The following is a 115,343-nucleotide window of genomic DNA, read 5'->3' as shown; positions in this document are numbered from 1 at the left end:
GAATGGCAGTAACCTTTAAATCTAGATCATTTATTTCCTGTTTCCCCCCAGGAAAAGCCATTTGTCCCGAATGAGCACCTTCATATTCGTTTCTTTTAATTAATAAAATGGTGTCTTGTAGCTCATTTTTTTGAATAATAGCCACCACGGCAGCATGTCGAGCATTAGCCTTTACCGTTTCCATTTTCATGAAATTTTGATGCAAGTCAAAAATAGGCTCAAACATTTCTTTCATGGCCACCTTATTTAGCAATAGCTTCTGCACATCGAATGCCATCCAATGCCGCCGACATAATTCCTCCAGCATAACCGGCACCCTCACCGCAAGGGTATAAACCTTTGATTTGGGGATGCTCTAAACTTTCTTGATCTCTAGGAATTTTAACGGGTGATGATGTCCTACTTTCCAAACCGATGATTTGTCCAATATTAGTCGAAAAATTAGGAATCTTTTTGTTAAAATCACTCAAACCTAATGCCAAAGGCTCAGCAATAAAATCTGGTAAAAAATCACGCATTTCTCCTGGGATTAATCCCGGGACATAGGAGGTATCATGACTGGATTTACTCGTTTTCTTTTGAATGAAATCTTGGGTCAATTGTGAAATAGCCTTTTGAGTAGCGCCTGATAATTTATGTGCTTTTTGTTCTAATGACTCTTGCAAAAACATGCCCGCTAAAGGTCCTTCAGATTTAAATGCTGCTAAATCATGTTCAAGTAAACTAACAACAATCCCAGAATTGGCATAGTGTGAGTCGCGTCTGGAGGGCGACATACCATTGACTACTACTTGATTCTGGCTGGTGGCTGATGGTACAATAAAACCACCTGGGCACATACAAAATGAAAATACCCCTCTTTGTAATCCCTTATACTTGGTTTGACTAACCAAACTAAAACTTGCCGGAGGTAAATATATGGGCCTTTCTTTAGTTTTATATTGGCAGCTATCAATCAGTGATTGACGATGTTCTATTCTAACTCCTATGGCAAATCCTTTCGACTCAATCAGTACGTTTTTATTTCTTAATAACTCAAATATGTCACGCGCGGAATGCCCTGTAGCTAATAAGAGTTTATCGGCTTGAAATTCTTGATTATGAGCCGTGACAACTCCCTTTATTTGCTTATTTTGGATGATAAAATCGACTACTTTTTGGTGAAAATGCACTTCCCCACCAGCTTCAATAATAGCTTGCCGCATGGAAGCAATGATGGCGGGTAATTTATTGGTTCCAATATGAGGATGGGCCTCAAATAAAATATTTTGATCTGCACCATGTGCTACAAAAGTTTCAAGGACCGATTTAATATCGCCTCTTTTCGTACTTCTGGTATACAGTTTTCCATCGGAGTAAGTCCCCGCTCCTCCTTCACCAAAACAGTAATTACTATCGGAATCAACGATATTAAAACGATTGATGGCAGCTAAATCACGTCGCCTTTCACGTACATCTTTTCCTCTTTCCAAGACGATGGGTTTGAGGCCTAATTGAATAAGTCGAATCGCAGCAAATAAACCTGCTGGGCCACTTCCAACGATGATAACGCGCTTAGCTTCTGTGGATAGCGGGGGTAAATGAGCTAGATGTTCTAAGGAAAAATCATGCTCTTTTTCATAAAATCCAATGCGTAAATTGACTTTAATTTGTCTACTTCTCGCATCGATGGATTTCTTTTCAATTCGATATTGGCAGCTATTTAATAGATTTGTACCTAATTCAGAAATAAGAAAGGCTCGTAGCAATTCAGGAGAATGAGCAATTTCTGGACCGACTACAAAATCTTTTAGTTCTAACATTGCGTAAATTTGTACGAATTTACAAAAATCCTCTCTTTTAATGAATAAGCTGAAGCATCAAGTTAGTCCCTATTTATTACAACATCAACATAATCCTGTTCATTGGCAACCATGGGGACCGGATGCATTAAAACAAGCTAAGGAGGAGGATAAGCTTATCTTAGTTAGTATTGGATATGCCGCTTGCCATTGGTGCCATGTCATGGAAAAAGAATGTTTTGAAAATCAGGAAGTAGCTGATTTAATGAATAAATATTTTATCAACATCAAAGTTGATCGTGAGGAAAGACCTGATGTGGATATGATTTATATGGATGCCATTCAGCAAATGGGATTATCAGGTGGATGGCCATTGAATGTATTTTTGATGCCGTCTCAGAAACCATTTTATGGTGGCACCTATTTTCCAAAGGCTAAATGGATGAATATTTTATCATCTGTACAAAATGCCTTTGTGGAACATCGGGCAGAGTTGGAGGAATCTGCAGAAGGATTTGCTAAGGCAATTTCTGATCATGCTGATCTATTTCAAATGACTGATTTAGAATTAAGTCCAAGCTTCATACCTCAATGTCTAAAAATCACCGTTGGTAATATGGATCCCGTATTTGGTGGTATGAATAAGGCACCTAAATTTCCATTGCCTTCTCTCTTACGATTTTTAGAGTCTGTTACTCCCCTTTTAGCTCAGCAAACCAATGCCTATAAAGCTTCTGAAATTCAATTGAATAGAATGGCTCAAGGGGGTATTTTTGATCAAATAGCGGGTGGGTTTTCAAGGTATTCAGTTGATTCAGAATGGTTTGCTCCACATTTTGAAAAAATGTTGTACGATAATGGTCAATTATTGGAAGCTTATGCAGCGGCTTACCGTCGTACTAAAAACCCTCTCTACGCTGAAGTATTAACACAAACGATTCAGTTTTTAACATCAGAGCTATTAGCAGAAAATGGCTTGTATTATGCATCTTTAGATGCTGATAGTGAGGGTGTTGAAGGTTTATTTTATACTTGGCATTTTGAGGAGATCAATCAATTAATCCCTTCCCTTTCCAATCCTGAGTTTTATAGGGCATATAGTATCTTACCCAATGGCAATTGGGAGGATAGTCGGAATATATTATTTAAAAAAGAAGCCATTTTAAATAATCAATTCAGCGATGAATTAGTCAAGCTTTCTGATGTTAGAAAAACGCGTATAAGACCTGAGACAGATACCAAGCAAATTTTAGCATGGAATGCTTATGTGCTATCAGGATTAATAGCCTCTTCTCAAGCGCTAGCCTCTAAAGAGATATTACAAGATGCTATTCATTTGGCAGGGGCTATTGAACAACATTTATTGAAGCCAGATGGTAGCGCTTTGCATCAAGCCGCTTACACAGATAGACCTATTGATGGTTTTTTAGATGATTATGCCGCCACTGCACTGGCTTTCATTCAACTGTATTTATCTACTTTTGAGGTCAAATATTTAGATATTGCCGATAGCTTAGTTGAAAAAGCCACAGAATTATTTGAATCCAAAGATGAGGGTTTTGCTTTATACCATTATGCGCAAAATCAACATCAAGAGCTGATTGCTGATAAGGTGGAGTTTACAGATTCTGTTTGTCCATCCTCCAATTCCATGTTATGTGAAGCATTGTTGTGCTTAGGTTTAATTAACTCACAGGTTTCTTGTACATTAAGGGCAAAGCAAATGTTGGAAACGGTTATTTCTAAGGCTCAAGCAAATCCAGCCTATTTTTCTAATTGGCTACGGATTTATTCTCAATGGTTTGAAAATCCACAAGCCACCATCAAATTTGATCATTCATATGCCTTGGAAAAAGGCTTAATGGAAAAATTGAATTCTTTGGAATTATCCCTAATACCTGTTGAAAACCTTCCAAAGGATAAGCATTTTTTAGTTTGTATTGGCCATCATTGTTTAGCCCCTGTGGGTACTTGGGAGGAAATGAAAGATCATTTGAAGGAGCTTATTTAATTCTTTCTGGATTTTCAGAAACAAAGGCTCCCCAACCTTTTTTAGTCCCTTTGACGGATGAGGAAATGTTGTTTTGATGAAAATGGTGGCAAATAGCTATACCTAAGGCATCCGTTGCGTCAAATAATTTGGCATCTAATTTAATACCCGCAATAACCTCAACCATTTTAGCTACTTGTTCTTTGGAGGCATTTCCATTACCTGTGACAGATTGCTTGATTTTTTTGGGTTCATACTCAACTATGGGGATACCTTTTGAAAAGGCGAGTGACATTACCATACCTTGAACACGACCCAATTTGAGCATAGATTGAATATTTTTACCGAAAAATGGTGATTCAATAGCTATCTCATCGGGTAAAAATTCTTCAATTATTCCTAAAACTCTCTCATGAATTTTCAAAAATTTAGCTCCTTGGGTGGTATATTTTGTCAGGTTTAAAACACCATACTGTAAGACAGTTACTTGAGCTTTGCTAATTTTCAATAAGCCATATCCCAAAAAGCGGGTGCCTGGGTCAATACCTAAAATTATTTTTTCTGCACCTGAACTCGTAATTTGCATGAATATTGGATCTGAAAAACATGTTCATTCATCGCTTACCTTCTTTTGTGCCTGCTATTTTCCCTAGTTTGATTTGGGAAAAGCATCAAGCATCGAAAGACAATCAAGTGTATTTCACTTTTGATGATGGACCTAGTCCTGAAATTACCAATTTTGTTTTAGATGAGTTAGATAAATTTCAAGCAAAGGCGACTTTTTTTTGTATAGGTAAAAATATGCGCCAATTTCCTGAATTAGCTCATGCCATACATTCAGCTGGTCATAGTTTAGGTAATCATACCATGAATCATGTGAATGCATGGAAAGTACCATTTCATGAGTATATCGAAAATAAGCAAGCCTGCGATCAGGTATTTAATGATTTAGGAATTCCAAGTATAGGTTTTAGACCTCCTTATGGGCGTGTGAACCGAAAGATGTTAAAAAATGCTGATGAATTGGGTCCCATTTTTATGTGGTCCTTACTAACAGGCGATTACCATTCAGGCTTAAGTGCCTCATCCATTACAGGCCATTGTTTAAAAAATATACAAGCAGGGTCTATCATCGTTTTTCATGATAGCCAAAAAGCTTTTCCTCGTTTAAAATTAATTTTACCAGAATTTTTAGCCTATTGCTATGCCAATGGCTTTCAATTATCCGCCCTATGATAGATACCCATGCACATTTATACGATGAACATTTTACTCAGAATTGGGAAGTTCATCTTCATGAAATGAAAACGGCTGGAATTCAAGAAGTTTGGTTGCCTAATTGCGATCAGGAGTCTTGGGGGGCATTATGGGAATTATATGTAGCCAATGCTACATTTTGTAAGCCGATGATTGGTTTGCATCCAACTTATGTAAAAGAAGATTTCGAAGAACAATTAAGCTTTTTGGAACAAGAGTTACAAAGCAAAAAAGTGCTTGCCATCGGAGAAATAGGTTTGGATTATTATTGGGATATAAGTTTCAAAACTCAACAAATAACAGCTTTTGAAAAACAATGTCATTGGGCTTTAGAACACCATCTTTGGATTGATGTACATTGTAGAAAAGCCTACGCCGACTTAATCGCCATTCTCAAAAAGAAGGAATTTAACGATGTAAGGGGTATTATTCATTGTTTTTCAGGTGATGCTCGTGAGGCGAAAACGCTGGTTGACTTAGGCTTTACCTTGGGCATTGGAGGTGTGCTTACCTATAAAAATGCCAATCTGTTTCAAGACATTCAAGAAATACCCTTAACGAATATAGTCCTAGAGACAGATGCTCCTTATTTAAGTCCTGTTCCCTACAGAGGAAAACCTAATTCGCCCGCTTATTTGGGATTAATTGCACAAAAATTAGCAGACTATAGAGAAATGCCTTTGGATGATGTGATACAAGTAACCAGTACTAATGCTAAAGCTTTTAAGGCTTACTCAAGCTTTGAATAGCGAATCAATTTTATCTTTCCATATTCTCATGGCATCTTGTAATTTAATGACATGTTTATTTTTTGATTTTTTAAATTGAATCCAATTACCCTGAAATATTAATTTGCCTTGGTGTAAAATCCCTACCTGCTGACTTAAACTTAGGATGTCCACTAAATCGTGGCTAATTAATAAACAAGGGATTTTTTCTTCCGATACCACCTGTTTAAAGATTTCAGAAAATTCTAATTTTTGTTCGGTATCTAGTTGACTAAATGGCTCATCTAAAACCAATAATTCAATGGGTTTACTGATAGCCTCTAAAAGCGCTAATTTTTGTCTTTCTCCCCCAGAGAGATGTTGGATTTTGGTGTTTTTTGCTGCCTTTAATCTGAATCTAACTAAGTTTTCCCGAATAAATTTTTCTAAATCGCTGCTCGTCATTTTTTGACCTAATCGTCGTAAATACTCTTCTACGGTATGATGGGGCATTAAATGTAAGTTTTGTGGGACATAGCCAACTTCTTTAAAGACCTTGATTAAACGATCCATTTGGGTGTTTAATTCCTTGCCATTGATGCAAATAGATGCCTGGGGTTGAACAGTTTGTCCCACAACAATATTGGCTATGGTACTCTTTCCTGATCCACTTTTTCCGATGAGAGCAAATATTTCACCTGCTTTTACTTGAAAATGTATATGGTTTAAAGCAAAATGACTTGTAACTTGGTGGTGATTAATTTGAATCTCTAACATTTAAATGACATTTTATGCTACTGTGTGGAATTGATGTAGGCACATCTTCGATTAAAGTTAGTATTGTTGATGCTGCTAAGCAAACAGTTCTCTTTTCTTGCTCTTATCCAGAGACAGAAAATGAAATTTATTCACCTCAGCCCGGTTTCGCTGAACAGGATCCTGCGCATTGGTGGTATTGTACCCAGCAGGCTATTTTAAAGGGAAATGCATCTGGAACTTATAATCCTTTGGACATACATGCTATAGGTATTTCTTACCAAATGCATGGTTTGGTGGTATTGGATGTGGATTTGCAGGTTTTGAGACCTTCTATTATTTGGTGTGATTCAAGGGCAGGCAAGTTGGGCGAAAAAGCTGCCTTGGCTCTTGGTGAGGCTTATTGCCAATCACATTTATTAAATTCTCCAGGAAATTTTACCGCTGCTAAATTAGCTTGGGTTAAGGAAAATCAACCTGAAATTTTTGATAAAATTAAGCATGTTGTTTTACCAGGGGACTATATTGGAGCTCAATTGACCGGTCAACTTACTTGTTCCCCTTCTTCCCTATCTGAAGGAATTTTTTGGGATTTTAAGGAAAATAGAATTTCAACTGAATTATTGGCTCATTTTGGATTTTGTTCTGGTTTATTTCCTAAAATTCATCCTGTATTTTCTGATCATGGTCAAATTTTGCCAGAGATAGCCGCAAGTTTAGGATTGAATCAGTATGTGAAAGTAACTTATAAGGCGGGTGATCAACCTAATAATGCTCTTTCTCTAGGCGTTTTAGAGCCCGGTGAGATAGCTACTACTGCGGGAACCTCTGGTGTTGTTTATGGGGTTAGTGATGAACTGAAATATGATCAAGGTAATCGGGTTAATTCATTTGCGCATGTTAATTACCATGAGTCCCTTAGACGAATAGGAGTTTTGATGTGTATTAATGGTACGGGTATCATGAACCGTTGGTTGAAACAGAATTTTTTCAACTCCTATTCCTACCAACAAATGAATGAGATGGCTTCTCAGTCTGAAATTGGATCTCAAGGCTTAATCGTCATGCCTTTTGGAAATGGAGCAGAACGAATTTTTCAGAATAGAGTTATTGGAGCTAGTTTTCAACAATTGGATTTGAATCGTCATCAATCCGCGGAGATTTGTCGGGCTGTTCAAGAAGGAATCGCTTTTTCTCTTGTTTATGGGATTGAATTATTGGATATGGTGGGTATTACACCTCAACGATTAAAAGCTGGTCTCGCCAATATGTATTTAAGTCCAGTATTTAGTCAAAGTATAGTTAATGCGGCTCAAATAGCAGTAGACTTAATGGATACGGATGGTGCCATGGGTGCAGCTTTAGGTGCAGGAATTGGCATTGGATATTTTAATTCCCCTAAGGAAGCCGTATCTCAATTGAAGATTATTAAAACGATTGAGCCGGATTTGAAAAATATGGATGCTACGGCAGAAGCCTATGCTAATTGGAAAAATTTCTTACCTGCTTAAAAAAGTAAAAGCCTCCTGAATTTCAGGAGGCTTGTACCCAGAGCCGGAGTCGAACCGGCACGGGCTTGCACCCACGGGTGTTTGAGACCAGCGCGTCTACCAATTCCGCCATCTGGGCAATTCTTAATTGCGACACAAAAGTACTTCAAATCCTTCGATTTATCAAGTACCTATTTAATAATTTCTTAATTATTCGTAGCGTAAGGCCTCTACTGGATCTAGTTTAGATGCCTTAAAAGCAGGGTAAATTCCTGAAAATAAGCCAACTAATATACACACGATAATACCAGTGATCATCCATATCCAGGGTATAATAAAACTAGCATTTCCGGAACTGATTCCTTGAGCAATTAAGTTTCCAATGGGAATAGCAAGGACAATTCCACCAATGCCTCCTAAAAGACAAATCACAATAGCTTCAATCAAAAACTGTTGTAAAATTCTAAATGGAGTAGCACCTAGTGATTTGCGAATACCTATTTCACGGGTTCTTTCTGTCACGGAAACCATCATGATATTCATAAGTGCTATGGCAGCTCCTAATAAGGTGATAAAGCCAATCACAAATCCACCGATACGTAAGGAAGATGTAATGTTTTCAAAACTTTTAGCGATTGAATCCGAGCGATCTATAGAAAAAGAATCTTCAGAACCGATCGGATCCATCCTTACTTTACGCATTGCGCCTCTAGCTTCTTCCATAAAATCATCTAGATTTTTCACTTTGGTAGAAGAGGTGGTTATATCAAAGGTTAAATTCCTTCCAACCGCCATTTTACGTCCAGTTTCTAGTGGAACCATGATCACCCGGTCATCTCCCCCACCCATCATACTTCCTTTTTTTTCTAAAATCCCAACTACCTTCAACTTTTGACCACTGACAATAATTTCTGAATTAACCGGATTTTCTTTTTCATATAATTGATCAATTACATCCACTCCTAATAAACATACATTATTGGCATGTTGATATTCATGGGTAGAAAAATTACGACCTAATCCTACTTTATAACCCTTTAATTCCATGAAATTATCATCAATACCTACCAATCGAGTATTAGGATTGGTTTTTTTTGACCCATGCTTAGCAATGGCATTGAAGTTAACATTGGTTTTAAGTGATACTTTCCCCTTGGCACTAAATAAGGTTTTATATCGACTAGCCTGTCGGTAATCAATATTTTTAAATCTTTTTTCTCTTTGTCCCTCTCTTCTAATTTGCATGGCAGGACGATTTCGGATATCGAATGAATTAGCCCCTAATCCTGAAAAAGAATTATCTACAGAGCTTTGTATGCCATCTATGGCCGTTAAAATTCCTACCAATGAAGTAATTCCCAGTGAAATAATTAAGGCGGTTAATATCGTTCTTAGTAAATTTCCTTTGATCGATCTTAAACCTTCAAATACGTTTTCCTTAAGATTCATGTTGTTCTCCTACCGTTTAAATTTTACCTTGCAATTTATTAGTTTATTTACGTCTTAAGAAACCAATGAAAGGCCTAATTCTTCCATTAATCATTTTTTGTTCATCTATCTGTCCAATACTGGCCAATAAGCTGTTGATTCCCATGGATGATAGTCAGACGAATCATTTAAAAGCCTATGGTTTTACCTATAAAGTTCTTCAAGGTGAAGACGCAAAAGTATCTTGGCTTTTAAATTACCGAGGTGGTTCTTTCATGATGGACTATATTCCTTATTTTTCAAAGGATTTATTAAGTAAGGGGGTAGCTTATCAAATTATTTCGGACCAAGCTGCGGCACAAATTTTAGCAGAAGTTAATTCCGAGAGTTCGAATATGGAACAGGCCACTTTACAAAAAGTTCCCAAAATTGCTCTATATTCCCCTAAATCTGCTTCTCCTTGGGATGATGCCGTGTCATTAGCGCTTACCTATGCCGAAATTCCTTTTGAAATAATTTATGATCAAGAGGTATTGGATGGAAATTTGGCAAAATATGATTGGGTACATTTACACCATGAGGACTTTACGGGCCAAATGGGTAAAATGTTTACCCAAAAAGATCAAGTTTGGTATCAATTGCAATTGCAAGAAGACCAGCAAATGGCCAAGAAAAATGGTTTTTCCAAGGTTTCTCAAATGAAAGGTAAAGTAGCCTCCATGATTAAAGATTTTATGCTTGGAGGAGGTTATTTATTTGCCATGTGTACGGCTACAGATACATTTGATATAGCTCTCTCTACCTTAGGAATGGATGCTGTTCCAGCTTTTTATGATGGAGATGCTACTTCCTCCAATATCAGTTCAGATAATTTGAATTTTAAGAATACTGTTGCCTTTAAAGATTTCTCTTTAATCTTAAATTATCGGGTCAATGAATTTTCAACAATTGATTCGGCCCCCAATTATACCCAAAGACCTATTGCAGAAGAAAATGATTTTTTTGAATTGAATGAGTTTTCAGCAAAATCAGATATGATTCCTTGTATGTTGACCCAAAATCACCAACAAGTAATTCATGGTTTTATGGGACAAACCACAGGATTTGCGAGTGCTATGGTTAAATCAGAGGTTACTATATTAGCAGAAAATGAAAGTTTAAAAGAGGTGAAATACCTATATGGACAAGTTGGGAAAGGATTTTTTGCTTTTTTGGGTGGACATGATCCTGAAGATTATCAACATTTTGTCAATGAAGAACATACCGATTTAAGTCTTCATAAAAATTCACCTGGGTATCGTTTGATACTCAATAATATTTTATTCCCTTCTGCTAAAAAGAAGAAACAAAAGACCTAATTTAATTTTCTTAAATAATAATCCTCACCTCGCACTAATACACCTTCTACCAGAGTAGTGTCAGTACCTAATCGGATATCCCCTACTTGTGGTTTAAACACATTTTTACTAAAAAATAAATACTGAGCATCGGATGGGATGTTTTGAATACCTTGCTCAAAAGGATTTAATGGTATAAGCCTCCTAGAAAATTTGGCTCCCCATAATGGATATTCAAAGTCATCATTGATTGTCCCCAATGCAACCACTGCATTTTTAGGTACTATTTTTTCGAAATTTTGATATGCTTTGGTTATATCCGGACGATTGATGGTTAAGGCAGCTACGCGATCAAGTTCTAAAATTGATTTTTTTCCATAGGCATTAAAAGGCAAAGCTCGTATGTTTAGCCCCAAAGTGAAAATAGCTGAAAGACATATCGTAACGACAAAAATTCCCAAGAATATACTGGATAGTATCTGTTGTTTTTTCTCAAAAATAAAACTAGAAACATAGGTCAACAATGGGAATAAAAATATGGCTGAACTTATCATATACCGGCCTTTCCAGGGGTCGTATGCTGCTGTAAAAGCCAGGGTGGCAAAATGTATTGCAAAGGCCAACAAAAACAATGCCATGGTCCAATTTGGCCTTCTGACAAACATCAGTAAACTAGGGATAATAATGAAGATAAAAATACTTCCATAAATGGGGCTACCATTATAGAATTCGAAGCGTTTATCAAATGTAAAAGGTACTATGGTGAATTCTGTAACTTTCTCTAAGCCCAAATGTAACCCTTGGTCCATTGCTCGGAATGTGGCTTTCATGGCATGATTAACTTTTTCTACAAGCATGATATTTCGAAGACCATCCAGGTTAAATAAATCAAAACCGTATCTAACTACATTTCGGCTCCCTTGAACTAATAAATTTCCTAGACTTCCTGCTCTTTCGACAGATTGGTGCTGTGTCGCAGTAGGTGGCCCGATGGGATGACCATAATGTATGAAATTAGCGATATAACCTGTGGCTGACACATTCAGCACTAAACCTAATATATGCGCTAAAAACAAATGTTTTACCACGAAAAAAGTACGTTTCTTTAATGCTGGTAAAAAGCAAAAGGCGTATAAAATAAGTAATGGAATGAAAGAGAATACAAAAGTAATTTTATGGCTAAGGGCTAGTCCGAAAGTAAGTCCTGCCAAATATAAATAAATGGTTTTCTCTTGTTTTTTATAGGCTACCAAATAATAAACTATGGACGATAAGTATGCCGCCAGTACAATATCTGTTTCTGTGGTGATGGACTGCATGAGCGCATTCGGCAGAAATAGGAAAATGATACTTAAAAAAAGTCTAGTTTTGAATTTGAATCCTAGATTTTTTAGAATTCCATAAATGCTAAAAGATAAGATCCAATAGGCTCCAATATTGGGTAATTTAAATAAATATTCATTGTACCCGCTCATGAGAAATGGGTAAACTTGCAAAGAACAAAAACTTCTGGGATAAGTGTCTATATTCCAATTTGTTCCTATAAAATGAGACATGGTGCCCCTTTTTAAGAAATATATGATTCGATTTAAATGCCCCGTCATACTATCCCACTCGTTGGGAGGGCTATTAAAAAGTAAGGTGATTTGTAAGGCTGTGATTACTAGAAAGGTCCAAAATAAGCAAGCAAAAATAAAACGCTCAATTCCAGATAACTTTAAATATGTTTGATGTGTCGTTTGTATGGCAGTTCCAATGACCTTAAAAGCAGAAATATGTTCCATTTCAAATGCAAACACAGGTCTTTGGAAGAAATAATACGTAAAAGAGGTAATAAAAAATGGAATGATGGCCCATAAAATACGGCTATTCCAAAGTTCTAAAGCGGATAATCCATAACCGGTAAGGATAACACTACTGGTATATATGGTAAAACCAATGATTAAGATTTCTTCCAAGTTTTTATTAGAAATCTTAGATGCAACCTTGTAATTCATTAAAATAAATGAAATGAATGCTATCCAATACATAGTTTTATTTAATTAAAGGATTGATTCACTAAATCCGAAATCAATCTGATTTCTTCTTCGCTTATTTCGGCACTTAAAGGTAAACATAACACTCTTAAGGCAATATCTTCAGAAACCGGACAAGATTGTTTTTCTACAAAACTTAGGGTATTTAAAGATGGATAGAAATACCTTCTAGGATTAATTTGTACTGCATTCAGTTTTGAAACGGCTTTTAATAAACTTGACTCAGTAGGAAACATGACAGGATAATAGCTATAATTTCTGTCAATATGAGGGTTGAACTTAATCGAATCTCCTGGTACATTTAAAAGCTTATCATAAAGTTCACAAGCCCATTTTCGGTATTCTTTAATTTGATCAAAATGACTTAGATTAACCAAACCCATGGCTGCATGAAACTCTGAATTTTTTCCGTTGATACCTGCAGAAAAATAATCATCATTCTTATGTCCAAAACTACGTAATTCAATGATTTTAGCCGCCAATTTTGAATCGTTCGTAATCACCGCCCCTCCTTCTACACTATGGAATACTTTGGTAGCATGAAAACTACAGGTACTTACTGTTCCATAGTTAAAAATGGATTTACCTTTATAATTCACACCAAATGCGTGCGCACCATCATAAATAAGCGGAATATGGTATTCTTTAGCTAATTCCTCTTGTGCTTCTAAATCTCCTGCATTACCATACACATGAGTAGTTAAAATAGCTTTTGTATCAGGGCTTATTTTGGTTTTTATTTGAGCTGATTCTACCGTTAGGCTAATGGGGTCGATGTCAGCAAAAATAGGTTTGGAACCTTCCCAAATAATTGAATTAGAAGTAGCACAATAAGAAAATGGCGTGGTGATAACCTCTCCTTGAACCTGAAGTGCTTTTAAGGCTAATTGTAATGCTATGGTACCATTGGTAACAAAAATAACATGATCAACCTGTAAGTAATCTCGAAGTTTTTGTTCTAATTCTCGTAGTAAAGGGCCATCATTGGTTAAATGATTGCTTTCCCAAATACGCTCTAAATAACTGACATATTCTTTTAAATCAGGTAAGAACGATTTGGTGACATGTAGCATAATTAGATAGAATCAGAAAGTTGACGAATAGGGAAAGGAAATACAGGTCTTACATAACCTGGCCATTTCCCATACCAAGTAGTATCTTCCCTATAATCAGCAATTTCAAAGTTAAATACTTCTTCGAAGTTATATAAGACGATGGACTTATCCTTAACAACCATAAAAGAAATGTGGTAAGTACCATCATTTAAGAAATGACCAGGTATTTCTAGGTTAGCTTGCACCAGACCAAGTCCAAAGGTTCCGGCAGGAGTTCCGACATTAAAAATACATTCACCTGTACTAGCAAAAAGATGTAAACTTACATTCAATTGTTGATTGGGTTCCGTATTCCAAAATTCAATACCTATATTTATCTTGTTTCTAATGTCTAGGTAAGATTGCCCTTCTAATAGTTCTGGTATGAGAGTAGCTCTTTTTAAACGGATTTGTTGGGACCCTGGAGCCGAATCAAATGTATCATAATTTTGCTCCAAACGATTCGTTTGAAGAGCCGCCATGTAATTGGAAAGTACTTCTCCCGTTTCGCCAAATTGCTTAACCTTTCCCTTCTCTAAGTGCAAGGTTTTATTACATAAATTGGCTACAGCTGTAAGATTGTGACTAACAAATAGTATCGTTTTATCATTGGCAGCTACTTCTCGCATTTTACCCAATGATTTCTTTTGAAAATCAGCATCGCCTACGGCTAAAACCTCATCGACAATCAGGATTTCAGGGTTTAAATGTGCTGAAATTGCAAATCCCAAACGTACATACATTCCTGATGAATAGCGTTTTACCGGAGTATCTAGAAAACGTGATATTTGCTCACCTGCAAAATCCACAATTTCATCAAATTGTGATTTTATTTCTTGTTTGGACATGCCTAAAATGGCACCATTTAAGAAGATATTTTCTCTACCTGTTAACTCGGGGTGGAATCCCGTACCTACCTCTAATAAACTAGCTACCTTCCCTCGTACATGAATTTCTCCACTGGTGGGCTTGGTAATTTTGCTTAGGATTTTTAACAATGTAGATTTCCCTGCACCATTACTACCTACGATTCCTAATTTATCACCTCGGTTTAAGGCAAATGAAACATCATTGACAGCCCAAAAAATTTCTTTTTCTTCTTTTGTCAATAAATTCTTTAAACCATTTTTTAAGCTAACTGCCCCTTTATTGGCTGATAGCTCATATTTTTTTGAAACGGAATCGACTTCAATAATGTGCATAAATGTTATAAATAATCCACGAAGGAGTCTTCTCTTTTATCAAAAATGATAATGCCTAGGATAAATACCGCAACACTGGCTATGATACTAATGACTAAATTTTGACCAGTAAGTAAATCATATTGGTTAATTAAACATGCTCTAAACAATTCCACTAAACCTGCCAATGGATTAATCATGTTGTAGTACAAAAACCATGATTTTTCAGACAATTGTTTCGTAGTATAAACAATAGGGGTAGCAAAAAATCCATACTGAACGATCAAAGGAACAATTTGCTGCACATCTCGAAATTTGACTGAAAATGAGGCAAATATTAATCCCAAACCTAAGGCAAATAAACTAGTAATAAATAAGGCTATTGGCAAGAATACAATATATGGTGAAATGCTTTGATGAAGACTTAGTGCTAATATCAGATATACGACCAAACCCACCAGGAAATCTACCAAAGAAACCGCTATCGAGGAAAAACAAATAATTAAGCGCGGAAAATATACTTTAGAAATTAAATTACTATTGACCAAAATAGAATTACTAATGGCTTGAAGTGAATTGGCAAAATAATTCCAAAATAGAATTCCAGAAAATATGACCAGTTGAATTGGATAGCCTGAAATGTCTTGAATTTTAGCAACTTGCTTGTAAGCAAATAAAAAGACGAGCATCGTGGCTACAGGTTTAACTACTGCCCAGCTTAAACCCAATATTGTTTGTTTATATCTTACAGAAATATCTCTCTTGGCCAGTATGATTAGTAGTTCCCAATCACTACCTATTTCCTTGAGTTTTTGTTGTATAAGGTTCATGTAATCTAGGCCATTAATTCTTTATAGACACTTCGCATATATATCAATAAGGAAGTTATTAACATTCCAATGACCATGGCTACTAACGTGATAGGTCCCCAAAAATATACTTCAATTTTTGTTGGTAATTCTGAATCAGAAATGATGGTAAATAAAGGAGATTCTTTAATCAGGGAGAATTTTAAATTGTCAAAATTTCGAACGGCTTCAAAATACATACTTTGCAATTGAGATGAGTTCATTTGTAATCTTTCAGCCGTAATTCTAGCCCTCTGATATATAATTTGTTGATTTTGGTCATTGTAATTCGCAAGCTTTCCTTGAGTATAGTACAAGGCAGATCGCAATGAATCCACTCGCTTATCCATGATCACCAACAATTCTTTGGATTTTTTCGTCTTAGTCTGAATATAAAACTCAGTAACTGTTTTTAAATAAAGTTTTGACCAGGTATAACTCAATGTATCATTACGTGTTTCTACAGTCATGGTTAAAAAAGAAGATTTAGGATTCTCATTACTGATCACCGTATTTCCTTTCAGGTATTCATAAATGGCATTCATGATATTTCTATCTTGCTCATTCGCTTTGCTTGGATCCGTAATTTTAAATCGATAATCGAAAAAATCATCAGGTAAATCACTCCATTCATGCTTTCTTAAATCAGCTTTTTGCAAGAAAAAATTAGCGAATAAATCTTCCTTATCCCCAAACTTTACACGAGTTAACATCGCTTTTCTGAATAAAGCTTTTGTCTTTAATAATTCCTTGAAGTTTTCTCCACTGAATAAGGAATTACTAGCAGTAAAGCCACCTAATCCCAAGCTGCTAGCTATATCAGCTAATCCTCCACCACCAGAACCCTCTGAATCCATGACAAATACAATCTGTGCTTTGTATATTTTATTTTGGCTACGAATTACCTCAACGGTAATACCCAAGACAAAGCCCACCAACGCACCAATAAACAGTTTTTTACGATGCTGTTTGAAAAATGGAATCAATAAAAAGCACTTAAATAATAAGCGTTTGAAAGAAAATTGATCAGATCTTAACTCTGCCATGTGTTTAGTTTGTTGTAGCTTTAATTAAGGTAATAATACCAATTAAACTAGTAAGCGTTCCTGTAAAAATTGATACCACCGAAACGATTTGTTGTCCTGTAGCTACTTTAGATTTCTTCGGAACGATGATCTCTGCTCCTTGCTCAATTTTTGGGTGGAAACGGAAAAATAAGAAAGATTTAGTTCTCTTAACCGATCCGTTTGAATATATCACATAGGCTCTTTTTCTAGCAGAACTAGCAGTAAATCCACCAGCCTCAGAAATGAAACCATAGAATGATTTACCATCGATATATTTTACGCTGTTAGGATATAATACCTCGCCAGAAACTTTTACGGTTTGTGGTTCTTTCGGAATATCAATGATGTCACCTTCAAGCACATATAAATCATCTTCGCCTCCCGGATTTTTTAATGCCTTAACTAAATCAATACCAATGGTTTCCTTCGTCTTTACAGTAGCGGCTGGGTCTCTTTGAGCTGTAATTCCTGTAAAATTGTCCTGAATCTCGTTTAATTGTTCCGCTTTTCTATTCTTTTCAAATTCAGTCAATTGGACTTTACGGATTAATTTTGCCCCTTTAGGATAGGCTTGTTTATTTAAACCTCCTGCTCTGGTAATAATTTCACTTAAGCGTTCATCTTTTTTTTCTAAGCCATATACACCTGGATAAATCACTTGCCCTTGAATAGTAATGAACTGTTGTAATTCATAATTAGGCGATGAACGAATAAACACCTCATCATAAGGTTGTAATTCAAAAGTTGATGCAGTCTCATCTAACTGCAACTTTTTACTAATGGAGAAACGTATAATTTCCGCAATTTGAGAATTGATAGGGGTATTATCTGCCAAATTCTTTTTTCTTCTTACAATTTCAACCACTCCTGTAGCAGCGGACTCTCTTAAACCTCCTGCTTGAAGGATTAAATCTTCCACCGTCATTTTTTCTACATAGGGAAGGGTTAATTTCAATTGACGGTTAATCAATTGATTAGCGGCATCATTGGATTTTAATTCTTCAGATATTTCACTTTCTATTTGAACAGCGTTGTTGTCGATGTTACCATCCGAATTTGCAAGATTACTTGATTCTTGCGAAGTAGCTACTTTACCTGCATTGCTCTCTGATTTATTTGTCCTGTCAGATTTGTTTTCAGAAGCATTGTCGTTTCGCTTTAAATTGATTTCTCCGTGAATAGTCACAGTATACCCCTCTTTTAAATCTAAAATGGAGAAAATAGAGATGTTATCTTCTCTTCTTAAAGCAATATCCTTGGCTTTATTATTCAGAATATCTTTTAGATTAACGGATAAATTCGTTTTAGATAAATCTGGATTAATGCGTTGGATTAATACACGATCTAAAAAAGCATTTTCTTTTAATCCTCCAGCCCTTTCAATTAATTTCAATAAACTTGGACTTCCTTCTAAAGCAAATTGACCAGGTCTGAAAACCTCTCCCACGATACTTAATTTGTTTTCAAATCGATCTTGATTAACCGATTCTACTTGAATAATATCACCAGTTTGTGGATTAAATGAATCCATTAAAGCCGTGTTGAGGTCAATCAACTTTCTTTCTCGGTTAGTATACCGCGTGATTTTCACTAAATCCTTGAAAGCATCTTCCGTAAAACCTCCGGCAAAATCTTGGATTACTTTGGTCAAGTTTTCATTGGGCATTATTTCAAATAAAGCTGGCCTTTTTACTTTACCTCTAACTTCGATTCTATTTTTATACACCCCTACTTTAATGATATCCTGATCATGAATATTGACATCATTCTTCTGAATTCCAGCAGTTAGGAAATCATACAAATCTATATTGGCAATAACTTTTTTATTTCGAATCAATTGGATTTCACGATAAGTTCCGTTTTGATTAGGCCCTCCAGCAAGGTATAATACATTCATTACTCGTGCTAAGGAAGGAACAGAATAAGTTCCAGGAAATAAAACCTCACCCTGCACTGTTACATTAACGGTACGAATACTACCTAAAGAAATAGAAGCATATAAATTGGTACTACTTGGTCCACTACCCTCTTTTCTAAGGCCTACAAAAATCTGGGATAATTTTGAAATTATTCTACTTTTCGCCTCTTCAATCGTTAAACCTGCCACATAAACATTCCCAATTCGGTTAATTTTCACATAACCATCGGGACTAACGGTTAAATTGTAATGATCTTCCGAATAACCATTGATATCTACAATTAACTCATCATCTGGGCCTAAAACGTAAGATTTAGGCGTGGCAATTTTTAAATTGGGTTCAAAAGTCCCTGTTTTGTTATTGAAAATAGAATATCCAAATATCCTTTTTCTTAAATTAAATACGGCGGAATCTTCATCAGCTATTTCACCTGCATTTCGTTTACGTACAGTCATTAAACTATCGTAATTTTGCTTTTGCTTGGGTGTAGTCGTAATAGTTCTACGACCGATATTAGCTTGATTTTGAGGCTGATTTCTGATTTGACTATTAGAAGGATTATTATTCATTCGGTCCAAGAGTTGACCCTGCACTCCGAATGGAATCGTTTGACTCATCATTTTTGCACTTAACAACAAGAATGCCATTAAGACAAAAGAAAAGTTTTTGTTCATAAAGTCTTTTATTTCTAATTTGACTGCAAATTAAAGAAAAAACATGATTTAATGCTAACTTTAAAGCTAATTGCACGCTCAGGCCTTGTCTTATTAAATTAATTATTTCAAAAATTATCTAGTGGAAGAAATTAACAGTACCCCCCCGATTTATAATGATGATAGTATCCGTTCCTTAGATTGGAAAGAGCATATCCGCTTAAGACCAGGTATGTATATCGGAAAATTAGGCGATGGTTCTTCGGTAGATGATGGAATTTATGTGCTAGTGAAAGAAATCATGGACAATTCCATTGATGAGCACATGATGGGCAACGGTAAGGTGATTGAAGTAAAAATCTCGGATCATAAAGTAGAAGTGCGTGACTTTGGTCGAGGAATACCTCTGGGAAAAGTGATTGATTGTGTTTCAAAAATCAATACAGGTGGTAAATATGATTCTGGAGCTTTTCAAAAGTCGGTTGGTTTAAATGGTGTAGGAACCAAGGCTACCAATGCACTTTCTCATTATTTTAAAGTTCAGTCTTTCCGTGACGGGCAAACCAAATGGGCTGAATTTTGTAAGGGTGAATTAACAGCAGAATCAGATGGTTTTGAAACTTCAAATGCCAAAAGTGGTACTTATGTTTGTTTTGAACCCGATAACAGTATTTTTAAGAATTACCATTTTATTCCTCAATACCTAGATTCATTATTTTGGAATTATGCTTATTTGAATGCGGGTTTATCCATCAATTTTAATGGAGAAAAGTATTTTTCTCAAAATGGATTACTGGATTTACTATCTAAAAAAACCAATGCCGAAGAGAATAGATATCCTATTATTCACCTAAAAGGAAATGATATTGAACTTGCCATCACGCATAATAATCAGTATGGTGAAGAATATTATTCTTTTGTCAATGGTCAAAACACTACCCAAGGTGGTACTCATCTAGCGGCTTTTCGCGAGGCAATTGTCCGTACTGTTAGAGAATTTTATAAAAAGGATTTCGATCCTTCAGATGTAAGGGCAAGTATAGTTGGTGCTATCGCAATACGAGTACAAGAACCTGTTTTTGAATCTCAAACTAAGACTAAACTAGGTTCAACAACCATTTCTCCAGATTCTAATTCGACCTCCATTCGTTCGTTTATAGGTGATTTTGTCAAAACAGAATTGGATAATTTTTTACACAAGAATCCAAGCACTGCTGATGCCATATTAAAACGCATATTGCAATCAGAAAGAGAGAGAAAGGATATTGCAGGTATTAAAAAATTGGCCAACGAAAGAGCTAAAAAAGCCAATTTGCACAATAAAAAATTGAGGGATTGTCGCGTGCATTTGCCTGATGAAAAATCGGATTCACGCCATGATACCATTTTGTTCATAACTGAGGGAGATTCTGCCAGTGGCTCCATTACAAAGTCCAGAGATGTTCAAACACAAGCTGTATTTAGTTTACGTGGTAAACCTTTAAACTGCTTTGGTTTAACAAAAAAAATCGTCTACGAAAACGAGGAGTTTAATCTTTTACAACATGCCCTAGATATAGAAGATAGCTTGGATAATTTGCGGTATAATAAAATTGTTATTGCTACCGATGCCGACGTAGATGGCATGCACATTCGCTTGCTGATTTTAACTTTCTTTCTTCAATTTTTCCCGGACTTAGTAAGAAATGGGCACCTATACATTTTAGAAACCCCACTTTTCAGAGTAAGAAATAAAAAGGAAACGATTTATTGTTATTCCGATGAGGAAAGAAGGAACGCCATTGAAAAGTTAAGTCCAAAACCTGAAATCACTCGTTTTAAGGGATTGGGAGAGATTTCCCCTGAAGAGTTTGGAACGTTTATTGGGGAAAATATCAAATTGGAACCAGTTATTCTTGAAAAGGAATTTACCATACCTCAATTATTAACTTATTACATGGGAAAAAATACCCCTGAAAGGCAAAAGTTTATCATTGAGAACTTAATTATCGAAAAAGATTTAGAGGAAGTTTTGTTAAACTAAAAGTTTAAAACCAATAATTGTTTTAGTTCATGTAAAGCTTTGGCTGTACCTGCTTTTTCTGCCATTTCAATCCCTTTCTCCAATACTTGCTTAGCTTTGTCTTCTTCACCTATTTCCAAAAGGTAGTCGGCAAAGCTATAATAGCTAGGTATGTAAGTCGGAAACTTGTTTAACAAATCATCAAATACTTCCCTAGAGGCAGCTTCTTCTCCCTCTTTTTTTAATTCCAAAGCCAACAAATAATAATTAAACGGATTCTCAGGCTCCAGTTTAATTTCGTTTTTTATAAATTCTTTACGCTCCATTTTTGTAATTTTAAAAACAAATTAGTATGCTTGCATAACATTTTTTTAATCGCCTATGAAAATCTTAGTTTGCATATCGGTTGTACCCGATACCACATCCAAAATTACACTAGATTCATCAAATACTCGTATTAATTCCGAGGGGCTCACCTTTATTGTTGGACCTTATGATGATTACGCATTATCCAGAGCTATTGAAATTAAGGAACAAACACAAGCTGAATTAGTCGTGTTGCACATTGGTACTGCTGATTCGGAAGCGTTAATCAGAAAATGCCTGGCCTTAGGTGCAGATCGAGCTGTTAGAATTGATACACCTGCGTTTGATTCCTTTCAAGTAGCTCAAGAAATTATACAGTATGCCCAAGATCAATCTTTTGATTTAATCATGATGGGTAAAGAATCCATTGATTACAATAGTGGCACTGTTCATGCCTTGGTGGCACATGGTTTATCTTACAACCATTTTTCACCAGTTATGCATTTAGATTACGAAGGAGATAAATTGGTTTTAGAAATAGAAACAGATCAAGGTAAGTCCAAGGTTAGCTCTGCCCTTCCTGCGGTATTAGGTTGTCAGGAACCTATTGCAGAATGGAAAATCCCATCTATGAGAGGTATCATGACGGCCAGGACCAAGGAAATAGCTGTTGTGGCTCCCAGTCATGCTAGCTTGGAGCAACATATTTCTGCGCAAGTAGTAGAGACTGAACGTTTACAAAAAATGATTCCTGCTGAAAATGCTGAATCCTTAATCGATCTTTTAAAAAGTGAAAACCTAATATAAGATGAAAAATCTAGCAGTATTTATCGATATAAAAAACGGCCAATTAGCCGATAGCTCTAAAAGACTTTTAGATTTCGCCGGTGATTGGGCTGGGACAAATGGGGCTGAAGCGATTTATGTATATGGTTTTGACCATATTTCATCAGATCAATTGAATTCCCATAGCTTTATTAAGCAATACATCCACATTAAAATTCCAGGGTTAGTAAATCACGGTCAAATAATGTCTCCTTTATTGGATGATGTGAAGCAAAAAGGGATTATTCAAATTCTATATGTGAAATCATTACTGACCGACACAATAGCTTCTTTCTTGGCTAAATCTTTATCAGTTCCAGTAGTTTCGAATGTGCTTAAGCTTCAAAAAGTTTCTGATGGATATCAATTTACGAAGTCAATTTTCTCAGGAAAGGCATTGTTGACGACACAAGTTAATGGCGATTCATTTATTGCTGCATTTAGCAAAGCTTTTTCGGTGGATGTTCCTCAGGGAACAGGAAGTTCATCAATTAGTCAAGCTGAAGTTTCCTTAGGTACAGATTCTCAAAATAAATTAATTGAAAATTTCCCATTAACTGGTTCAATTCCGCTTCCAGATGCAGCTATTGTAGTTGGTGCTGGTAGAGGATTTAAAGATCCATCCAATTGGGGAATTGTTGAGGATTTAGCCAAGGAGCTTGGGGCAGCGACGGCATGTTCAAAGCCTGTTTCGGATTTAAATTGGAGACCTCACCATGAGCACGTAGGACAAACAGGAGTTAAAATTGCTCCTAAATTATATTTGGCCTGCGGTATTTCGGGTGCTATTCAGCATTTGGCTGGGGTAAATGGTTCCAGAAAAATAGTTGTAATTAATAATGATCCAGAAGCACCTTTTTTCAAGCATGCGGATTATGGTATTGTTGGAGATGTCTTTGATGTACTTCCGAGATTGTTAAATAAGCTTAAAAGCCATTAATTTTAGGCCATTTTTTGATACATTTGTTTTTTAAAATGTAGCCTTGAACGATTATTTAAAATTAAGTATAGTTTCAGTATCTCCTAGTTCCGTGGGAGCAAGTTCTTTTATTTTGCTCTTACAATCAGAAGATTATCCAAACCTAAGGTTTCCCATTGTCATAGGTAATCAGGAAGCGCAGGCTATTTCTGTTTATCTTGAGCAAATTCAAACTAGTAGGCCATTAACACACGATTTATTTATTCAAGTCATCGAAAAATCAAATTTGGATTTAAATCGTGTGTTAATTACTGATTTTAAAGAAGGTATTTTCTATGCCAAAATCGAATTTTTTCAGGATGGTTCGCTTATTGAAATAGATGCTCGGCCAAGTGATTCCATTGCCCTAGCACTCCGTGCTCAAAAAAATATTTTTATCAAAGAAAGTTTACTTAAATCCATTTGCATACCAGATGAGGAAGAAGAGGAATCGGATGAAGACCTCTCCTATTCCGTGGATATTCCTGTTTACCAACCTAATTCCCTTAGCTTATCCGAATTAGAAGGTTTATTGGAAAAAGCATTGGTTGATGAAAATTATGAAGAAGCAGCTAGATTAAGAGATCAAATTGAAATATTAAATAAACAAAAATGAAATATTCTAAAGCTAAACCGAGTTCAACCAACCTCTTGTTGATTTTCTCTATTTCTAGTTTGGCCTTTATAATTTGCGTTTTCTTTCAATTGTTCGTAGGAATTAAATCCTGGGGAGATGATATTAAATCGCAAATGAAAATATACGTTTACATGGAGGATTCTCTTAATAGTCAACAATTAATTGAATCGTATAAATTATTAGCTAAAAAGCCTTTTGTTCAAAATTTAGGTAGCAAAAAAGAAATTGCCTTTGTTTCCAAAGATAAAATTGCTGCTGATTTTTTAAAATCAAATCACGAAAATTACCAAGACCTGTTAGGAGAAGATAATCCATTTAAAAACCTATTTGTATTAAGTATTAGTGAGGAATTTAAATCAGGTAAATCTTTTGAAAAAATAGCCGCTGAATTAAAGAATTTTCCAGGTGTTTATGAAGTCACTTACCCGAATGCTTTTTTAGATTCTTTTTTGTCAAAAATCAAGCATGTCGGATGGATTATTTTAGTTTTTATTGTTCTGTTAAGTGCTTTTATCTACCTACAATTATCCAATTATATTCGATTAAATATTCACAGCAATAGGGTTTTAATCAAAACAATGCAATTATTGGGTTCAACCAATGCCTTTATTCGTAAACCTTATTTATTGAATTCCTTATTATTGGGATTGTTGGGCGGTGGTTTAGGCTATCTAGTTTCCAATGGGGTATTCTATTATTTTATTCAAAGTTTACCCGAGACTAGTTTTCTGTTTTTTGATTTAAATAACCAGCTACAGTTGTTTCTCTTAGCTGTTCTTAGTTCTTCCTTATTTAGTGTTATTTCCACCTATTTTTCATTGAATCGTTACTTGAAGATTCAACACACTAACTTATTTTAATATGGCTAATCCAACTAATTCCAATCTACCCTTAAACCGAAAAGATATTTTAATTTTGGTTGCTGGACTTTGCATCATGATTCTAGGTTTTTTTGTCATGACTTTGGATAAAGAACCCTTTGGCTTTGGATTTTTGGGAATCACCTTAGGCCCTATTTTAGTATTAATAGGCGTAATTCTCCCCATTTTTTCTTTGTTTAAAATCAAGAAATAATGAATCAATTTTTTGAGGCAATTGTGCTAGGCATTGTAGAGGGTTTAAGTGAGTTTTTACCAGTTTCTTCTACTGCTCACATTATTGTAGCTGAAAAGTTATTAGGCATAGAGCCCTCTAAATACCTGAATTTTTTTACGGTTTTTATTCAATTAGGGGCTATTGCAGCTGTTCCTTTTCTTTATTTTAAACGTCTTTTTCAATCTTTTCGCGTTTATAAATATATCATTGCTTCTTTTATACCAGCAGCCATATTTGGTGTATTATTAGATGATCTCTTAGAATCATTATTTCAGGGTTATTGGTTCATCGCTGCCTCATGGGTAGTAGGAGGCCTACTATTGATTAAAATTGACGATTGGGTGAAAGACAAGGATCATCAACATGACAATATTGAAAACATGTCCATTCCTCAATCCATTAAAATAGGCTTATACCAGTGTTTGGCTATGATTCCTGGAGTTTCTCGTTCAGGAGCATCCATTATCGGAGGACGTTTAGTTGGATTAAATCACCATGCTGCTGTCGAATTTTCATTTTTGTTGGGTATTCCTACTATTTTAGGAGCATGTGCCAAGAAACTTTTGGATTACCGCCATGATTTAGATGTTATTTTAAATCCGACCAATAGTATTTCTTTACTAATTGGGGCTGTTATTAGTTTTATTATTGCGCTAGTAACAATTCGGTGGATGGTGGATCTAGTAAATAAATATGGCTTTAAATTCTTTGGTTATTATCGAGTTTTGGCTGGTATCTTTTTAGCATTATACTTGTGGATGATTTAATTCCAGTTGAAGATAAATTCTATTTAATAGATAAGCCCAAAACTTGGACTTCCTTTGATGCTGTTCGTAAAATCAGAAACATGGGTAAGTTTAAGAAAATAGGTCATGCAGGTACCTTAGATCCATTGGCCTCTGGTCTTTTGATTATATGTGTTGGAAAGTACACCAAAAAAATTGAGTATTTCCAGTCACTTCCGAAAACCTATACCGGTTCATTTGTTTTAGGAAAAACGACACCATCCATTGATTTGGAAACAGATTTTGATGAGGAGTATCCAATTGATCATATTACTCCTGAATTATTGGAAAAAGCAAGACAATCCTTACTGGGTGAAATTCAACAAATCCCTCCTATTTATTCAGCTGTTAAACAAAATGGTCAACGTTTGTATGTTCAAGCTAGGAAAGGTTTGACTGAAAAGGACGTTGAAATAAAAATTCGCCAAGCTAGCGTATATGAATTTGAAATAGATACTACTCATTTTCCCGAAATCAAGTTTAACATAACTTGTTCCAAAGGAACCTACATTCGAAGTATGGTGAGGGATTTTGGTTTTTTCTTAAATTCTGGCGCTTATTTAAAAGAACTAGTTAGAAGTCAAATAGGAGATTATTGTCTCGATAAGGCTCAATCCATCGAGAAATTTAGTGCAGAGCAGTATGAAATACTTTTATAATTTTCCTGATAAGGCTTTTGTCAAACAATCCGTTATTACCATTGGAATGTTTGATGGTGTGCATTTAGGTCATGCTAAAGTATTATCGGAATGCGTGAACATTGCCAAAGAAAAAGGAATTAATTCTATTGTTATTTCTTTTAGTAACCACCCCTCCTCCTATTTTAATCCCAATAATATTTCGGAAAATAGTTTATTAAGTCCCGATATAGAAAAAGTAGATTGGATAGCCTCATTAGGTATAGACTATTTGTTTATGATCCCATTTGATCATTATATCGCGCATTTACCAGCTGAAAATTTCATAGAAGATATTCTTATAGCCAAATTTGGAATAAGTGATTTAGTTCTAGGTTACGATAATCGTTTTGGATACCAGAGAAAAGGATCTGTTGATTTCGTTAATCAGCATTATACCAATCAAATTCAAGCATATTCGGTGGACGTAGCCAAATTAGGTGATGAAATAATAAGTTCATCCTTGATTAAAGAATATATTGGTCAGGGAAATTTAGTCAAGGCCAATACCATGCTAGGTAGAAATTATTCCTTACGTGGAAAAATCATACATGGTAATCATCAAGGTCGTGAATTGGGATATCCCACAGCTAATTTGTCCCTTGATGATAAAGACAAGTTAATACCTAGTTTGGGTGTATATGTCAGTATAATGAAATGGAATGGTCGGGTTTTTGGAGGGGTAAGCAATATCGGTAAAAGACCCACCATCACCCAGGATACTTACATATCCATCGAAACGCATTTGTTTGATTTTCATGAAGATATCTATGACCAACAAGTGGAGGTAGAATTGCTTGAAAAAATTAGAGATGAAAAAAAATTCTCATCTCTACAAGAATTGATGAATCAAATATCCCAAGATGCAGCTTTTGCTAAAAAGCAATTAGCAAAGGTTCATATAACTTCCTAAGAAAATAATTTCGTCTTTTCTTTTTTCTAGAATCTGCTGTACATTTTCATCTAATTTGTTGCCCTCAATGTCAATAAAGAACCAAAACTTAAACTCGTGCGTATCTTTTTGAGGTCTAGATTCAATCTTTAACAAGTTTATTTGTACATCTTCGAAGTCTTTCAAGAGGGATAATAAAGCACCTGGTTTATCGTCATGCTTTAATTTAACAGCTAAGCTAGTTTTATCCTTATCCGTTTTCTTTAGATTTTCTACTTTTGAAATAATGAAGAATCTAGTTTGATTCGCTTCGCTGTCTTGGATATTATCAAATAAAATAGGTAATGAATAAATTTTTGCTGCAATGTGTGAACACAATGCTGCTGCTTTAGTATCCTCAACGGCTAATTTGGCTGCTTTTGACGTCGAATCAACTTGAACAAAGAAATCTTCTGGTTTGTGATTAAAGTAATCCTGCAAAAATCCTTTACACTGTTGAAAGGCAATATCCTTGGAATATATCTTTTGTATTTGATGAATGGAATTTTCTTTGGATGCCAAACAGAAATTTACGGGGATTATGATTTCTGAAATGATGAATAAATTTCTCTCATTTAATAGGTCCATGGTTTCTTTGACCATCCCCTCTTGATTATTTTCAATGGGTACCACACCATACTTAGCTCTGCCCGTCTCAACCGAATCAAATACTGAGCGAATGGAAGGTAATGAGATATAGTCTGCCACTGCTCCAAATCTACTTTCTGCAGCTTGATGCGTAAAGCTACCCTCTGGGCCTAAAAAAGAAATTATTTCTGGTAATTCTAAGTTTCTAGATACACCAAATATTTCTAAAAATATAGCTTCAATGGCCGCTTTACTTAATTTTCCCGTGTATTTGGATGCCAATCGATCAACAATTTCTTTTTCTCTATCAGGATGATAAATAACGGTATTGTTTTCTCTTTTTAATCTTCCTATCTCCTCTACAAATTCCATGCGTTCTACGAGCAATTTTAGGATTGAATCGTCAATGGAATCTATGTTTTCTCTTAATTGTTGTATGCTTTTCATTCGGGATAATTTTCAATGCAGCTCAAAATTACTAATTTTGATCAGTAGTCGAAGTTTTTCTGCTCAATACCTCATTTTAATTTTGTGGAATGTCAAAAAAGAAAATATTATTCTTCTCTAGTAATCTAAATCGTACTGGTGCAGAAATAGTTTTATTTGATATTCTACATCAAATTGATTCCGATAGATTTGAGGTAGGGCTAGTTCTTTTAGAAAGAAATGGAGCCTTAACGAGTCATTTATCCCCGCATATCCAAATCTTTTATTTAGATACGCAATTTTCATTGTGGGATAAGATTAAATTTCATGCAGGCCAAGATATCGTGTCTCAACGATTATCCAAAATTCAAAGTATTTTTCAGGCGGATGTTTGGTATATCAATACCATCCAAAATGCTTTCCTTTTACAATTTAAAAACCAGTTTAAGGTGAGTGCATTTTTACATGTGCATGAATATTTATACAATTTTGAACAACTGGAAATCAAAGATTGTCAGCGCATATTTGAACAAGTAGATTGTTTGGTAACTTGTTCTGAATTGGTTCAAAGTTTCTTTGCTCCCATTTTTAGCGGACCTAGTTTTATATTTCAATCTGGAATTAATAAGGAATTCATTGATCAATGCCTCGTTAATTATGTCAAGAAGCCTTTAAACAAAAAACGTATTGTTTCATCAGGTACAGTTTGTTATCGTAAAGGAGTAGATATTTTCCTTCAAATAAGTAAATCCTTTAATGCCGACGAATTTGAATTTATTTGGTTGGGAAAATGGGCTAACAATGGTTATGCAGAGCTAATTCGTAGACAAATGAATACTGGCTTATATCCTGCTGTTCAATTTTTAGATAATGTACAACCTCAAGCGTATTATGAAATTTTAGCTAGTGCTGATGCTTTTATTACTTGTTCTAGAGAAGAGAGTATGGGCTTGGTGGCTATGGAGTCTATTTATTGCGGTGTTCCTGTCTTAGCGACCAATTCTGGAGGCTCTAGCCTGTCTGTTAATTCTACTAACGGAATATTATGCCAGGATTTTAGACCAGAAACATTAGCAACTGCCTTAAATTCTCTATTAGATCAAGTATTTGATCAAGGAAAGATGCGTGAAAGCTTGTCTAGCTTTAATATTCAATCTGAATGTCAAAAGTTAGAAGAAATTCTATCTAATTCCCCTAATCTCTAACAGGAGGCTGGTTTCCAGATAAATTGGTATTCTTTTTTTCTTCCACCAATTGTAGCCTCTTTACCTTATCTATTTTAGTATACTTCAAACGATCCACCGTATTGGCATCTATATTTTTAGATAAAATATAGGCGATATAGCAGTACAGTAAAAAGGTTAAAAGTAAGCCAAATAACACTTCATGGTTTGAATATTGATGGCGTATGAAAGAGTAAATCACTAACACGCATATGTTAAAGGAAATTAAAATCATGGTAGCACCAAAATGACTAAAACCATTATCTATTAATATATGATGTAAGTGTTTGCGATCTCCTTTAAAAGGTGAGACACCTGTCGATATACGAATGATGAACATCCGCAATGTATCAAAAAGAGGCAATAGTAAAATGATGATGGTTAATATTGGAGCGTCTTTTATTAGTCTTGGATCATAGATGTATGAACTATTGAAAACAATATATTTTACTGCAAAAAACGCTAATAAAAATCCTAATATCATGGAACCCGTATCGCCCATGAAAATTTTGTTTTTGGTGGACCAATTGAATCGTAAAAAACCTACCAATGAACCGGCTAATGACAAAGCCAAAGTGGCCAAAGCAAATAAACCTAAACTATAAAATAAATAAGCAAATACAGCAGAAGCAACGAATCCTACTGTTCCCGCAAGGCCATCAATCCCATCTAATAAATTGATGGCATTAATGATTGCAATGATAATAAACAATGTAAATGCAATACTGAAGATGTATGGAATATGGTGGATGTTGAATAAGCCAAAGAAAGTCGAGATGCGCAAATCACCAAATGTAATTAATAATAAGGCTGCTGCAATTTGAATAAATAGCTTCTTTTTAGGGGATAAAATTAAGATGTCATCTTTAATTCCTAAAAAGAATAATATGATCAAGGCAGCCACGGCCAAATGTATCTCATGGCCCTCATTGGGATTATCCCAGATGAAATAACTGATTAAAGTAGCGGCAAAAATGGCTACTCCACCCAAGGTTGGGGTAAGTTCTTCATGAGAACTTCTGAGCTCTATTTCTGCCATCAAATCCTTTAATTTCGAAATGTTAATAATGACAGGAATTGCTGTCACCGTCACTACAATCGAAACAATAAAGGAAACAATGATTTGAAACTCTTTATTACTTAATAGGTGTAAATATTCATTCATTGTACTTAGCTTATTTCTCTATGTTTAACTACTTGGGCCGGATTACCTTGATTTATGGTATAAGGCGCTAAATCTTTACTTGTAAATGATCCAACAGTCAGAACACTATGGGATCCAACTCTCACCCCTCCACTTACCATGGATTTTGCTCCTATCCAAGCACCTTCTTCTATTACAATATTTCTCGTTATTAAATCAAAGGATGATTTTTTATAATCATGATTCCCTGTGATTAATAAAGCCCCTTGCGAAATACATGCATGGTCATAAATAATCACTTCGGATAAATTGTCAATCCAGGCTTCCTCGCCTATCCAAACGTAATTTCCTACTTGTAATTTCCAAGGAAATTTAATTTTTACCCAAGGTTTAATGACAACATGATCTCCGATTCTAGCTCCAAATAAACGCAACAAATTTACTTTTAATCTATTGGGATATGGAATATTGGTTAAAAAAAACACATTCGAAAATATAAGCCAAAGAAAATACATCAGCTTGGCCTGTATTCCCGGTGATCCCTCCCCTGTAAATGTGCTTAAATCTGTTTTCAAACGATTTCTTTTAAGGCTTCTTTGATTTTATCTTTTTCAAAATTATGTGAATTTTCAAATTCATACACCTTAGCATCTACTAAAAAGCGATACCAAAATACTTGAAGTACATTCCACATTAAACCCCTTATTCCGTCTAATATACCTAATCTAAAAAAATAGGAATAATGAAACAGTAGAATAGAACGTACAAAAATAGGACTTTTGTTGTAAAATGATTTTAACAAATGAACAACTAAGTCTTTCAGTGGTAATTTATCTTTGATTTGATCCGCCTGCAAATACCGATGTTTTAATACTTCGATTGACTCTCTATTGGCATATAAATTATGTTTTTGAGTCCACCATGTTAGATTGTTCAAATTATGGTCAATGATCAAACTCTTTAAATTGTAGGTTGATGGCTCATTCAAAATGATTTTTTCGTCCATCCATTTATCGTCACATTTCCCCTCGCCCCTTTTCCAAATGCGAAGTAACCAAATAGGGTTAGTCATACCATAATGGATTATTCCTCCCATAAAGAATACCTTTCTTTGCATATAAAAACCATTGATGGAATCAAAAGCCTCATCATTCAAACAATCTTTAATCTCTGAAATCAATGAGTCACTCAATAATTCATCGCAATCTACTCGAATGATATAGTCTGTTTCGAATGGGTATATTTCCAATGCCCTGTTAATTTGATTGGCATGGTGAATGAATTTATTTTGCACTACTGGTATGCTATATTTTTCAGCTATGGCCAGCGTATTATCTGTAGAAAAGGAATCTATGATGAATATTTGATTACTTAGTTTTTGAACATTCTGTATACATCTCTCTAAATGAATTTCTTCATTATAGGTAAGTAACAACACACTAATTGACTTTTTCAAAGGAAAAGAAATTCTAAATTATTCAAATAAATGCTCAATGGTAATCAATATGCAATTTAAGATTTATTATTGAGAATTAGCTTATTTCTAATTCAGCGCCGTATCACTTCATCATGTGACATAATATTACCTGAGTAATCTTTGCCTTGATTAAAAAAGGGATTAGTTTTGTTTTTGAAATTCATCTTATGAGAATTCTAATATTTCATAATCTTTTATGGTCCCAGTACAAATCAGTTATATTTGAAAAAGTAGCTGACATTTGTAACAAAAATAATGATGAATTATTAGTTCTAGAAACTACCATTACTGAATCAGGAAGAGAGGATTTAGTCAATTTTGATTTGGATAATTATCCCTACAAATTCCCTGTAAAACTGATTAGTACTCAACCTCTACAAAGTATATCCCCCTGGAAAGTAGCTTATTCGTGGATAAAAGCCATATTTCAATTTAAACCAGATGTGATCAATTTTACTGGTTATGCTGAGGCAGCCGCACTACCGACTTTATTACTCTGTAAATTATTAGGAATTAAAACCGTAATGACCATTGAGTCGGTTAGAAATCAATCAGAACATCAAAACGTCCTGATTTATACCATCAAATCCGCTATTAAATCGGCTATTTTTAAGTTGACTAATGCTTATTTTAGCTATGGTTTAAATTCAAACCAATTTCTATTTCGGGCGGGTGTAGCTAAGAATAAAATTCTTTCTTTTTTAAATTCCTTTGATAAAGTAAAATTCAAAGAGCAAATTCTTTTTAACACAAATCTTTCAAAAAAAGATATTAAACCATACCTGCTCTACGTAGGCCGTTTGTCCGAAGAGAAAAATTTATTTGAATTGTTGGATTTAATGAAGGAGTTGCCCTACCAGTTAAAAATGGCTGGCAATGGTCCTTTGTTCAAGGAATTAGCATCCAAGATTCATGTAGAAAAGATTACCAATGTTGATTTATTGGGTACAGTTGCTTGGAATGAATTAGCAAATTTATACCAACATGCGACCTGTTTAGTTTTAGTTTCCAAGGCTGAAACTTGGGGAATGGTAGCCAATGAAGCACAAGAATTAGGAAAGCCTGTGATTTGCACAGAAGCCTGTGGTTGCGCCAATGATTTAGTTATCGATGGTTTCAATGGTCTGGTTATTAGTAAATTAGATGATTTACAAGAAAGGAATAGGATTAAAGATTTTTTAAAAGATTATCCCAATCGAGCTGGAAATCTCCAGCAAAATTCAATTAAAAATTCCAAGATTTTTGATGTCAATAAATTAGCTCAGGAAATGTATCAAGGTTTTCGAATCTTAACCTTGAATTAATTGAGTTAATTGCTTTTCAACGGCTTGGTAGGAATAATTTTGAATTACAAATTCTCTACCCATTTGAGCCATTTTTTCCCTTTCGTTTGTATTTTCAAGCAGGCTATAGAGTGTCTCAAATAAAGATTGGTCATTAAGTTTAATTACTTTAGCGCCACCGGCTTCTTGCAAGTCTAAAGCTATACCAACATGTTCCGAAATGATGACAGAAGCATCACACAATAATGCTTCGACTACGGACATGCCAAAATTCTCTGAAAGCGAGGGTAAAACAAAAATTTGAGTGTCAACTAAAAGTTCCTTCCCTTCTTCCGGGGATAATAATCCTGTAAATACTACATGCTTTTCAAGATTGTTTTTTTGAATAATATCCTGAAGTTCCTGTACATAATTTCCTTCATCTGATCCTGCTATTACGTAAAGAACTTTAGGATAATGCTTAATTAATTCCGGTAATACATCAAGCACGTAGTTGATTCCTTTTTTAATGGTAACTCGACCATAGTGGGTTAGGATGATTTGATCTTCATCAAGGCCAAATTTTTGACGGAAGGTGCCCTTGGCTGGTAGTAGATTGAAATTTTCTACATCAACTATATTAGGAACTATACTTGATATGATAGGAATAGATAAGAATTTATTCACCTTTAGAGATTCATCTCTTGTAGAAAATAGCACTCCTTTAGCCTCAATTAACATCTTTTTGACATATAATGCTAAGAAAAACTTTTTTACTTTGGAAGATTTTAAATGAAAGGTTTCATCATATAAACTACCGTGGGGAATTATAAAAAATGGAATCTTATGCCACTTACATGCTAAATAGGCCGCCATGATTGGAAAATTCCAAACAGCCTGCATTACCACTAAATCAAAGCGTTTTACGTGCTTAAATAACCAAAAAAACAGTCCAGGCGAAAAGGTATAATTGGAATACCCTATATAAGGGAAACGCCAAATGGGGTAACTAAATTCAGTTGTGGAAAGTTGACCTATGGTTATTTGAGCCTTTTGTTCTTCGGTAAGTCCTTGTGTAGTGGTTAGCACTTCAATTTGACAATCAACATCTTCTAAAGCTTTCGAAAAAGTTAAATTAGTAAATATGGGCCCTCCTATTGATATAGCAGGATAATATGCTGGGGAAACCTGTAAAACTCTTTTTGGAGCAGACATTTGATGCAAGTGCAGTTAAGAAAATCAGGTTTAATATTCAGATTTTAATTCGTTTTTATCCTTAACCATTTCCACATTCATAAATCGAATAAATATCAAAAATGAAACCCAATAAGCAAAGTCCATAGGTCTTCCAGAAGTAAACATTCCGACAAAGGTGTTTAAATAAAAAAGGCCAATGAAGTTTTGAAATATAGTTTGAGATTTAAAGCAACGATAGGCAAAATATAAAAAAGCAATATGAAAACCTGCAAATAAAATGAAACCAAAAACCCCAAAATTTACCAAAGATTCAAGCATCGGGATATCGATATATCTAAAACGATAGCCATGACCAAAAACGAAATCGATTTTACTGGTATTCCAAAGCTGTTTGATGTAGTTAATATTATTGACGCGCCCCATGGCTGATTCATCTACCTCTGAACTTTTACCTAAGGTTACGCCCGTGCTCATAGCACGAATAAACAGGTTGAAGAAGGTATTATAATAAGAATCAAATAGTTCTATTATCCTTAATTTGGAGGCAAAATAATATAAGTTTCCTATTAGCAATGCGTAGAAAATGTAGGACTGTCGTTTAACATGGGTAAAAATACTTTTCACTGGAACCATAAAAAACAACATACATGGTATTGCCATTAAAAGTGTTAAAATGGTCGCCCTTGTTTGAGTTAAAATGATTACAATTAAACTAAACCACACATTGATATGAGCTAATAAACGTGTTAAATAAACATGTGGTACCTTGATGGAATCCCAACTCCTATTGATGATTAAAAAGGAAATTAAAAAACCAGCTAAACCATTTCTACTATATATATAGGGATTACCAGTAAAGTTTTCGGTAGTCTTACTCGTGTATTGTACGGTAGCACGTGTACCAAATACGTAATTGGGATTTGTGGCTACGGAGTAAATTAAGGCACAGCTCGTTAAAAAGGTAATGATTAGAATAAGCACAGGTAAATACTTTTGCACTTGATTATCAACCCTTAATAATGAAAAAAGAAAACCAAAAATTAAGGCAAAATTAATGAGGTCGGTATTGAACATGGTCATTTCTTTATTCATCAAAAAGAAATAAATCATGGCAACACTAAAAAATGTTCCTCCTAGTAATAATAGAAAGGTATTGGGTCTATGACCGACTTTGGCATGAAAATGATTGAGCATTAAAATCAAGCCAAAAACATATACAGCTCCAGTGAATACAGATCCACCGCCGAAGCCTAGCTTTTCTTTGAAAAAATAAATTAATGGAGGAGCAATCCAGAATATCAATATTCCTATCGCATTTTTAACCAAGGTGATTTGCTTAATGGTCAACGCTTTGAAGGAAGGCTAGAAATGATTGATACGATTTGAAAGTCTAAGACTTTTGTGATTCCGTTTGGATTCGAACCAAAGACCTACTGCTTAGAAGGCAGTTGCTCTATCCAACTGAGCTACGGAACCTAAAAATAAATAGTCAATTTATTCTTGGTGCAAGCACTGTTAAATAAATTGACTATGTTGTCGGGGTGGCAGGATTCGAACCTACGACCTCTTGGTCCCAAACCAAGCGCGATACCGGGCTACGCTACACCCCGAAAAAACACTGCGGAGAGAGAGGGATTCGAACCCTCGGTACCGTTACCAGTACGACAGTTTAGCAAACTGTTCCTTTCGGCCTCTCAGGCATCTCTCCTAGCATTTAAGAGAGCACAAATGTAGTAATTTTTTTTGAATATCGAAATTCAAAAATGAAATTTTATTTAAAAATATCGAAACTTGAAACACTTTTTCCTTCCAAGCTAGTTTGACCCATTAAAAACTGATCGATATTTCTTGCAGCTTCTCTTCCTTCTGAAATAGCCCATACTACTAGTGATTGTCCACGTCTAGCATCACCTGCCACAAATATCTTTTCTTGAGCAGATTGATAGTTTCCATTGGCTACAATATTTCCTCTTTCGTCAGCCGAAATTCCAGCTTCAGTTAATTCCTGAAATAAATTACCATGGTCAGTGTGTAAAAATCCAGCTGCAATTAAAGCTAAATCACATGGGATTTCACGGATATTTTCTACTTTTTGTTCCATCTTTCCCTGGGACATATCGTAGGTGATATCACCAATTTTGAGGGCAACTAATTCATTTTTATCATTGGTGATAAATTCTTGTAAAGATATAGACCAAAGACGATTAGCTCCTTCTTCATGTGATGTAGAAGTACGTAACATATTGGGCCAATTTGGCCAAGGTGTATTTTCTGCTCTATCAACAGGCGGTTTTGGCATTACTTCAATTTGAGTAATCGAGGCAGCTTTATGGCGATTCGATGTACCGACACAGTCAGACCCTGTATCTCCTCCCCCAATAACCACCACATGTTTACCTGTGGCCATAATATTATGGTTAGTATAAGGTTCTCCTTTATGATTTACCTCAAGGGCAATTTGGGCATTACGCTTATTTTGTTGAGATAAAAATTCCATGGCTGGATAAATACCTGAGGCATCACTTCCTTTTGTTGAAATTAAACGAGGTGTTGTAGACCCCGTTGCAATCAAAATGGCATCAAATTCACTGATAAGCTTGGAAACTTTATAATTTACTCCAATATGAACATTGGTCTTAAATTCTATTCCTTCCTTTTCCATAACCGCTACACGGCGGTCAACCACAGATTTATCTAATTTAAAATCAGGAATACCGTAGCGTAATAATCCTCCTATACGGTCCGCTCTTTCGAATACCGTTACCGAGTGTCCTACTTTATTCAGTTGAGCAGCGGCAGCTAGACCAGCTGGACCAGAACCTACAATGGCAATTTTCTTTCCTGTCCTTTTTGTAGGAACAAATGGAACTACCCAACCTTCAGAATACGCTTTTTCAATAATTGATTTTTCAATCAATTCAATTGTTACCGGAGGTTTATTGATGCCTAATACACATGCAGATTCACAAGGTGCTGGACAAATACGCCCTGTAAACTCTGGGAAATTATTGGTCGAACTCAAAATTTCGTAAGCATATTTCCAATTTTGCTCATAAACTGCATCATTGAATTCAGGTATAATATTACCTAAAGGACACCCGCTATGACAAAAAGGCGTTCCGCAGTCCATGCAACGGCTTGCCTGCTTTTCAGTCTCTTCTGATGAATTTATTAATTCAATTTCTTTATAGTCATTGATACGCTCTGAAACATCTCTCTTCGCAGAGGTTTTTCTATCAACTTCTAAAAAACCTGTTGGCTTCCCCATTTTCAATAATTAGTTTAATTCTACTTTAATATTTTGATATACTTTGTCTTTATCATTCAACACATCTGTGATACTTAAGTGTCTACTAGCTAAGGCATTTCGGTAATCGATTGGTAATACTTTTTTGAACAAACTGGTCATAGACTTGAAGTTGTCCATAACATATTTGCCTTTCACCGAACCCGTTAACTCCACATGTTTTGCCAAATACATTGAAACAATTTGAACATCCTCTTGATTTAAGTCTGATATTTCAACCATTTCACGGTTTACTTTAGCTTCAAAGTCATTCTTTTCATCTAAAATGTAGGCAACTCCTCCGGACATTCCTGCCCCAAAGTTTCTTCCAGTGGATCCTAAAATTAATACAAGTCCACCAGTCATATATTCACATCCGTGATCACCTATTCCTTCCACCACGACTTTAGCTCCCGAATTCCTAACACAGAATCGTTCACCTGCCATACCAGCTAAATAAGCTTCTCCTGATGTTGCACCATAAAATGAAACGTTTCCTACAATGGAATTTTCAGCTGCAATAAATTTAGCTGCTGGAGAAGGGTAAGCAATTAAAGTTGCTCCGCAAAGACCTTTTCCTATGTAATCATTGGCATCGCCTTCAATTTCAAATTTTAAACCTTTGACAGAGAATGCACCAAAAGACTGACCAGCAGTTCCTTTAAACTTAATATGAATTAAGCCCTCTGGCAATGCTTTATCACCATATTTCTTAGTGATTTCATTAGAAAGAATAGTTCCTACCGAACGATTGACATTAATGATGTTAAATTCACCATTAACTTGCTTTTTCGAATCGATAGCCGCTTGAGCGATTTTTAAAATTTCCCAATCCAATTGATCCGCCAATCCATGATCTTGCTCTTCAGATTTATATACAGCTACTCCTTCGCCTGGATTGGATGGTTTTAAAATGGGTGATAAATCCACATGTTTGAATTTCCAGTGCGAGGAAACGTCCGCCATGCTTAAATAATCTACCCGACCAATCATATCTTCAATCTTACGGAAACCTAATTCAGCCATAATTTCACGTAGTTCTTGCGCCAAGAAATGGAATAAATTAACTACGTGTTCTGGTTTTCCTGTATATAATGCTCTCAATTCTGGATTTTGCGTGGCAACGCCAACTGGGCAGGTATTCAAGTGACACTTACGCATCATAATACAACCCGCAGTAACCAAAGCAGCTGTAGCTACTCCAAATTCTTCAGCTCCTAATAAAGCCGCAATGGCTATATCACGCCCAGTTTTTATTTGACCATCAGTTTGAATAGTAACACGTCCTCTCAACTTATTTTTCACTAAAGTTTGATGTGTTTCTGCTAAACCTAATTCCCAAGGTAAACCTGCATGACGAATAGATGATAATGGTGAAGCACCTGTTCCTCCATCGTATCCAGCAATCAAAATATGGTCAGCATGAGCTTTGGCAACACCCGCAGCAATCGTACCCACACCAGCTTCTGAAACTAATTTAACCGAAATACGAGCAGCTCTATTGGCATTTTTTAAATCAAAAATCAGCTGAGCTAGATCCTCAATTGAATAAATATCATGGTGAGGCGGAGGTGAAATTAAACCTACACCTGGCGTCGAATGACGGGTTTTACCAATCCAATCATCTACTTTATGACCTGGTAATTGTCCACCTTCACCCGGTTTAGCACCTTGAGCCATCTTAATCTGAAGTTCAACGGCATTGGTTAGATAATTGGCTGTAACACCAAATCGACCAGATGCAACTTGCTTAATGGCGGAATTCATAGAATCCCCATTCTTCAATTTTTCAAAACGAATTGGATCTTCTCCTCCCTCTCCAGTATTTGATTTTCCTCCAATACGATTCATCGCTATGGCCAAGGTAGTATGGGCCTCATAAGAAATTGAACCAAATGACATAGCTCCTGTTGCAAAGCGCTTCAAGATATTTTCGATCGGTTCAACCTCATCAATTGAAATTGATTGGGCATTTTTGAAACGTAACAAACCTCTCAACGTAATTGACTTCTTACTTTGGTCATCGATTAACTTGGAATATTTCTTGTATGTAGCATAGTCGTTCACCTTGGTTGACTGTTGCAACAAGTGAATTGTTTGTGGATTAAATAAATGCTCTTCTCCACGTTGCTTCCATTGGTAAATACCGCCCACTTCTAATTTTGGGTGATCCGATTTCAGCAAAGCAAAACCTGACTGATGCTTGATTAGGGCTTCTTTCGCAATGGTATCTAAATCTACCCCATTAATTCTGGAGATAGAACCACTGAAATAATTATCTACAACATCTTTTCCAAGGCCCAATATTTCAAATATTTGAGCTCCTTGATACGATTGTAATGTAGAAATACCCATTTTAGAGAAAATCTTTAATAATTCCCCATTAACGGCTTTTATGTAATTGTATTCTAGCTTTTCGTATGATAAACTTTGGTCTACCAGGCGATTATCCTTCATAGCCTTAATGGTCTCAAATGCCATGTAAGGGTTTATAGCTGAAGCGCCATATCCAATTAAAGTTGCAAAATGATGCGTTTCCCAAACATCGCCCGCTTCAATAATGATACCAACTTTAGCTCTTTTTTTGGTACGTATCAAATGGTTGTGGACTGCTCCTAAGGCTAAAAGTGAAGGGATTGGCGCATGTGAAGAATCAATACCACGGTCGGTTAATAAAATGATGGAATAGCCATCATCCACAGCATCCTCCGCATATTGACAAATTCTATTTAATGCTTTTTTCAAAACACCCGCTTCTTCCGAAGCACGGAAAGTCATGTGTATGGATTTAGTCTGAAAATTAGCATGATCAATCCAACGAATCTTTTCAACTTCTTTGTTACGCAATACAGGTTGTTGTATTTCAATTTGTCTACAATGACTCGGAGTTTCATCCAATAGGTTAGAAAGCCCGCCAATGTCTGTTAATAAAGACATCACCATTCTTTCACGAATAGGGTCAATTGGTGGATTGGTTACTTGAGCAAATAGTTGTTTGAAATAACTGGATAAATGCTGTGCCTTATCTGATAAAACTGCTAATGGCGTATCTATACCCATGGAACCCAAGGCTTCCTTACCTGTTTCAGCCATTTGAGCTAAAACCACCCGTATATCTTCCGTAGTAAATCCAAAAATTTGTTGGCGAGAAATTAACTCTACCGGCTTAGGCTGGCGGTATTCACTTCCTGCCTCTGGCAAATCTTCTACGCGTATTTTATTTTCTCGCAACCATTGACCATAAGGTTGTTGCTGACAAATCTTCTCCTTTAATTCTTCATCAGGAATAATTCTCCCCTGCTCCATATCCACGACAAACATCTTGCCAGGTTGTAAACGACCTTTTGAAACAATGGTAGCTGGATCTAAGTCCAATACACCTGCTTCAGAAGCCATTATCACATGGTCATCTTCTGTTACCCAATACCTAGATGGTCTTAATCCATTTCTATCTAAGGTTGCTCCAATCATTTTACCATCTGTAAATGAAATAGAAGCTGGACCATCCCATGGCTCCATCATGGCAGCATGATACTCATAGAAATCTTTTTTATAGTTTTCCATGGATTCGTTGCCATCCCAAGCCTCAGGGATCAACATCATCATTACATGAGGCAAACTACGACCACTCAGGTATAAAATCTCAATAGCATTATCTAAAATAGCTGAATCGGATTGCCCTAAGCTACATACTGGCAAAATCATGTCTAATTCCTCTTGAGTAAAGTACTTACTCGAGAATAAAGCTGATTGTGCTTGCATCCAAGAAGAGTTCCCTTTGACGGTATTAATCTCTCCATTATGAGCAATGTAACGGAATGGTTGAGCTAATCTCCATTCTGGAAAAGTATTGGTAGAAAAACGAGAGTGAACAATAGCTAAAGCTGATGTAAAATTCTCTTGGAATAAATCTTCAAAATACCCTGGAACTTGCATGGTTGTCAACATACCTTTATAAATAATGGTACGACAAGACAAGGAGGCAAAATAAAACTTACCGTTTAATTGAACAATTGTCTCATTTAATAAACGGGTCACATATTGACGGAAAACATAAAGTTTTCTCTCAAAATCAATTTCACTTAAACATGATTCTGATCTTTCTATAAATAATTGTTGAATCGAAGGCTCTTCATTTCCAGAATCAGCCCCTAATATTTCGGCATTATTTACGGGAACATGTCGGTAACCAAGGATGCGTAGACTTAATTTCTTGGCTTTTCTTTCAATAATCTCTTTACACTCTTTAATCAGTGTCTCATCCTTTGGAAAGAATACCATACCTACACCGTAATGGCTTAAGGATGGTAAAGCAAAACCTAATTTGGCTGTTTCTTCAAAAAAGAATTCATGGGGTAATTGAACCAATACACCAGCTCCATCACCCGAGTTCGGATCACAACCACAAGCACCACGGTGGTCCATGCGAATCAACATCTTGATTGAATCCTGTACAATTCGATGCGATTTAATGCCTTTCATACTAGCTACAAAACCAATACCACAAGCATCGTGCTCAAATTCTTTCCGATACAATCCCTCTTCATTCATGACTTCCATAAGAAACTATTAATATTCTAATAATAAACTAAAAATTCTTAACAAAATTAAATATCAGTAATGCTTAACATTTTGATATTTATATAGGCAATATCAAATTTAATCAAAAATATATTTGGCAATTCATTGAATAAACAAAATATAATATTGTTATTAAAATATCACTAAACAAGTATAAATTATCTTGTTAGAGTGCAATTATTTAATAATCATCACCGTAATCTGAGGAATCTCCACCAAATTCATTATCCTCTTCACCGTCTTCATCGCCAAAATCATTTTCCAAATCATTTAGATAAATGGCATCAACTCCTTCTCTTACTGTATTCAGAATCGTTAGATTTTCAATTTTCGCTTGATCCAAGCGATCTACAACTGATTCTTCTTTCGTCACTACCACAAATAAACCTGATTCATTAGAACAAATTTTGGTTCCTTTTCGAATAGCCGATACGCCATATCCATCCAATTCGCTTACCTTGGAGATATTCAATATCATATTGGTGTATTCTTTCTTGAAAAGCAATCGAACGACATTTTCTAATTCTTCGTAATTGCTTTGAACTAAAGTTTCTCCTTTCCAATCAATTAAAGCATAACTTTCGTTTTGATCTAGTTGAAATAAAGCATTAGTTGACATTTTCTAAATATTGGTTTACGTGATTAAATATACGTTCTTCTAAATTTTCTTGTGGTTCCTTTTTGAATTTTTGACCAGTTATCTCTTCAAATAGCAAGATATATCGCTGGGAAATTTCTTCAACAAAGGCATCCGTCATGGTCGGAACTTGTTGACCTTCTTTTCCTTGAAATCCGTTAGCAATTAGCCATTCTCTGACAAATTCCTTGGAAAGTTGTTTTTGTGCCAAGCCCTTTTCTAGTAATTCTTGGTAGGTATTGGCATAAAAATAGCGGGATGAATCTGGCGTGTGGATTTCATCCATCAGCATAATTTCTCCGTTTAGCATACCAAATTCATATTTGGTATCAACCAATATCAATCCCTTTTCCTTGGCCATTTGGGTTCCACGTTCAAATAATGCTAAGGCCTTTTGACTTAACTGATTCATGATATCAGGTGAAACTATTCCTAATTCCAATATTTTCTCAATTGAAATATCTTCATCATGACCTTCACTTGCTTTCGTGGTAGGTGTAATAATTGGATTGTGTAAACGGTCGTTTTCTTTCAACCCTTCAGGTAATGCAACACCGCAAACCTCTCTTTTTCCTGCTTTATATTCTCTCCATAAATGACCCGCTACATATCCACGAACTACCATTTCAATAGGAATGGGCGTGCATTTATATCCATAGGCTGCGTTGGGATCTGGAGTATCAATTAACCAGTTAGGAATAATATCTCGAGTTTTATTTAAAAAATAGGTAGCTATTTGATTTAAAACTTGACCCTTAAAAGGAATAGTTCTAGGTAAAATAACATCGAAGGCAGAAATACGATCCGAAGTTATCATCAATAAACGATCTTCTCCGATGCTGTATACATCCCTTACTTTACCGCGATAAAAAGCCGTTTGGTTTTTAAAATTAAACTGACCTTGAGCCTTATTTTCCATGCTTAATATGTTAAAATTCGTTCCTTCTTTTTCATTAAATCCAATAAACCCAAGGCTTCCTTGGTATTTACCCGATTCATATTTTGTTGTTCTTGCAACAATTGATTTTGCTTAGCCATTTTTAAAATGGGAAGTAGCTTTCTCCATTTGTAGGCATAAATTTCAAATTGTTTAATAAGGGTATCTGAAACTGGGTTTTCTTTAATTCCATTTTCAATCAAAGTAATAGCCTGGTCAATATTCCCTTGTTTTTCTAATATAGCAGCCTGAATTAATAATTCATTGGAATCTGTACTAGAAAACCGAATCCTGTTTTCTACCGTTTGATTCAAGCGAATATTTAATAAAGCCTGCGTTTTCTCTAATTCTTTGTTGATGAAAATATCTTTACCCTTAGCTTTTTTAATCCAATACAATGCTTCTGCATTTCGTTTGTTTTTGATTAAAAAATTAACCTGTTGTATGTCCTTATTGTATACGCTCGCTCTATTGGAGAATAAGCCTTGATAAATCAACAAGAAAATGTACAAATAAGATGTAAACAAACTATATCTTAATTATATGCAGAATAAAGAGTAAATCCGTTGTGATTAAAATCAATAACAAAATTAATAAATATACCTTCATATCGACTAATTCAGTCCAATTATTCGAGCTAAGAAAAGTAAAATAAGATGTTTCTTGATTACTTAGGATGAATTCTTTACTATCCTTTCCAATTTGAACCTTTTTGCTAATAGGTCTAAAAACCTGATTCCCACTACCCTCTGTTTTGTTTCTTTTCATTTCAGCATGGTGATGAAAATTCAATACTTCAGGATTTTCTAATAAACCTAAAAAGGATTCGATGGGAGTATTGGGAATCAAAGTCTCTTTACCGTCCAATTGAGCAGTAATTATTTCCAAGGATACAAAGGCTGCCGTATTCCTTTTCAAATCTTTACTAATTAAATTTTGGGCTTCTTGCCAGCGGTCTTTTGATTGAGTATAATTTTCAGGTACCCAATAACTTACTTTGACCGGTTCTGATAAGGAGATTGAGGTATTGGAAGGTTCTAAAAAGTATATGAATAGCCAGGAAAAGAGCAAAAATATACTTAACCTAGCCAATAATTTAAAAATAAATATTCCCGAAATGCGAAAAATACCTCGTGAATTACGCCAATACTTCCATAGTATTAATAGGTAAATACTTGAAAATAAACTCAATAGAATGATAAAAAGCTGGGTGAAATTCATTGAGTGTGCTTAAAAACAATTCAAAAGTAAATTACTATTTTTACAATTCTTATTTTTTTTCAATGGATATATTAAAAAGTAGCAGGTTAGAGCATTTGAAGTATGAAATCAGGGGACCTGTTTATGACAAAGCTTTGGCACTTCAGAACCAGGGTTATAAAATTACTTCACTCAATATAGGCAATCCTGCTGCATTTGGTTTTGAAACACCCGATGAAATAGTTCATGATATCATTGTAAATATCCGTAATGCACAAGGATATACTGATTCTCGAGGTTTATTTGCTGCCCGAAAGGCAGTTATGCAATATTATCAAAACAAGGGCGTCAAAAATATCCTAATTGAAGATATTTATATAGGAAATGGAGTTAGTGAATTAATTTCTTTGGTCATGATGGCTTTATTGAACCCTGATGATGAAGTTTTAATTCCATCGCCCGATTATCCATTATGGACTACCGTAGTAGGCTTAGCTGGAGGTAATTCCATACATTATGTATGTGATGAAACTTCAGATTGGCAGCCCGATTTAGCTGACATGGAAGCTAAAATTACAGATAAGTGCAGAGCCATTGTTTTGATTAACCCTAATAATCCTACCGGCGCTGTTTACTCCAAAGAAACAGTAGATAAAATTGTTCAATTGGCGATTAAACATAAGTTAATCCTATTTTCTGATGAAATATATGATAAGATTTTGTTTGATCAACATGAACATTATTCCGCCGCAGGATTAAGTGACGAAATCTTAATTGTTACCATGGGTGGATTATCTAAAAACTACCGGGCTGCCGGATTTCGTGGTGGATGGATGATATTAACAGGAGCAAAACATAAAGCCAAATCATACATTGAAGGACTTAATTTTCTGTTTAGTACTCGTTTATGCGCTAATGTAATTACTCAATTTGGTATTCAAACTGCTTTGGGTGGTTATCAATCCATTAATGATTTAGTTGCACCGGGTGGAAGGTTGTATAAACAAATGCAATTAGCTTACGAAAAATTAAATGCCATTGATGGTGTTTCTTGTGTCAAACCTAAAGGGGCATTATACCTCTTTCCCAAAATCGATTTAGGCAAATTCACCTTTGAGGATGATGAACACTTTGTGATGTCTTTATTGGAAGAGCAAAAAATCCTTGTGGTAGCTGGCCGAGGCTTTAATTTCAAACAAAGAGATCATTTTAGGATTGTGTTTTTACCTCATGTAGAGCAGCTTTCTTTAGCATTAGATAAGATTGCCTTGCATTTTGACAATTATAGAAGATGATTTTTAACCAATTTTCTCGAAAACAAAAGTTATTTATTTTCCTTTTTGGAATATTTTTAACCAATGCGATTATAGCCGAGATTATTGGAGTTAAAATTGTCAGCATTGAAAAATCTTTAGGTTTTTCGCCATTGGGATTATTAACTCCTTGGGGTGACAAGTGGGATTTTAATCAAACGGCTGGTGCATTAAATTGGCCAATTGTATTTATTACGTCTGATATAATCAATGATTATTTTGGAAAAAAAGGAGTTCGTTTCATATCCTATACGACTGCCCTATTTATTGCTTATTCATTCCTAATTATCTATTGGGCCACATTATTAGTTCCAGCCGATTTCTGGCTACAAGTAAATAATACCAATGGCTTTAATATCAATGATTCATTTGCTAGAATATTCAGGCAAGGTTTAGGCATTATAACAGGTTCATTGACTGCGTTTTTAGTTAGTCAAATGCTGGATGCCTTAGTATTTGAAAAAATTAAATCCAGAACAGGCCAAAAACACATTTGGCTGAGAGCAACAGGATCTACCCTAATCTCTCAGTTGATTGATAGTGTACTAGTTATTGGAATCGCCTTTTATTTCTTTGGAAATTGGAGTTTTGGTCAGTGGATGAATGTATCATTCAATAATTACCTCTACAAATTCATAATAGCCATTCTTTTTACGCCAATGCTATACCTGGCACACTACCTCATTGAGTTGTATTTACGACCTGAAAAAGATTAAATTCTTCTTAGTTGGTCTAATATAATACCTGTCGAAATAGCCACATTTAGAGATTCTGCTTCGCCAAAGCGAGGAATTGTGATTTTTTGTTGAATACTTGCACTAATTTCTGGTCTAATACCATGCGATTCACTTCCCATCACAATAAAAGCTTTGCTAGGGAAATGGAAATGATGCAGATTTTCCCCAGATAAATCCGCAGCAATTACCTCATGATTGGGATGAGATCTAAAGAAATCTAGTAAATCTACATAAATGCATTCTACCCGTTTAAATGAACCCATTGTGGCAGAAATAACCTTTGGATTGTAAAACTCTGTACAATCATTAGAACAAACGATTTGTTTCACACCATACCAATCACAAATCCGAATGATGGTACCTAAATTTCCTGGGTCCCTAACACCATCTAAAACCAATACAATATCATCTAATGTATTGAATTTAAGTGCTGATTTACTTTGAACTACCGCTAATCCGAATTGATTGATGGTTAAGGTACTTAACTTGGTTATATCCTCTTTAGGTACAAAATATATAGGAATCGATTTATTAGAAAATAGATGTTGATATTCGACGTTAACTACTAGAAATTCTACCTTAAAATCAGAATCCATTACTTCTTGTATACCTTTCTCTCCTTCCACCAAAAATAGTTCGTTCTCTAATCGTCCTTTTTTAGAATGTAGAGAATTAATTAACTTTATTTGTTTATTCGTTAGCATCATTTGAAATCTAGAAATATACTTATTGGATTCTTACTCACTCAGGCACTATTTTATTCCTGCACGGGTTATCGCCAATTTAAATTTTCGGAGTACAAAGTAAACCGAATCGACATTCAAGGTAATAAGTTAATCTCGAAAGAAGATTTAAGAACAAATATACCTGGTTTAAAGGAATCCTATGCTAGAATATTTTCACCGAAAGTATACGGATTCTTTGAAGTTAAGAGAAAATTAAAGGATTCTTTAGGTAAATCTCCCGCCTTTATACAATTTTTCAATACCCCCAATCCTAGCTTAAATAAAGCTTATTTAGAAGTTACCAAAGAGGCCATTTATAAATATTATCGAAATAATGGTTTTTTAAGAAATCAAGTCTCTTTGCATGTTGATACGATTAAAAAATCCGAAAAATTGGTCAACGTAACTTTTCACATTGATGAAAATGCCCTCAGCACCTTTTCTAAAAAAGATTCATTTTTAGTAGACAATCCTCAGTTAGGGAAGAAAATTGATGCCTATTATGCCAATGAAAGTGTTATTTCTAATAATGATCGACTAAACCTTGATTTATTAAAAAAGGAGAAAGAAAATATTACCCATTATTTAAAGAATAAGGGTTATTTTTATTTTTCCAATGAAGCTGTAGGCTTAAAGCTCAATGACTTACAGGATTCTAGCTTATTACGGGTGGGGATTATTTATAAAATACCAGATTTTAAAGAAGTCAACACCAATCGCCAATATGATCGCTTATTTCGTTTTGGCAAGGCTAGTTTTGTCAACAATCAATATACTGATTCCAGTAATTTGGGCATTTTAAATACAACTGCACTAAGTAGACTGGTTACCTTTAAGGAGGGTGATTTATATTCCGTAGATCAATTAAATCAAAGCCTTCAAAATATCTATGCATCTGATCAATTTAAATCAGTTTCTATCAAATTTGATACCTCCTCTACCCGTGTATTTCCTAAAGTAGAATTAGTTCCCAATGAAAAGTTTAATTTCTCATCTGAATTAGGTGGAAGTGTTTTTCGAGGAATTCCAGGTCCCTTTCTAACTAATTCATTTAAAGTTCGACGCGTCTTTTCTAGTTTGGATTATTTAGATTTTTCCGCTCGCATTGGTTTTGAAGCTCAGGCAGGATTCATCAATACTGATCAGGCAAGAAAAAACCTAGAGGTTAATCTTAGTACCACATTGAATTTCCCTAGATTGTTTTTACCAAGCAATATAAAACAACAATTGGGACCATTGTATGCTTCACAAACACAAATTGGCTTTGGCTATGACTATATCAATCGACCGGAATATTTAAGAACTAATTTTAAAATATTTCAGCGATATCAATGGCGAAAATCCCCTTTTAAAACTTTCCAATTTTCTTTGGTAGACCTCAATATATTAAACACCAATTATCCAGAAACCTCCACTGCAAGCGCCTTTAAAAGCTATTTGGAGGAATTACGCTTACAAGGAAACAATTTGTACCGAAGTTTTAATCCTAGTTTTGTCTCCAGTATACATTTTACTTATGCCTACCGCAGTTTCTTACCCAGTAATGAATTACAAACTGGTGAATCTTTTCAATTGGGCCTTGAATCTGGAGGAAGTACTTTGAACTTAATTGGATCCAAGAGGATTGCTTTTATTGAAAATATCTTGGGTAGTAATCAAAATATTCAATTTTATCGATTTGTACGGTTTAATTTCGACTACAGGAAATATAAGATGTTAGGCTTGAATCGAAAATCCCAATTAGCCTTTAAATTCATCGGTGGATTAGCGTATTCATATGGAGAAGAAAATGATTTTCAATTACCCTATGAGAAAAACTTCTTCATCGGGGGCCCTAGTAGTTTACGCGCATGGAAACCCCGTCGATTAGGTCCAGGTGCCTATAATGCTATTAGTAATTTAATTGAACAACCAGGTAGTATTTTATTGGAATCTTCAGTAGAATACCGTTTTAGGATGTTCCAGTTGTTTGGTACTATGAATGGTGCATTCTTTATTGACGCAGGAAATATCTGGACTTTTGCCAATTCTAAAGGTGAAAAAGATGGATACTTTGCCCTAGATAATTTTTACAATCAAATAGCGGTGGGTACAGGTTTTGGATTGCGATGGGATTTCTCGTATTTCCTTTTAAGATTAGATTTAGCCACCAAAGTAATCAATCCAGCAAAACCCCTAAATGAAAAATGGGTTCTCTCCAAGACTTCGTTTAGCAGTGGAGAAAACCCAATTGAATTCAATATAGGAATTGGTTATCCTTTTTAATTTATTTTCTTGCGATTGCTTTGATGGATTTCTCCACAATAGCCGCCGCATTTAAACCATATTTTTCCATTAGATCAGCAGGCTTACCTGATTCACCAAAAGAATCATTTACCCCGACAAATTCTTGAGGTGTAGGGTGATTTTGAGATAAAAATTGTGCAACGGAATCACCTAAACCACCATTTATTTGATGTTCTTCAGCTGTTACCACACAACCTGTTTTACTTATAGAGGCTAAAATAGCTGCTGTATCTAAAGGCTTAATGGTATGTATGTTCAAGACATCAGCTTTTATACCTTTTTCTTCTAGAATTTCGGCTGCCTGAATAGCTTCCCAGACAAGGTGTCCAGTAGCTAGAATAGTTACGTCGGTTCCTTCGATTAGATGAATGGCTTTACCAATTTCAAATTTTTGATCTTCAGGAGTAAATACTGGCACCACTGGACGGCCAAAACGTAAATAAACAGGACCTTCATATTCTGCAATGGCGATAGTAGCTGCTTTTGTCTGATTGTAATCACAAGGATTAATAACAACCATACCTGGCAACATCTTCATTAAGCCGATATCCTCTAATATTTGGTGAGTAGCACCATCCTCTCCTAGTGTTAGACCTGCATGTGAACAGCAAATTTTAACATTTTTACCTGAATAGGCTACCGACTGACGAATTTGATCATATACACGACCCGTTCCGAAATTGGCAAATGTAGTAGCAAAGGGAATGTATCCACCAATAGCTAAACCAGCTGAAATACCAATCATGTTAGCTTCAGCAATTCCTGTTTGGAAAAAACGCTCTGGACTATTTTTAATAAAAGCTTCCAATTTTAAGGAGCCAATTAAATCGGCACATAAAGCCACAACCTTAGGATTGTTTTGACTTAAATATTCCATTCCAGCTCCAAAGCCTGAACGAGTATCTTTTTTTGTTTCGTAAGTAAACTTCATTGTAAATTATTAATAGTCGCCTAAAGTTTCATTTAATTGTGCCAATGCATCAGCTAATTGCTGATCATTTGGAGCCACTCCGTGCCATTTATGACTGCCCATCATAAAATCAACCCCTGCTCCCATTTCAGTTTTCATCAATATCATGATTGGAGATCCTTGACCTAATAATGATTTAGCATGCGCCAAGGTATTGATAACCTCTTCCACGTCATTACCATCCATGCGCAATACCTGCCAACCAAAAGCCTTATATTTAGCTTCTAAATCACGGTTACTCATGACTTTCTCTGTTGGGCCGTCAATCTGTTGACCATTTTCATCTATAAAAGCGATTAGATTATCCACTTTATGATGTGGGGCATACATGGCTGCTTCCCAAACTTGACCTTCATTTTGTTCCCCATCTCCCATCAAGCAATAAACCGTTGAAGTGTCATTGGATAATTTTTTAGCCTGAGCAGTACCTATGGCCACACTTAAACCTTGTCCTAAGGAACCTGAAGCAATTCTAATTCCTTCTAAATGTTCATGTGGGGTTGGATGACCTTGCAATCTAGAATTTAATTGTCTGAATGTAGCCAGTTCTTTTACAGGAAAATAACCTCTTCTAGCTAAAACACTGTACATAACGGGAGAAATATGTCCATTGGAAAGGTAAAAGACATCTTCTTGATTACCTGACATATTGAAAACAACATTTCCATTGGCATCTTGAGCCAATTTCATGGCATTAAAATATAATCCTACCAATAAATCTGTACAACCTAATGACCCACCAGGGTGGCCTGACTGACAAGCATGAACCTGACGAAGAATATCTCGACGTACTTGGCTAGCTACATTTTTTAATTCTTGTGTTTGCATAAAAATATATTAGTGGATCTGTGACGTATGATTTTTGGTATCCACCTTGGCTATAATATCTGTAATAATTCCGTTTTCATCAATTAAAAAAGTGCTTCTGGCTGTTCCCATGTAAGATTTGCCGTACATAGACTTTTCTACCCAAACTCCATATTTATTTACTAATTCATGCTCAGTATCTGCTAAAAGAGAAAAATTTAACTGATACTTTTTCTTAAACTTAGTATGTGCAGCATTAGAATCAACACTTACACCAATCACGCGGTATCCTTTAGAGGATAAATAATCTAAATTTTCATTTAAATTACATGCTTGGGCAGTACATCCTGGAGTGTCATCTTTTGGATAAAAATATAAAACTACTTTTGTCCCTTTTAAGGCTGCTAAATCAACTAAATTACCATCAGAATCGATCATGCTGAATGCAGGAGCTGATTCACCTATTTGTAAACTCATATTAAGAGATGTTTAAATCAAATATTTTTTCGTCATACAAGAAGCCTCTCAATTTGTCTCCTATTTTCACAGGCCCTACCCCAGCAGGTGTTCCAGTAAAGATGTAATCACCTGTTTTAAGAGTAAAATATTGAGAAATATCGGCAATTAATTCACTAATATTCCAAATCATCAGATTGCTTTCACCTGATTGCACTGTACTACCATTGATGTCCAATCGGAAAGGGATAGATTGCTCTAATTCTCCTTCTCTCAATGGACGAATAGCTGAAACAAAGGCAGAACCATTAAAAGCTTTGGATTTCTCCCAAGGTAAGCCCTTTTCTTTTAGTTTAGCTTGTAAATCACGTGCTGTAAAATCAATGCCTAAACCAATGCCATCAATGTACTTGTAGGCAAATTTGGATTCAATATTCTTGCCCACTTTAGAAATACGAAATACCAATTCGATTTCATGGTGGACATCTTGTGAAAAACTCGGATAATAAAAATCCGAGTTTTGATCTAATAGCGCCGTGTCTGGCTTAAGAAATATGACAGGATCCTTCGGTTTCTCGTTAGATAATTCCTTGATATGATCTACATAATTTCTTCCTACACAGATAATTTTCATGTGAAAAAATTATTTCAATACTTCTGAAACCAATTTTGCTGCATCTTTTAATAATACCGCCGAAAATACTTTCAAGCCTGAATTATTGATAATGGCAGCACCTTCTTCTGCATTAGTACCTTGTAAACGTACAATGATAGGCACATTGATTTCTCCTATATTTTTATATGCTTCAACCACACCATTGGCAACACGGTCACAACGTACTATACCACCAAAGATGTTAATCAAAATAGCTTTTACATTAGGATCTTGTAAAATGATGCGGAAACCAGCTTCTACAGTTTTGGCATTCGCTCCACCCCCTACGTCAAGGAAGTTAGCGGGCTCACCACCAGATAATTTAATAATATCCATGGTCGCCATGGCTAAACCGGCACCGTTAACCATACAGCCAACGTTTCCGTCTAATTTAACGTAGTTTAAATCATTTTCAGACGCTTCTACTTCCAAAGGATCTTCTTCAGAAATATCGCGCAATACAGCTAAATCCTTATGACGATACAAAGCATTATCATCTAAATTAACCTTAGCATCAACTGCTAAAATTTTATCATCAGAGGTCTTTAGCACCGGGTTAATTTCAAACATGGAAGAATCTGTTTCCACATACGCTTTGTAAAGCGATTGAATAAATTTCACCATTTCTTTTAATGCTTGACCACTTAAGCCTAACATAAAAGCAATTTTACGTGCTTGAAAATCTTGTAAACCTACACGTGGGTCAATCCACTCTTTAATGATTTTTTCAGGACTATGCTCAGCAACCTCCTCTATATCCATTCCACCTTCTGTAGATGCCATGATTACATTGCATGCACGTCCACGATCTAATAAAATCGATAAATAGTATTCCTTAGGTTCTGAATCGCCAGGATAGTATACATCCTCACTAATTAAAACCTTGTTTACCTTTTTACCTTCAGGACCTGTTTGGTGTGTAATTAATTGCATTCCCAAAATTTGAGATACGCGCTCTTTTACTTCATCCATGTTCTTGGCAAGTTTTACTCCTCCCCCTTTTCCACGACCACCCGCATGAATCTGAGCCTTAACTACAAACCAACCTGTACCAGTTTGTGCTTTTAAAGCTTCAGCTGCTGAAGTAGCATCTTCCAACTTGTCAACAACAATACCCTCTTGAATCCTTACCCCGTAACTTTTTAAAATTTCTTTTGCTTGGTATTCGTGAATATTCATTTATCAAAATTTTTATTTCGTGAAATTACTATTTATTTGCCAAACTTTTAAAATCTTATTGTATCAAACGAATTTTCTAAAAAAAAGACAAAAAAATGTTAGAATTAAAAAATATTTCCAAATCCTATGGGACTCAATTAATTCTGGACAACATATCTTTTACCATCAACAACAATGAATTAATTTCCATTTTAGGTCCTTCTGGTTCAGGTAAAAGTACCTTACTTCAAATCATTGGTTTACTTACAAACTATAATTCAGGTGAAATCTACTTGGATGGAATTTCATATGCTAGTTTAAATGAACAAGAACAAAGTTTCTTCCGAAACAAAAAAATGGGATTCGTATTTCAATTTCATCATTTGTTAGGTGAATTCACCTGTGAAGAAAACATAAAATTCCCTCTTTACATTCGAGGTGGACAATTGACTGAAGAGGATGAAGAGTTCTATCAAAAGATTGTTCAAAAATTGGGGATCACTTCTATATTAAAAAAATTTCCAGGACAAATTTCAGGTGGAGAACAGCAACGGGTAGCTGTGGCAAGAGCTTTGATCAATCGTCCGAGCCTATTATTGGCAGATGAACCAACGGGAAATCTGGATAAAAATAATGCTGAGAATCTCTATGATTTGTTTTTAGAATTAAAGCAGGATTGGAATCAACGTATTATCATGGTTACGCATAACGAAGCCCTTACCTATCAATCAGATCAGGTAATTATTTTAAATTCTGGCAAGATTCAATAGGCATTGTCTGACAAAATGTCATAAATTTGTGAATTAATTCAATTATTAATTCATGCAAGATTTAAAAGTACTCTCACCAGAGGAGATAAAAGGATTGGATGAACCAAGAATTTCACCCAGCCAGCAGCAGACGGATTATTCGAAAAAAATCTATTTAGAGAGCTATGGCTGTCAAATGAATTTTGCTGATTCAGAAGTGGTGACGTCCATTTTAATGGAACAAGGTTATTCTACAACGTCTAATATTCAAGAAGCTGATACTATTTTATTAAATACCTGTGCCATTCGTGAAAACGCGGAACAGAAAATCCGTCATCGTTTACAAAGTTTTAAACCACTAAAGGCTAAGAATCCTCATCTAACAGTGGGTATTTTAGGGTGTATGGCGGAGCGTTTAAAAACAAAATTACTAGAGGAAGAAAAAATAGTTGATTTAGTGGCAGGGCCTGATGCATATCGAGATCTCCCTCGTTTATTAGAGGAAATTGAAGATGGCAATAAAGCAGTTAATGTATTTTTATCCAGAGAAGAAACCTATGGTAATATTGAACCTGTACGACTACATACCAATGGAGTAACGGCATTGGTAAGCATCATGCGTGGATGTAACAATATGTGTTCATTTTGTGTGGTTCCTTACACTAGAGGTCGAGAAAGATCTAGGGATTTACATTCAATATTGAAAGAATGCACCAATTTATTTGATTCTGGCTATCGAGAAGTAACACTTTTGGGGCAAAATGTAGATTCATATCACTGGCAAAATCCTGATACCAAAGAGACCATTAACTTTGCTCAACTATTAGAAAAAGTAGCTCAATTAACCCCTGAACTCCGCGTTAGGTTCTCTACCTCGCATCCCAAAGACATTACTGACGAGGTATTAAATACCATGGCAGCCTATGATAATATTTGTAAAAATATTCATCTTCCGGCGCAAAGTGGAAATAATAGAATTTTAGGATTAATGAACCGTACCTATACCCGCGAATGGTATTTGGATCGAATTAAAGCTATAAAGCGAATTTTAGGTGAATCATGTGGTATATCACATGACTTAATTGCCGGTTTCTGTTCTGAAACCGAAGAAGAGCATCAAGATACTTTAAGTTTATTAGAAGAGGTAAAATATGACTTTGGTTATATGTTTTCCTATTCAGAAAGACCAGGAACGCCGGCGGAAAAGAAATTGGCAGATGATGTTCCTGAAGAAATAAAAAAGAGAAGGTTACAAGAAATCATTGATTTACAAAGAATCCACTCTGCTTATAGAAATCAATTGATGTTAGGGACCATTCAACGTGTTTTGGTAGAAGGTGATTCAAAAAAATCAGCTGCTCATCATTTTGGAAGAACTGATAACAATAAAGTGGTTGTTTTTCCAAAAAAAGAAGAAATGAAAGGGAAATTTGTGGATGTTAAAATTACTCATTGTACCTCAGGAACCCTATTAGGTGAATTAATCAATTAATATGGAATCAAATCATCTGAATGCGATCAAAGCCCGTTTTGGGATAATAGGAAACTCCTCTGCCCTATTAAGAGCCATTTCTGTTGCTGAGCAAGTAGCTCCAACGGATATGACGGTATTAATCACGGGTGAAAGTGGATCAGGAAAAGAATCATTTTCAAAAATTATTCATTCCTTGTCGAAAAGAAAACATGGTCAATTCATTGCTGTTAACTGTGGAGCCATCCCAGAGGGGACTATTGATTCAGAATTGTTTGGTCATGAAAAAGGTTCATTTACAGGTGCCATTGAAGCTAGAAAGGGTTATTTTGAGGTAACTGATGGAGGCACTATTTTTCTAGATGAAATAGCTGAAATGCCTTTAGGTACACAAGCTAGGTTGTTGCGTGTCTTAGAAAATGGTGAATTTTATCGAGTGGGTTCTTCTAAAGTACAGAGAACCAACACGCGCGTAGTAGCTGCCACCAACGTTAACCTTCAGGATGCTATTTCCAGCGGTAAATTTAGAGAAGATTTATATTATAGACTTTGTACTGTACCTATCTACGTGCCACCTTTAAGAGAGCGTGGCGACGATATTGAATTGTTGTTTAGGAAATTCACTACAGATTTTTCTGAATTGCACCGAGTGAAACCAATTATGCTTACTCGAGAGGCAAAAGATTTACTACAAAAGCAGCGTTTCCCAGGAAATATTAGGCAGTTGAAAAATCTAGCTGAACAAATTTCTGTATTAGAGGTCGGTGATCGGATTGTAGATGATTCCAAGCTGCAGTATTATTTGGAATTTAATGAGCCCAAAATCAATTCTTCGGTGATTAAAGGAGACTTTTTTACCAGTCCAGAAGGAATTAATGAAAGGGAAATTCTCTATAAAATTCTATTTGATTTAAAAAGAGACGTAACTGAATTAAAAAAAATATTGTTGAAAGTTATTGAATCTGGTAATGCTAATGCCTACGATATTATTTCAAACAATATGTCGATTTTTGAAGACATCAAACCTGAATTTACTGACCTACAAAAGAATTTAGCGCTTCCTTCTACCCCAAGTGCGGTTGAAGTAAGCCCTAACCCCATTGAAATACATCCTATTAGTAATTCCACAATAGAAGAAGATGTTAATTTCGAAGATGTCAGTGCGCAAGTACAGGATGTAACTTTATCTTTGGAGAAGCAAGAAAAGGAAATTATTATTCGTGCTTTGAAGAAAAATAGAAATAAGCGTAAATATGCGGCTAAAGATTTAGGGATTTCAGAAAGAACCTTATATCGAAAAATTAAACAATATGATTTGGAAGATATTGCCTAAATTGGCTTGGATACTATGTTGCGTGCCCTTATTGAGTGGATGTTATAGTTTCAAAGGAGCTAGTCTTTCTCCAGAACTTAAAACCATTCAAATAAGTAACATTCGCATGGAAACGGCTGGTGGTCCTGCCAATTTAAGTTTGGATGTAAATGAGCGTTTAAAGGAATATTTTCAGCGAAATACTTCATTAAAATTAACCAGTCAAGCACCCGATTTATTACTAGAAGGAACTATTGTAGGTTATGAATTAAGTCCTCAAGCACCTACTTCTGATGATAAGGCCGGATTAAACCGATTAACATTAAGAATTCAATTTAGATTGACCAATCGTTTGGATGAGAATAAAAACTTCGATCAAGAGTTTTCATTTTATCAGGACTTTCCTCAGAATCAGACTCTGAATCAAGTTGAAAAGACATTGATTCCTAAACTATTGGATCAAATAATCTTAGATTTATTTAACAAAATAGCGGGAGATTGGTAAGCGATGGAAAATAAGGCACAGGATTTATGGTTTCTCTTAAATAAAATTGATCGAAGAAATTCGAGTCTTCAGCATTCATTTGATGGGGATAAAGAAGCATTCCCCTATTTTTATTTATTGTTTTGGAATGAAAAATTCAATCCTAATCACCAAAAGAAAATAGCCTTAATGTCTTCTTCGAGAAAGCAATATTTTGAATCCATTTTTGACATAGAGGAATTGGCTTCTCCTTATTTGGAAAAAGATATTTTTAAAACGGCCATACCAGATGTCAAGGAGCAATTACAAGTAATCGATGACTTTTTACAAAATCTACCTAGCATTGCTCGTCCTAAAAAGAATTCAAATGATACAGATACTGACATATTGGATTTAGCAGAACTAAAAAATGCTACCCCTATTTCAGAAACTTTTGCCAAAATTCTCGAAAGACAAGAGAAATACGAAAGAGCGATTGAGATGTATGAAAAATTAAGTTTGATTAAACCTGAAAAAAGCCCTTACTTTGCAGCTCGAATTTCCGAATTGAAACATAAATTAAATTAAATAAACAATGTTCACCGTATTAATTTCACTTATAGTATTATTTTCTGCACTTTTAATCATCTTGATTTTGGTTCAAAATCCAAAAGGTGGTGGTATTAGTGGGGAGTTTTCATCTGCAGGTGCCACTCAAATGTTTGGTGTTCAAAAAACAGGTGATTTAGTAGAACAATTAACTTGGGGATTTTCAATTGGTATTTTGGTATTAGTTTTATTGACCAATTTTACTCTATCCTCAGGAACTACCGATGCCACACAGTCAGTTAACGTAGAAAAAGCTGCCGGTAAAACTTTACCAGCTGCCCCTGCTCCTAGCCCTGCTGCACCAGCAAAATAAGTATACTGACAAGAATTGTCGACATACTGACAATTTTACAGCTTATATTTTTTGGCACACATCATGCTGATAAATGGAAAGTCCTTAGATGATAAGGACTTTTTATATGTTAATAACTTAAAATCTATATTATTATGTCAAAATTAAGTATCAAGCCCTTAGCAGATCGGGTTGTTGTTGAGCCTGCTCAAGCTGAAGAAAAAACTGCTTTTGGTATCATTATTCCAGATACTGCTAAAGAGAAACCACAAAAAGGAACGATTGTTGCCGTAGGAAATGGCAAAAAAGATGAGCCTATCACTGTCAATGTAGGTGATTCTGTTTTGTATGGTAAATATTCTGGAACCGAAATCACTATTGACGGTAAAGATTATTTAATCATGCGTGAATCTGACATTTTTGCAGTTTTATAGTTTTCATACTTTAAAATATTTCAACCAGTAAAATTTATTTAACAAAATGGCAAAAGAACTATATTTTGACACCGAGGCGAGAGAAAAAATGAAAAGAGGGGTTGATACCCTTGCAAACGCCGTAAAAGTAACATTAGGACCTAAAGGGCGTAATGTTATCATTGATAAAAAATTCGGATCTCCTTCTATTACGAAAGACGGTGTATCTGTAGCAAAAGAAATTGAATTAGAGGACGCAGTTGAAAACATGGGTGCTCAATTGGTTAAAGAAGTAGCATCTAAAACGGCTGATCAAGCTGGTGATGGTACTACTACTGCCACGGTATTGGCTCAATCTATTTATACGATTGGTTCTAAAAACGTAGCTGCAGGTGCAAACCCAATGGATTTGAAGCGTGGTATCGAAAAGGCTGTTGAAGCTATCGTTGGAAACTTGAGAACTCAATCTCGCCCTATCACTACTTCTACTGAGATTGCACAAGTGGCAACTATTTCAGCGAATAACGATGTTGAAATCGGTCAAATGATTTCTTCAGCCATGGAGAAAGTTGGTCGTGAAGGTGTAATTACTGTTGAAGAGGCTCGTGGTACTGAAACTGAAGTAAAAACAGTGGAAGGTATGCAATTTGACCGTGGGTATTTATCTGCCTACTTTGTAACTAATACAGACAAAATGGAAGTTGAATTAGAAAAACCTTTCATTTTAATTTCTGAGAAGAAAGTATCTTCTATGAAAGAGTTACTTCCTGTATTAGAAGCAGTAGCTCAAACTGGTCGTCCTTTGTTAATCATCTCTGAAGATGTGGATGGTGAGGCATTGGCTACTTTGGTAGTTAATAAAATCCGCGGTGCGCTGAAAGTAGCTGCTGTAAAAGCTCCAGGTTTTGGTGATCGTAGAAAAGCTATGTTAGAAGACATTGCTATCTTAACAGGTGGTACTGTTATCGCTGAAGAAAGAGGTTTCAAATTAGAAAATGCTACTTTGGAATACCTTGGACAAGCTGAGAAGGTAATCATTGACAAAGACAACACTACTGTTGTTAATGGAAATGGTTCTAAAGATGATATCGAAAATCGTGTTAACCAAATCAAAGCTCAAATTGAAAACACGACTTCAGATTATGATCGTGAGAAATTACAAGAGCGTTTAGCTAAGCTTTCTGGTGGTGTGGCTATCCTTTACATTGGTGCTGCTACTGAAGTGGAGATGAAAGAGAAGAAAGACCGCGTAGATGATGCTTTGCATGCTACTAGAGCTGCTGTAGAAGAAGGTATTGTAGCTGGTGGAGGTGTAGCCTTAATTCGTGCTATCAGTGCTTTAGATACGCTTACTGGTGAGAACGAAGACCAAAATACAGGTATCAATATCATTCGTCAAGCGGTAGAATCTCCATTGCGTACTATTGTTTCTAACGCAGGTGGTGAAGGTTCGGTTGTTATCAATGCTGTTAAAGCAGGTAAGGATGACTTCGGATACAATGCACGCGAAGATAAATATGAAAATATGATTGCTGCGGGTATTATTGACCCAACGAAAGTGACTCGTTTAGCTTTAGAAAATGCTGCATCTATCGCAGGATTATTATTAACTACAGAATGCGTTATTGCTGATAAACCAGCAGCTGAACCTGCACATGGTCACGGACCAGGTGGCGGCGGAATGGGCGGCATGATGTAATTTAATTAGATTTTTTAGTGAAAACTCCCCATCTTTGGGGAGTTTTTTTATTACCCAAACTATGAAAAGAATTGCCATTGATATGGATGATGTGCTAGCAGATACATCCTTAAAAATCATTGATCAAATAAATCTACGCCTCCATAAAAATTATAATCATGCTGATTTATTGGAAAGTGATGCCTTAAAATTAGCTTTTTACCAAGATTATCAATCCAATAACCAATTTCTATGGGAACCAGGATTTTTCTTGGACATTGAGGTAAAAGAAGATGCTATCGAAGTTGTCAAACATTTGCAAAAGAAATATGAAATTTTTATCGTTTCGGCGGCTACTGAATTTCCTGAATCCATGAAGGAAAAGTTAATTTGGTTGGATAAACATTTCCCTTTTATTGGCTGGCAACATACGGTATTCTGTGGGCATAAGCACCTTATTCAGGCCGATTATTTAATAGATGATCATGAAAAGAATTTGGTTAGCTTCACAGGAAAACCCATACTCTATTCAGCCTTACATAATCTTCATATACACGAGTACGAACGTGTCAATACTTGGAAGGAAGTGGGTCAAATGTTTTTGTAGTTTATGAATTCTATGCTTCAAGCTAGACTTGCCATTAGTGTTTTATTTTTACTGTGCGGATTAAATTTTGCTTCTTGGGCAATTAGAATTCCCGATTTTAAAGAATTCTTATCCATGTCAGATGCGGAATTAGGTAGTATTCTCATGGGATTACCAATTGGTTCCATGGTTTCTCTTCCAATTGCAGGTTTGTTAATTGCGCGCTTTAATTCCAAGGTAATTTGTCTTTTGGCTGTTATACTTTATGTTATCATTATACCAGCCCTAACGTTTATTTCAAGTTCTTTATTTCTGTTTATTGGTTTATTCGCTTTTGGAATGGCTGGTGATATTTTAAATATTTCCATGAATACCCAAGTGGTTAGTTTAGAGAAAATAACCAATAAAAAAGTCATGTCTTCCTCTCACGCTATTTTTTCGATAGGCCTGATGTTAGGCTCGATAGTAGGAGGATATTTAATTAAATATGATATCACATTAAAGCAACATTACTATTTAATTGCACTCTGTAATTTGTTTTCTATTTTGGCTATTTATCGATATTTATTAACTGATTCTACACAAAATGATGAAGAAAATGTAGAAGTAAAAGCCAAATTTAAATTAAACAAATACCTTATAATCCTCTCCTTTGTGGCCTTTTGTGGCATGCTTTGTGAAGGAGCTATGGCTGATTGGATCAGTTTGTATTTCAAATCATTACCTGATTTATCTGGTTTCCCATTTACCATCGGTTTTTCTTCGTTCGCATTCTCCATGGTTATAGGTAGATTATTGGGCGACTGGGCTGCCAAACATGTATCAGTACGCAATATCTTACTGATTAATGGTCTGTTAATTGCTCTTGGAATGACTATAACGGTCCTATTTTCCCAAGTATTTATTTTAATATTTGGATGTTTTATCACAGGTCTAGGAATCTCTACCATTGTTCCCATGATTTACTCTCAAGCAGGGAATACTCGTGACACCTCTCCTGCCATGGCTATTGCAGCCGTCTCCACCATAGCCTATGTAGGCTTCATGTTAGGCCCGGTTGTCATTGGTTTTTTATCTGAATATTATGGTCTCAATCGAGCATTGATCCTCTTAATAATCCTAGGAGTGTTAGCAAGCGGTATCAGTAAGTTTGCTTTAAGTAAGGAATAGCTTGCCTTCTAATTGAATAATTTATATATTTAATTATCTTTAATTAATAATCAATTTATTATTTCATTGATATGAATAAACACGTCATATTCTGGTCTATAACTGTAGGTTTGGGAGGAATGTTATTTGGTCTAGATGTAGCAGTCATTTCTGGCGCAGAATTAGCTATTCAAAAATTGTGGCACTTAGATAGTTGGACCCACGGTTTAGCGGTGGCTACGGCTTTATACGGTACAGTAGTTGGAGCTGCTTTAGGTGGAATACCTGCCGATCGATATGGTAGAAAACAAACACTTTTGTGGATAGGCATTAGTTTCTTTGTATCATCTCTTGGCGCAGCTTTAGCTACAGACGTGAATCTTTTTATGTTATTTAGATTTTTAGGGGGCCTAGGAATTGGTGCCTCGTCGGTGGTTGCCCCTATTTATATATCTGAAATTGCTCCCCCACAGCATCGTGGAAAATTGGTTATTTCATTTCAGTTAAATGTGGTTTTGGGTATATTATTGGCCTATATTTCCAATTATTTACTTCAAGGTGGTGATGACGATTGGCGCTATATGTTAGGTATGGTGGCTATACCAAGTTTATTATTTTCATTTTTGATACTATTTACTCCAGAAACACCTCAATTCTTATTACTGAAACGAAATGATGAAGTCGGAGCATTAAAGGTGTTGACATTGGCTGATCCAGATCCTGAGGGAACATTGAAACGCATTATGGATAATGCCAAAGCACAAATTAAAAAAGAGCATTTATTCTCAAAAAAGTTTTTTACTCCTTTGCTCCTATCCTTTCTATTTGCCTTTTTTAACCAGATGTCGGGCATAAATGCCATTATCTATTATGCTCCTAGGATTTATGAATTAACAGGTTTGGGAAAAGAAAGTGCTTTGCTTTCAACCGCTGGAATCGGTGTTGCTAACCTATTATTTACGCTCATGGGATGGTATTTTATTGATAAAATCGGAAGAAGAATATTGATGTATATTGGCTCGGTTGGTTACATAGTTTCATTAGGCTTAATCGCCTATTCATTTTATCAAGAATCCTATGCCTTAGTTCCAATCTATATCTTTATGTTCATTGCTTCACACGCCATTGGTCAGGGATCGGTAATTTGGGTCTTTATATCTGAAATCTTCCCCAATTCGGTACGGGCATCAGGCATGGCATGGGGTTCTTTGACCCATTGGTTATTAGCTGCATTAGTTGCTAATTTCTTCCCAATTTTAACCGAAAATTTTGGAGGTACATTTATATTTAGTCTTTTCGGAATTATGATGGTTGGGCAATTCTTTTACGTCATGTTTATGATGCCTGAGACAAAAGGTGCATCCTTAGAAGATATCGAAAAGCAAATCATTGTTCATTAAATGAAATGTGCATTTAGACGGATAAGTCTAGATGAACATTTAACCAACCAGCATCAAATTTGACTCCATATTTGTTGTAAAATTGAATAGCAGGTTCATTCCAGTCCAAAACTTGCCACATCATACCAGTGCATTTTGTGCGTTTGGCTTCGAGAATAGCTTCGTCTAATAACATTTTTCCTAAACCCAAAGAACGAAATTCTTCTTTGATGAATAAATCCTCTAGATAAAATCTCTTTCCTTTCCAGGTCGAAAAACGAAAATACCAAAGGGAAAAACCTGCTAATTTCCCGTCGTAATAAATCAAATTTGAAGCAAAAATGGGATTTTCTTTAAATCCATTTTCCACATAATCTTGCCAAGTGGAACTTACTTCCTCCGGTGCCTTTTCAAATAAAGCTAATTCTTTAACTAAACCATAAATAGCAGGAACATCATCTATTCCAGCCTTTCTAATTTCTATTTGCGCCATGATTGGTTACTTCTCTTAATCGATATAAAACTTCCCGGATATCTTCAGGAAAATCTTGCTCAAAATAAATTCGTTCATTCTTTTTAGGATGATCAAATCCTAATGAAAAAGCATGTAAAGCTTGACGAGAACAAAGCTTCATGATATTGGCTGCAAAGGTTTTAAAATTAGCTATAGAACTCATATAACGAATTTTATCACCACCATAGGCAGCATCTGATAATAAAGGATGTCCAATTGACGCAGCATGAGCCCTAATTTGATGTGTTCTACCTGTTTCTAAATTAAATCTAACTAAAGAACAGAAAACAAAAGATTCCATTACCTCATAATGTGTAATGGCTAATTTACCATGCTCCGCATCTTCAGGAAACATCATCATTACCTTTCGATCTCGTGGACTACGATCTATTTTACCCCGTAGAGTTGCTTTGCTTTCTTTGGGTACACCCCAACAAATTGCATAATAGGTTCTGTCAATGGTATGGTCAAAAAACTGCCTAGCTAAATGATTTAACGAAAACTCAGATTTTGCTACTACCAAAATCCCTGATGTATCCTTGTCAATTCGATGAACTAAACCTGGACGAATATCCCCTTTTCCTGGTAAATTTTGGCAATGGTACAATAAAGCATTAACCAAAGTACCTTCCCAATTGCCATGAGCGGGATGAACAACCATACCAGAAGGCTTATTGATCAATATTAGCTCTTCATCTTCATAAATAATATCTAAGGGAATATTTTCAGCAATAATGTCTTTATCTCTTGGCGGATGAGAAAAAGACACGACAATTTCATCCAAAGGCTTGACCTTGTAATTGGATTTGATTTGCAAACCATTAACTTTTACTGAACCAGATTCAATACCGGCTTGTATTTTGGACCTGGTAGCATTCGAAATTTTTAGAAGTAGGTATTTATCTATTCTAAGTAATTGTTGACCTTTGTCCACCGTGAAATTGAAATGTTCGAACAAATCATCTTCACTCTCAATGGGATCTATTTCATTATCTATGGACATATCTGTTTTTGAAAATTCATATTTGCTATTACCCTCACCTATTATTGAATTATTCCATCCATTATGGACAGAACAAGAAATCAGGCTTTTTATGAAGCGAGATGATTTGATTCACCCCACGGTTTCAGGCAATAAGTGGCGCAAATTAAAGGAATATATTCGTATCGCCCAAGATAATCCCAAAAAGGGAATTATTAGTTTCGGTGGAGCCTATTCCAACCATTTATATGCCTTGGCCTTTGTTTGCCATAAATTAAAAATTCCATGTATAGGAATAATTAGAGGTGAGGAATTAAATGCCTCAAGTAATACCTATTTAACACAAATAGAAGCATGGGGAATGATTTTACACTTTGTGGATAGAAGTGATTATCGAGAAAAAATTATCCCTAATCAAATACAAAAAGAAGACTATTGGATAATTCCTGAGGGAGGATATTCAAAAGAAGGCATCATGGGGCTTAAAGATTTGGTGGACGAAATTCATGCAAGTTTAAAACCTGATTATTTAATTAGTGCCGTTGGAACAGGAACCACAATTTTAGGCCTAGCCCAATATTCAAACCTGAATACCATTGGTATTCTTTGTTTAAACAATGAGGAAGAAATTAAAAATCATATACTTGAACAAGAACTCATACTTCCCAAGCTTCAGTTAAACAAGGAATATGTTTTTGGTAAATATGCCTCTATGCCTCCCGAATTATTAGAATTTTGTCAGTATTTCCAAGATCAATTTCAGATACCAATAGAACCAACATACACTGGTAAAATGATGTTTGGAATTTTTGATATGCTCAAAAAAAAGTACTTCCCGGCAGGAAGTACTCTCGTTTGTTTACATACTGGAGGAATCAAATAAATTATCCAACAGATCCTTCTAAGGAAATAGCTAATAATTTCTGAGCCTCAACAGCAAATTCCATGGGTAATTGGTTTAACACTTCTTTGGCATAACCATTTACGATTAAAGCTATGGCTGTTTCAGTAGATAAACCTCGTTGATTACAATAGAAAATTTGGTCTTCACCAATTTTTGATGTTGTCGCCTCATGTTCTACCGAAGCCGTATTATTTTTAACTTCCAAATAAGGGAAAGTATGAGCACCACAACGATCACCTAATAATAGTGAATCACATTGTGAATAATTTTTAGCTGAATCAGCTCTTTTCGCCACTTGAACTAAACCACGATAGGAGTTTTGAGAGACACCGGCTGAAATACCTTTAGATACGATTCGAGATTTGGTATGCTTTCCTAGGTGAATCATTTTGGTTCCTGTATCAGCTTGCTGGTGATTATTAGTCACTGCCACGGAATAAAACTCCCCAATAGAGTAATCTCCTTTAAGTATGACCGACGGATATTTCCAAGTAACGGCTGAACCAGTTTCAACCTGTGTCCAAGATAATTTAGCATGTGCACCATCACAGATGCCACGTTTAGTTACAAAATTATAAATACCACCTTTGCCCTCTTTATCTCCTGGATACCAGTTTTGAACGGTAGAATATTTCACTTCTGCTCCAGCATGAACAAATATTTCAACAACTGCAGCATGCAATTGGTTTTCATCGCGCATAGGTGCGGTGCATCCCTCTAAATAACTAACATAAGAATCCTCATCTGCTACAATCAACGTGCGCTCAAATTGACCAGTACCTGCAGCATTAATACGGAAATAGGTAGAAAGCTCCATAGGGCAACGAACGCCCTTTGGTATATAACAGAAAGAGCCATCTGAAAACACAGCGGCATTTAGAGCGGCGAAGTAATTATCCTTAACCGGAACTACACTACCTAAATATTTCTTAATTAAATCAGGATGCTCGCGTACTGCTTCTGAAATAGAGCAAAAAATAATTCCTTTTTCTGCTAATGTTTCTTTAAAGGTAGTAGCAACGGACACTGAATCAATAACTGCATCAACTGCTACATTGGATAAACGTTTTTGTTCATCCAGTGAAATCCCTAATTTTTCAAAAGTCCGTCGAAGTTCGGGATCTATTTCATCTAAGGAATTTAACTGCTTTTTTGGCTTAGGTGCCGAATAATATTTCAAGCTTTGGTAATCCGTTGGGGTATAAGTCACATTGGCCCAAGTTGGCTCTTGTAAGGTCTTCCAATAACGAAAGGCCGCCAATCTCCATTCAAACATCCATTCAGGTTCATTCTTCTTATCAGAAATAAATCGAATGGTGCTCTCATCTAAACCAATAGGAGCTTCATCTGTGTCAAAATGAGATTCAAATCCGTATTTGTAATCGGAACTTGTTACTTCTTGTAAAATGTCATCTACCTTTTCTGCCATAACCATTGTTTCTTAAGAAGCACAAAATTACAAAGCAAAATTTAGTTATGTAAGCATTTAATTAGAACTATTCTAAATAAGTTAAAATAATGGTGTATTTCTAATCAAACTTTCTTCCAATGAAATAAAGGTTTCAGTCCGTTGAATTCCAGTTACACGCTGAATCTTATCATGTAACACTTCCCTTAAATGCTGGGTATCTCGACAAATTATCTTAGCAAATATGGAATAAATACCTGTCGTATAGTGAATATTAACCACTTCTGGTATCTTTTCTAATTGTTTAGCTACATCTTCATACAGGGAACTTTTATCTAAATATATACCTAAAAAGGCAGTGATGTCCCAGCCAATTTTTGAATAATCTATTAATAGTTGGGCTCCTTTTACTATACCTAAGGCCTCCATTTTTTTCATTCTGACATGTACTGTACCGCCAGAAACGTCTAAACGCTGTCCGATTTCAGTATAAGGTAGATTGGAGTCTCTCACTAAAATTTCTAAAATTTTATAATCCAAAGGATCTAAATCGAATTTCTTATCCATAATATTTTCAACAAATTGATATTATTTTTAAAAATTACTCAAAAAAATTAGAATTTCTTTAAATAATTTTGAAAAATTAAAAATGATTTATAATTTTGTAGTGTAATAATTACAAAGGTAAATATTATTTCACTGTAGGGTGATGAAATTGGCAGACGTGCCCTCCTGTCTCGGGGGTGGTGAGTTCGGGATAAACGTAGCGTAATGGGTTGACCACTAAATCAGTTCTGCGATATGGCTAACCGCACCTTGGAGGTTCGAATCCTTCTCCTACAGCATTTTTATTATTTGGTTTTTAGTTTGTTGATGAAGTGTAATGTTAAAAGCAATTCTATTTTAGAATTGCTTTTTTATTTAAATAATAGTCTATAAATTTGGTAGATAATTCACCTTAAACCCCTATCGCTATGTCATTAAGATTAGGAGATATTGCGCCAGATTTCAGCGCTGAAACAACCCAAGGACCTATAAATTTTCACGAATGGATTGGAAATTCATGGGTATTGTTTTTTAGTCACCCAGCTGACTTCACCCCTGTTTGTACAACTGAACTAGGAAAAACAGCATTATTAAATGGAGAATTTAGTAAAAGAGGTGTTAAGGCCATTGCCATTTCGGTTGATAGTCTTGATTCTCACAACAAGTGGGTACCGGATATTGAGGAAGTAAATCATGTACAGGTTAACTTTCCGATCATTGCAGACCCAGAGAAAAAGGTAGCACTTTTATATGACATGATACATCCAAATGCATCTGAAAAAGCTACAGTTCGTTCGGTATTTATTATTGGGCCAGATAAAAAGATTAAATTAACTTTAACCTATCCGGCTTCTACAGGTAGAAATTTCACTGAAATTTTGCGCGTGATAGATTCTTTACAATTAACGGCAAACTATCAAGTTGCTACACCAGCAGACTGGGTTAATGGCGAAGATGTTATCATTACTCCTGCTGTTTCTAACGAAGAAGCGGTTAGCAAATTTCCAAAAGGATTTACGACCGTTAAACCATATTTGAGAAAAACACCACAGCCAAATCTATAAGATTTTGTAAATTTGGTGCTCAATCCAACTACATTGAAGAAAAGAACTCAGCTTATTGTTAGTCTATTTATTGTACTAATATTTTGTTGGGTTCTTTTTTTTATTTTAAATGCTTTGACCAAAGATGAAGGGCATCAATTTTCGTACAGTGATGCCGTTCAAATAGAAGTTCCTCAAAAACACCTCATTCATGGAATCGATGTTTCCCATCACAATGGTAATGTACCTTGGAATCATTTGAGTGAATTAGACTTATTTGACACAGTTTCCTTAAAATTTGTTTTTATTAAAGCTACCGAAGGTAGAAGTTTACAGGATCCAAATTTTGAAGTAAACTGGCAAAAAGCCAAGCAAAAGGGATTAATTGCAGGAGCTTATCATTTTTATATTCCTACTCGAGATCCCATTCAGCAAGCTAAGAATTTTTGTAAAATGGTTCAATTGGAAGAAGGAGACTTACCCCCTGTTTGTGATATAGAGGTTACCAATCAGGTGAATCATCAAAAACTTAGAAAAGATATTAAAGCTTTTTTAGATTATTTGAGCGAACATTATCATACCAAACCTATATTATATACCAATGTAAGAATGTACTCCGATTTATTTAAAAATGAGGAGTTTACCGACTTCCCTTTGTGGTTAGCCAGCTATGAATCGAATACGATTGTAGAGGCAGATAATCTGCGTTTTTGGCAATATAGCAAGCAAGGGAAGCTTGAAGGAAATTCCAAATCTTGGGATTATAATGTATTTTTGGGCGATCATTCAGATTTTGCTTCCATGCTAATTAAATAAATAATATGCTTTCTACCATTAATTTCACCCAAACCACTGCCTACCAAAAGTTATTAACTGACAAAAAAAGATTAGAAACTCATTCTATTTCAAGCCTATTTCAGTCAGATAAGGAAAGACAAAAAAAGTATAGTTTATACTTTAACGATATATTCATTGACTATTCGAAAAACATCCTCGATGAGGAAACCTTTGAACACCTAATTAAATTGGCCAAGGAATGTCAATTAGAATCTGCTATTCAAGCCCAATTAAGTGGCGATATCATCAATCAAACGGAAGGAAGAGCCGTTTTGCATACAGCACTTAGGAAACCCAAGGGTCAAGCTCAATATTTACAGGGAGTTGATATCAATGCTGATATCCATCAAGTTAGGGCTCATATGAAAGAATTTTCAGAACAAGTTATTTCGGGTTCTTGGAAAGGATTTACAAATAAAAGCATTACAGATGTCGTAAATATTGGAATTGGGGGCTCAGATCTTGGTCCAGTGATGGTCACTGAAGCATTAAAGCCTTACAAAACGCATTTAAATGTTCATTTTGTAAGTAATGTAGATGGGACGCACATCGCTGAAACATTAAAAAAAGTAAATCCAGAGACAACTTTATTTTTAATTGCTTCCAAAACATTTACCACACAAGAAACCATGGCTAATGCCTTTACGGCGAGAGATTGGTTTTTAAAAACAGCCCAAGATGAGCAAGCTGTATCGAAGCATTTTGTCGCTTTGTCTACCAATAAAACCCAAGTTGAAAAGTTTGGCATTGATTCTGCCAATATGTTCGCATTTTGGGATTGGGTAGGTGGTCGATATTCACTTTGGTCTGCCATTGGTTTATCCATCTGCCTTTCCATAGGTTATGATAATTTTGAAGCATTATTGGATGGAGCATATGAAATGGATTTGCACTTAGCTAATTCCCCATTGGAATCAAATGCTCCGGTCATTTTGGCTTTATTGGGAATTTGGTATGTCAATTTTTGGAATGCCCCTACCCAGGCTATATTACCTTACGACCAATACATGCATCGATTTGCGGCCTATTTCCAGCAAGGAGATATGGAATCTAATGGAAAAACCGTAGATAGAACAGGTAAAAGAGTTACTTATGCTACGGGGCCTGTAATTTGGGGAGAGCCTGGTACCAATGGACAACATGCATTTTATCAGTTGATTCATCAAGGTACGCAGATGATTCCGGCAGATTTTATTGCTCCAGCCAAAACCCATAATCCTATTGGCAATCATCATACTCTATTAATGTCTAATTTCTTTGCACAAACAGAGGCGTTAATGAATGGTAAATCCTTGGAGGTAGTTAAATCTGAATTATCAAAAGCAGGATTAGACGATTCCGCTATTGAAAAATTAGCTCCATTTAAAGTATTTGAAGGGAATAAACCTACTAATTCCATCCTTGCTAAAGAAATTAACCCTAAAACATTAGGCGCCTTAATAGCCATGTACGAGCATAAAATATTTGTCCAGGGCGTTATTTGGAATATATTTAGTTATGATCAATGGGGTGTAGAGCTAGGAAAACAATTAGCTAATTCCATTTTACCTGAACTAGAAAATGATAGTCAAATCGTAAGCCATGATAGTTCTACCAACGGATTAATCAATCAATTTAAGGCTTGGAAGTAAGACTAATTTGAATCGTGATTTTAAAAAGCCAGGATTGAATTCCTGGCTTTTTTTATTGGACCTATAATTTTTGAATCAATTCCTGCAAAGAAAGCAATTCTTGCTCTCCACTTTCCATATTTTTCAGATTCAATTTATTTTGCAATAATTCTTGTTCTCCAAGAACCGCCACGTAGGGAATCTTCTTTTTGTCAGCAAATTCAAAGGGCTTTTTAATTTTTCCCATTTCAGGATAAATTTCAGATGGAATACCTTGCCTACGAAGTTCATTGACGTATTGAAAGGCTTGTGTTTGCCCTTCTTCATCAAAATAGGCGAATAATACCTTAGAACCACTGACGGGGATATTGGGAAAAAGATTCAAAGCGTCCATGACATCTATCATACGCTCAATACCAAATGATAAACCTACTCCTGACATATTAGGTAAACCAAAATCAGTAGTAAGGTTGTCATATCGACCTCCACCAGCTATGGATCCAAAAGGAATATCAATAGCCTTTCCTTCAAATATTAAGCCAGTATAATAACTTAAGCCACGAGCAAGGCGATAGTCAAACACAATATTGGTATTATCAAAACCATTCCGTTGGATAAACTTCAATACATCCTCAATTTCCTTGATACCGGCTAAACCTAAATCATTGCCATTAAAAAATGCTCTGAGTTTATCAATTTTAGCTAAGTTATTTCCTTCAAATACGATCAAATCAGCAAGATCCTGGCACTGTTCTATTGAAAATCCTTTATCGACTAATTCCTTTGATACGGCCTCCCAACCAATTTTATCTAATTTATCAATGGCCACAGCAAAATCCATAAAATGATCGGTCATGCCAATTACGTCGACCACCCCAGCTAGCACTTTTCGTGAATTGATTACAAGATTCGCTTTAAGATGGAGAGAACTAAAGATAGCTTGGAATAAAGTGATTAATTCCGCTTCATTTAATAAAGAATTAGACCCAATGATATCGGCATCGCATTGGTAAAACTCCCGATAACGACCTTTTTGTGGTCTATCTGCTCTCCACACGGGTTGGATTTGATAGCGTCTAAAAGGAAAAGCCAAATCATTACGATTCATGGATACAAAGCGAGCAAAGGGAACGGTTAAGTCGTAACGTAAGCCTTTTTCACTGACCTTATATGTAAACTTTTTACTTCCATCTTGGAAATCTTGCTCACTTAATTTGGAAAGATAGTCTCCGGAATTAAGAATTTTAAATAACAATTGATCACCTTCATCACCGTATTTACCAGTCAAGGTAGACAAATTCTCTATGGCAGGTGTTTCAATGGATTGAAAACCAAATTGTTCAAAATGCTTCCTAATGATATTGAAAACATAGTTTCTCTTGGCCATTTCTTTGGGACCAAAATCTCTTGTACCTCTTGCGTTACTGGGCTTTTGCATAATTTCAAAAAACAAATTTAATTAATCGAGCCTTATTATTTGATTAATAAACGATATTTCGTATTTTTGCACACCAAATTTATCAAGACATGGCCGTAACTAGACTAAAACGTAAAGACAGAAGAAATCACGCAGTAGCGAATAATAAAGTATCTGCTATCAAAATTTTAAAGCAGAGACCGATTATCAAATTGGTAGATGTAGAAGAAATCAAAGCAAGTTTCGCTAAATAAGCATTATTTCAGTAAAGAGAAACCGGTATATACCGGTTTTTTTTTATCCAAAAATTGCTGTAATTTGATTTTCTAAATCCATTATACATGAAAAAAATTACTCTTTTTTGCACAGCCATCTTAGCAGCAGGTGCATTTAGCTTACAAGCACAAGATCATCGTTTCATCGAAGAAAATCCAACCAAACCAGACAAAACCGAATTTTGGGATCCTGAAGTTCGTGTTGTTAATCCTGGTAAAATACCGTCAGATGCCATCGTTTTATTTGATGGTAAGAATTTAGATAATTGGGAAACCGTTAAAGATGGTAGTCCGGCTAAATGGAAAGTTGAAGATGGTGCCATGACCGTTGTTAAAGGTGCTGGTAATATTTCAACCAAGCAAAAATTCACAAATTATCAATTACATATCGAATGGCGCTCCCCTATTGAACCTGAAACGTTGAAAAGTCAAGGAAAAGGAAATAGTGGTATTTTCATGCAAGGAATGTACGAGGTTCAAGTTTTGAATTCTTATCAAAATAGAAGTTACCGAAATGGGCAAGCTGGTAGTATTTATAAACAATCTGCTCCTTTGGTGAATGCGACTTCACCTATGGGAGAATGGAACACTTACGATATCATTTATACAGCCCCAAAATTTACCATCAACGGAGGAATTGATACTCCTGCCTACGTAACTGTCATACATAATGGCATTGTGGTACAAAATCATACAAAAATTCAAGGTACAACTGAGTACATTGGACAGCCTAAAAATCCAGTGCATGGTGCAGGACCAATCAGTTTACAAGACCATGGAAATCCAGTTAGTTTCCGTAACATCTGGATTCGTGAAATGTAATTTTTAATTCATTCTTTCGGGGAAGGTTTTTCTTAGAAAATACCTTCCCTTTTTTTATCCTATGAAATATTTCATTAGTTGGATTTTACGTAATATTCCCAGAAAATACATTCAGTTGGTCGCTCACCAATTATTAAAAATTTACAGTATTTTTCTAAAAGGAAATAAAGTCCACTGCCCAATCTGCCAAGAAAATTTCTCAAAATTCCTTCCCTATGGAAGGCTTCAGCCCAGGGAAAATGCACTTTGTCCTTCTTGCCTAAGTCTAGAAAGACATCGATTGATGTATCTGTTTTTACAAAAGGAAACCAGTTTTTTTCAAAGTCAACCTAAGTTATTGCACATAGCTCCCGAATATTGCTTCATTGATCGTTTTGAAAAACTTTTAGGGGATAATTATATTACTGCTGACATCGAGTCTCCCTTAGCTAAAGTTAAGATGGATTTACACCATATACCCTTTGAGGACAATAGTTTTGATGCAGTCTTTTGTAACCACGTATTAGAACATGTTAAAGATGATGTACGATGTATGCAAGAAATTCGTCGCGTTTTAAAACCTGATGGATTTGCCTTATGTCAAAGTCCGCAACGCTTAGATTTAGCTACAACGTATGAAGATGCCAGCATTACGGATCCCAAAGAAAGAGAAATACACTTTTTGCAAGATGACCATTTACGTATTTACGGTCGGGACTACGGCACACAATTAGAAAAATCTGGATTTCAGGTAAATCCAATCAATATGATTGAAAAAATAGGTTTAGAGGAAAGTAAAAAAATGGCCTTGCCTTTAGGAGAAATCATTTATTTATGTCGTAAATAATTATATGAGATACGAAGCACTTCCAGCCCAGCTGTACATCAACAACCGTCAAAAATTAATCAAACAACTAGCACCAAAATCCATGGTGCTTATATTCTCTAACGATATCATGCCCACCAATGCGGATGGCAGCATGGGATTTAAGCAAAACTCTGATTTACTGTATTTATCTGGATTAGATCAAGAAGAGACTATTCTATTATTATATCCAGATGCACCAGAAGAGCATTTAAAAGAAATTGCTTTTGTTAGAGAAACCTCTGAATTGATATCCATTTGGGAAGGACATAAATTCACTAAAGAAGAAGCCGCGTCGATTTCAGGAATTAAGAATATACAATGGAATCAACAATTTGAGGCTATTTTACAAACTTTGGTATATACAGCTGAAAACATCTATTTGATTGACAATGAACACATTAGAAATAGTTCATTCGTAGAAACCCAAAATGCTCGTTATACAAAAAATCTTCAAGCAAAATATCCAACCCATAGCTTTAAGCGATTAGCTCCCATTACGAATACCATTCGTATGAAGAAAGAGCCCGAAGAGCTACAAGCCATGCAAAAGGCCATAGATATCACGGAATCTGCTTTTAGGAGGGTGTTGAATTTCACCAAACCGGGTGTAGGAGAATATGAAATTGAAGCCGAATTTATTCATGAGTTTATACGACATAAGGGAGATGGATTTGCCTATACGCCTATTATTGCATCTGGAGCCAATGCTTGTGTTTTACATTATATTGAAAACAAGGAGATTTGCCATGACGGAGATTTAATTCTTTTAGATGTGGGTGCTGCATACGGAAATTACAATGCCGATATGACCAGAACAATACCTGTAAATGGTCGATTTAGTCCACGTCAAAAGGAGGTTTACTTAGCTGTTCATGATGTATTAAATTTTGCAAGTCAACTGATGCGTCCCACTATTTATTGGGTTGATTATCAAAAAGAAGTAGAAAGGTATATAGAGGGAAAATTGATTGACTTAGGTCTATTTTCCAGAGCTGACGTTGAAAAACAAGATAAAAATGCCCCATTATTCAAAAAGTATTTCATGCACGGAGTAGCCCATCATTTGGGTTTAGATGTGCATGATGTTTGGGATAAGTATAAACCTTTTGAAGCTGGCATGGTTTTAACTTGTGAGCCAGGTATATATATTCGTGAGGAGGGATTGGGAATAAGACTTGAAAACAATCTACTGATTACTGAGAACGGGACAGACAATTTGATGAAACACATTCCGATAGAATGGGATGAAATTGAATCCATCATGCAATCAGGAAAATAATCAGGCAATTTGCCATTTAATTAGCTAATAAATAGCTTTTCATGTGGATAGCCAAGTGGTCTTAGCTATATTTGTAAGATGGAAATATACTTTCCATTTTATTGAAATTTAAAATAATTAGTTTGTCTTCTAGACACATTGAATATACCCTTTGCTTTTGGTAGGTAATCTAACCATGACCTAGGTAAAACATAGATTAAATAAATGAAGAACCTTCGTAATTTTTGCATCATCGCCCATATTGACCACGGAAAAAGCACCTTGGCAGATCGATTGATTGAATTCACGAATACAGTACAAAAGCGAGATATGATGAATCAGCTTTTGGATGATATGGATTTGGAGAGGGAACGAGGAATAACCATTAAGTCTCATGCTATTCAAATGCAATATCCCAAAGATGGCGAGGTTTATACATTTAATTTAATTGATACCCCAGGCCACGTGGACTTCTCCTATGAAGTATCTCGTTCTATTGCTGCTTGTGAAGGCGCTTTATTAATTGTTGATGCTTCGCAAGGAATTGAAGCTCAGACTATTTCTAATTTGTATTTAGCCATCAATCATGATTTAGAAATTATCCCTGTTTTAAATAAGATTGATTTACCAGGCGCCATGCCAGAGGAGGTATCAGATCAAATTATTGATTTAATTGGTTGCAAAAAAGAGGATATAATTCATGCTTCTGGTAAAGAAGGAATAGGTATACAAGACATTTTGGATGCAGTAGTAACACGCATTCCAGCACCAAAAGGTAATCCAGAAGAACCATTACAAGCCCTAATTTTTGATTCAACGTTCAATTCCTACCGTGGTATTGAAGTTATTTTCCGTGTTTACAACGGTGAAATTCGAAAAGGAGATCGAGTTAAATTCATGAATACTGGAAAAGAGTATTATGCCGATGAAATTGGAACATTAGGTCTAGAGCAGGAACCAAAAGCTATTATTAAAACAGGTGATGTAGGTTATTTAATTTCTGGTATTAAAGAAGCTAAAGAAGTCAAGGTTGGAGATACGATTACCCACGTAGCGAATCCATGTAAATCAGCCATTCAAGGTTTTGAAGAAGTAAAACCCATGGTTTTTGCGGGTATTTATCCCGTAGAAACCTCAGAATTTGAGGATTTGCGCGATGCCATGGAGAAATTGCAATTAAATGATGCTTCATTGGTTTGGGAACCTGAAACTTCCATGGCATTAGGCTTTGGTTTTCGTTGCGGCTTCCTAGGCATGTTGCACATGGAAATTGTCCAGGAGCGCTTAGAACGTGAATTTGATATGACCGTAATAACGACGGTGCCATCTGTAAAATTCAAAGTACTAACTACCGCCAATGAAGAATTATGGGTCTCTGCTCCCAGCGATTTACCAGAACCTAATTTAATTAACATCATTGAGGAACCTTACATTAAGGCTCAAATTATTACCAAATCAGAATACACAGGAGTTATTATGAGCTTGTGTATGGATAAACGTGGTATTTTAATTAATCAAATATATTTAACCACGGACCGAGTAGAATTAACTTTTGATATGCCTTTGTCAGAAGTAGTATTCGACTTCTTTGATCGTTTAAAGACTATTTCTAGAGGATATGCCTCTTTAGATTACGAATACAAAGGTTATGAACCTGGAAACATGGTTAAATTAGACATCATGTTAAATGGGGAAAAAGTAGATGCTTTATCGGCCATTGTTCATCGTGATAAGGCTTATGATTGGGGAAAAAGATTATGTGAAAAATTACGTGAATTATTACCAAGACAACAATTTGAAATAGCGATACAAGCCGCTATTGGTCAAAAGATTATAGCTCGTGAAACAGTAAAAGCATTACGCAAAGACGTATTAGCTAAATGCTACGGAGGAGATATTTCACGTAAAAGAAAATTATTGGAAAAACAGAAAAAGGGTAAAAAGAGAATGCGTCAAGTAGGTAATGTAGAAATTCCTCAAGAGGCATTTATGGCAGTTTTAAAATTAGATTAATCAAATATTTTTACATAATAGTTTTCGAAACAGGCTTGTAAAGCTTAATTTTGAATTTTAAAAATAAGATAATGGCTGAAGTAATTAGAATGCCCAAGATGAGCGATACCATGATTGAAGGTGTGATCGCGAATTGGCTAAAGAAAGAGGGTGATGTAATCAAGTCTGGTGACATTATTGCTGAGGTGGAAACCGATAAGGCAACCATGGAATTGGAAAATTATGAGGATGGAACATTATTATATATTGGAGTCAAAGTAGGCGAAGCTGTTCCAGTAGATGGAATCATCGCTATTGTGGGTACTCCAGGAGAAGATTATTCAAGTTTATTAGCTGGCGCACCAGCTGCTCCTGCCGTTGTGGAAGCGAGTCCTGCACCCTTGGCAGAAGCAGCACCTGCTGCGACAGTTGCACCAGCAGTTGATCTTAGTGCTATCCCGGCAAAAGCTGTGAGGATGCCAAAAATGAGTGATACCATGGTGGAAGGTGTCATTGCTAAATGGTTAAAGAAAGTTGGCGATGTAGTTAAATCGGGTGATATTATTGCTGAGGTTGAAACTGACAAAGCTACCATGGAATTAGAAAACTATGAAGATGGTACAATCTTATACATTGGAGCTAAAGAAGGTGAAGGCGTTATAGTGGATGGTATCATCATGATTGTTGGTGAGCCTGGAACTGATTTTCAGCCCTTATTACAACAAGCATCTGCCTCATTAGCTTCGGCTCCAGTGCCAGTTGTAGTATCAGCCCCAGCTCCAGTAAAAGAAGCACCTAAAGCTGTAGAAACAAAAGTGACAGCATCATCTGGTATTCAAGCTGATTCAAAAGGTGGAATTATTAAAGCATCTCCCCTAGCTAAAGCCTTGGCTAAGGAAAAAAATATCAATTTAAATTGGTTGCAAGGAACAGGTGAAGGTGGAAGAATTACTAAATCGGATGTAGAAAACTACAAACCAAGTGCTGGAGGTGCCACAGGTAATTTCATCTCAGGGGAAGAAAGTTTTGAAGATATTCCAAATAGTCAAATGAGAAAGACAATCGCTCGTCGTTTGTCAGAATCTAAATTCAGTGCTCCTGAGTTTTATTTAACCATGGAAATTAACATGGATAAAGCGATGGAAGCACGTGTAAGTATGAATGAAGTTTTACCTGTTAAAATTTCATTTAACGACATGGTTATCAAAGCAGTTGCTTTATCCTTAGTAAAACATCCGAAAGTTAACTCCTATTGGATGGAAGATAGAATCCGTGTAAATAAACATGTTCACATTGGTATGGCAGTAGCAGTAGAAGATGGACTTTTAGTACCGGTTATTCGTTTTGCTAGTGAAAAATCCATTGCTCAAATCTCTGCAGAAGCTAAAGATTTAGGAGGAAAAGCAAAGAACAAACAATTACAACCTAAGGATTGGGAAGGTAATACATTTACTGTCAGCAATTTAGGCATGTTTGGTATCGATCAATTTACGTCTATCATTAACTCACCAGAATCATGTATTTTGGCTGTAGGTGGAATTAAAGAAACAGTAGGTGTAAAGAATGGTCAGTTCTACGCTACCAATATTATGAAGTTAACTTTAACTTGTGATCATCGTGTGGTAGATGGTGCAACGGGTGCTGCGTTTTTATTAACTTTAAAACAGTATCTAGAGGATCCCATTAAGATGTTTATCTAAACAGAAATAATGGCAAGCCTCGAAAATTTCGGGGCTTGTCTATTTTAGGAAAATGACAAATATGAGCAATACAAATATTAGAATCGCAGTACAGAAATCAGGTAGACTGAGTGACGATTCATTGAAGTTATTTAAAGAATGTGGAATTAAATTTGAATCTGGCGGCTCTAAGTTGCGCTCTATTTCAAGTAATTTCCCTATTGAGTTTTTGTTTTTACGCGATGACGATATCCCAGGATATGTGGAAGATGGTGTGGCAGATTTGGGCGTAATTGGCTTAAACGTTTTGGAAGAGAATCGGAAGGATGTAGAAATTGTCAAGGAATTAGGATTTTCTAAGTGTCGTTTATCATTGGCCATTCCTCGAAATGAAGTTTATACTGACTTAAGCTATTTTGAAGGAAAAAATATAGCTACCTCCTACCCAAATTTGACAAATTCATTTCTGAAATCTCAAGGGGTTTCTGCTCATACTCATGAAATTTCTGGTTCCGTGGAAATTGCGCCGAGTATTGGTCTGGCTGAAGGAATCTGTGATATTGTATCAACTGGTGGAACATTATTAAGTAATGGTTTAAAAGAAGTAGCCGAAGTGTTTAAAAGTCAGGCGGTACTAATTGCTAATAAATCGTTAACTACAGAGAAGAAAAGTATTTTAGACAAACTTACATTTCGCATTGATTCAGTACAAAGAGGACAAAATGCCAAATATGTTGTTTTAAATGCCGAAGAAAAGAATTTAGATAAAATTATAGCTTTGTTACCTGGAATGAAATCACCTTCTCGAGTGCCATTAGCAGAAAAAGGTTGGTATTCATTACACTCGGTAATTTCTGAAAATGATTTTTGGGAAATCATTGAGTCTCTACGAGAAGCAGGAGCACAAGGTATCTTAGTTTTACCTATTGAGAAAATGATTCTTTAGTATGATTCCTTTCATCAAATATCCCCCACTTGAAAACTTTGCAGAAATATGTCAAAGACCTAGCCTTGATGCTCAGTCCTTGGATCAAATTATTGCAGACATATATACCCAGGTTGGCACTTCACGAGATCAAGCATTAAGAGATTTAACCTTAAAGTTTGAAAAAAGAGAAATACAAGAAATACTTTATAGTTCCTCTGAAATTAAGGAACTAGCTAATTTGGTACCAGAATCGCTTAAAAAAGCCATTCAGCAAGCTTATGCTAATATTCATACATTTCATGAGTCACAACAGTTCGTATCACAAAAAATAGAAACTAGTCCAGGTGTTTTATGCTGGCAAAAGGCAAGTCCTATTGAAAAAGTAGGTATTTATATACCGGGAGGAACTGCTCCCCTATTTTCAACCATATTAATGCTGGCAATACCAGCCAAAATAGCGGGTTGCCAAGAAATTGTTTTATGTACACCTGCGGTACACCCAGCCATATTTTATACGGCTCAACTATGTGGTGTAACTAAAATGGCTAAAGTAGGTGGAGCTCAGGCAATTGCAGCTATGGCATTAGGAACAGAAAGTATTCCTAAAGTTTTTAAAATATTTGGACCAGGTAATCAATATGTTACAGCTGCAAAGATGTATGCGAATCACAAAGGAATTGCCATCGACATGCCAGCTGGTCCATCGGAAGTAGCCATCTATGCTGATTCTACCGCCAATCCAGCTTATGTTGCGGCAGATTTATTGTCGCAAGCTGAACACGGAGTTGATTCTCAAGTATTTTTAGTTGCCTTAGAGGAATCCTTTATTGAACAAACCCAGGTTGAACTAGAAAAACAAGTCAATGTATTAGAAAGAAGAGATTTAGCTTTAAAAGCTTTATTGAATTCAAAGGCAATTTTGGTAAAAAATAGAGAAGAAGCTATACAATTATTAAATGAATACGCGGCTGAACATTTGATTTTAGCTTGTGATGAACCAGAAGATTTTGCAAATCACATATTCAATGCCGGCTCCATCTTTTTAGGTAATTACACACCAGAAGCTGCAGGCGATTACGCTTCCGGGACAAACCATACTTTACCAACCAATGGATTTGCGAAAGCCTATTCAGGGGTAAATTTGGAAAGTTTTCAGAAAAAAATCACACTTCAGAGTATCAGTCAAGCTGGATTAGAGGGATTAGGTCAAAGTATCATAGCAATGGCAAAAGCTGAATCTTTGCAAGCACATGCTAATGCCGTGGCAATTCGATTAAATACACGTTCATGAATTATCAGTCTATAATTTTACCACATATTTGGAATTTGAAACCTTATTCATCGGCTAGAGATGAATTTAAAGGTAAAGAAGGTATTTTTTTAGATGCCAACGAAAACCCCTTAGGATCTCCTCTTCCCGTTAATTGGAATCGATATCCTGACCCTATGCAATGGGATATAAAGCATGAATTGGCAGACATTAAACATATTCCTGTTGAACAAATATTTATTGGTAATGGATCTGATGAAGCGATTGATTTAATCATGCGAATGACCTGTGCAGGACAGGAAAATTCGATAATTTTATGCCCTCCAACTTACGGAATGTATGAGGTGAGTGCTTCTATCAATCATGTGAAAATTATTTCTGTTCCTTTAACAAAAGAATATCAATTAAATGTAAGTCAAATTTTATCATCTGTTCAGGCAGATACAAGAATAATCTTTATTTGTTCCCCAAATAATCCGACTGGTAATAAGATTAATCGAACTGATATTTATAAAATAATAGATAGCTTTCAACAAGGATTTGTTTTGATTGATGAGGCCTATATTGATTTTTCAGATGAACCTAGTTTCATACATGAATTAGATAAATATCCGAATGTCATAGTGATGCAAACGCTATCAAAGGCCTACGGATTGGCTTCATTGCGTTTGGGGATGGCATTTGCCAATCCACAAATTATTCAAATTTTAAACAAAATAAAGCCCCCATATAATATCAGTGGAGCAACACAAGCCCTAGTTTTAGAAGCATTAAAGAATAGAGAATTTTTATTTAATTCCATCCAACAAATAAATCATGCAAAAAATACGTTAATTTCAAAGTTGGAAGCAATGCCTCAGGTAGTCAAGGTTTACCCATCTCAAGCTAATTTTATATTAGTTAAGATGGAAAGAGCGCAGGATTTATTTGATTATTTGATTTCTCAAAAAGTTATTACAAGAAGTCGAACCAATGTCGCTTTATGTGAGGATTCCATTCGAATTACGGTTGGTTTGCCTGAAGAGAACCAAATTTTAATTCAAAAAATGCAAGAATTTTATTCTTAACAATATGTTAAAAAAGAGCCTTTTCATCTTTTTATTTACTTGTTTATCCACGTTTGCTTTTGGTCAAATTCAAGAGTGGGCGTCTGGATTCAGAATTGGAGAACCAGGAGGCTTTATGGCTCGTAGATACCTAAGTAATGGAATAAATGCTATAGAAGTCAATGTTGGTGCTTATGGCGGTTTATGGGGAACTGACCGTAATTACAAAGATGGCACTTTTAAAAATATTGGATTTACCATGAATGCTTTGTATTTGTGGCATCATCCTACCCTAGTTAATTCAGATATACATACTTATTATGGATTTGGTCCACAATATACGTCTAGGGATTTATATGCAAAGGGAAGTACTACACCAACCAACAATGGAGGGTTTGGAGCAGCAGCCGTTGGTGGAATTGAATTTTATCCAGTAGATGCGCCAAATTTATCTTTTTTTGGAGAAGTCGGTTTTTATAATGAAATAGCTCCCAATCCATTCTTTTTTCATCTTCAAGGGGGTATAGGAGTGCGGGTAAATTTCTAAGTATTATTGTAAATTCCCTAAAAAATCATGACATTTGCAGTCTAGCATGGGGATGTAGCTCAGTTGGCTAGAGCGCTTGCATGGCATGCAAGAGGTCGTCGGTTCGAGCCCGATCTTCTCCACCAAGAGATTTGTCAAATTTTGAAAATTTGACAAATCTTCTAATCGGGTAGTCTATTTTAAATCACCACCTAGTACAAACGTACTCTCTATCAGTCTAATTTTTGCTAATTAAACTGATAATTAAATAAAACAATCTGATAATTTATAGACGATCTTTGAAAGATTCATAACCAAAACTTTTGTATAAGACAAAGTTTTGATTCGTATCAATTTTACCAATACTAGGTAAATTTACGCCATTGAAGGTGGTGGTTTTAACCATGGTATAGTGAATCATGTCTTCCAAAATGATTTCATCCCCTATTTTCAAGGGTTCTTCAAAAGAATAATCACCATAATAATCACCAGCTAGGCAGGTCATTCCACCAAATCGGTAGGTAGGTTTTCCTAATTGTGGCTCAGAATTTGCAAACCGAATTCGAGGTTTATAAGGCATTTCTAATGTATCAGGCATATGGGCGGCAAATGATACATCTATGATAGCCACATCAATACCCGCAGAATGTACAATGTCTAACACGGTAGATTTCAAAAATCCTGTTTGCCAACCTACCGCAGAACCAGGTTCTAAAATGATGGATAAATTAGGGTATTTAGCTTTAAACCTTTTTAATAATTGAATTAAGTGGTCGACTTGATAATCTGCACGGGTAATTAAATGCCCGCCCCCCAGGTTTAACCACTTGATCTTTGGCAATAAATCACCAAATTTTTCATCAATAACAGCTAATGTTCTTTCTAAAACAAAAGAATCATTTTCACATAAGGTGTGTGAATGTAAACCTTCTATTCCCTCAGGTAAAGAATCACCTAAATCAGATCGACGAATACCTAATCTTGAACCTGGTACGCATGGATTATACATGTCCGTTTCAACCTCCGCATATTCAGGATTGATTCGTATACCACATGAAATACCTTTTTGGGTAGCTCTGGAATAAAACTGATGATATTGATTTAAAGAATTAAATGAAAGGTGACTCGTATAAGATGTCAATTCTTCAAATTCTTTTTCTAAGTAAGCGGGTGAATAAACATGGCACTTAACCTTCATTTCTTCATGGGCCAACCTTGCCTCATGCAGGGAGCTTGCTGTGGCCCCTGCTAAATATTGCCTAACTAAAGGGAATTCATGATAAAAAGAAAACCCCTTTAAAGCACAGATAATCTCAATATCAGCTTCTTTCTGTACTTTTTGTAAAAGCTTGAGATTATTCAGCAATAAATTCTCCTCCAATACAAAGCAAGGTGAAGGTATAGAAGCATAAACTTCTCTCGGTCTAGTACTCATGAGGAAGTGTGATATTATGCAACTCATGCCAAGGTAATCCATGAATTTGCAACATTTCCATAAAAGGATCTGGATTAAACTCTTCTACGTTAAATACACCTGGCTTCATCCATTCTCCTTGTATCATCAGGCTTGCTCCAATCATGGCTGGTACGCCGGTCGTATAACTAACACCTTGCGCCTGAACTTCTTTGTAGCATTCTGCATGGTGACAGTTATTGTACACGTAGTATGTGGCATCCTGGCCATCTTTAACACCTTTAATCTGGCATCCAATGGAAGTTTGACCCGAATAGTTTTCACCCAAGGTACCCGGTTCCGGAAGAACAGCTTTTAAAAATTCCAAAGGAACAATATCCATTCCATTGAATTTAATTGGTTGTATGGAAGTCATACCTACGTTTTGCAATACCTCCAAGTGGGTTAAATAAGCCTGACCAAAAGTCATCCAAAAACGAGCACGCTTCAAAGTTGGGAAATTTTTAGTCAAAGATTCTAACTCCTCATGGTATAATAAATACGACTCCTTAGGGCCAATATTAGGATATTCAATAGGCTTATGTATGGACATAGCATCTATTTCAACCCACTGACCATTTTCCCAATATTTCCCTTTTTGCGTGATCTCACGGATATTAATTTCAGGATTAAAATTAGTAGCAAAGGCCTTGCCATGGTCTCCAGCATTACAATCAATAATATCCAAATAGTGCATTTCATCAAAGTAATGCTTGTTGGCATAAGCGGTATAAACACCTGTTACACCAGGGTCAAAACCACAACCCAACAAAGCCATTAATCCAGCTTCCTTAAATCGCTCTTGATATGCCCATTGCCAAGAATACTCAAATTTGGCTTCATCTTTGGGTTCGTAATTAGCCGTATCTAAATAATGAACACCCGTTGCTAAACAGGCATCCATGATGGTTAAATCTTGATATGGTAAAGCCACGTTGATTACCATGAAAGGCTTTTCTTCAGTAAACAATTGAATAAGCTCTGGAACTGAATCTGCATCCACTTTTCGAGTTTTGATGGCAATAGGTAAACCTATCTCCTTGGCTTCTTGAGCGATAGCATCGCATTTTGATAATGTTCTAGAAGCTAAGACCACTTCAGAAAAAAACTGGGGATTCATTGCGCATTTTTTCGCTACCACGTTTCCTACTCCACCTGCACCAATTACAATTACCTTTTTCGACATAGTTTTATTTAAAAAGAATGCAAAAATACATCAAGCATTGCTTTTATCCTTCAAGCTTGCATTAATTTTTAAATGGTCGAATAATTTTTACAAAACTTTTAAGCCAATAAGATGAATATAAATTATCTTCCCTCACTCCTTTGGAGGTACTAGCATGTAGAAAATATACCTCATTAGCCGATTTAATTTGGGAAATAATACCAGAATGATTGATGATATTTTTTTGACTGGTGGCAAAAAATATCCAATCCCCGACTTGAGCTTGCTGAATTGAAACAGGTAAGCCAAACTGAGATTGATCTTTTGACAATCTAGGTATCTGAAAATTTTGATCTGAATACATTCGAAATAACAAACCAGAACAATCCATACCTTTTTTATCCGTCCCTCCCGTACGATACGGAATACCTCGATAAGTTAAACCAGATTGTATGATTTGATCAATTTCTCTTAAACTAAAATTGTTTTCTATGGCTTCTTTCCTAGATATGCCTAAAAATTGAATTGTTTTTTTCCAAAGTGAGCAGGAAGATAAAATCAGGATACTACAAATTACATAAGCAAATCTTTTATACATAATTAACTTCTTTATCCTCCGTGTAGATAATTACTCCCTTGACATTACTATGGCCCATTTTCCTCAAAGCTTCACAATAAGTATTTACTTGTTCAATATGTTTTACATCTTTTTTACCCGTTTTATAATCCACCACCATCAAAGAATCGTTTCTTTTCACCACTCGGTCAGGACGAATTACATTACCATCAGGTAATAAAATATCCTCCTCAGAAAAATATAGTTCATCCGGTTTAAAAAACTGTTTTATCTCATCAATTTTAAGCAAATCAATCACTTCAGGTAAGAGAGTATTTTCATCTATTTCTTCATAAGATTTCAATTTTTCTAATTGCTCATGAATGATTTTACCTTTTTCTCTTTTTTCTTTTGCTAAGGTATATAAATCGGTTTGTGAAGATTTAACTCGCAACAATGGTTTATTAAAGGTTTGAGCTTGTAGAATTACATTCACTTGTTGGTCCTTTTCTAAACCAGAATGTTTTCTTACAAAGGAAGCAGATTGACGAATTAAATAATAAGAACTACTTTCTTGAAAGGCAGGATCGGCATGGCTTGGATAGGTATTTGGATTAATTTGATGAGATTTTAGGTAATCTACCAAGATTTGACCTATTGATTGTTTAAAAGTAGTTTTTGTTCTTGAATGGGCTTCCGAATGAGGCTCTGATAATAAAATATGCAAATGCTGCTTGGCTCTAGTACTAGCTACATACATCATATTTAAAGAATCTAGGAAAATAGCATCTAATTCTTTCTTTTTTTGTTCGGCTAAAAAAGGAAAATGGTCTAGGTCACTGGCATTTGCCCTTGCATAAAAGTAAGGTAAATTGCCTTTTTCCTCTACATAAAATTCATCATCCGTTTCATCTAATTTTAACCATATCTTATCTCGTTCACTGACTTGATGGGACCAAGTCGCAAAAGGAAGTATCACTACAGGATATTCAAGCCCCTTTGACTTGTGAATACTGGTAATGGTGATAGCATCTACATTTTCTGGACAAGAAATACTGAAACTATGTTTATTTAAATCAAAATAGTTGATAAATTCTTCAATGGATGAAGTGTTTTTCAGAGAAAACTCATGAATAATATCCAAGAATTTTAACAGGTATTCAACTCCTTCGCCTTGATTGAACAAATCAAAAATTCCCAAAATTTGATAAACAGTATCAAATAAATCATCTCCTTCCCACACCTTATCCAAAGAAATACCCCAATAATCTTGTACATACTGATGAAGATTTTTTTGGTGGTTGGCATTTTTAATATTTCGATTTTGTAGAAAATCCAAGGCTTCTAAAGATATAGGTTTACCCAAGGCATCTGCTAAGGCATAAGCAGCCTCAAAAAGTAATACTTGTTTCGATGAATCAACTTTAATTTTTAGCAAGGCCATGATAAAGGACACTTGAGAAGAATAATACACCAATAAAGAGTCTGCAGAAATTACTGGATACCCCGCCTCCTTTAGCTGAATAGCTAAAAATTGTGCTTGCTTGTTTTTACGGGTCAATATTGAAATATCGCCTAATTGAAAACCAAGAGACAAATTGTGTTCAATTAAATGAATTACTTGTTGAAACATCCATTCAGATTCACAATCTTGATTTTCTTTTGTGTTCAAAGGTTTATGATACAAATAAAAATCCACCAAACCTGACATTTTTTGAGAGGAAATCTTAGGTTCCTGAACCATATTTTGACCATACACAGGTTCCAACAAAGCACTAAAATTTTGATATTCAGCTTGTTGGGATATCCACGTAAACAAGTCATTATTAAATTCCACTATTTCGGGAGCACTACGGTAATTACTTTCTAATTGATTTAAATTGATTTGATTCATCAAATATTCAAAACGCCCCTGGTCTAATTCAGACTCATTTATTTTATTTCCTAATAAAACAGGATTTTGAGTAGACAATGAAGCTATCAAACCAACTTCACCTCCTCTAAATTTATAAATGGATTGTTTGGCGTCTCCGACTAATAAATTTCTTTTACCCAATGAAACCGTATTTTCCAGCAAGGGCATAAAGTTTTTCCATTGTAAAATAGAGGTATCTTGAAACTCGTCTATCAAAATATGGAAATATCGATCACCTAACTTTTCATATATAAATGGCACTGGATCTTGTGAAATTATTTCGTTGATTCTACGCGCAAATTCTGAAATAGAAACACTGGATTGTTCTTTTTGATAAACTTGATATTCTTCATTTATGGATGAAATCAAGGCTATTTTTTTTAAATCTTTGGCTACTAATTTATAAAGTAGATAGCGCCTAATCTCATCATCATATAATTGAATAAATTCCTGTGCTAAATCGGATAACCTATCTGAAATACCCTCGATTCGAATTTTATTCATTGGGGCTGCTTTAGCTGCATACCATTTGTTTTGTTCAAAAGCTTTTCTGATCGATGAATAATTTTCCATTTTAAAACCTCGGGCCAGCACAACTTTTCTAAATGAATTGATTGGTCCTTTGGTGCCAAGGGCAAATTCTGTTTCAGGAACAGCAATTGAATCAGCTAAATCAATAATTTGCTTGGCCAAAACAACTAATTGATTTTCAACTAATTGAATTTTATTAGTTAATTGATTTTCAATAAGTAAAAAGTCGGACATAGCAAAAGCATCCATACTGGGTTTGATGGAAAAATATTGCTCATCGAAAGATATTCGCAAAAAATCGATCAAACTTTGCCTAATCCGATTCCAATTTCTGCCATCCAATACCTCTTGACGAGCAAATGATAGCACCAAGGCCGTCAACTCAGAATCACCCGCATGATTTACCTTATCAAGTAATTGATCCATTAAATCATTCATTAATGAATTAATATCTAAAATCACTTCAAATTGACTGGGCAAGTTTAGTTCCTCAACGAAGGAACTACTGAGCCTTTGCACAAAGGCATCAATCGTCATTACAGAAAATAGCCCATAATCTTGTAATATTTGTTGTAAGGTAACCGATGCCCTTATCGACAACTCTTCTAAACTCACTATGATTCCCTCATTAGCCAAATCATCTTGAATACGTTGCAATAACTGCAAAGATTCTTGCTGAGCTTTTTCAGCCATATCCAGAAAATTTGGATAGGCTGCTATTCCCGATAAGGCCTTGATTATTCTAGAACGCATTTCCTCTGCCGCCTTAATGGTAAAGGTAACAGCTAGAATTCTACGGAAATAACCACGAGATTCTACTTCGCGCAAAGATAATTTCAGGTATTCCAATGTTAGCGTATAGGTTTTACCGGACCCGGCAGAAGCAGAAAAAAGTTGTAATGGGGAGGCTAACATGAAAAAACTGTTTAGAATGCAAGATAAAATAAAAATAGGATTAATTCGGTGTGCCTTTTATTGCTATCTTTGTTTCCCGTAACCAAACAAACAAATTCCCAATGTCAGGTAAAGGGACCACAAAGAAATCAAAGTACATTTTCGTTACGGGTGGAGTAACTTCTTCATTAGGTAAAGGCATCATAGCGTCTTCTTTAGCCAAGCTTTTGCAGGCCAGAGGATTAAGCTGTACCATTCAAAAATTCGATCCATATATTAATATTGATCCAGGAACATTAAATCCTTATGAACATGGGGAATGTTATGTTACGAATGATGGCGCTGAAACCGACCTAGATTTAGGCCATTACGAGCGATTCTTAAATACGCCCACTAGTCAGGCAAACAATATTACCACCGGTAGAATTTATCACAATGTAATTACCAAAGAAAGAAGGGGTGATTATTTAGGTAAAACGGTTCAAGTAGTGCCTCATATTACTGACGAAATCAAACGAAACATTTTACTCTTAGGTGAGACTGGTAAATTTGATATAGTTATTACTGAAATCGGAGGTTGTGTCGGAGATATTGAATCCTTACCTTTCATTGAAGCTGCTCGACAGTTAAAATGGGATTTAGGAGAGAAAAATACCTTATTTATACATCTGACGCTTATCCCCTATTTAAGTTCTGCAGGTGAATTAAAAACTAAACCTACTCAACACTCGGTTAAGACTTTATCTGAATCAGGAATACAACCCGACATTTTAGTTTGTAGAACAGAGCATCCTTTACCTCAAGAGATGAAGCGTAAAATTGGCCTATTCTGTAACGTAACCGAACAGGATGTTATAGAAGCCATGGATGCTGAGACCATTTATGATGTTCCATTATTAATGAAAGAGGAACGTTTGGATAGTCGAGTATTATACAAATTAGATATTTACAACGATAAAGATTCTAATTTAGTCAATTGGAAAAACTTTTTAACCAAATTAAAAAATCCAAAATTCGAAATATCCATTGGATTAATTGGAAAGTATGTTGAACTAAAAGATTCATATAAGTCCATTGCAGAGGCATTTATACATGCTGGTGTAGCCAACGAAATTAAAGTAAATGTTAAGTGGATTTCGTCTGAAACGATGGATGATGAAAACATTCAAGAAACCTTAGCTGGATTGGATGGAATCTTAGTAGCTCCAGGATTTGGAGAAAGGGGTATTCAAGGTAAAATCAATGCGGTGAAATTTGCTCGTGAAAACAAAATTCCATTTTTAGGGATATGTTTAGGAATGCAATGTGCGGTGATTGAATTTGCGCGTAATGTCATCGGATTAGAAGATGCGCATTCTTTTGAAATGAATCCTGAGACTCCTTATCCAGTAATTGATATCATGGAGGATCAGAAAAAAGTTTCTGAAAAAGGTGGTACAATGCGTTTAGGAGCTTATCCTTGTAAAATTGAAAAAGGTACATTAGCTCATAAAATTTATGGTAAAACAGCCATTCAAGAGCGCCATAGGCATCGTTATGAATTTAACAATACTTTTTTAGATCAGTTTCATCAAGCAGGTATGCTTACCTCAGGTTTAAACCCTGATAGTAATTTGGTTGAAATCGTGGAATTACCGAATCATCCATTTTTTGTGGGTGTTCAATTTCACCCAGAATATAAGTCGACAGTAGAAGCTCCATCGCCTCTGTTTGTTCATTTTGTTAAAGCAGCATACCAACATGCTGTTCCTTTTATAAAAAATTCAAAATAGTATTTAGATATATCTTATGGATAGGAATTCAGTTACCGGTATTGTATTGATTTTAGCCATGTTATTAGGCTATCAATACTTCTTTGCACCCAAAGAACCGATTAAGAGTGAAACAAGTACCAAAACCGTAGCAAGTAACAAAAAGATAGATTCTTTAAAAGCTCCTCTTTCTCCTGCGGTAAGTCCAACATTGGATTCCTCAGCTTTAGTTGTTAAGGAGGAAATTTTTGTCCTAGAAAACAAGGATATTCAAGTTCAGCTAAGCAATTACGGAGGTAAAATTGTTTCAGTTACCCTAAAGAATTATGAATCATACAAAAACTATAATCAAGGCATTAAAGCAGGATTAAAGTTGTTTGATTCAAAAAAGGATCAATTCGATGTAGAGCTTCCAATCTCTGGCAAAAAAATAAAGTTGAATGATCTAGCTTATCAGGCAAAATCAAGTGCACAAAGTATAGAATTTACAAGCACTTTGCCTTCTGGAAAGATCATTAAACAAACCTATAGCCTCCCAAAAGAAGGATTTGAGTTAAACTATGCCATTGATGCTAAATCTTTAGGTACCGATTTAGGAGCTGAGTACCAAATTCATTGGAAAGAGAATATTCATCAAACGGAGAAAGATATTGCCGAGGAAAGAAAAGCAACCATCAACTATCTTTTACATGAAGATGAAGAATTTGATTATTTGTCTGAGAACCCATCGGCCAATGAAGCAGAAAATATCACCGCCAAGCTGGATTGGGTTACCTTTAAAAAGAAATATTTCATAGCTGGTTTAATCCCCCAAGGTTTTCAATTTCAAAAGGCCTCTTTAAGTAGTACCCCTAACTTAAATGACTCTTTGAACATAAAAACCTTAGATGCGAATATCATAGGTTCATCACAAGATTTACTCGCAGGTAAATCTAGTTTTAAATTTTACTTTGGACCAAATGATTATTCCATCATTAAACACGTAGCACCATCTTTTGGGAAAAATGTCAAATTGAGTTATGACTTTTTACTTCCTATCACCCGCTATGTGTTTGTCCCTCTATTCGACTTTTTAGAAAGTATTGTTTCTAATTATGGTTTGCTAATCGTTTTATTGGTATTGATTATCAAAACTGCCTTATTGCCCTTAACATACAAGTCTTATGTATCTATGGCCAAAACTAGAATTTTGGCACCAGAAATAGCGGCAATCAAAGAAAAAATTGGGGATGATGCTGCTAGAGTTCAGCAAGAAACCATGAAGTTATATGGTGAAGTAGGTGTGAATCCCCTAAGTGGTTGTATCCCTGTATTAGCTACCATGCCTGTTCTAATGGCCGTGTTTATGTTATTTCCGAATTTAATTAACCTAAGACAGGAATCTTTTTGGTGGGCAAATGACTTATCTACTTTTGATTCTGTATTAGACCTGCCATTTAGTATACCATTTTATGGTTCTCATGTTAGTTTGTTTTGTTTGTTAATGACCTTGTCTCAATTAGCCTATGGTTATTATAACAACCAAATCACACCAGATCAACCAGGTCAACCGATCAATATGAAAATGATGGCTTATGTTACTCCTGTCATTTTTATGTTTGTAATGAACTCATTTCCTGCAGGATTAAGTTTCTATTACTTTGTTTCCAATTTAGTAACGATTGGCCAACAATTAGCCATTCGTAAATTTGTTGATGAGGATAAAATCAAGCGTCTCTTAGATGAAAACCGTAAGAAAATAGCTGCAGGTGGTGGTGCAAAAAAATCACGTTTTTCACAGTACCTTCAGACGCAAATGAAGGCGATTGAGGAACAACAAAAAGAACAAAAGAACACCAATACTAAGAAGAAGAAATAATATGGAGTCATTAAGTGCTTCCTATTTTGAACGGGCACAAGCTGTAATACCTGGTGGAGTTAATTCACCGGTACGAGCATTTAAATCGGTGGGTGGTTCGCCCCTATTCATTCAATCAGCTAAAGGAGCGTATTTGAAAGATGTGGATGGCAAAGAATACCTAGATCTAATTGGATCATGGGGACCCATGCTTTTTGGCCAAGCTCATCCTAGCATCGAAAATGCTGTAAGAGAAGCCTTAGCCAATGGATTTTCATTTGGTGCACCTTCTTATAATGAGGTCTTAATTGCAGAAAAAATTGTTTCCATGATTCCTTCCATCGAAAAAGTTCGATTGGTAAATTCAGGAACCGAAGCCACTATGGCTGCCATTCGATTGGCAAGAGCTTACACCAAAAGAGATAAAATCATCAAATTTGAAGGTTGTTATCATGGTCATGGAGATTCATTTTTAATTGCAGCCGGTTCTGGAGTAGCTACTCTAGGTACCCCTGATAGTCCCGGTGTAACAGTATCTACTGCTAAAGATACCTTGACAGCTATTTACAATGATTTAGACTCATTAAAGCACCTATTTGAAGCTAATCCCAATGCCATATCAGCAGTAATATTAGAACCAGTTGTTGGTAATATGGGACTAGTACTTCCAGAACCAGGGTTTATAGAAGGAATTAAACAACTCTGCGAGGCAAATGGTAGTCTATTAATGTTTGATGAGGTTATGACGGGCTTTAGGCTGTCAGCTTCTGGATACCAAGGACTAATTGATGTTCAACCTGATTTAACCACTTTAGGTAAAATCATTGGTGGTGGCTTGCCGGTAGGTGCATATGGAGGAAAGGCTGAAATTATGAATATGATTGCTCCCGCTGGACCTGTTTATCAAGCTGGTACTTTATCCGGAAATCCACTTGCCACGACGGCAGGATTAGCCATGTTAAATTTAATCACTGAACATCCTGAGGTTTATCAAGAATTAGATAAAAAAGGAAAAGCTTTGGCTGAAGGAATACGTCAACAAATAGCTGATCTTCAAATAGATGGATTTGTCAACCAAATAGGTTCTATGTTTACTTTGTTCTTTACTAAAACAGCAGTGAAGAATTTTAGCGATGCAAAGACCTCAGACACAAGCAAATTTGGTATATACTTTAGAGAAATGTTGAACCAAGGAGTTTATTTACCTCCATCACAATTTGAGTCTTGGTTTTTATCTGCTGCTTTAGACGAATCACATATTGAGCACATACTAAAAGCTAGTAAAATAGCCTTAGAGAAAACGAGGAAAGCATAATTGCCCTACTCAAAAATGCTTCAAATGAAGGAAATATCCACTTTCTTTAGTGTCATTATTCCTGTATACAATCGTCCACACGAGTTGGATGAACTACTGACATGTTTGGTTCAACAAAAATACCAGCCATTCGAAGTCCTCGTAATAGAAGATGGTTCCACCATTTCATCCAATGAAATCGTAAAAAGCTACGCCTCTAAATTAGATATCCAATATTTTTATAAAGAAAATGGCGGACAAGGTTTTGCTCGAAACTATGCTTTTGAAAGGGCCAAAGGTGATTTTTTTATCATCTTGGATTCCGATGCTTTAATTGAACCTACTTATTTAGAGGAAGTAGAAAAAGGAATTCGAGAAAAGAATCTTGATTTATTCGGTGGACCGGATAAAGATCATCCAAGCTTTACTCCTATTCAAAAAGCCATAAGTTTTAGTATGACCAGCCTATTTACCACAGGTGGAATTCGTGGGAAGGAAAAGAACGTAGGTGGAACATTTCATCCTAGAAGTTTTAATATGGGTATTTCCCGAAAAGTTTGGGAAGCTACTCAAGGATTTAAAATCACCCGGATGGGGGAAGATATAGAATTCAGTATCCGTTGTTTATCCTTAGGTTTCAAATCGGCCATTTTACCCAAGGCTTTCATATACCATAAAAGACGCACTGATTTTGCTCAATTTTATAAGCAATTGCATTTTTTTGGTAGAGCTAGAATCAATATCTCCCGCTTCTTTCCGAATGAGTTAAAATGGGTTCATTTTTTTCCAGCTTGCTATCTGATCGGATTACTCTTTGTAGGACTTAACTTATTAGTATTCCCAAGTTTTGGAAAATACTTAAGTGGATTTGTCTTGTTGTATTGGTTGGGGATCTTGATAGATTCACTCGTTCAAACAAAAAGCTTTAAAATAGCAATCCTTGGCCTTATCGCAGCTAACATTCAGTTAATTGCCTATGGCCAAGGATTTCTAGAAGAGGCTTGGAAAAAAATTACCAATAAGCCTTCTTAAGTAAGTAATTCTGCACGTAATCTTTTACACCCTCCTCTAGTGTATGAAAAGGCTGCGTGAAACCAATTTGACGTAATTTATCCATATTCGCTTCAGTAAAATATTGGTATTTATCACGTATATCCAATGGCGTATCTATGTAGTTAATCACAGCTTCCTTACCCATGGCTGCAAAAGTAGCTTTCCCTAAATCATTAAATGAACGTGCAATGCCAGTACCTAAATTATAAATTCCCGAATTCTTACGATGTTCCATAAAGAATATACAAACATCGATTAAGTCTTTGACATAAATAAAATCACGCATCTGTTCTCCATCCCCATAATCAGGTCTATGGGATCTAAAAAGATTAAGGCTACCTTTTTCATTAATTTGACGAAACGCATGCCAAATGACAGAAGCCATTCTTCCTTTATGGTATTCATTGGGTCCATACACATTGAAAAACTTCAAACCAGCCCGAAAGAAAGGTTTCTTTTCTTGTTGTAATGCCCAAATGTCAAAATCATTTTTAGAATCTCCGTACGGGTTTAAAGGCTTTAAACCTGGAATTTTACTTTCATCATCATCATACCCCAATTCCCCTAAACCATAGGTAGCGGCTGAAGAAGCATAAACTAGGGGAATTTGATATTCCACACAACGATTCCAAATTTCTTTAGAATAATTCACATTTAAATCATCAAAAATAGATTTATCAAACTCCGTAGTATCAGTACGGGCACCAATGTGAAAAATAAATTCTACTTCTCGGAAATTCGAATCTAACCATGAAAAAAACTGAGTCCTTTCAACTTTTTCTTTGATTTTTTTACCGAATAAATTTTTGTTTTTCTCTTCAAAAGAAAAATCATCCACTGCGATAATGTAATTGAAATTTAACTCATTCAGTTTTTGAATTAAACAACTACCAATGAATCCAGCAGCTCCTGTAACAATGATCATAATTAAATAGATTATATAGATTTAGCCTTCAAATTTACGTAGAATCCCAATAGCATTCCATACCTTTGTAGAATTAATGGTGATTCTGCTAATGTTTTCCCAGTTCACCTTCACTTTAAACAACTGAAAACAATGGTTTACGTCATCCGTAAGGAACATTTTAATGCCGCTCATCGGCTATATAATCCCAACTGGTCTGAAGAAAAGAATGAGGAAGTTTTTGGTCCATGTGCCAATAAAAATTGGCATGGCCATAATTTTGAATTAATCGTGACGGTGAAAGGAAATCCTGATCCTGAAACAGGATTTGTATTTGATCTAAAAGAATTGGGTAAATTAATTAAGAAGGAGATTATAGACAAAGTAGATCACAAAAACTTAAATATGGACGTAGATTTTATGAGGGGTAAATTAGCCAGTTGTGAAAATCTAGTCATGGAATTTTGGAAAATTTTAGCTCCTAAAATCAAATCTGCATCTACCAGTGCTGAATTGCATAAAATCCATTTAGTGGAAACCAATAAAAACTCAGTAGAATACTACGGAGAAAATTAATGAAGTATTTCATATTAGCAGGAGAAAAATCAGGCGATTTACATGGTTCCAAATTAATCAAGGAGCTATTGGCATTAGACCCAACTGCTAGTATACAAGCCTGGGGCGGTGATGATATGCAAGAAGCAGGTGCTGAAGTACTTATTCACCATAAAGAATTGGCTATAATGGGCCTTCTAGGTGTATTACAAAATATTCAACGACTAAAAGGTTTATTTCAAAAATTCAAAAATCAGGTTCAATCCTTTCAGCCGGATACAATCATCTTCATAGATTATGGTGGATTCAATCTAAAAGCAGCCAGGATTGCTAAATTACAAGGATTTCACACCCAATTTTACATAGCACCCAAAGTCTGGGCATGGAATAAAGGCCGTGTTGACGTTATTAAAAAATGGATTGACGAATTATATGTCATTTTCCCTTTTGAGAAAAAACTATTTGAAGAACAGGGCATATCGACACATTATGTGGGAAATCCCTTAAAAGATTCGATTGACAGTTTTCATCCTAATCCCTATTTTGAAGCTCAAAATAAGATACAGCATCCTTGTGTAGCTCTATTGGCAGGGAGTAGAAAGCAAGAAATTTTAGTGGCCTTGCCCATCTTTCATGAATTAAAATTGGCTTTCCCTCACGTACATTTTTATGTTGCAGGATTATCTGATTGGAAGTCCATTTATAACTCATATGATTTAGATGTCATTTATGATGACACATATAACTTACTGCAAGTTTCCAAAGCTGCAATTGTCACCTCCGGTACAGCTACTTTAGAAACAGCTTTATTGCAGGTTCCCCAAATTGTAGTTTATAAGACTGACTGGCTATTTTACTCTTTAGCCAAATTAGTGGTTAAAATAAAATTCATTTCTTTAGTAAACATTATCTTGGGAAAGGAGGCTGTACCCGAAATGATTCAATCAAAGTTTACGGCTTCTCATATAGCGCTAAAATTGAAGCAATTACTTGAAAGTGGCTCAAGTACGAGAAAAAAACAATTGGAATTATATCAAGAATTGGTACAAATCATCGGGCCATCTGGAGCTTCAAAAAAATCAGCTAAACTAATGTTTGAATCAGCATTGGCTTTTCAAGCTAAATAATTTTTAATCCAAGATTTTTGGGTACCAGGAATGGATTTATAATATTGAGCTATCACCTTTTTATCTACCTCAAAATCACCACTAGGGTAAAAAGGGTCATTAATTTGTACACATTTATTGACGTAATCAAAACCCACCATTATAATAGGAATATTTGCTTGAACAGCAATATGATAAAAGCCTGTTTTTAATTCCTGAACATCTTTTCGGGTTCCTTCAGGTGCTAATGCAGCATGGAAATATTTATTTGCTTGGTAAATATCCACGATGGCACTTACTAAATTTTGATTTTTTGACCTATCAACAGGATAGCCTCCCAACCAACGAAAAAGCCAACCAAAAGCTCCTTTAAACAATTCTTTCTTTCCCCAAAAATAGATTTTCATATCCAATAAAGACCTCACTCCCAAACCAATTGGAAAATCAACCCATGTGGCATGTGGGCATACAATAACTATACTTTTGGGAATATCTCTGGGTATATTTCCTTTCATCTTCCAACCCATTCCAGTAAAGAACCAATCGAACAAAGCAGATTTTATGAGCATAATTGCAATAAATAGGAGTCAATTTGTTTTAAAGAACACGAAGGATTAATGAGCACTCCATCAATGCCTACTCGTTTTGCTGATTCAATATTATGAAAATTATCATCAAAAAAAACTAGTTGATCTGGTTTTAAGGATAATTCATTCAGAACATGGTGATAAATATTTTCATCTGGCTTAATCATTCCTAAGTCAAAGGAAAAAAAGGTTTTTCTAAATAATGCAAACAGACTTTCACCTTCAGGCCCCAGAGGCACCTGAGTAAATTGCTGAGCATGAATAGAACTAGTATTACTTAATAAGTATATGGGGAATTTTTTACCTACATTTTCTAGCCAAGCATAAACACCTGGGTGAAAATCCAATAATAAAGCAGAAAAAGCTTGGTCAAATTGTTCATCTGAACAATCTAGAAATAAAGCATTTCGAAGTGAATCTCTAAATGCTGCGTCTGATTGCAAACCACTTTCATAATTTGCCCATAAGGCCTCATTATGGGTTATTTCTTCGATTTCTTCGGCCGTGTATCGAGAAGAAAAATTCGCAAAAGATTGATACGTTTTATCTAAATCTATGGGTAATAAAACATTCCCTAAATCAAATAGCAGAGATGGAACAGCTGATGGCATATCATTTATTCAACAAAAACACCCATTTTACCGTACTTATCTATACGAGCATCAATACGTGCACGAGAATCCATGGCACAAAGCTTTTTCAACTCCTCCTTGATTACAGCTTTCATCTTCGCTGCTGCTGCATCGGGATCTAAATGAGCACCACCTAGCGGCTCTGGTATAATTCCATCGATTAAACCATTTTGCTCCATATCATTGGCAGTCAATTTTAATGCTTCAGCCGCTTGCTCCTTATAATTCCATGATCTCCATAAAATAGAAGAACAGGATTCAGGTGAAATAACTGAATACCAAGTATTTTCCATCATCAAAACGCGGTCACCAACAGCTATACCTAATGCACCGCCTGATGCTCCTTCACCAATGATGATACAAATAACAGGCACTTTTAACATAAACATATCGCGAATATTGCGCGCAATAGCTTCCCCCTGACCCCTTTCTTCGGCTTCTAGGCCTGGAAATGCCCCTGGAGTATCTATTAAGCAGACAATAGGCTTATTGAATTTCTCAGCCATTTTCATAAGACGCAAAGCCTTACGATATCCTTCTGGATTGGGCATACCAAAATTACGATACTGCCTTTGTTTGGTATTACGACCTTTTTGTTGGCCTATAAACATAACAGAAAATTCTCCATCTATATTTCCAAATCCACCAACCATGGCCTTATCATCGGCTACCGAGCGATCACCATGTATTTCAATAAATTCTTCACAAATTTTTTCAATATAATCGAATGTGTAAGGACGATCAGGATGTCTAGATAACTGAACCCTTTGCCAACGAGTTAAATTAGAAAATGTCTCTTTTTTCAATTCTAGAATTTTTTCTGTCAATGATTGAACCGTAGCAGTAACATCGACATTATTTTCAATTGCTAATTTGCGCATTTCTATCAACTTATCCTCTAATTCAGCAATTGGCTTTTCAAATTCTAATAATGTTCTCATAGTAGATGTTAATTTCAATTGTAAAATTATCAATTAAAGAATGAAAGTTTGATTCTTTTCAGGCAAAATAACTTCCTGATATCCCAAATTTGTTAACTCTTCTTTGAATTCTACCATACTTTCCTCTTCCCCATGTGATAAAAATACTTTTTTAAGCGTACTAGGGCTTTGAACTTTAACAAAATCCAACAAACCTAATTTATCAGCATGGCCTGAAAATACGTCGATTTTACGAATTTGAGCATGAACTTTATATTCGCGGTCACGTACTTGAATATGGTCTGTTCCTGCTAATAATTGCCTTCCTAAAGTCCCTTCTGCCGCATATCCTATTAATAAAATGGTACAATAGGTATTCGAAATATTATCGGCAATATGTGTTTCCACTCTACCACCAGAAATCATTCCAGAAGAAGAAATGATAATGCATGGTTCATGGTAATTTTTAATGGCCCTACTTTCCTTTTCAGTTTGAAGAAATTTCAAATTGTCAAAATCAAATAATTCATCATATTCAGCTTGAAATTCCCTGGCCTCTTGATTTAGATAAGAAGAATATTTGGTATAAATCCGAGTCGAACTTTTCCCCATGGGACTATCCGTAAATACCCGAATGGCAGGAAAATTATCCTCTTCAATCAAACGATTTAGCGTGTATAAAACAGCTTGGGTTCTTCCTACTGAAAATGCTGGAATAATTAACCTTCCAGGTTTGTCGATACAGGTGGCTTTAATGATATCACCTAATGCTTTTTTCGTACTTTCTTTGTCTTCGTGGATACGATTACCATAAGTAGTTTCACAAACCAAATAATCACAAGGAGGCATGGTTTGGGGATCTATGTGCAAAGGATAGTTTTTACGACCTACATCACCACTAAAACCAATGGTTTTTTTCTCTCCATTTTCTGTAATACCCAAATGTACGTGAGCCGCTCCTAAAAGGTGCCCAGCAGGAATAAACGTGATTTCTAGGTTTTCTGTAGCCCTGAATTTCTTACTAAATGGGATGGTAATAAAATGATTTACAGAATGTTCTACATCTTTTTGTAAATACAAATCACCTTTACGTAAAAGGCGATCCATTTGTTTGTGCTTTTTTCGACTTTCTCCCTGGGCCGCTTTCAATTTCCGCAAATGCAAATTTGCCGAGTCCATCAATAGCAATTCAGCCAATTCTGCAGTCGGTGGAGTACAAAGAACTTGCCCTTCATAACCCTCTCGATATAACATGGGAATATTACCAGAATGGTCTATATGAGCATGCGTAAGAATTACTAAATTAATCAGGGAGGCATCAAAAGGAAAAAAAGCTTTATTTTCATAAGGCTCATCAAAATCAATTTCCCTCTCCATATCCGTACCACAATCAATCAATATCTTAAAGCCATCTTCTAACTCTAACAAGAACATACTTCCTGTTACTTGTTTGGCCGCTCCTAAAAATTGTAGCTTCATAAAATTAAATAAATAGGGGCTCAAAGAGCCCCTGATACATGACAAAAATACAGCTTTTTCGTGAATTAGAAATGCCTATTTTACTTGCGTAGCAAATTCAGCCTGCATTTTATCTAAAACATCTTTACTTAATTGTTTATCTGCAATGACAGTTCTGTATCTAAATGTAACAGATTCTCCTTTTTTCAAAGTCAAATTACGCTCATCTTTACCATTACTAAAAACTTTAGCCCCTAAAGGATTCACAGCAAATAATCCGTAACCTCTGGCATGCCAATAGCTAGGATAACTAACATTTGCTGGGTGATCTAAAATGGCAATATTAATGGGATGATTATCTAAAACACCCTTTAAATTCATCCATTTGGCTCTTGTACTCCAAACTTTTTCTCCAGTGATACCCTCACTACTTTCATAATCTCCACTGACACCTGTATTATCAAGAACCGGCACTTTAGTCTCAACACCATGTGCATCCGTAAAAATATCAGGCTTATTGGAAGGGATTTCCAATTGACGAGCAACACGAATAGCAAACATGCCATCTTTCACATCTTTGAATAAGACTGTTTCAGCTAGGGCAGTCAAAGTAGTTATACGGTCAATCACACGGATATCGGAGGTTCCAGAAAATGCATAGGTAGTTTTTTCCGCTAAAACCTTTGCTCCTTTTCCATCGCTATCAATCCATGTAGCCGAAACTCCTAATTCTCCTTTGTCTTTTCCACCTTTCATGTTCAAAATTTGCTCATGAACTATGGTTCCAAATTTATGGCTCTTCATTCCCTCCGAAATGTTATTGGAATTATTCCAATAGTCAAAACCATTTACATCTTCATAGTTTAACCACATACCTACATGGTGAGGATGATCAGTTCGCTCGCCCGGACGAATAGCCACTGGATACCCACGGGTAATGGTACTACCTTTGGCACTTAAAATAGGGAAAAGCACCGCCTTTTTTAAAACAGATTCACCGGGAAAGAAATAAGAAGTGAAATATTTGCCTCCTACTAATACGTCAATCTTCTTTTCCGCATCGTTTTTCTTGAAGCTAACCGATTGATTTTGAGCATTTACCTGAAAAGCTAGGCAAGTAGATAAGATTAAAAATAGTTTTTTCATAAAAATAAGTTTAAAGTAAAATTCCGAGAATGACTCCTCGGAATTTTACAAAATAACAAAATCAATTTGATATTAATAGCCTGGATTTTGAGGAAAACCTGTAGAAGTACCTTCCGCTCTATCAATTTGTAATTGAGGAATAGGTCTTAACACATGGTGGGCTTTAATATACGGTGCTGCTTGTGGGTTATGAAGCTTTACACGCTCAATCAAATTACCCCAGCGTGCTAAATCAAACCAACGAGATTGTTCACCTAACAATTCACGCTCACGCTCATCCATAACGAAATTTACATTTAACTGATCAGCTGTAATTAACATAGCAGATTCCTTTCCTGGCCATGCTGCACGACGGCGTATCACATTATATGTATTAACGGCATCAGAAATAGCACCAGAGAAATATTGAGCTTCAGCGAGCATCAAATACGTATCAGCTAAGCGGAATGCGATGAAATCACGTCCACCTTCAAATTGAGTACGATCTACACGAGCGCCGTCAAAGTGCTTATTAATTGCAAGAAAAATACGCTCATCATAACGAGAAGGAACTAATACCTGATATTTCTTTTTAGCTCTTTCTGCCTCTGGCATTTCATAACCTGGTAAGAAAATAGCCGTATCCCCTAAGGCAAACGTAACCGTCTTCTTAGTTAAGTCAAAACTCGTGTTGTAGGTACCTGGTCTGTTGGACAGATAAGTATCTTTGAAAGTCTTTTTATAACGACTATCATTTTCTCTATCTTTAAAAACTACATCAAGAGTGTACTTTGTAGGTGCATAACGCTTAAATGGACGACCATTTTCAGTATCACGTTGCATGCCTGGCAATACATCGTATTCCATACCAAAAAATACGTGTGCATTATTTCCACCTGCATTGGTTAATGGATCACGGGTATATTGAATAGACCAAATAACCTCATTATTCATCTCATTTCCTTGTCTATGTACATCAGCAAAATTTGGCAATAATGAAATACCATAATTACTGATAACATTCTTCAAACTTGCAATAGCCTTTGCATAATCATCACTTGCTTTAGCAATTGAAGTAGCCTTAGTTAAATACACACGACCTAATAGGTGCTCTGCTCCTGCACGAGTGATACGTCCATAATCAGCAGATCTTGCTTTATTTTCTAAATCAGGTAAAGCTTCTGTTAGGTCTTTAATGATTTGTGCATATTGTTGAGCAACCGTACTACGCTTAACTACTTTAGTTGGAGCCAAAGTTTCAGTTAAACGTAAATCCACACCGCCAAATAGTTGAGTCAAAATAAAATAATGATGAGCTCTAATAAATTTAGCCTCTGCTACACGTTGTTTTTTTACTGCATCCGCTAAACCAGTCACCGCTGGAGCACGTTCTATGATGGCATTACAAGTATTGATACCTTGATAAAAATCAGTCCAAACTTCTGCAACTAAACCATTTCTGGTATCAAAATCAGTTGTATACGTATTCATGAATTTCCAGCTACCATCAGCCCCATTGGTATATGAATCCGTTCCAAAAATAGTAAGGTTCATTCCACGTTCTGTACCATACCAAGAGCGCATGGTAGAGTATGCGGCACTCGTAGCATCATTTAAACCTTTGGCTGTATTGATGTAATCATTACCAATACGTGATACTACATTTTCTGTAAGCAAATCATTACAAGATTGTAAACCTAAACCTAGTGTTCCAATCAATCCTAAATTTGCTAATAAACTTATTTTTTTAAATAATTTAAAGCTTTTCATATCTATTAATAGTTGAAATATTATTAAAATTTAAGATTTACACCAAAAGTAAGTATGCTTGTAGCAGGTGATACGTTGGTATTAACCTCACCACCACCAACACCTTGCTCACCATCTACGAATGTTTCTGGATCAATACCTTTATACTTTTGACGATACTCTGCCAAAATTAAAGGCTGCTGGATACTTGCATATACTCTAACACTTTCCATTTTCCATCTTTTAGCAACCTTATCAGGAATATTATAACCAATGTTAATATTTCTAATCTTAAAAAATGAACCTTCAAAGTAAGTTAAAGCACTTCCGTATTTAGGGAATTCTTGAGTTACTACAGGTTGAGGGAATTCATTGGTTGGATTGTTAGGCGTCCAATAGTTCAATGATAAGTTGTTGTAACGACCCGCTAATTGGTTTACGTTGTCATGAAAACGACTACGAATCATTTGACCAACACGAGCAAATACAAAGAATGATAAATCAAATCCCTTATAAGAGAAACGGTTAGTTAAACCAGCTGTAAAGGATGGAACAGCAGAACCCAAAATCTGACGATCATCTGCATTAATTTTACCGTCGTTGTTGAAGTCCTGAACCTTAATCTGACCCACTTTATCACCATATTTAGCAGCTTCGTCTTTTTCAGATGTTTGCCAAATACCAATCTTCTTGTAATCAAAGAAAACACTTAATGGTTGACCAATAAAACGACCAGCTCCCACATCATCTACTTTACCATTGGCTAACTCAATAATGGCTTCTCTATTTCTGTTGAAGATTAAATCCGAAGTCCATTGAAAATCACCTTTATCTACATTGACAGTTGATAAAGTTAACTCAAGACCTGTATTTTGAGTTTCTCCTACGTTAGTGGTAAAACCACCAAAACCAATGGAAGTAGGTAGTGGCTGTGGTGCCAACAAGTTAGTAGTATTTGTCACATAGTATTCAGCTGTACCAGAGATTCTTCCACGTAAGAAACTAAAATCTAAACCTACGTTTTTAGTAGTAGAAGTTTCCCAACGTAAATCTGGGTTACCAATGGTATTTGGACGATATCCGTAAGCAGCTGCATTATCCCAAGCATAAGCTGTTCTTCCTAATAAAGCTTGCGTTTGGTATGGAGTAATAGCTTGGTTACCAATAGCTCCCCAACTAGCACGAAGTTTCAACTGATCTATAGCAGTAATATCTTTGATAAATGGCTCTTCTGACATATTCCAACCAACAGCCACTGAAGGGAAAAGACCGAATTTTGTATTCGCTCCGAAACGAGATGAACCGTCAGCACGTAAAGTAGCAGTAATCAAATACTTTTCTTTGTAGTCATAGTTCAAACGACCCATGTATGAAAGTAAAGTCCATTCAATTAAGTCTGTATTAGCACCTGTAATCTGGCTTGCATCACCAAGACGGTGGTATGATTCAGATTCAGCTGGAACACCATTTACTGAAATGGATGTACGCTCATCACGATCACGTTGGATAGACTGTAAACCCGTAAAATTCAAGTTATGAACATCTTTGAATTTGCGGTTATACGTAATCACGTTTTCTAATGTCCAGTTAAACAAGAATTGTTCACTTATACTTGCCGTTGCATTACCACCACGGTTATTGTTAGTAAAAGCGCCAATAAAACGACCCGCACGTCCGATGGTTAAGTCTGGTCCAAAGTTTACACGGTATTTTAAACCTTTCGCAATGTTCCATTCTCCATAAAGGCTGTTGAAAGTTCTGAAACGCTTATTTTCATCAATATTTGCTCCAGGAACAATCTCAGAAAATGGATTGGTTCTTAAACCGTCATTGGTAGGTAAGAATACTAAATTACCGTTAGCATCATAAGGCTCTCCTAGTGGATTCTCTTGCATCGCTCCACCAAGAATATTTAAGTTCTCTCCGTTACGAAGACTATTTACCACCAAAGTAGATAAACCAATTTTAATTTTATCATTGATTTGGTGATCTAAGTTCACTCGGAATGTATAACGAGTAAAATCTTGCATTTTAACTACACCAATATCATTGAAGTAGTTAGCAGAAATATTAAAGGTAGTTTTTTCTGATCCACCAGAAACAGATACTTGGTGGCTTTGGATAGCTCCAGCACGTAACATACCACCTACATAATCAGTACTTCTACCAGTAGCAATACTTGTTAACTCTCTAGGCTCAAATATTTTTGCATCATCAGCTGCAGTGGCAGCCCCTAAAGGATATTGACCTACGGCACGACGAGATTCACGCTTATATTCTGCAAATTCAGCACCATTCATAACTTGAATAGTTCCTAATTCTTGGTTTACACCATAATAAGAATCTACGGATACTACTGTTTTACCAGCTTTACCACGTTTAGTAGAGATAATAACGACACCATTGGCACCTCTAGAACCATAAATAGCCGTTGCAGAAGCATCCTTTAATACCTCCATGGATGTAATATCTGAAGGGTTAATATCATCAATACCTCCAGATAATGGAATACCATCTACTACGTATAATGGGTCATTGGATGCGTTAAAAGATCTACGTCCACGAATACGAATTTGTGGTCCAGCACCTGGTTTAGATCCAGGTTGCACTACGTCCACACCAGCTGCTCTACCTTGTAAAGCTTGTCTAGCATTCGTCACAGGAAGTTCAGAAATTTCCTTAGCCCCCACAGAAGAAATAGCTCCCGTCATTTGACTCTTTTTCTGAGTACCATAACCTACTACTACTACCTCACTTAAACTAGTGTTATCAGCAGCAAGTTTAACATCAATTTGGGTCTTAGAACCTACAGGAACCTCCTGTGGTAAATAACCCACCGATGAAATAACTAACACAGCCGAAGAAGATGCTGAAATTTTAAAATTTCCATTAGCATCTGAAGAAGTACCTGTTTTGGTTCCTTTAACTAAAACGGTAACTCCAGGAATTCCCATACCATCTTCAGCAGAAGTAATTTTTCCGCTAATAGATCGATCCTGAGCAAACAACTGAATTCCTAAAAAAACAAATACCATGCTTAATAGGAATTTTGAAAGTAATTTTTTTCTCATTTGTTCCAAAATAATAAGTTAATAAGAATGCAAAGTGTTTTGAATCCTACTCCATAATGCCTTGCTCTCATCAGGAGTAAGCTGGACCTTAGGGTTTTGAGATTTTCTGTGTTGGTTCCAGTTTACAGCAGAGAATCTTAACAAAAATTTGTTAATGCGGGCTCGCATTAATCGCTTAAAGTAGTTTTTCTTTAATTCATTGTGGTGTAACATTTAAAGGTTTTTTTGTACAATTACTACATAAAGTAATTGTCTTAACCTTTTTACTCATTTTAATTTAAAATGCTACATTTTCGTAAACCATGAACTCTTTCATCTGACGAAGAGCTCCAAAGATTAAATTGTACACAGATTGTGGATTAATTTTCATGGATTGACTGATTTGTTCGGTATCCATATTATGATAGAATTTCAAAGATATGGCTTCTCTTTGGCGCTTACTTAATTTTAGCATGCATTGCGACAATTGTTTATTAGTCGATAATTCATCTTCCATTCGAATCATCTGGTACTCTTGACTAAAATCACGATCGGCTGATTCTAAATAATAATTAGCGTGATGCTGGGCATTTTTTAATTGCCCATCTAAATGACGTACTAATTTACGTTTAATAGAAGCCATCAAATAAAATTTAACACTGGTTGTCGGACCAAGACTGGCATGATTACGCCATAGTTCAACAAATAAATCATGCAAACAATCCTTGATTAATTCTTTGTCGCTAGTTATACCCATGGAATAGGAATACAAGGGTTGTACAAAATACTGATAAAGACAAGTAAAGGCTTGGTGGTCTCCATTTCTGAATTGATCCCATACTTCCACCTCATTAATGCTTTGTTTCATTGGTAGTCTGATTAATTGAACTATTACAAGTAGTAAGTTAATTTTCACCTGAATATCACCATCAAGTGAAACTAATATAGACATAGGATTTATAATAATTCAATGAAAATCTTTAATTTTTTTCCGTAAACGTTTACGTAAACGTTTACAATTTTTGTCTATTAAAAAAAAGGGATAAAGCGGAGCAAAAAATGTACTAATTAATATTTCTCCCAAAAAAAATACCAAAAACTAAAAATTGACTATTTTTAAGTTTTCCAAATAAAATGAATCAACAAATTAAAAAATTAAACACCCTAGATGCCTCCATGCTGGTCATGGGTTCCATGATTGGATCGGGTATATTCTTAGTAAGTTCTGAGGTAGCAAGGCAAATTTCCAGCCCTTATATGTGGATAAGCACCTGGTTATTAACCAGTTTTCTCACCATCACTGGTGCTTATGCTTATGGAAAGTTATCTACCTTGTTTCCTCAAACCGGCGGCCAGTATATCTATTTGAAAGAAGCTTATTCTCCCATGACAGGATTTTTATTTGGATGGACCACATTCCTTGTCATACAGACCGGAACGATAGCAGCTGTAGCAGTGGCCTTTGCCAAATATACCGGGTTTCTGTTCCCAAGTATCATCAATGAAAATGCTCTTTTATTCAATTACATCAACAGTCAACAAATTTTAGCGGCAGCTTTAATTGCTCTTTTGACCTATTTTAATTTAAAAGGGATATCTTTTGCCTCCTTCATTCAAAATCTATTCACATTCACTAAAATTGGTGCCATCATTGTATTAATCCTAATAGGATTCTATGTTGGCATACAAAACGATTGGATTCATTTTACGGATTTTTTCAGAGAGGTCAAAACCTATGATGAACGCTCACAGCAATTTTTGTCGATTGAACCACTAACTCTAGCTAGCTTATTTGGAGTTGCCATGATTGGTCCATTATTTTCCTCTTCTGCCTGGAATAATGTTACTTTCGCCAGCCAAGATTTTGAAGATCCTAAAAAAACCATAGCCAAAGGATTGGTATATGGTTCTGCACTAGTCTGTTTACTGTACATACTGACCAATATTGCTTATTTAGGTATTTTACCTTTGGAAGGTAATCCATCTGGGGCAACAGCCTATGAGCGTGGTATTATGTTTGCAAGCCAGGACAGACTTGGTTCAGCAGCTTTACAAAGTGTTTTTGGTACCATTGGAGCTACCTTGATGGCCATATTTATTATGATATCAACCTTTGGATGCAACAATGGGATCATTTTAGCTGGAGGCAGGCTATTTGAGGCGATGGCTCTAGATAAATTATTCTTTTCAAAAGCCGCTCATTTAAATAAAAATGGTGCTCCATCCTATTCGCTAATCATTCAAGGAATTTGGGCCATTCTCCTGTGCTTTTCAGGTGGTTATGGCACTTTGTTGGACTTTACGGTATTTGCTATTTTGCTGTTCTATTTCCTTACTGTCATGTCGCTATACAAGGAAAAGATATCAAAAGGATTATTAAGCAATACCAACAAAATATTATTTGCGGTTTACCTAATAATCCTAGTAGCCATTGCAGCCAATTTATTATATGTCAAAACACTCTCTTCAACCATTGGATTAGGTCTTGTTGTATCTGGAGTGCCTTTTTATTATTTAATGAAAAGAAATCAAAGTAAGGATTGAGATTTAAACCATTTCATTAAGCTTTCGAACCAATCGTCGGTGGTGGTTTTGTTATTTAAACCAAAACCATGACCTCCTTTGGCATATACATGTAAATCAGCTGTGATATTAAGGTCGCTTAATTTCTCAACGTATATTAAGGAATTCTTAACAGGAACGGCTTTGTCATCCGCAGCATGAACTAAAAAAGCAGGAGGTGTTTGTGGGCTAACTTGTTCTTCGTTAGAAAACAAATGCAAATCTTCAGCTGTCATCTCTGGACCTATCAAATTTTTAGCAGAACCTTGGTGTCCAAAAGATCTAAAACTAATCACAGGGTACAATAAAATTTGAAAGTCTGGACGAAGATTGGCGCCATCGTTGATTCCTGTATAATCCTTGCTAAAATGAGTAGCCGCGCTAGAAGCTAAATGCCCTCCAGCAGAAAAACCCATGATTCCAATCTTTTTAGGATCAATTCCCCAGTCAGAAGCATGTTGCCGCGTTATACGAATAGCTTGTTGCGCATCCTGTAAAGGGGCAATTCTTTTATCAACCTGTCTTTTGGCATCAGGTAAACGATAAAACAATACAAGGGCATGAATCCCTCTTTCATTAAATTTCTTTGCAATGTCGGAACCCTCATGAGACGAAGCCAAAATGCCATAACCTCCACCTGGACAAACAATCACACAGGGTTTGTTCGCACCTGGACCTGCTGAATAAAATTGATAACTTGGAATAGTTACTTTGGCAATTCTTGAAATACCATTCGTAACAGCTACATTTTGCTCGTTTGGACCATCAATGTAATTGGGAATTACTCCCGAATATAATGCTTGGGGACTTTGAGCCATTAGACAAAAAGATAGATTTACGATGGAAAAAAGGCTTAATAAAAGTTTTTTCATGACTTAATAACAGGTTTAGTTTTATCTGTGGTAATTAAAACAACTGCCAATAGTATGAAAAAACTAGCAAATAATAAAATAGGATGTAACTCCTCCCCTAAGACTATATTACCTAAAATTAAGGCCACCACTGGATTTACATAAGTAAAAGTGGCTACCACAGCAGCATCACATTCTTTGGATAAATATCCAAATATGGAAAAACCAGCTAATGAGCCTATTAAGGTTAAATATAAAAAAACTGCCCAAGCCTTAAAGGGAACAACTGCTAGGTGCAACAAAGCTAAATCACCTTTTAGAGTACTGATAATCATCAATAATACACTACCGGTAATCATCTGTATGGCACAAACTTGAGTGAAATGATAACTATTTGCCTTGGTGGATTGAACACGAAAAACGGCTATATTCCAAGCAAATGCAGCGCCAATTAACAAGGCTATTCCTGTAAAAAACTGATCAGATTTGCCTGGTATGGACAAACCTTTTTGTGAACTCATGATGACTATTCCAATCAGTCCTAATAAAGTAGCCATGATTTTTTTTACACTCGGCTTTACCCCCTCCATCCAAAAGAATATCACTAATAGCAATGGACCTAGCGCCATAAATACAGCTGAAAATCCAGAAGGAACGATGGCACTAGCAATGGCTAAAGAAGCATTGTTGATGGTAATAAATAAAATACCAGCCATGATGTGTACTTTTAGGTGCTTTATGGGCATTTTTACCCAATGCTTACCTAGAATTGACCACAAAAACAGCAGAAACCCTGCGGTAAAATTCCTTCCATATGAAATAAATAATGGGGGAAAATAATCAATCAAAATTCGAACACTAAGAAAGGTAGAGCCCCAAATAAGATAAAGTACACCTAATGCAATAATGCTAGGTAAACTCATGTCATTTTTTTTCTCCATGACTATTGTAATAAATCGGGTCTACGCTCTTGTGTTCGTTTAATCGATTGTTCATGACGCCAAGCTTCTATTTTTTTCTCATGGCCAGAAAGCAATACCTCTGGAACATCCATGCCTTTGAAACTTGCGGGACGGGTATAAACTGGCGGTGCCAATAAACCATCTTGAAATGAATCAGTTAATGCAGAACTTTCATCACCAATAGCGCCTGGAATTAGACGAATGATGGCATCAGCACAAACAGCTGCAGCTATTTCTCCTCCTGACAAAACATAATCTCCAATGGATATTTCGCGAGTAACATATTTCTCCCGAATCCTTTCATCTATTCCTTTATAATGCCCACAAATGAGCAATATATTTTCCGACATGCTTAATTGATTCGCAATTCCTTGTTGAAATTTTTCGCCATCAGGAGTTAAAAAAATAATGTCTTGATAGGTTCTTTCTGCCATTAATTGATCTAAACAATTAGATAATGGCTCAACAGCGATAACCATACCTGCCCCTCCACCAAAGGGATAATCATCTACCTGCCTAAATTTTTTAGAAGAATAGTCGTGCAAATCGTGTAAATGAATGGATACTAATCCTGCTTGACTGGCTCTTTTACATATAGAATGTTCAAAGAAACTTTGCATCAAGGCCGGAACGACAGAAATAATATCAATTCGCATCATCTAAATAAACTTCTAAAAGGCCATCAGGTAAAATACTGTGAATCACTTTATTCTTTTTATCCACTTGGGGGATAATTTCGTCCATTAGCGGAATTAATACTTCTTTAGTCTGGTAATTCATAACCAAAACATCTTGCGCCCCAGTTGAATAAACTTCTTTGACTGTTCCTAAGGCACCATGATTTTTATCCACCACTTGATATCCTACAATTTCATGGTAATAAAATTGATTATCCTTGAGTTTGGGAAGCATGGAAACTGGTAAAAACAATTTGGTTCCTACTAATTCCTTGGCAGCATCTAAACTATCTATGCCCTCAAGTGTCATTAGATTAAGATTAGATCTTACCTGTAAATCAGTAATAAAATATGGTACCATTTCATTTCCTAGCTGTAAAAACACAGCATCTAAATCCTCGTATTCTTCTGGATCATCAACATCTAAATACACATGAAATGCACCTTTAATTCCATGAGGTTTAGATAAAGTTCCTAATTCAAAATATTCTGTTGCTGCCATAGGTACAAAAAAAAATCATACAAATCTGAATATCAAATTTGTATGATTTTAAATGAATTTAAAAATTATTCAGCTGCAGGAGCTTCTGCTTCTGGAGCAGCCTCTTCTGTTGCTGGTGTTTCTTCCGCAGCAGGAGCCTCTTCTGTGGCTGGTGCTTCTTCAGCAGCTACTTCAGCTACAACTGTTTCTTCTACTTCTTCAGAAGCATCATCATCTGTTTCATTGATTGCTTCAACTACACTTGCCACCAATGCCTCTTCTTCTACTTTGTTTTTAGCTGCAATAACTTCAGCACGAGCCGCAGAAACCTTAGCTTCAGCTGCTAAACGAGTAGCTTTTGACTTATCTTTAGAATCTTGGATGTTAGTTGACTTAGTTTGAATCTTAGTCTCTTTCTCAGCTTTCCAAGCTTCAAACTTAGCGT

General features: G+C 35.6%; 104 protein-coding genes and 5 tRNA genes (2 of these 109 running past the window's edge). 52 read left to right on the top strand and 57 right to left on the bottom strand.

The features are described from left to right. Together SKC36_RS02100 and SKC36_RS02095 are read right to left on the bottom strand one after the other, a co-directional pair. On the bottom strand, positions 1-235 hold the 5' end (the start) of the coding sequence (locus SKC36_RS02100; protein ID WP_459464290.1) for an NUDIX hydrolase. Its footprint begins 341 nt before the window's first position; only the first 235 of its 576 coding nucleotides appear in the window; it begins with the start codon at positions 233-235; the stop codon falls past the left edge of the window. A gap of 7 nt (positions 236-242) precedes the next feature. Continuing rightward, on the bottom strand, positions 243-1,802 hold the full coding sequence (locus SKC36_RS02095; RefSeq protein WP_459452879.1) for an NAD(P)/FAD-dependent oxidoreductase: 1,560 nt from the start codon (positions 1,800-1,802) through the stop codon (positions 243-245). Positions 1,803-1,842: 40 nt separating this feature from the next. On the opposite strand from SKC36_RS02095, the gene SKC36_RS02090 reads away from it, so the two are divergent. Next, positions 1,843-3,792 carry a thioredoxin domain-containing protein gene (locus SKC36_RS02090; protein ID WP_459464288.1) on the top strand — a complete coding sequence of 650 codons (1,950 nt, stop codon included), beginning with the start codon at positions 1,843-1,845 and terminating at the stop codon, positions 3,790-3,792. On the opposite strand, the gene ruvC is transcribed toward SKC36_RS02090, so the two are convergent. Then, positions 3,785-4,357, bottom strand: coding sequence for a crossover junction endodeoxyribonuclease RuvC (gene ruvC / locus SKC36_RS02085; protein WP_459452877.1), 573 nt, complete (start codon positions 4,355-4,357; stop codon positions 3,785-3,787). The two genes, SKC36_RS02090 and ruvC, sit on opposite strands and share 8 nt — an antisense overlap. Before the next feature lie 20 nt (positions 4,358-4,377). Between ruvC and SKC36_RS02080 the strand changes: the two genes are divergently transcribed. After that, positions 4,378-5,007 carry a polysaccharide deacetylase family protein gene (locus SKC36_RS02080; protein ID WP_459452876.1) on the top strand — a complete coding sequence of 210 codons (630 nt, stop codon included), beginning with the start codon at positions 4,378-4,380 and terminating at the stop codon, positions 5,005-5,007. Continuing rightward, entirely contained in the window at positions 5,004-5,777 is a 774-nt protein-coding gene (locus SKC36_RS02075) for a TatD family hydrolase (protein ID WP_459452875.1), read from the top strand. The genes SKC36_RS02080 and SKC36_RS02075 overlap by 4 nt, the downstream gene beginning before the upstream one ends. On the opposite strand, the gene SKC36_RS02070 is transcribed toward SKC36_RS02075, so the two are convergent. Then, complete coding sequence (locus SKC36_RS02070) at positions 5,763-6,512, bottom strand: ATP-binding cassette domain-containing protein (RefSeq protein WP_459452874.1); 750 nt, start codon at positions 6,510-6,512, stop codon at positions 5,763-5,765. The two genes, SKC36_RS02075 and SKC36_RS02070, sit on opposite strands and share 15 nt — an antisense overlap. Before the next feature lie 14 nt (positions 6,513-6,526). Between SKC36_RS02070 and SKC36_RS02065 the strand changes: the two genes are divergently transcribed. Beyond that, positions 6,527-8,002, top strand: a complete 1,476-nt coding sequence (locus SKC36_RS02065; RefSeq protein ID WP_459464286.1) for a xylulokinase — start codon at positions 6,527-6,529, stop codon at positions 8,000-8,002. Between the two features lie 34 nt (positions 8,003-8,036). Here the strand turns inward: SKC36_RS02065 and SKC36_RS02060 are convergent. Beyond that, positions 8,037-8,120: transfer RNA gene (locus SKC36_RS02060), tRNA-Leu, on the bottom strand. A 71-nt stretch (positions 8,121-8,191) separates the two neighbouring features. Next, positions 8,192-9,430 (bottom strand): ABC transporter permease, encoded by a 1,239-nt coding sequence (locus SKC36_RS02055; protein ID WP_459452872.1) that lies wholly within the window; start codon positions 9,428-9,430, stop codon positions 8,192-8,194. A gap of 65 nt (positions 9,431-9,495) precedes the next feature. Here SKC36_RS02055 and SKC36_RS02050 point away from each other — a divergent pair, with 65 nt between their 5' ends. Beyond that, positions 9,496-10,767 carry an asparagine synthetase B gene (locus SKC36_RS02050; RefSeq protein WP_459452871.1) on the top strand — a complete coding sequence of 424 codons (1,272 nt, stop codon included), beginning with the start codon at positions 9,496-9,498 and terminating at the stop codon, positions 10,765-10,767. Here SKC36_RS02050 and SKC36_RS02045 read toward each other — a convergent pair. The 6 genes from SKC36_RS02045 to SKC36_RS02020 are packed head-to-tail and all read right to left on the bottom strand — an operon-like array spanning position 10,764 to position 19,565. Further along, the gene (locus SKC36_RS02045) at positions 10,764-12,776 is read right to left on the bottom strand and encodes an ArnT family glycosyltransferase (protein ID WP_459464284.1); all 2,013 of its coding nucleotides are present in this window, start codon (positions 12,774-12,776) and stop codon (positions 10,764-10,766) included. The two genes, SKC36_RS02050 and SKC36_RS02045, sit on opposite strands and share 4 nt — an antisense overlap. An 8-nt stretch (positions 12,777-12,784) precedes the next feature. Next, a complete protein-coding gene (locus SKC36_RS02040) occupies positions 12,785-13,855 on the bottom strand; it encodes a DegT/DnrJ/EryC1/StrS family aminotransferase (protein ID WP_459464282.1) in 1,071 nt (356 codons plus the stop codon). A gap of 2 nt (positions 13,856-13,857) precedes the next feature. Continuing rightward, positions 13,858-15,078, bottom strand: coding sequence for an ABC transporter ATP-binding protein (locus SKC36_RS02035; RefSeq protein WP_459452868.1), 1,221 nt, complete (start codon positions 15,076-15,078; stop codon positions 13,858-13,860). A gap of 5 nt (positions 15,079-15,083) precedes the next feature. Beyond that, on the bottom strand, positions 15,084-15,887 hold the full coding sequence (locus SKC36_RS02030) for an ABC transporter permease (RefSeq protein ID WP_459464280.1): 804 nt from the start codon (positions 15,885-15,887) through the stop codon (positions 15,084-15,086). A 5-nt stretch (positions 15,888-15,892) separates the two neighbouring features. Further along, positions 15,893-16,951 carry a hypothetical protein gene (locus tag SKC36_RS02025; RefSeq protein WP_459452866.1) on the bottom strand — a complete coding sequence of 353 codons (1,059 nt, stop codon included), beginning with the start codon at positions 16,949-16,951 and terminating at the stop codon, positions 15,893-15,895. A 4-nt stretch (positions 16,952-16,955) separates the two neighbouring features. Then, a complete protein-coding gene (locus SKC36_RS02020; RefSeq protein WP_459464278.1) occupies positions 16,956-19,565 on the bottom strand; it encodes an SLBB domain-containing protein in 2,610 nt (869 codons plus the stop codon). Between the two features lie 121 nt (positions 19,566-19,686). Between SKC36_RS02020 and SKC36_RS02015 the strand changes: the two genes are divergently transcribed. After that, a complete protein-coding gene (locus SKC36_RS02015; protein WP_459464276.1) occupies positions 19,687-21,567 on the top strand; it encodes a DNA topoisomerase IV subunit B in 1,881 nt (626 codons plus the stop codon). On the opposite strand, the gene SKC36_RS02010 is transcribed toward SKC36_RS02015, so the two are convergent. Continuing rightward, positions 21,564-21,872: a tetratricopeptide repeat protein gene (locus SKC36_RS02010; protein ID WP_459452863.1), complete on the bottom strand. Its 309-nt coding sequence runs from the start codon at positions 21,870-21,872 to the stop codon at positions 21,564-21,566. The two genes, SKC36_RS02015 and SKC36_RS02010, sit on opposite strands and share 4 nt — an antisense overlap. Before the next feature lie 55 nt (positions 21,873-21,927). On the opposite strand from SKC36_RS02010, the gene SKC36_RS02005 reads away from it, so the two are divergent. From SKC36_RS02005 to SKC36_RS01970, 8 genes are read left to right on the top strand one after another with little or no spacing between them, the layout of a single operon-like run. After that, entirely contained in the window at positions 21,928-22,659 is a 732-nt protein-coding gene (locus SKC36_RS02005) for an electron transfer flavoprotein subunit beta/FixA family protein (RefSeq protein WP_459452862.1), read from the top strand. A gap of 1 nt (position 22,660) precedes the next feature. Further along, complete coding sequence (locus SKC36_RS02000; RefSeq protein WP_459464274.1) at positions 22,661-23,617, top strand: electron transfer flavoprotein subunit alpha/FixB family protein; 957 nt, start codon at positions 22,661-22,663, stop codon at positions 23,615-23,617. Between the two features lie 43 nt (positions 23,618-23,660). After that, positions 23,661-24,251 carry a bifunctional nuclease family protein gene (locus tag SKC36_RS01995; protein WP_459452860.1) on the top strand — a complete coding sequence of 197 codons (591 nt, stop codon included), beginning with the start codon at positions 23,661-23,663 and terminating at the stop codon, positions 24,249-24,251. Next, complete coding sequence (locus tag SKC36_RS01990; protein ID WP_459452859.1) at positions 24,248-25,132, top strand: cell division protein FtsX; 885 nt, start codon at positions 24,248-24,250, stop codon at positions 25,130-25,132. The genes SKC36_RS01995 and SKC36_RS01990 overlap by 4 nt, the downstream gene beginning before the upstream one ends. Position 25,133: 1 nt before the next feature. After that, positions 25,134-25,346 carry a DUF3098 domain-containing protein gene (locus tag SKC36_RS01985; RefSeq protein ID WP_459452858.1) on the top strand — a complete coding sequence of 71 codons (213 nt, stop codon included), beginning with the start codon at positions 25,134-25,136 and terminating at the stop codon, positions 25,344-25,346. Next, entirely contained in the window at positions 25,346-26,134 is a 789-nt protein-coding gene (locus tag SKC36_RS01980) for an undecaprenyl-diphosphate phosphatase (protein WP_459464272.1), read from the top strand. Before SKC36_RS01985 ends, SKC36_RS01980 begins: the two co-directional genes overlap by 1 nt. Then, positions 26,122-26,811 carry a tRNA pseudouridine(55) synthase TruB gene (truB, locus tag SKC36_RS01975; protein ID WP_459452856.1) on the top strand — a complete coding sequence of 230 codons (690 nt, stop codon included), beginning with the start codon at positions 26,122-26,124 and terminating at the stop codon, positions 26,809-26,811. Before SKC36_RS01980 ends, truB begins: the two co-directional genes overlap by 13 nt. Continuing rightward, on the top strand, positions 26,795-27,742 hold the full coding sequence (locus tag SKC36_RS01970; protein ID WP_459464270.1) for a bifunctional riboflavin kinase/FAD synthetase: 948 nt from the start codon (positions 26,795-26,797) through the stop codon (positions 27,740-27,742). Before truB ends, SKC36_RS01970 begins: the two co-directional genes overlap by 17 nt. Here the strand turns inward: SKC36_RS01970 and pheA are convergent. Then, positions 27,716-28,795 (bottom strand): prephenate dehydratase, encoded by a 1,080-nt coding sequence (gene pheA, locus SKC36_RS01965; RefSeq protein ID WP_459452854.1) that lies wholly within the window; start codon positions 28,793-28,795, stop codon positions 27,716-27,718. The two genes, SKC36_RS01970 and pheA, sit on opposite strands and share 27 nt — an antisense overlap. Positions 28,796-28,884: 89 nt before the next feature. On the opposite strand from pheA, the gene SKC36_RS01960 reads away from it, so the two are divergent. Next, positions 28,885-29,979: a glycosyltransferase family 4 protein gene (locus SKC36_RS01960; protein WP_459464268.1), complete on the top strand. Its 1,095-nt coding sequence runs from the start codon at positions 28,885-28,887 to the stop codon at positions 29,977-29,979. Here the strand turns inward: SKC36_RS01960 and SKC36_RS01955 are convergent. From SKC36_RS01955 to SKC36_RS01945, 3 genes are read right to left on the bottom strand one after another with little or no spacing between them, the layout of a single operon-like run. Then, positions 29,969-31,162, bottom strand: coding sequence for a glycosyltransferase family 4 protein (locus SKC36_RS01955; RefSeq protein WP_459464266.1), 1,194 nt, complete (start codon positions 31,160-31,162; stop codon positions 29,969-29,971). The genes SKC36_RS01960 and SKC36_RS01955 overlap by 11 nt on opposite strands. A 5-nt stretch (positions 31,163-31,167) precedes the next feature. Next, positions 31,168-31,716: a WcaF family extracellular polysaccharide biosynthesis acetyltransferase gene (locus SKC36_RS01950; RefSeq protein ID WP_459452851.1), complete on the bottom strand. Its 549-nt coding sequence runs from the start codon at positions 31,714-31,716 to the stop codon at positions 31,168-31,170. Beyond that, positions 31,713-32,597, bottom strand: a complete 885-nt coding sequence (locus tag SKC36_RS01945) for a glycosyltransferase family 2 protein (protein ID WP_459464264.1) — start codon at positions 32,595-32,597, stop codon at positions 31,713-31,715. Before SKC36_RS01945 ends, SKC36_RS01950 begins: the two co-directional genes overlap by 4 nt. A 188-nt stretch (positions 32,598-32,785) precedes the next feature. Here SKC36_RS01945 and SKC36_RS01940 point away from each other — a divergent pair, with 188 nt between their 5' ends. Next, positions 32,786-33,922 carry a glycosyltransferase gene (locus SKC36_RS01940; RefSeq protein WP_459464262.1) on the top strand — a complete coding sequence of 379 codons (1,137 nt, stop codon included), beginning with the start codon at positions 32,786-32,788 and terminating at the stop codon, positions 33,920-33,922. On the opposite strand, the gene SKC36_RS01935 is transcribed toward SKC36_RS01940, so the two are convergent. From SKC36_RS01935 to SKC36_RS01885, 11 genes are all read right to left on the bottom strand, one after another. Next, positions 33,908-35,095 carry a glycosyltransferase gene (locus SKC36_RS01935; RefSeq protein ID WP_459464260.1) on the bottom strand — a complete coding sequence of 396 codons (1,188 nt, stop codon included), beginning with the start codon at positions 35,093-35,095 and terminating at the stop codon, positions 33,908-33,910. The two genes, SKC36_RS01940 and SKC36_RS01935, sit on opposite strands and share 15 nt — an antisense overlap. A gap of 30 nt (positions 35,096-35,125) precedes the next feature. Further along, positions 35,126-36,424, bottom strand: a complete 1,299-nt coding sequence (locus SKC36_RS01930; protein ID WP_459464258.1) for a hypothetical protein — start codon at positions 36,422-36,424, stop codon at positions 35,126-35,128. Between the two features lie 55 nt (positions 36,425-36,479). Beyond that, positions 36,480-36,553, bottom strand: a tRNA-Arg gene (locus SKC36_RS01925). Between the two features lie 60 nt (positions 36,554-36,613). Beyond that, positions 36,614-36,687 (bottom strand) — tRNA-Pro (locus SKC36_RS01920). Positions 36,688-36,698: 11 nt separating this feature from the next. Beyond that, positions 36,699-36,785 (bottom strand) — tRNA-Ser (locus SKC36_RS01915). Between the two features lie 63 nt (positions 36,786-36,848). Next, entirely contained in the window at positions 36,849-38,345 is a 1,497-nt protein-coding gene (locus tag SKC36_RS01910; RefSeq protein WP_459464256.1) for a glutamate synthase subunit beta, read from the bottom strand. 9 nt (positions 38,346-38,354) lie between these two features. After that, on the bottom strand, positions 38,355-42,923 hold the full coding sequence (gltB, locus tag SKC36_RS01905) for a glutamate synthase large subunit (protein ID WP_459464254.1): 4,569 nt from the start codon (positions 42,921-42,923) through the stop codon (positions 38,355-38,357). Between the two features lie 202 nt (positions 42,924-43,125). Next, the gene (locus SKC36_RS01900) at positions 43,126-43,563 is read right to left on the bottom strand and encodes an STAS domain-containing protein (protein WP_459452844.1); all 438 of its coding nucleotides are present in this window, start codon (positions 43,561-43,563) and stop codon (positions 43,126-43,128) included. Continuing rightward, positions 43,553-44,500 (bottom strand): phosphoribosylaminoimidazolesuccinocarboxamide synthase, encoded by a 948-nt coding sequence (locus SKC36_RS01895; protein WP_459464252.1) that lies wholly within the window; start codon positions 44,498-44,500, stop codon positions 43,553-43,555. Before SKC36_RS01895 ends, SKC36_RS01900 begins: the two co-directional genes overlap by 11 nt. Before the next feature lie 2 nt (positions 44,501-44,502). Next, positions 44,503-45,045, bottom strand: coding sequence for a hypothetical protein (locus tag SKC36_RS01890; protein WP_459464250.1), 543 nt, complete (start codon positions 45,043-45,045; stop codon positions 44,503-44,505). 1 nt (position 45,046) lies between these two features. After that, positions 45,047-45,739: a hypothetical protein gene (locus SKC36_RS01885; protein WP_459464248.1), complete on the bottom strand. Its 693-nt coding sequence runs from the start codon at positions 45,737-45,739 to the stop codon at positions 45,047-45,049. Positions 45,740-45,801: 62 nt separating this feature from the next. Here SKC36_RS01885 and SKC36_RS01880 point away from each other — a divergent pair, with 62 nt between their 5' ends. Beyond that, positions 45,802-47,013 (top strand): pyridoxal phosphate-dependent aminotransferase, encoded by a 1,212-nt coding sequence (locus tag SKC36_RS01880; RefSeq protein WP_459464246.1) that lies wholly within the window; start codon positions 45,802-45,804, stop codon positions 47,011-47,013. Continuing rightward, positions 47,010-47,747: a queuosine precursor transporter gene (locus SKC36_RS01875; RefSeq protein WP_459464244.1), complete on the top strand. Its 738-nt coding sequence runs from the start codon at positions 47,010-47,012 to the stop codon at positions 47,745-47,747. The genes SKC36_RS01880 and SKC36_RS01875 overlap by 4 nt, the downstream gene beginning before the upstream one ends. Here the strand turns inward: SKC36_RS01875 and SKC36_RS01870 are convergent. Further along, positions 47,744-48,472, bottom strand: a complete 729-nt coding sequence (locus SKC36_RS01870; protein ID WP_459464242.1) for a TrmH family RNA methyltransferase — start codon at positions 48,470-48,472, stop codon at positions 47,744-47,746. The two genes, SKC36_RS01875 and SKC36_RS01870, sit on opposite strands and share 4 nt — an antisense overlap. A 3-nt stretch (positions 48,473-48,475) precedes the next feature. On the opposite strand from SKC36_RS01870, the gene tamL reads away from it, so the two are divergent. Then, positions 48,476-50,758 (top strand): translocation and assembly module lipoprotein TamL, encoded by a 2,283-nt coding sequence (gene tamL / locus SKC36_RS01865; RefSeq protein WP_459464240.1) that lies wholly within the window; start codon positions 48,476-48,478, stop codon positions 50,756-50,758. 1 nt (position 50,759) lies between these two features. Here the strand turns inward: tamL and SKC36_RS01860 are convergent, their stop codons facing one another. Genes SKC36_RS01860 through sucC form a run of 5 tightly spaced genes read right to left on the bottom strand, consistent with a single transcriptional unit; the run spans position 50,760 to position 54,846 of the window. After that, complete coding sequence (locus SKC36_RS01860; protein WP_459464238.1) at positions 50,760-51,710, bottom strand: transketolase family protein; 951 nt, start codon at positions 51,708-51,710, stop codon at positions 50,760-50,762. A gap of 9 nt (positions 51,711-51,719) precedes the next feature. Beyond that, entirely contained in the window at positions 51,720-52,577 is an 858-nt protein-coding gene (locus SKC36_RS01855) for a transketolase (protein WP_459464236.1), read from the bottom strand. Positions 52,578-52,586: 9 nt separating this feature from the next. Continuing rightward, positions 52,587-53,033, bottom strand: a complete 447-nt coding sequence (gene bcp, locus SKC36_RS01850; RefSeq protein ID WP_459464234.1) for a thioredoxin-dependent thiol peroxidase — start codon at positions 53,031-53,033, stop codon at positions 52,587-52,589. Between the two features lies 1 nt (position 53,034). Further along, positions 53,035-53,646, bottom strand: coding sequence for a fumarylacetoacetate hydrolase family protein (locus tag SKC36_RS01845; protein ID WP_459452834.1), 612 nt, complete (start codon positions 53,644-53,646; stop codon positions 53,035-53,037). A gap of 9 nt (positions 53,647-53,655) precedes the next feature. Further along, entirely contained in the window at positions 53,656-54,846 is a 1,191-nt protein-coding gene (gene sucC, locus SKC36_RS01840) for an ADP-forming succinate--CoA ligase subunit beta (protein ID WP_459452833.1), read from the bottom strand. 95 nt (positions 54,847-54,941) lie between these two features. Between sucC and SKC36_RS01835 the strand changes: the two genes are divergently transcribed. The 11 genes from SKC36_RS01835 (at position 54,942) to SKC36_RS01785 (ending at position 64,947) form a co-directional block, all read left to right on the top strand. Then, a complete protein-coding gene (locus SKC36_RS01835; RefSeq protein ID WP_459464232.1) occupies positions 54,942-55,595 on the top strand; it encodes an ABC transporter ATP-binding protein in 654 nt (217 codons plus the stop codon). Between the two features lie 52 nt (positions 55,596-55,647). After that, complete coding sequence (gene miaB, locus SKC36_RS01830) at positions 55,648-57,066, top strand: tRNA (N6-isopentenyl adenosine(37)-C2)-methylthiotransferase MiaB (protein WP_459464230.1); 1,419 nt, start codon at positions 55,648-55,650, stop codon at positions 57,064-57,066. 1 nt (position 57,067) lies between these two features. Continuing rightward, positions 57,068-58,378, top strand: a complete 1,311-nt coding sequence (locus tag SKC36_RS01825) for a sigma-54 interaction domain-containing protein (protein WP_459464227.1) — start codon at positions 57,068-57,070, stop codon at positions 58,376-58,378. Further along, complete coding sequence (locus SKC36_RS01820) at positions 58,356-58,862, top strand: LptE family protein (RefSeq protein ID WP_459452829.1); 507 nt, start codon at positions 58,356-58,358, stop codon at positions 58,860-58,862. The genes SKC36_RS01825 and SKC36_RS01820 overlap by 23 nt, the downstream gene beginning before the upstream one ends. A 3-nt stretch (positions 58,863-58,865) precedes the next feature. After that, a complete protein-coding gene (locus SKC36_RS01815) occupies positions 58,866-59,408 on the top strand; it encodes a hypothetical protein (protein WP_459464225.1) in 543 nt (180 codons plus the stop codon). Between the two features lie 7 nt (positions 59,409-59,415). Continuing rightward, on the top strand, positions 59,416-59,742 hold the full coding sequence (gene secG, locus SKC36_RS01810; protein ID WP_459452827.1) for a preprotein translocase subunit SecG: 327 nt from the start codon (positions 59,416-59,418) through the stop codon (positions 59,740-59,742). A 134-nt stretch (positions 59,743-59,876) separates the two neighbouring features. Next, on the top strand, positions 59,877-60,155 hold the full coding sequence (locus SKC36_RS01805; RefSeq protein WP_109322939.1) for a co-chaperone GroES: 279 nt from the start codon (positions 59,877-59,879) through the stop codon (positions 60,153-60,155). A 46-nt stretch (positions 60,156-60,201) separates the two neighbouring features. Then, the gene (groL, locus tag SKC36_RS01800; protein WP_109322938.1) at positions 60,202-61,833 is read left to right on the top strand and encodes a chaperonin GroEL; all 1,632 of its coding nucleotides are present in this window, start codon (positions 60,202-60,204) and stop codon (positions 61,831-61,833) included. A 61-nt stretch (positions 61,834-61,894) separates the two neighbouring features. Then, positions 61,895-62,419, top strand: coding sequence for a 5' nucleotidase, NT5C type (locus SKC36_RS01795; protein WP_459452826.1), 525 nt, complete (start codon positions 61,895-61,897; stop codon positions 62,417-62,419). A 3-nt stretch (positions 62,420-62,422) separates the two neighbouring features. Continuing rightward, positions 62,423-63,568: an MFS transporter gene (locus SKC36_RS01790; protein ID WP_459452825.1), complete on the top strand. Its 1,146-nt coding sequence runs from the start codon at positions 62,423-62,425 to the stop codon at positions 63,566-63,568. A 65-nt stretch (positions 63,569-63,633) separates the two neighbouring features. Continuing rightward, positions 63,634-64,947 (top strand): sugar porter family MFS transporter, encoded by a 1,314-nt coding sequence (locus SKC36_RS01785; protein WP_459453231.1) that lies wholly within the window; start codon positions 63,634-63,636, stop codon positions 64,945-64,947. A 13-nt stretch (positions 64,948-64,960) separates the two neighbouring features. On the opposite strand, the gene SKC36_RS01780 is transcribed toward SKC36_RS01785, so the two are convergent. Continuing rightward, positions 64,961-65,419, bottom strand: a complete 459-nt coding sequence (locus tag SKC36_RS01780) for an N-acetyltransferase family protein (protein WP_459452824.1) — start codon at positions 65,417-65,419, stop codon at positions 64,961-64,963. Then, on the bottom strand, positions 65,400-66,443 hold the full coding sequence (locus SKC36_RS01775; RefSeq protein WP_459452823.1) for an RluA family pseudouridine synthase: 1,044 nt from the start codon (positions 66,441-66,443) through the stop codon (positions 65,400-65,402). The genes SKC36_RS01780 and SKC36_RS01775 overlap by 20 nt, the downstream gene beginning before the upstream one ends. Between SKC36_RS01775 and SKC36_RS01770 the strand changes: the two genes are divergently transcribed. Then, entirely contained in the window at positions 66,436-67,305 is an 870-nt protein-coding gene (locus SKC36_RS01770; protein ID WP_459452822.1) for a 1-aminocyclopropane-1-carboxylate deaminase/D-cysteine desulfhydrase, read from the top strand. The genes SKC36_RS01775 and SKC36_RS01770 overlap by 8 nt on opposite strands. Position 67,306: 1 nt before the next feature. Here the strand turns inward: SKC36_RS01770 and sufB are convergent, their stop codons facing one another. After that, a complete protein-coding gene (gene sufB, locus SKC36_RS01765) occupies positions 67,307-68,755 on the bottom strand; it encodes a Fe-S cluster assembly protein SufB (protein ID WP_459464223.1) in 1,449 nt (482 codons plus the stop codon). 81 nt (positions 68,756-68,836) lie between these two features. After that, on the bottom strand, positions 68,837-69,301 hold the full coding sequence (locus SKC36_RS01760; RefSeq protein ID WP_459452820.1) for an Lrp/AsnC ligand binding domain-containing protein: 465 nt from the start codon (positions 69,299-69,301) through the stop codon (positions 68,837-68,839). A gap of 407 nt (positions 69,302-69,708) precedes the next feature. Between SKC36_RS01760 and SKC36_RS01755 the strand changes: the two genes are divergently transcribed. From SKC36_RS01755 to pgi, 3 genes are all read left to right on the top strand, one after another. Continuing rightward, complete coding sequence (locus SKC36_RS01755; RefSeq protein ID WP_459452819.1) at positions 69,709-70,344, top strand: peroxiredoxin; 636 nt, start codon at positions 69,709-69,711, stop codon at positions 70,342-70,344. A 114-nt stretch (positions 70,345-70,458) separates the two neighbouring features. Then, entirely contained in the window at positions 70,459-71,139 is a 681-nt protein-coding gene (locus SKC36_RS01750) for a glycoside hydrolase family 25 protein (RefSeq protein WP_459464221.1), read from the top strand. Positions 71,140-71,144: 5 nt separating this feature from the next. Next, the gene (pgi, locus tag SKC36_RS01745) at positions 71,145-72,791 is read left to right on the top strand and encodes a glucose-6-phosphate isomerase (RefSeq protein WP_459452817.1); all 1,647 of its coding nucleotides are present in this window, start codon (positions 71,145-71,147) and stop codon (positions 72,789-72,791) included. 61 nt (positions 72,792-72,852) lie between these two features. Here the strand turns inward: pgi and hisS are convergent, their stop codons facing one another. Continuing rightward, positions 72,853-74,208 carry a histidine--tRNA ligase gene (gene hisS, locus SKC36_RS01740; protein WP_459464219.1) on the bottom strand — a complete coding sequence of 452 codons (1,356 nt, stop codon included), beginning with the start codon at positions 74,206-74,208 and terminating at the stop codon, positions 72,853-72,855. Between the two features lie 89 nt (positions 74,209-74,297). Between hisS and SKC36_RS01735 the strand changes: the two genes are divergently transcribed. The 11 genes from SKC36_RS01735 (at position 74,298) to SKC36_RS01685 (ending at position 84,976) form a co-directional block, all read left to right on the top strand. Continuing rightward, a complete protein-coding gene (locus tag SKC36_RS01735; RefSeq protein ID WP_193495299.1) occupies positions 74,298-74,441 on the top strand; it encodes a hypothetical protein in 144 nt (47 codons plus the stop codon). Positions 74,442-74,528: 87 nt separating this feature from the next. Then, positions 74,529-75,284 (top strand): 3-keto-disaccharide hydrolase, encoded by a 756-nt coding sequence (locus tag SKC36_RS01730; protein WP_459452815.1) that lies wholly within the window; start codon positions 74,529-74,531, stop codon positions 75,282-75,284. Between the two features lie 61 nt (positions 75,285-75,345). Further along, positions 75,346-76,110: a class I SAM-dependent methyltransferase gene (locus SKC36_RS01725; protein WP_459464217.1), complete on the top strand. Its 765-nt coding sequence runs from the start codon at positions 75,346-75,348 to the stop codon at positions 76,108-76,110. A 4-nt stretch (positions 76,111-76,114) separates the two neighbouring features. Further along, positions 76,115-77,410, top strand: coding sequence for an aminopeptidase P N-terminal domain-containing protein (locus SKC36_RS01720; RefSeq protein WP_459464215.1), 1,296 nt, complete (start codon positions 76,115-76,117; stop codon positions 77,408-77,410). 204 nt (positions 77,411-77,614) lie between these two features. Then, positions 77,615-79,402: a translation elongation factor 4 gene (gene lepA / locus SKC36_RS01715; RefSeq protein WP_459464213.1), complete on the top strand. Its 1,788-nt coding sequence runs from the start codon at positions 77,615-77,617 to the stop codon at positions 79,400-79,402. Between the two features lie 71 nt (positions 79,403-79,473). Then, positions 79,474-81,081 carry a 2-oxo acid dehydrogenase subunit E2 gene (locus tag SKC36_RS01710; RefSeq protein ID WP_459464210.1) on the top strand — a complete coding sequence of 536 codons (1,608 nt, stop codon included), beginning with the start codon at positions 79,474-79,476 and terminating at the stop codon, positions 81,079-81,081. Positions 81,082-81,142: 61 nt separating this feature from the next. After that, positions 81,143-82,006 (top strand): ATP phosphoribosyltransferase, encoded by an 864-nt coding sequence (gene hisG, locus SKC36_RS01705; protein ID WP_459452810.1) that lies wholly within the window; start codon positions 81,143-81,145, stop codon positions 82,004-82,006. A gap of 1 nt (position 82,007) precedes the next feature. Continuing rightward, positions 82,008-83,279: a histidinol dehydrogenase gene (gene hisD, locus SKC36_RS01700; protein ID WP_459464208.1), complete on the top strand. Its 1,272-nt coding sequence runs from the start codon at positions 82,008-82,010 to the stop codon at positions 83,277-83,279. Further along, positions 83,276-84,325, top strand: coding sequence for a histidinol-phosphate transaminase (hisC, locus tag SKC36_RS01695; protein WP_459464206.1), 1,050 nt, complete (start codon positions 83,276-83,278; stop codon positions 84,323-84,325). Before hisD ends, hisC begins: the two co-directional genes overlap by 4 nt. 4 nt (positions 84,326-84,329) lie before the next feature. After that, a complete protein-coding gene (locus tag SKC36_RS01690; RefSeq protein WP_459452807.1) occupies positions 84,330-84,851 on the top strand; it encodes a hypothetical protein in 522 nt (173 codons plus the stop codon). A gap of 48 nt (positions 84,852-84,899) precedes the next feature. Beyond that, a tRNA-Ala gene (locus SKC36_RS01685) sits at positions 84,900-84,976 on the top strand. A 140-nt stretch (positions 84,977-85,116) separates the two neighbouring features. Here the strand turns inward: SKC36_RS01685 and nspC are convergent. The 4 genes from nspC to SKC36_RS01665 all read right to left on the bottom strand — a co-directional run bounded on the left by nspC (position 85,117) and on the right by SKC36_RS01665 (position 91,365). Then, on the bottom strand, positions 85,117-86,265 hold the full coding sequence (gene nspC, locus SKC36_RS01680; protein WP_459464204.1) for a carboxynorspermidine decarboxylase: 1,149 nt from the start codon (positions 86,263-86,265) through the stop codon (positions 85,117-85,119). Further along, a complete protein-coding gene (locus tag SKC36_RS01675; protein ID WP_459464202.1) occupies positions 86,255-87,469 on the bottom strand; it encodes a saccharopine dehydrogenase family protein in 1,215 nt (404 codons plus the stop codon). Before SKC36_RS01675 ends, nspC begins: the two co-directional genes overlap by 11 nt. 61 nt (positions 87,470-87,530) lie before the next feature. Then, positions 87,531-88,046, bottom strand: a complete 516-nt coding sequence (locus SKC36_RS01670; protein WP_459452804.1) for a C40 family peptidase — start codon at positions 88,044-88,046, stop codon at positions 87,531-87,533. Next, entirely contained in the window at positions 88,039-91,365 is a 3,327-nt protein-coding gene (locus SKC36_RS01665; protein ID WP_459464200.1) for a UvrD-helicase domain-containing protein, read from the bottom strand. The genes SKC36_RS01670 and SKC36_RS01665 overlap by 8 nt, the downstream gene beginning before the upstream one ends. Positions 91,366-91,466: 101 nt before the next feature. Here SKC36_RS01665 and SKC36_RS01660 point away from each other — a divergent pair, with 101 nt between their 5' ends. The 4 genes from SKC36_RS01660 to SKC36_RS01645 are packed head-to-tail and all read left to right on the top strand — an operon-like array spanning position 91,467 to position 97,258. Next, on the top strand, positions 91,467-93,116 hold the full coding sequence (locus tag SKC36_RS01660) for a CTP synthase (protein WP_459452802.1): 1,650 nt from the start codon (positions 91,467-91,469) through the stop codon (positions 93,114-93,116). 16 nt (positions 93,117-93,132) lie between these two features. Further along, positions 93,133-94,953 carry a membrane protein insertase YidC gene (gene yidC, locus SKC36_RS01655; protein ID WP_459464198.1) on the top strand — a complete coding sequence of 607 codons (1,821 nt, stop codon included), beginning with the start codon at positions 93,133-93,135 and terminating at the stop codon, positions 94,951-94,953. A gap of 1 nt (position 94,954) precedes the next feature. Then, positions 94,955-96,247 (top strand): glutamate-1-semialdehyde 2,1-aminomutase, encoded by a 1,293-nt coding sequence (gene hemL, locus SKC36_RS01650; RefSeq protein WP_459452800.1) that lies wholly within the window; start codon positions 94,955-94,957, stop codon positions 96,245-96,247. A 24-nt stretch (positions 96,248-96,271) separates the two neighbouring features. Beyond that, positions 96,272-97,258: a glycosyltransferase family 2 protein gene (locus tag SKC36_RS01645; protein ID WP_459452799.1), complete on the top strand. Its 987-nt coding sequence runs from the start codon at positions 96,272-96,274 to the stop codon at positions 97,256-97,258. Here the strand turns inward: SKC36_RS01645 and rfaD are convergent. Further along, entirely contained in the window at positions 97,239-98,204 is a 966-nt protein-coding gene (gene rfaD, locus SKC36_RS01640; RefSeq protein WP_459464196.1) for an ADP-glyceromanno-heptose 6-epimerase, read from the bottom strand. The two genes, SKC36_RS01645 and rfaD, sit on opposite strands and share 20 nt — an antisense overlap. Before the next feature lie 132 nt (positions 98,205-98,336). Here rfaD and SKC36_RS01635 point away from each other — a divergent pair, with 132 nt between their 5' ends. Both SKC36_RS01635 and lpxB read left to right on the top strand, forming a co-directional pair. Then, on the top strand, positions 98,337-98,759 hold the full coding sequence (locus SKC36_RS01635; protein WP_459452797.1) for a 6-pyruvoyl trahydropterin synthase family protein: 423 nt from the start codon (positions 98,337-98,339) through the stop codon (positions 98,757-98,759). Continuing rightward, positions 98,759-99,865: a lipid-A-disaccharide synthase gene (gene lpxB, locus SKC36_RS01630; RefSeq protein WP_459464193.1), complete on the top strand. Its 1,107-nt coding sequence runs from the start codon at positions 98,759-98,761 to the stop codon at positions 99,863-99,865. The genes SKC36_RS01635 and lpxB overlap by 1 nt, the downstream gene beginning before the upstream one ends. On the opposite strand, the gene SKC36_RS01625 is transcribed toward lpxB, so the two are convergent. The 8 genes from SKC36_RS01625 to SKC36_RS01590 form a co-directional block, all read right to left on the bottom strand. Next, positions 99,853-100,413, bottom strand: coding sequence for a 1-acyl-sn-glycerol-3-phosphate acyltransferase (locus SKC36_RS01625; protein WP_459452795.1), 561 nt, complete (start codon positions 100,411-100,413; stop codon positions 99,853-99,855). The two genes, lpxB and SKC36_RS01625, sit on opposite strands and share 13 nt — an antisense overlap. Then, positions 100,404-101,042, bottom strand: coding sequence for an HAD family hydrolase (locus tag SKC36_RS01620; RefSeq protein WP_459464191.1), 639 nt, complete (start codon positions 101,040-101,042; stop codon positions 100,404-100,406). Before SKC36_RS01620 ends, SKC36_RS01625 begins: the two co-directional genes overlap by 10 nt. Positions 101,043-101,047: 5 nt before the next feature. Further along, a complete protein-coding gene (locus SKC36_RS01615; RefSeq protein ID WP_459452793.1) occupies positions 101,048-102,004 on the bottom strand; it encodes an acetyl-CoA carboxylase carboxyltransferase subunit alpha in 957 nt (318 codons plus the stop codon). A gap of 33 nt (positions 102,005-102,037) precedes the next feature. Further along, positions 102,038-103,462, bottom strand: coding sequence for an MBL fold metallo-hydrolase RNA specificity domain-containing protein (locus SKC36_RS01610; RefSeq protein ID WP_459464189.1), 1,425 nt, complete (start codon positions 103,460-103,462; stop codon positions 102,038-102,040). Positions 103,463-103,537: 75 nt separating this feature from the next. After that, on the bottom strand, positions 103,538-104,587 hold the full coding sequence (locus SKC36_RS01605) for a DUF6807 domain-containing protein (protein ID WP_459452791.1): 1,050 nt from the start codon (positions 104,585-104,587) through the stop codon (positions 103,538-103,540). 72 nt (positions 104,588-104,659) lie between these two features. Beyond that, positions 104,660-106,336, bottom strand: a complete 1,677-nt coding sequence (locus tag SKC36_RS01600; protein WP_459452790.1) for a RagB/SusD family nutrient uptake outer membrane protein — start codon at positions 106,334-106,336, stop codon at positions 104,660-104,662. 23 nt (positions 106,337-106,359) lie between these two features. Continuing rightward, entirely contained in the window at positions 106,360-109,350 is a 2,991-nt protein-coding gene (locus tag SKC36_RS01595) for a SusC/RagA family TonB-linked outer membrane protein (RefSeq protein WP_459452789.1), read from the bottom strand. Between the two features lie 313 nt (positions 109,351-109,663). Continuing rightward, on the bottom strand, positions 109,664-110,233 hold the full coding sequence (locus SKC36_RS01590; RefSeq protein ID WP_459464187.1) for an RNA polymerase sigma factor: 570 nt from the start codon (positions 110,231-110,233) through the stop codon (positions 109,664-109,666). A gap of 266 nt (positions 110,234-110,499) precedes the next feature. On the opposite strand from SKC36_RS01590, the gene SKC36_RS01585 reads away from it, so the two are divergent. After that, the gene (locus SKC36_RS01585) at positions 110,500-111,909 is read left to right on the top strand and encodes an APC family permease (protein ID WP_459452787.1); all 1,410 of its coding nucleotides are present in this window, start codon (positions 110,500-110,502) and stop codon (positions 111,907-111,909) included. On the opposite strand, the gene SKC36_RS01580 is transcribed toward SKC36_RS01585, so the two are convergent. The 5 genes from SKC36_RS01580 to SKC36_RS01560 all read right to left on the bottom strand — a co-directional run. Continuing rightward, the gene (locus SKC36_RS01580; protein WP_459452786.1) at positions 111,894-112,799 is read right to left on the bottom strand and encodes an alpha/beta hydrolase; all 906 of its coding nucleotides are present in this window, start codon (positions 112,797-112,799) and stop codon (positions 111,894-111,896) included. The two genes, SKC36_RS01585 and SKC36_RS01580, sit on opposite strands and share 16 nt — an antisense overlap. Beyond that, complete coding sequence (locus SKC36_RS01575) at positions 112,796-113,719, bottom strand: EamA family transporter (protein ID WP_459464185.1); 924 nt, start codon at positions 113,717-113,719, stop codon at positions 112,796-112,798. The genes SKC36_RS01580 and SKC36_RS01575 overlap by 4 nt, the downstream gene beginning before the upstream one ends. 2 nt (positions 113,720-113,721) lie before the next feature. Then, entirely contained in the window at positions 113,722-114,396 is a 675-nt protein-coding gene (trmD, locus tag SKC36_RS01570) for a tRNA (guanosine(37)-N1)-methyltransferase TrmD (protein ID WP_459464734.1), read from the bottom strand. Further along, positions 114,386-114,919 carry a ribosome maturation factor RimM gene (rimM, locus tag SKC36_RS01565; RefSeq protein ID WP_459452784.1) on the bottom strand — a complete coding sequence of 178 codons (534 nt, stop codon included), beginning with the start codon at positions 114,917-114,919 and terminating at the stop codon, positions 114,386-114,388. The genes trmD and rimM overlap by 11 nt, the downstream gene beginning before the upstream one ends. A gap of 65 nt (positions 114,920-114,984) precedes the next feature. Continuing rightward, a protein-coding gene (locus SKC36_RS01560) for a 30S ribosomal protein S16 (protein WP_459464183.1) crosses the window boundary here: on the bottom strand, positions 114,985-115,343 show its 3' portion. It continues 298 nt past the right edge of the window; the window shows 359 of its 657 coding nt (coding positions 299-657); its start codon lies off the right edge, out of view; the stop codon is at positions 114,985-114,987.

This window comes from Aquirufa sp. OSTEICH-129A (genome assembly GCF_054558355.1).
This window is presented reverse-complemented; position numbering and strand designations above follow the sequence as displayed.

What these genes read in the sequence shown, in the direction of transcription:
- SKC36_RS02095 (WP_459452879.1), bottom strand. Translation starts at nt 1,802, where the DNA reads ATGTTAGAACTAAAAGATTTTGTAGTCGGTCCAGAAATTGCTCATTCT.
- SKC36_RS02090 (WP_459464288.1), top strand. Translation starts at nt 1,843, where the DNA reads ATGAATAAGCTGAAGCATCAAGTTAGTCCCTATTTATTACAACATCAA.
- ruvC (WP_459452877.1), bottom strand. Translation starts at nt 4,357, where the DNA reads ATGCAAATTACGAGTTCAGGTGCAGAAAAAATAATTTTAGGTATTGAC.
- SKC36_RS02080 (WP_459452876.1), top strand. Translation starts at nt 4,378, where the DNA reads ATGTTCATTCATCGCTTACCTTCTTTTGTGCCTGCTATTTTCCCTAGT.
- SKC36_RS02075 (WP_459452875.1), top strand. Translation starts at nt 5,004, where the DNA reads ATGATAGATACCCATGCACATTTATACGATGAACATTTTACTCAGAAT.
- SKC36_RS02070 (WP_459452874.1), bottom strand. Translation starts at nt 6,512, where the DNA reads ATGTTAGAGATTCAAATTAATCACCACCAAGTTACAAGTCATTTTGCT.
- SKC36_RS02065 (WP_459464286.1), top strand. Translation starts at nt 6,527, where the DNA reads ATGCTACTGTGTGGAATTGATGTAGGCACATCTTCGATTAAAGTTAGT.
- SKC36_RS02055 (WP_459452872.1), bottom strand. Translation starts at nt 9,430, where the DNA reads ATGAATCTTAAGGAAAACGTATTTGAAGGTTTAAGATCGATCAAAGGA.
- SKC36_RS02050 (WP_459452871.1), top strand. Translation starts at nt 9,496, where the DNA reads ATGAAAGGCCTAATTCTTCCATTAATCATTTTTTGTTCATCTATCTGT.
- SKC36_RS02045 (WP_459464284.1), bottom strand. Translation starts at nt 12,776, where the DNA reads ATGTATTGGATAGCATTCATTTCATTTATTTTAATGAATTACAAGGTT.
- SKC36_RS02040 (WP_459464282.1), bottom strand. Translation starts at nt 13,855, where the DNA reads ATGCTACATGTCACCAAATCGTTCTTACCTGATTTAAAAGAATATGTC.
- SKC36_RS02035 (WP_459452868.1), bottom strand. Translation starts at nt 15,078, where the DNA reads ATGCACATTATTGAAGTCGATTCCGTTTCAAAAAAATATGAGCTATCA.
- SKC36_RS02030 (WP_459464280.1), bottom strand. Translation starts at nt 15,887, where the DNA reads ATGAACCTTATACAACAAAAACTCAAGGAAATAGGTAGTGATTGGGAA.
- SKC36_RS02025 (WP_459452866.1), bottom strand. Translation starts at nt 16,951, where the DNA reads ATGGCAGAGTTAAGATCTGATCAATTTTCTTTCAAACGCTTATTATTT.
- SKC36_RS02020 (WP_459464278.1), bottom strand. Translation starts at nt 19,565, where the DNA reads ATGAACAAAAACTTTTCTTTTGTCTTAATGGCATTCTTGTTGTTAAGT.
- SKC36_RS02010 (WP_459452863.1), bottom strand. Translation starts at nt 21,872, where the DNA reads ATGGAGCGTAAAGAATTTATAAAAAACGAAATTAAACTGGAGCCTGAG.
- SKC36_RS02005 (WP_459452862.1), top strand. Translation starts at nt 21,928, where the DNA reads ATGAAAATCTTAGTTTGCATATCGGTTGTACCCGATACCACATCCAAA.
- SKC36_RS02000 (WP_459464274.1), top strand. Translation starts at nt 22,661, where the DNA reads ATGAAAAATCTAGCAGTATTTATCGATATAAAAAACGGCCAATTAGCC.
- SKC36_RS01990 (WP_459452859.1), top strand. Translation starts at nt 24,248, where the DNA reads ATGAAATATTCTAAAGCTAAACCGAGTTCAACCAACCTCTTGTTGATT.
- SKC36_RS01985 (WP_459452858.1), top strand. Translation starts at nt 25,134, where the DNA reads ATGGCTAATCCAACTAATTCCAATCTACCCTTAAACCGAAAAGATATT.
- SKC36_RS01980 (WP_459464272.1), top strand. Translation starts at nt 25,346, where the DNA reads ATGAATCAATTTTTTGAGGCAATTGTGCTAGGCATTGTAGAGGGTTTA.
- SKC36_RS01970 (WP_459464270.1), top strand. Translation starts at nt 26,795, where the DNA reads ATGAAATACTTTTATAATTTTCCTGATAAGGCTTTTGTCAAACAATCC.
- pheA (WP_459452854.1), bottom strand. Translation starts at nt 28,795, where the DNA reads ATGAAAAGCATACAACAATTAAGAGAAAACATAGATTCCATTGACGAT.
- SKC36_RS01960 (WP_459464268.1), top strand. Translation starts at nt 28,885, where the DNA reads ATGTCAAAAAAGAAAATATTATTCTTCTCTAGTAATCTAAATCGTACT.
- SKC36_RS01955 (WP_459464266.1), bottom strand. Translation starts at nt 31,162, where the DNA reads ATGAATGAATATTTACACCTATTAAGTAATAAAGAGTTTCAAATCATT.
- SKC36_RS01940 (WP_459464262.1), top strand. Translation starts at nt 32,786, where the DNA reads ATGAGAATTCTAATATTTCATAATCTTTTATGGTCCCAGTACAAATCA.
- SKC36_RS01935 (WP_459464260.1), bottom strand. Translation starts at nt 35,095, where the DNA reads ATGTCTGCTCCAAAAAGAGTTTTACAGGTTTCCCCAGCATATTATCCT.
- SKC36_RS01910 (WP_459464256.1), bottom strand. Translation starts at nt 38,345, where the DNA reads ATGGGGAAGCCAACAGGTTTTTTAGAAGTTGATAGAAAAACCTCTGCG.
- gltB (WP_459464254.1), bottom strand. Translation starts at nt 42,923, where the DNA reads ATGGAAGTCATGAATGAAGAGGGATTGTATCGGAAAGAATTTGAGCAC.
- SKC36_RS01900 (WP_459452844.1), bottom strand. Translation starts at nt 43,563, where the DNA reads ATGTCAACTAATGCTTTATTTCAACTAGATCAAAACGAAAGTTATGCT.
- SKC36_RS01895 (WP_459464252.1), bottom strand. Translation starts at nt 44,500, where the DNA reads ATGGAAAATAAGGCTCAAGGTCAGTTTAATTTTAAAAACCAAACGGCT.
- SKC36_RS01885 (WP_459464248.1), bottom strand. Translation starts at nt 45,739, where the DNA reads ATGAATTTCACCCAGCTTTTTATCATTCTATTGAGTTTATTTTCAAGT.
- SKC36_RS01880 (WP_459464246.1), top strand. Translation starts at nt 45,802, where the DNA reads ATGGATATATTAAAAAGTAGCAGGTTAGAGCATTTGAAGTATGAAATC.
- SKC36_RS01875 (WP_459464244.1), top strand. Translation starts at nt 47,010, where the DNA reads ATGATTTTTAACCAATTTTCTCGAAAACAAAAGTTATTTATTTTCCTT.
- SKC36_RS01870 (WP_459464242.1), bottom strand. Translation starts at nt 48,472, where the DNA reads ATGCTAACGAATAAACAAATAAAGTTAATTAATTCTCTACATTCTAAA.
- SKC36_RS01860 (WP_459464238.1), bottom strand. Translation starts at nt 51,710, where the DNA reads ATGAAGTTTACTTACGAAACAAAAAAAGATACTCGTTCAGGCTTTGGA.
- SKC36_RS01855 (WP_459464236.1), bottom strand. Translation starts at nt 52,577, where the DNA reads ATGCAAACACAAGAATTAAAAAATGTAGCTAGCCAAGTACGTCGAGAT.
- bcp (WP_459464234.1), bottom strand. Translation starts at nt 53,033, where the DNA reads ATGAGTTTACAAATAGGTGAATCAGCTCCTGCATTCAGCATGATCGAT.
- SKC36_RS01845 (WP_459452834.1), bottom strand. Translation starts at nt 53,646, where the DNA reads ATGAAAATTATCTGTGTAGGAAGAAATTATGTAGATCATATCAAGGAA.
- sucC (WP_459452833.1), bottom strand. Translation starts at nt 54,846, where the DNA reads ATGAATATTCACGAATACCAAGCAAAAGAAATTTTAAAAAGTTACGGG.
- SKC36_RS01835 (WP_459464232.1), top strand. Translation starts at nt 54,942, where the DNA reads ATGTTAGAATTAAAAAATATTTCCAAATCCTATGGGACTCAATTAATT.
- miaB (WP_459464230.1), top strand. Translation starts at nt 55,648, where the DNA reads ATGCAAGATTTAAAAGTACTCTCACCAGAGGAGATAAAAGGATTGGAT.
- SKC36_RS01825 (WP_459464227.1), top strand. Translation starts at nt 57,068, where the DNA reads ATGGAATCAAATCATCTGAATGCGATCAAAGCCCGTTTTGGGATAATA.
- SKC36_RS01820 (WP_459452829.1), top strand. Translation starts at nt 58,356, where the DNA reads ATGATTTGGAAGATATTGCCTAAATTGGCTTGGATACTATGTTGCGTG.
- SKC36_RS01815 (WP_459464225.1), top strand. Translation starts at nt 58,866, where the DNA reads ATGGAAAATAAGGCACAGGATTTATGGTTTCTCTTAAATAAAATTGAT.
- secG (WP_459452827.1), top strand. Translation starts at nt 59,416, where the DNA reads ATGTTCACCGTATTAATTTCACTTATAGTATTATTTTCTGCACTTTTA.
- SKC36_RS01805 (WP_109322939.1), top strand. Translation starts at nt 59,877, where the DNA reads ATGTCAAAATTAAGTATCAAGCCCTTAGCAGATCGGGTTGTTGTTGAG.
- groL (WP_109322938.1), top strand. Translation starts at nt 60,202, where the DNA reads ATGGCAAAAGAACTATATTTTGACACCGAGGCGAGAGAAAAAATGAAA.
- SKC36_RS01795 (WP_459452826.1), top strand. Translation starts at nt 61,895, where the DNA reads ATGAAAAGAATTGCCATTGATATGGATGATGTGCTAGCAGATACATCC.
- SKC36_RS01790 (WP_459452825.1), top strand. Translation starts at nt 62,423, where the DNA reads ATGAATTCTATGCTTCAAGCTAGACTTGCCATTAGTGTTTTATTTTTA.
- SKC36_RS01780 (WP_459452824.1), bottom strand. Translation starts at nt 65,419, where the DNA reads ATGGCGCAAATAGAAATTAGAAAGGCTGGAATAGATGATGTTCCTGCT.
- SKC36_RS01770 (WP_459452822.1), top strand. Translation starts at nt 66,436, where the DNA reads ATGGACATATCTGTTTTTGAAAATTCATATTTGCTATTACCCTCACCT.
- SKC36_RS01775 (WP_459452823.1), bottom strand. Translation starts at nt 66,443, where the DNA reads ATGTCCATAGATAATGAAATAGATCCCATTGAGAGTGAAGATGATTTG.
- sufB (WP_459464223.1), bottom strand. Translation starts at nt 68,755, where the DNA reads ATGGCAGAAAAGGTAGATGACATTTTACAAGAAGTAACAAGTTCCGAT.
- SKC36_RS01760 (WP_459452820.1), bottom strand. Translation starts at nt 69,301, where the DNA reads ATGGATAAGAAATTCGATTTAGATCCTTTGGATTATAAAATTTTAGAA.
- SKC36_RS01755 (WP_459452819.1), top strand. Translation starts at nt 69,709, where the DNA reads ATGTCATTAAGATTAGGAGATATTGCGCCAGATTTCAGCGCTGAAACA.
- pgi (WP_459452817.1), top strand. Translation starts at nt 71,145, where the DNA reads ATGCTTTCTACCATTAATTTCACCCAAACCACTGCCTACCAAAAGTTA.
- hisS (WP_459464219.1), bottom strand. Translation starts at nt 74,208, where the DNA reads ATGCAAAAGCCCAGTAACGCAAGAGGTACAAGAGATTTTGGTCCCAAA.
- SKC36_RS01735 (WP_193495299.1), top strand. Translation starts at nt 74,298, where the DNA reads ATGGCCGTAACTAGACTAAAACGTAAAGACAGAAGAAATCACGCAGTA.
- SKC36_RS01730 (WP_459452815.1), top strand. Translation starts at nt 74,529, where the DNA reads ATGAAAAAAATTACTCTTTTTTGCACAGCCATCTTAGCAGCAGGTGCA.
- SKC36_RS01725 (WP_459464217.1), top strand. Translation starts at nt 75,346, where the DNA reads ATGAAATATTTCATTAGTTGGATTTTACGTAATATTCCCAGAAAATAC.
- SKC36_RS01720 (WP_459464215.1), top strand. Translation starts at nt 76,115, where the DNA reads ATGAGATACGAAGCACTTCCAGCCCAGCTGTACATCAACAACCGTCAA.
- lepA (WP_459464213.1), top strand. Translation starts at nt 77,615, where the DNA reads ATGAAGAACCTTCGTAATTTTTGCATCATCGCCCATATTGACCACGGA.
- SKC36_RS01710 (WP_459464210.1), top strand. Translation starts at nt 79,474, where the DNA reads ATGGCTGAAGTAATTAGAATGCCCAAGATGAGCGATACCATGATTGAA.
- hisG (WP_459452810.1), top strand. Translation starts at nt 81,143, where the DNA reads ATGAGCAATACAAATATTAGAATCGCAGTACAGAAATCAGGTAGACTG.
- hisD (WP_459464208.1), top strand. Translation starts at nt 82,008, where the DNA reads ATGATTCCTTTCATCAAATATCCCCCACTTGAAAACTTTGCAGAAATA.
- hisC (WP_459464206.1), top strand. Translation starts at nt 83,276, where the DNA reads ATGAATTATCAGTCTATAATTTTACCACATATTTGGAATTTGAAACCT.
- SKC36_RS01690 (WP_459452807.1), top strand. Translation starts at nt 84,330, where the DNA reads ATGTTAAAAAAGAGCCTTTTCATCTTTTTATTTACTTGTTTATCCACG.
- nspC (WP_459464204.1), bottom strand. Translation starts at nt 86,265, where the DNA reads ATGAGTACTAGACCGAGAGAAGTTTATGCTTCTATACCTTCACCTTGC.
- SKC36_RS01675 (WP_459464202.1), bottom strand. Translation starts at nt 87,469, where the DNA reads ATGTCGAAAAAGGTAATTGTAATTGGTGCAGGTGGAGTAGGAAACGTG.
- SKC36_RS01670 (WP_459452804.1), bottom strand. Translation starts at nt 88,046, where the DNA reads ATGTATAAAAGATTTGCTTATGTAATTTGTAGTATCCTGATTTTATCT.
- SKC36_RS01665 (WP_459464200.1), bottom strand. Translation starts at nt 91,365, where the DNA reads ATGTTAGCCTCCCCATTACAACTTTTTTCTGCTTCTGCCGGGTCCGGT.
- SKC36_RS01660 (WP_459452802.1), top strand. Translation starts at nt 91,467, where the DNA reads ATGTCAGGTAAAGGGACCACAAAGAAATCAAAGTACATTTTCGTTACG.
- yidC (WP_459464198.1), top strand. Translation starts at nt 93,133, where the DNA reads ATGGATAGGAATTCAGTTACCGGTATTGTATTGATTTTAGCCATGTTA.
- hemL (WP_459452800.1), top strand. Translation starts at nt 94,955, where the DNA reads ATGGAGTCATTAAGTGCTTCCTATTTTGAACGGGCACAAGCTGTAATA.
- SKC36_RS01645 (WP_459452799.1), top strand. Translation starts at nt 96,272, where the DNA reads ATGAAGGAAATATCCACTTTCTTTAGTGTCATTATTCCTGTATACAAT.
- rfaD (WP_459464196.1), bottom strand. Translation starts at nt 98,204, where the DNA reads ATGATCATTGTTACAGGAGCTGCTGGATTCATTGGTAGTTGTTTAATT.
- SKC36_RS01635 (WP_459452797.1), top strand. Translation starts at nt 98,337, where the DNA reads ATGGTTTACGTCATCCGTAAGGAACATTTTAATGCCGCTCATCGGCTA.
- lpxB (WP_459464193.1), top strand. Translation starts at nt 98,759, where the DNA reads ATGAAGTATTTCATATTAGCAGGAGAAAAATCAGGCGATTTACATGGT.
- SKC36_RS01625 (WP_459452795.1), bottom strand. Translation starts at nt 100,413, where the DNA reads ATGCTCATAAAATCTGCTTTGTTCGATTGGTTCTTTACTGGAATGGGT.
- SKC36_RS01620 (WP_459464191.1), bottom strand. Translation starts at nt 101,042, where the DNA reads ATGCCATCAGCTGTTCCATCTCTGCTATTTGATTTAGGGAATGTTTTA.
- SKC36_RS01615 (WP_459452793.1), bottom strand. Translation starts at nt 102,004, where the DNA reads ATGAGAACATTATTAGAATTTGAAAAGCCAATTGCTGAATTAGAGGAT.
- SKC36_RS01610 (WP_459464189.1), bottom strand. Translation starts at nt 103,462, where the DNA reads ATGAAGCTACAATTTTTAGGAGCGGCCAAACAAGTAACAGGAAGTATG.
- SKC36_RS01605 (WP_459452791.1), bottom strand. Translation starts at nt 104,587, where the DNA reads ATGAAAAAACTATTTTTAATCTTATCTACTTGCCTAGCTTTTCAGGTA.
- SKC36_RS01600 (WP_459452790.1), bottom strand. Translation starts at nt 106,336, where the DNA reads ATGAAAAGCTTTAAATTATTTAAAAAAATAAGTTTATTAGCAAATTTA.
- SKC36_RS01595 (WP_459452789.1), bottom strand. Translation starts at nt 109,350, where the DNA reads ATGGTATTTGTTTTTTTAGGAATTCAGTTGTTTGCTCAGGATCGATCT.
- SKC36_RS01590 (WP_459464187.1), bottom strand. Translation starts at nt 110,233, where the DNA reads ATGAAACAAAGCATTAATGAGGTGGAAGTATGGGATCAATTCAGAAAT.
- SKC36_RS01585 (WP_459452787.1), top strand. Translation starts at nt 110,500, where the DNA reads ATGAATCAACAAATTAAAAAATTAAACACCCTAGATGCCTCCATGCTG.
- SKC36_RS01580 (WP_459452786.1), bottom strand. Translation starts at nt 112,799, where the DNA reads ATGAAAAAACTTTTATTAAGCCTTTTTTCCATCGTAAATCTATCTTTT.
- SKC36_RS01575 (WP_459464185.1), bottom strand. Translation starts at nt 113,719, where the DNA reads ATGGAGAAAAAAAATGACATGAGTTTACCTAGCATTATTGCATTAGGT.
- trmD (WP_459464734.1), bottom strand. Translation starts at nt 114,396, where the DNA reads ATGCGAATTGATATTATTTCTGTCGTTCCGGCCTTGATGCAAAGTTTC.
- rimM (WP_459452784.1), bottom strand. Translation starts at nt 114,919, where the DNA reads ATGGCAGCAACAGAATATTTTGAATTAGGAACTTTATCTAAACCTCAT.